Genomic DNA, 109,996 nt, shown 5'->3' on the forward strand with positions numbered 1-109,996 from the left:
TCTATGCAGATCGCATTGTCACCGATCTTGCGAAATGGCTCGATGCAAATGGGGCCGATCTTCGCCCCAACACGCGCGTCACCAAGGTTGATGCCATAGCGGGAACGGTCGAGGCCGACGGTCAGATCATTACCGGCGATATGGTCGTGGTCTGCGCCGGCGCCTGGATCAGCGATCTCTTGCCCGGTTATGCCAACATTGCCGAGGCCTCTCGCCAGATGGTGCTCTATCTCGAGCCGCCCGCTCAATATGCCGATGCTTGGAACAACGCGCCGGTTGTCATCGACCATCTGGACGACAAGCTCGCCTATATCCTGCCGCCCAAAGACGGTACGCGCCTCAAGATTGGTGACCACTTTTTCTCGCGCATTGGCCACGGTTCGGACAATCGCATCGCGACTGCAGAGGACTACAAGCCGGTGCAGGATGCCTTGAGTCGAGTTTTTAAGGATGCGTCCCAGTACACTGAATTAGAACGCAAAATTTGCTATTACACCGTGACCGAAGAAGAGCGGTTCCGCGTCGAACCACTCGACGCCAAAGGCTGGGTTGTCAGCGCCTGTTCCGGCCACGGTTTTAAGCTCGGGGTCATGGTGGGCGAAACCGTCTGTCGCGCCATTCTCGGGGATATTGCCGCCGAAACCGCTACGCAGATGTTGGCCGGACGCACCGTGCTCTAGCCGTCAAATCCGCGTCGTCTTTGAACTTGTGACGCATTCGATCAAATTACGTCGTTGGCAAGTAATGTTCCGCCATGTACCGTGCGTGGCGGAATAGTTGACTGATATTTTTAGAATTGTCCGAGTTGCTCGGATGTTTGCGACATTGGAGATCGAATAAATGAGGACAAAGATATTATTGGCAGGAGCGATCGCGGTGGCGTTAGCCGGTCTCGCTTATGCAGGTCCCTCGAAGGGCAACGTCTTTACACGTTGGATATCTGAGGAGCCTGAAGCCATGGTCACGGACATGTTCGATCAGAACGACGTGGACAAAAGCGGCTCGATCTCTCGTGACGAAGCGCTTGCATATTTTGAACGGCTATCAGCAGAAATTAAGTAACTGAACCATCTCGCCCTAATGGCTGGTGCTTAGCGTCGCACTATCGGGGAGTTGGTTTTTGCGCTTGAGGTGCAGGCAGTGTCTGCGCCTCTCATCTATTGCGGTGCTAGCCGGCCTTTAGCGTCCCATAAAGCGGAATGCTTCGTCGAGGATGGACCGCAGCGAAGCCTCATCGTCTCGCGCCCATTGCGACCAGCAATAATCCAGTACGGCAATTGCCGCCGTGGCCATGGCGTGAGCTTGGATGTCGGTCAGGCCCTCTTCCTCCAGTACAGCTGCAAGTCGTTCAATCTGCGGCAGGCGTGCCCGACGCAACCTAGCCCCTAGCATGGGCTGCGATTGAATAAGGCGCGTGCGTGCGCGCAATTTTTCGCTGTTCGTTTCTGCGGCCAGCACAGTGGGTTCAAATGCCCGGCGCATCCGCGCCCACAGACCGTCCTCCGTGTCCGCCGCAAATTCCCGGAACCTGCGCTCAAAGAAGTCGTCAGCCTCCAGCATCGCAGCGATGATCACTTCGTCCTTAGATCCGAAATATCGGAAGAACGTCGCTCGCGAGATGCCAACGGCCTTGGCGAGTTCGTCCGCCGTCATGCCATCATAACCATGCGCGAGGAGCACATCGAGCGCCGCTCGTGCCGTTTCGGTCCGCATGATTTCAGCGGTGCGTTCGCGCAAATTCATTTCTCACGACTCCCTATCGTGTGATACGCAGTCTCATATAGTAGACCCAATCTTAAAATTCGAGGCCTTTCGTGCGAGCCGACTCCGCTCATGTTTTTTCTTCACCCTATAGCAGCGCAAGACAAAGCCTCACCGTAGGCGTTCTTGCCTTTGCGGGCATGGGCGCGTCTTTCATGCAGACGATCCTCATTCCAATTCAGAGCAAGTTGCCTGAATTGCTCAATGCGCCGGCAGAAGACACCGCTTGGGTGATCACAGCCACTCTCTTGGCCGCCTCGGTCTCAACCCCGATTGTGGGCAAGCTTGGCGACATGTTCGGCAAGCGTACTGTCGCGCTGATCCTGATGGCTATTCTGACCCTGGGCTCGCTAGTCTGCGCCATGTCTCAAGGCCTCATACCCATGATCCTTGGCCGCACGCTTCAGGGCATGGGCATGGGTGTTATCCCTCTCGGCATTTCCCTTCTGCGCGACATTGTCGATACGCGGCGCTTGGGCAGTTCCATTGCTTTGGTCAGTGCGACGCTCGGCGTTGGCGGTGCCATCGGCTTGCCGGTCAGCGCTCTGGTGACCGAAAATCTTGATTGGCACATGCTGTTCATTTTGGCGGCGGGTCTCGCCACACTCGCCTTTGCGCTGATCTGGGCAATCGTGCCAAAGACCGGCGTCAAGAGCGGTGGACGCGTTGACGTGGTTGGTGTCATCGGTCTCGCCATTGGTCTTACTGGGCTGCTGCTTGCGATCTCCCGCGGCAACACTTGGGGCTGGGGCGCTATGCCGACCTTGCTGTGCTTTGGCGTCGGCCTTGTCGCTTTGGCGCTATGGACCATCTACGAATTGCGCATTTCCAACCCATTGGTCGACCTGCGCGTGAGCGTTAAGCCTGCCGTTCTCACTACCAATCTTGCGTCAGTGGCCATGGGCTTTGCCCTGTTCTCTTCCAGCATCGCCTTCCCACAATTGCTGCAGTTTCCTGCCGCCTTGGGCGGAATGGGGATCGATCTTCTCTCCGCCAGCCTGATGCTCATGCCTGCCGGCTTGGCCATGCTGGCCATGTCGCCGATTTCCGGTCTTATTGCCCGCAGTGTGGGTGCGCGCCCGCTTCTCGTGGCTGGCGCTTCAGTGATCGCGGTGGCCTATCTCTTCTGCGTTCTTGTGCCTCTGCAAGCCATCTACATCCCGATCGTGAATGTGGTCATCGGCATCGGCATCGGCCTTGGCTACGCAGCAATGCCCGCGCTGATAATGGATGCGGTCCCGCGCAGTGAAACCGCTGCCGCCAACGGCCTGAATACGCTCATGCGCTCGTTCGGCACCACCGTAGCCGCAGCACTGGTAGGCTCGATCCTTGCGAGCACAGCCAGTGCTGATCATAGCGCCGGGTTCCACTCCGTCTTCGTCATGGGGCTGGTCGCTGCCGTGGTATGCGCAGTCCTCGCTATGCTGATCCCGCGCAGCACAACGGCATAAGCTCGGTACAGATTCTGTTCTACGCTAAACGGCATAGACCGCTCCCATTCGGGGGCGGTCTTTTTTTGTCCCGAGAGCCGAGACTAAAATTCTGCTCGTCAAATATGTCAGATGGATCTGACCGCTTAGGCCTGCTTGATCACTGGTAGTACTCAAATTTTTCCGCGAGCGACTATTTATCGACTTGCGCAGACTGTGCGCCTCGCAGGTCCTGAAACCGGCCTCCATGCACACCCGCAATTGGCATCTTGCGCGAAACTGGAATACCAGTTTGATTGTTTGAGTTTACGGCGGCTAGAATATTTCTTGGACGCCCGGTCGCTTACCCAGTCCACATTGCCTCGCAGCAGTTTTGATTATCAGGTTGTCGATGAAATTTTCTAAGTTAGCTTTTTGTGTCGCAGCCTCTGGGTTGTCACTGTCCGGCCCGGCTTTCGGCCAGCAGATACTGGGAGCGCTGGACGGTGTTGTGGATCAGCAATTGCAACGCGGCTGGTTTGCCGGCGAGCAAGACGGCTGGTTCGTTATGCGCAACGACACTCTCGAAAAATCCGAACAAACTCTGACCATCAAAGCGGGCCCGCCCAGTGCCGCGGGGCGTCGTGCTTCCGTCAATGTTTCCATCAGTTCCGACCAGCCCACTGCTGCCATCGGGATGGTGGTGCGCAACAGTGCCAACAAGGGGACCTGCGTCGCCGAGTTAACTGCGGAAGCGGCTGCCAATCTGTTTTGCGTCATCGATGGGAAATTTGAATCAGTCGCCACGGTCGCCAAAGCCGCGAAACTCGATGGCACTGACGTCATTGATTTGATCGAAACGCCCGGTCTTGCCACCTTCATCGTCAACGGCAAGCTTCTGGGTGACGTCCCAAATGCCGCCGCGTTGGGCGACGAGCTTGGGGTTATGGCCTTCGAGCGCGGCACCTTTGGCGTCGCTGAATTCATGGTGACCGATATGGAGGACAGTGCTCCTCCACTGGCTCAAGGCTCGGGTCTGCCACCACGGGGCGGCAGCGCAGGCGCGTCAGCACCCGCTGATGCCCCCGCCACAACACCGCCACCGGCGGGGAGCGACGCCAATGCCACCCGCATGGCTGAGATCATGGGGCCGCTGGCGACCTCGATCATTGGCTCCGGAAACCGTGAAGGGTGGGGCACGTTTTTCGAGAATGAGTGGTTGGTGCTGGTCAACGAAAACAAGGCAAGCTCGGAAAACTTCTTCACCATGCCTATGGGCGGCCCCGTCGCTTCCGGCGAGCGCGTCGTAAAGGTCAACGTCAACATTCGCCCCCCACAAGGCCGGACTGTCGAGGAGTTCAAACTCTCGGCGGCTGGCATTGTTGTCGAAAGCGCTACCACCAAGAACTCATGCCTTGGCGAGATCACCCTGGGTGGTGATGGCCTCGTCCTGTGCTTTGGTGAGGACGGCAAATCTACCGAGATTGGTCGGCTCCCGGGCGCTGCGAAGGTGGACGGCACTGATCTGCTGGAATGGGTTGAACAGCCCGGCGTGGGTGGCTTTTTCCTCAATGGAAAGCTCATCGCACAGGTCAATGAGCAGGCAATTCTTGGCGGTGCCGTTGGCATTTTGGCCTACGAGCGTGGCGATTTCTATTTTAGCGATTTTGCCGTGTCGACGACCAATGCTGCAGCGCCGCAAACGACGGGAACCAGCGCCGCTCCGCCCCCAACCTCATCAACAGGGGAGGGAGCTATCCCCTTCATCAACACACATGAGTCGCAATTGATCGGCGCTTATCTGGGCGTCACCAATGGCATTTTCATGCATGAATTCGGCCATGCCCTGATTGCCGAACTGCAATTGCCCTCCACCGGGCCGGAAGAAGACGCAGTCGACATTTTCTCCGCGCTGCGCGTCGTCGAGCCGACCATGTATCCCTCGGGTGATGAAAATATCGATCTGATCGGCCGCGAAGTGGCGATCTACTCGGTCCTGCCTTGGTACTATGGCGGTATGATCAATTCCCAGACCGGCGAGCAGTTGCCTTGGCAGGATTAGCACACCGGCGATTTGCGGCGCTTCCGCAATACGTTCTGCGTGATCTACGGTGGCAATCCGGGTCTTTACGAACACATCGCCGAGCAGGTCGGCATGGAAGAGCGGACGCTGTCGCGTTGCGCCGAAGAGTTCAATCGCCAAAACCGCGCTTGGCGCACAATCCTGGCGCCGCACACTCGCATTAGCACATGGCATCCAGACGGGCATTTGATGGCTGATGCCCCCGGCGCTGCTGTGAAGGTGACGTTCGAGCTGCCGACAACTCCGGTCAGCCGTTTCTTGGTCGAAACATTTGAAGATGGTTTGCGCGGTTTTGCCGAAGACCTTGCCAAGACTTACGTTCTGCCGCGTGACCTGAGTGTGACCTATCGCCAGTGCGGTGAACTCAACGCATGGTATAACCCCAGTGAGGGCAGTATCACCATGTGCTACGACCTCATTGAATATCTCATTGGCATGCTCGCTGAGGTGGAACTGGGTGGAACGCAGACTTCCTCTGCACCACCGGCTCAGGCCGACACTGTTGCCGTGACCTCAGAGATGATGGTTACCGCGGGCGCGCTCAACGAGCTGGCCGATTATGGTGTCCCTGCAACCTCCGTCCTCTTCCCCGCGCCCTATCGCGGTCCAACACCCGCTGCTCACATGCGCGCCGATGTGTTGACGACCCCCGCCATCGTCGACCTACTGACCGGCAACGACAATTGGTTGTTGGTGGATACCAGTGGCGGCACAGCAACCTTGCCCGGCGCTTTTGCAGTGGTCGATGCCGGGCGCGACGGCAGCCTTACAGATAGATTTCAGGGGCTTATCGAAGACTGGCTGACCGAGGAGACCGGCGGCGACAAATCCGTCCCGATCATTTTCTTCGGCGCAGGCATGCAGGACCGCTCCTCCTACAATGCCGCTCTGCGGGCTGGCATGGCCGGCTGGAAGGCCTATTGGTACCGTGGCGGTATCGAGGCCTGGCGCTCCAACGGTCTGCCCATGGCCGGACAAATCGACTAGCCGATGTCACTGACCCATCCTGCCTTGGCGTCGTCAAACAACGCTAGGCTTGATGGATCAGGTGACCCACCAGTGCAATCGTACCCGAATGCTCCGGGGCAGTGCGCAAACGCTGCCCCTTCTGCCGAAAGTTCGATAACAATTTCAGGAAACTGGCGACCCCTGCAGGATTCGAATAGCCATTTTTAGCGGTTGTTATTTCTGGGTTTTTCCCGATTTTCCCCGCACCGGATTGCTAGGTGCGGGGATAGACGTTCCCGGTTCATGCTCGTCTATCACCAGCAGTGCTGCTCCTTGCTCCGCCAGTTTTGCCCGGTTCGCAGACTTGGTGTAGAGCCCGGCCTGTGCCGCGGTGGTCCAGCCAAAGATGGCCATTAGCTGCAGATCAGTTGCGCCGTTTTCTGCCGCGATTGTGGCGCCTGCCTTGCGCAGTCCGTGAGCGCGCCCCGGAACCCCCGCGGCCTCACATTGCTCCCTGAACCAATTCCCAAAGCTCTCTTTCTTCCATGGTTGTCCGTGGCTCGTGCAAAGGAACACGAGGTCGCCTGTCTTCGTCGCGTCTATCGAGCGCCGAAGAGGTGACAGCAGCGGCACGATGACTTCCGTTCCGGTCTTCTCGTTGCGAAGGGTAATCACCTCATTGCGTACATGCTGCTTGCCGAACAGAACGGCGTCACCGCGGCGAAATCCCGTGTAGAGCAACACGTCGAGAGCAAGCCGTTGCTGCGTGCCAGTCGGCCACTTCGCTTGATACCGGTGCACTTCATCGATCGACCACGGGTGATGGCCGGTTGTGCGAACACGTGGTTTCTCGATGCCTTTGGCTGGATTGTCAGTCATATAGCCAGCATCAATCGCGAAAGCGAAAATCTGGTTCATGACCTTGAGGTAGTTTACCGCTGCGGCCGGCGTCTTGGCGCGACGGTCTCGACCATCTGCAATGATGCGCCGGGTAATCTGGCTGATGCGGATATGCCCGCCTGTCTCAGCAACACGCATCAGCACTTGGCGACGGAAGCGCTGCGTGCCAGTGGCAAGTGAGGCCCACTTCGCGCTTTCCATGTATCGCTCAACGAGCCACTTGAAGGTCCCGCTCGCCATTGGCTTGGGAGGCTCAACGCCGCCTAGAGCAGCTTCATAAGCAGCTCGCCATTCTGGGCTTTCATACTCCCCAGGTAGGCGCACACGCTTGCCCTTGCCGCGGCGAAAATACCAGACGTAACTCCCGTGCCGGTTCTTTTCTCTCAGGGTATAGGGCTTGCGCTTGCGAGGCATTTTAGAAGTGTCCAACTACGTCATCTTGGCGCTTCTCACTTTCTCGCACTACCGAGGAAGGAATGAGGCGCACGAGGCCCATCGGGGTTTGCACCTCGATGACGGCGTTCTGCTTTTCTGCAGCGCGGAGCAGGGTGGTTGCCTGCTTCTCAGTGATGGCAAGAGGCTTACCCATTTAACTCACCTCCCGTAGATGTTGTGAGGTTTTCGAAGCGGCCATCTCTGAATTCCTCCAGCGGACGAACCCATATTTCAGTCGGGTCGGTGGCGCTGCGGTAGATAGCCACTTCTTCATCGTCCACCGACAGAACTCCGCCTTCGAACATATCGACCCAAGTTTCCGCCTGCATCTTGCCTTCGCCGATCAGCACGTATTCAGTTCCGCGCTTCTTGTGTCGGTGCGTAGCCTCACTCACTGGTGCAGGTGTGGTTTTGAGGGCGGAGAGGCGGGCGTGAAGCTGCGCTATGGCATTGCCCGGCCTCGAATGGTCGATCTTGAGGACAACCTTTTCGGCGTCAATTTCGTGCGGGCATTGCAGCACTGCGTTGAAAGCTGCTTCCCCGCCCGGAAACCTATCCACTACTGCCTGCAATGGATTGGATGCGGTAGCAAAAGCCCGGATCGTCGTTGCGGCTTCCCGGAATAGGTCTGAACCTCCCTGATCAAAGCCCTCTGGCCATGCCGATGGGTTCTCGACGCGGTAAGAGAGCTTGTCCGCAAGCTGTGAGAGTGCGTTTGCCTTGTCGGTCATACCTGTTCACTCTTCCTGATAAGAGGGCGGGTTGCTGAGCGTTGGTTGTTGCCGCTGCCAAGAGGGCGGGAAGCCCATTTGGAGTGTGGGCGAATGCCAAGATGCTTGTCCGAGACGCGCTTGGCCTTGGCTTGCATTGGCACATCGAACGAACTCGTTTTGAAGCGGTGGCAGGTTTTGCAGGTAGCCACGCAGTTCTCCAGCGTGTCGCTACCCTTGTCAGTTGCGGGGGCAGGGTAGTGATCGTATTCAACACCCGCGCTTAGTGGCGCATTGCATCGCTGTCCTGGCGGAAGGCCATAGACCTCACCGACAGCCTCACACAGATCCCGAGAGCGGTGGCGTGCTTCGCGCTTGGTTCCTTTGCTGAACTCGTAGCGTTTGGATCTAGCCATTCACTGCCTCCCTCTCGCCATACGCTGTCAGCTTGAACATTGGCGGTGCGCCATCTTCAGCGGAAACAGAGAGGTATTTCTTGCGGACTAGGCCGTTGAGCGTGTCCATGATGAAGGGTTCAGCGCATGCGTCTTGGCTTGGGCAGTACGAACCGCCGCAGCGCTTAACCATAGCGAGCGCGTTGCGCTCGGTTTGATTTGGCTTCCTCATTGCTGCAGCCCCTTGGCAGCGCGGTACTCGCTGGGAGAAATCACTCGGCCGTCAGTTGCGTGCCAAGTCAAACTGCCGTTCTCAAAGGCGAAGGTGCCGTCGAAGAACAAGCCTGTACCTTCGGTAATGAAGCGCTCGATCTGATCAGGATTAGCGTAGAGGCATGAGATGATCTGGCCCGCAGTTTCAACTGCTCCCGTGTTCGACTGCCAGCCGACAGCGCTTGATACCTCAGCAACTTTGTTCAAAAGCTCTAGTGCGGTGGTCATGCTGCCTCCGCGATTTTGCGCGGCTGAGCGTGCAGCACCGTGAGGGCGGGGAAGCGCTGTGAGGCCTTGTATTCGTCGTATTGCTCAACGGCCCACCGGATTGCGTGACAGCACCAGACGAAGTGGTGTGTGTAGTCTTCGAGCCGATGTTCGTAGAAGTCGCTGAACGGCTGCTCGCCTGCTGCATCCCTCCAAGTCATGGCTGCAGTAATCGCGCTCTCTGTCGAGTATGGAGTTTCCCACTCCAGCATTTCGCGCAGCTCTGCCCAGTGCTCTAGACGGCGCTCTTTGCCTTGAGGATATGCGGCGCGAAAGTCCGAAACGATATGATGCCGGAACAGCTCTTCCGAAAACTCGCGATGACCGCCGCCTCTGTCGTGAGCTTGTAGCTTCTCGGCCCAGTAGCTGAGGTTAATGCCCTCCCCACGGAAGAACTCAAACATGTCCGCTAGGCGCGAGAACACGTAACAGCCCATGTCGCCGCTGATGCAAAGATAGCCGGGCCAAGTCGTAATATTGAAATAGCGGTTGCTGGTGCTAGGCTGCTTGAAGGTGAGGTGTCGGTTCTGCCCATCGTCAGCGAGCACGATGAGTTCGTGATCCTTTGTCTCCCGAAGAAACTGGCTTTCGCTTGGTGTGCGAGTTCTCATGCTGCTTCCTTCTCATCCTGGAACTTGACGCCATTTGGGTGAAGACAGACGCCTTCAAAGGCGTCTCGGACAGCTGCCTGCAGGTTGAGTTTGATGCCGCGTTCGAGCGATGCGTAGACCTCACCAGATAGGAGTGCTTGTGCTTGAAGCAGTGCGTTGCGGCTTCCGGTGTCTTTCGCTTCTCTGCAGAGGCGCTGGGTGGCCGTGAGAAGCTCCACCTTCTTTCCGATCTGGGAGAAATTCATGTGTCTTCCCCTTCCGCATCCACGTTTCTGCGGTGGACGGTGAAGGTGTAGGCGGCAACGAAGGGGTTAGCGTCCCAAGCGCCATTGCCGTTGATCTGGTCCCATACGGAGGCGTAGAGGATGCGCGAGCGAGCGTCGGGGCAGAGAATGTGCGTGGACGCGTAGAGGGCGCGCTCTTCTGGGCTTAAAACTGTGTCTGCTGTGGCTTGCGTCATGCCCTCGGCGATTGCGTCGGCTTCGCTGCAGGCTTGCAAGCGCTCGACCTTCACACCAGAAACGGTCAGCGTTAGGCGAGAAGCCCAGCGTGGCATGAAGATGGATGGGCGCCAGGGATAGCCGCGAACGCCAGGCGTGAGATCTCGCAGCGCATCATCAGCTGCGTAGCGCACGTCTGCGGGCCGGTTTTTGGTTGGGAGGTAGTCGCCAAATGACAGCGCCTGCCAAGTCTCACGCACCCAGAGCTGATCGCCCTTAGCGATCGGCAGCTTGAACCAGTCAGGACCTTGCTGATTGTACTCATCCCACCAACACCAGTGCACCTGGTCGTCGTGCAGGGCGATGTATGGCTCATCACGGGTTTTGTTTACCCATGACAGGCCGCGCGGTGGATTGGGGCTGCCTTGATAGCCACTTGGCTGCGGCTTGATCACTCGGCGCGTCTGCGTCTTCGTGCCATCGAGCAGCGCTCGGACCATCGGTGCTGAGAATAGGATCGGTTTAATGCCCATGACTATCTCCAGCGTTCATAGGGAGAGTCCGAGCGGACGTAGCCGGACCATTCAAGCGCTTCCGATTTGCTCGGGTCGGGCCCTGGGCGAGAAAACACTAGAGGCGGTGGCACAGTGCCGGCCGCTTGGTGTGAAGATAGCTCGGCGATGCGCATAGCTTGTTCGCTGTCCGCGTGACGTGTCGCGGCCAAATTGTAGATGTCGAAGCTGGAAACGTGGTCGGCGCTCTTAGTCTTTTCCTGAGCCTCAGCGAGCTTTTGCTGCCAGTTCATCAGATCAACTCCCAAGGAAATGCCCCGAAACGAAGCCAAAAGGCGGCGCTAAAGGTGACGGCGATGTGGGTGAGTAAGAAGCAAGTCCTGTAGTAGAGCGTCATGATCCGCCCTCAAGATTGTCGTGGTTCAGATCGGTGTTGCCTTCAGCAGCCTGCCGGGCCTCAGTGTCCTTGAGCTTCTCCATGGCGCGCTCTTGGGCTGACTGCGGTACCGGACCAGCAAAGCCTAGTTCGCCTGGCTGGCGTGGGCGGTTGAACATCTCCTCAGCCAAAGCCAGCGTTGCATCAGAACGTGCTTGTCTTTCTGCAGGATCGATCTCAGGTCGGCGCCCAGCTGACGGCGTCTTGAAAAGAACGTTCGTTAGGTGGCTGCTGCCGCGATGCGTGCGTAGTCCTCGTGTGCCGGCCATTCGATAATTCGGCGGGTGCCTATTAAGCTGCTCAGTCTTCCGACCTCGCCCCGCCGTCCCTTCGTTGGAAATAACCATTCAGGACTAGCGACCTCGGCGGATCGCTAGGGTGGGAAGGGTTCAAACGAAGTCGGCGAATTGACCGCTAAGCACAACGTTCAGGTGCTTCCGGGCCATTTCTGCGGTTAGGCGCGACGTGTCCGAATAGACCGCAATCAGAGACCGGTCGCCCCCGAGTGCAATCAGTCGGCGGCGCGTATCGAACATATTTGCGGTTGCTGCCTGACTGCGCTTTGCGCTAGCCCTGTGACTGCGACGGCGGTCTGCGGCAAACTGGGCTGGTGTGCGTGCCATTTCTCTTCATCCTCCTATTGAGCCGATCTGCGTTTGCGTCTTCGGGCTCGGTTGATGAATGGAGTTTCGCGAAAAGCGCGAATGTTGTCAATCGGAATTGCGCGATAATCGCGAATTATGTATCTTAGCCTTGCGACTGGAGCTATAAGCAGGCGTCAATTGGAGGTGCAGATGCTCCCAAATCCGGTCGATGTTGCCATTCGCGTGGCGCGCGTTAAGGTTTCCCACCTCGAGGGTAGGGAGGATGATATGAAGCGCGACATGGAAGTAGTGCGGAAGGTTCTGAAAGCCATTCAGGACCGGGCAGACGCAAAGCCTGTCTATCTAGAGATCGACGGCATAGAGGATGACGTTGTTGCTCTGCACGTCGCTCTGCTGCATGAGGCCGGGTATATCAGAGGCATCGCTTTCACAACTCTCTCTGACCAGTTCGCGCGCATCGCAGTCCAAGATTTGACATGGCAAGGACATGAATTCGCCGGTGCGTTGCTGACCGATGACGGCACCTGGCAGAAGGTTAAAACCGCCTTTGGGCCAGAGAAGCTAGCAACCGCACCACTCAAGATGATTGAGAATGTTACCACTCAGGCTCTTACTGCATGGGCTATCAAGCAGATTGGGCTTTAAAGCGCTGCTACCAGAGTGCGGGGCAAAGAAAAACCCCGTGCAATGGCGGGGCATGATCATACGACAAATGCTCGAGAGCCCGCCTGTGGGGGTATAGGCGGGCTCTCTGTGTCGAAATCCTTTGGAGGTCAACACCTTGAGCTTAGGCGGTGGGCTTTGAGCCCTATATAATACTTTGGACTAATGCGAGATACAGCCCTGCTTTAGTGCTTGTCATCGGCAAGCGGAAGGCCATCTATCTCAGCCTCAAGGAGCCAAACAGCAGCTTGTCGTGGCGGAATTGTCGTTATGGTCTTGCTGACCATTTTGCCGTTGATGTTAGCGTGGATCATCGCGTTTTCCACGAAGTAGGTGGCCTTATATGTGGTTCCGTTTCTAGACACCTCTACCTCGTGGATCTGGTTTTCCTCGTCCATGGGAGTTCCTCCGTGCTATTGCGGGCATAGAACTCTGACTCCAGTGAAATGTAGAGGCAAGCAAAAAGCCCTACCGGTGAGGGTAGGGCTTGGTGAGGGCGAATAAGAAAGCGAATTCTCGCTAAATCGGCTTAGCGCTATTTTTCACTCGGCGGAGGTGCGAATAGATCGCCGGGACCTGGAGGAAACTTTTTTGTAAACAGGCGGGTGAATTCAGACCAATCATCAGAGACACTAAGGAGCGTATTCACCGAAATTATCTGTCTTTCGAGATGTGGATTGCCGATGTCAGTCGTTAGCAGCTCGTGATGATTATGTTTGCGACGTTTGGTGATTGGATCTCGCGGATTCTTCTCTCTTAGATCGTCAAGAACGCCGGTGGGGAGTTGTTCGTAGATCAGAGTATTAGTTAGTTTTCCTATATAAGCCGTACGAGCGTTTGACCCGGGCTTATACTCCCAGCCGCGCACCCTATGTAGGTTCTCATAAAAGGAATCCGGGAACCGCTTTGCCCAAGGAAGCAATTCTGGTGATACGTATGCGGCCAGAATTTTTTGGAGCTCGTCTCTTGCTCTCACTTTCTGGTAGCCGGTAGCTTCGTCGACTAAAGCCACGATACCTACATTTAACAGCCCACGCAGCAGCATCCGTGCCTTCTCAGCTATATGCTTTTGCGGCTTAGCCAACTTCCCGGCTCTATCTGCATCGTCAAAGACAGCGCAAACTAACGGCAGTAGCTCTGCCGGATACCCAAAAGCCTTACCGCCTGTGGTGCGGCGGAACTCTATCTGACTTGACGTCACATATAACTCGCTAGGAATAAAGGGCTTTAGGTTCTTGGCAGTAAGAAACGCAGGCAGGTTGACGTCGCCATCGTAGTGTCCGCGCCCCTTGGCCTGTCTAGCTCTTCCTAGTGCGCGCATAACACCGCTTTGGGTTAATACTCGCCGCCCATCTTCGAGGACGTTACAGGGTATTTCAGCGTCTCCGATTACAAGGACACCATCATGGATGGCCTGAGGTATACTCGTGGTGGTCAAAGCATTAGTCATTCGCAACCAGCCTTTCTTATCAAAAGGTTACGTTAGTGCTCTCGGCAGAACACTGATTGCCAAATGGGGATTGACCACACCGTCAAAATCGTTAGAAGGTGCTCTTGCTACAGACGTCGCCCCCAAAGGCGGTTAAAAGAAAACGCCCGTACTCCGTAAAGAGTCGGGCGTTTCTTATTTCAGGCGATTCTCACGCACACGTCAACGTGATGCGTTCTTATTTTGTTTCGCTTGCGAAGGTCGGCCCTATTTCCTCCACTGGAACCAGCCGAAGAAACGCCGTCCAAAAGTTACATCGCCACTCTGTCTGGACGGCCCTTGCTAAGATGCGTTTAGATTACGCTACCTGCTTAATGTCTCATCGATCACTTGCAACGTCTTGCTGAAGCCGGCAAGGGAGCTGGATTTGTCTCGCGGGTAGTCATAAGGCCAGTCGTAATATCTGACGACCACTGTGGAGCCAACTTTCAGCTGCCCTATCAAACGCGAAGCGGGCACGCATCCCTCTCTGTCGGTTGAGACGGGACTGTTATTGTCAACACGAATTTGAGCTGTGCGACCGGGGAAGTCGTGGCCAAAGGCGCAGACCTCTCGCGGCGTTTTGCTCTGACCAAAGTGCACAAACAGCCCGCCGATCTGATTGTGGAAACTGCAATCTCGCTTGTCTGTCATAGCATCGACTCCACATGAGATGGACCATCGATCCTGAAGTATGTCGTCGGTAGCTGATACTGACCCGCTGCCATCCGGATAGCGGGTCACTACAAGACCATCTTCTATGGTGCGGACGCCGCCGTACTTAGTCGCTATCTCTGCGGGTGTCACCTTAGGTGGATGAGTGCTGGCACACCCAGCCAATTGAGCTGCTGTAATGGCGGCAATTAGTAGTCGCATGTCCCCTCCCAAGCGCCCCTCAGCGCTGCTTTAACTAGTTCTTAGGAAATGACGGTCTCCCCCAGAAACGATAAGCAAAATATGCAAGTATGATACAGGACGAGCCAATAAACATGCCTTCCGTTTGGACTTGATAGACGGAACCGCTCATAAGTGTGGAACATGAATGAAAGACGCCCAGTAGCCCAAATCCCCCGAGGATGGCTGTAGCCGGTACGCCTACTATCGGCTTCCAAAGTGCAGGCTTTTGAATGTTGTGTGAGTTCATCCTGATCTCGTGAATATTCGTGAGTGTGCAATAAGGTGTCGTTATTCTACTAAGAGGTGCCTACTTATTTTATTTTCAACATTGAAATCAGCCAACGACTTTTCCGGCCGTTATCCGACGATGCCAAACTTCCTAAGGACACGCCCAACAATCCGCAAATCGTTGATCGTCACCTTGCGCGTTTCATGCTTTGCATTGTCAGAAACAACCATCACAACTCGATCCTCGTCTGTGCCCGCGTCAGTAACGTGCAATCGCTTTACGATGATGCCGCCAAATGGATCAGTAAGAGCATAGAGACCGTCAGGTGATGGCCAGCGGTGGCGTGTGTCGACAACCACAACGTCCCCCTCGAGCAGAGTAGGGGACATGCTGTCGCCCTGGCACGGTACAAAGGTGATGTCGGTGGGCTTCACGTTCCCCATGCTTGCGAGGATCACTGGAGGCACCCGCCAGTAGTCGGAGATATCCTCGGCTGCGAACGTCATTCCTGACTTACCGCGCACTCCCTCGCTCACGACAGTAATGCCGCCAGCTCCCATACCTGCGGTCACATCAAGCTGAGGCGAAGCGCCATCAGGCACGCCACGTAGGCCCGTTTCGCTACCATGGGTCATCCCTTCGTCCTCGATGACGTCGGGCTGATCGGGGTCGAAGGTGCTAAAAGTCTTCCCGGAGCTTAAGGGCTCGCCATTTTGTCGAGACGCAGCTCTGCCATCTGGAAGCCAGTTAGTCATGCCCTCGAACCCTGGTGGGAGCTCGTTGAAATGCCGGGCTAGGGCCTCAATTTCATGTGGCTGCAGTCGGCGGCGTTTTTTCGGGTCGTCCGCCTCGGTTTCTTTGGAGCGGCCGAGCTGATCTTTCGACATGCCTGTAGCTTCTGCAGCTGCAGTTATCGCGCCATGCACTTCTAGCTTTTGTGACAGCCATAATTTGAGAGCGTGTTGTGGGTCAGCCATGCCGCTCACCATTCGCGAATTGCGCGAAAAAGGCTAACGCGATTATCGCGAATTCATCATTGACAATGTTCGCGATAATCGCGAATGTGTAGGCATGTCCGATGATCAACTTGACCCTGCTAAATCCGTTATCGCCAAAGCTGGCGGCGTCGATGCTGTTGTGTCGATGACTGGCAACCATATCAGCCGCGTCTATCGTTGGATGCGGCCGAAAGACAAAGGCGGCACGGGCGGGGTAATACCTCACCGATCCGCCTCCTCAATTTTGCGCCACGCAAAAGCGAGCGGACTTCCGATCACCGAAGCTGACTTCTTTCCCTCCAATTCTGAGAGAGAAAGCGCATGACCCTCCCACTTGAAACGGGCAGGGACGATCATGCCCTGGCAGAATGGTTTCTGTTCAATCACAACGGCGCAGTTTGCAACGTTAACAACGCTCAGCTGATTGATGATCTCGCGGTGGTATTCGCTGAGGTTCGCGAGCTCGCCCTCTCCGACGTCAAACAACTGCAGGCCGCTCCAGCGGCAGCAGGTCTGACAGAGCGTCAAGCAGAAGCACTCAATTACATCACTGGCCATTTCAACGCTAACGGCTTCGCTCCGACGTATCGGGACATCGCCCGACGCTTGAAGACGAGCACCGGTCGCGTTTTCGAACTCGTCTCGGCCTTGGTGGAGCGCGGGCATCTGACGCGGTTGCCGGGCCGCGCCCGTTCGATTGGTTTGGTCAACACCGCGCCAGTAAACACTGCTCACCAAATTTCTGAGGAAGCTTAGATGGCATATCCATCCAACAGCGGCGCAGTTGAAGACAGCGTAGCGCAAGACCAGATCCGCGCGTTCATCGAACGAATAGAGCGGATGGAGGAAGAAAAGGCGGCGATTGCTGCTGACATCAAGGAGATCTACGCCGAGGCCAAAGGCAACGGCTTCGATACCAAGATCCTGCGCAAAGTCGTGACTATCCGCAAGCAGGATCACAACGAGCGAATGGAGCAGGAAGCAGTTCTTGAGCTCTATATGAGCGCGCTGGGCATGGTGGACGGCTAAGATGCGATCCCGTTCCACTGACATTCCTGCACCGTCTTTAAGAGTGCTCAGCTTCGCATATGCCGCCCTTGCTGGGTTCGCGATCCTGTTTGTCGCTGCCGTGATCATGGGACCGCTGTCATGAGCCTTCCAAGCTGGGCAGTGCCAGGAGCTCCGGTAATTTGCGTCTATGACGAGGACAGCTTGATGCCAACAGCATCGGGCGAGCGACGTCGTATCTCTGAGATGGGCATTTTTCTCCCTTTGAAGGGCGTTACCTATACCCTCCGCGGCGTGACGCCGTGCGGGTGCGGCGTTTACCTTGTCGGTATTGAGAACCCCGTGTCCGCGAACGGGGTAGAGGTCGGCTATATGCCGGGCCGTTTCGCTCCCGTCGCGGCTCAGAAGACCCAAGCCGATGATGTGGCGATGATCAAAGCCCTCATCGGCATCGAAACTGAGGAGCGCGTCTAATGCGCTTCTCATTCCTCAACACCCACAACGACCGCCAACAAGGGCACGGTTCGGTACACCCGAAAGCGCGCGCCTTTATTCGTCGTCGTAACGACAGCTTTTCCAATTCGGCTCGCGTTTCCTCCTCCCCGCGAAGCCGTAGGGCCGGTGCGTTTTCCTCCTCCCTCGCACTGGCCCACCCCTTTTCGCTGAGCGCGCTTTTCGCTGCTCGCGTCCGACTTTCCCAAGCCATTGGAACCATCCTCCTGCTTGGGAAACAAGAGTATCAGCTTGCTTCTCAATTCATCGCTGATCTCAACCACGCCGCGTCTCCTGCTCACTTTGATGAGGCCCTGAACACCCTCATCAAAGCAGGAGTGGCGGGTAATGAAGTACCCAATTTTCGGTAATGAGGTGCCCAATATGAGCGCCCATCAGGCGTCAAATCTAATCAGGGAAATGGTGGCTCTACAGGAAGTCACTAGCGGCACAAAAGAAGCCGCAATCGGAGCGTTGGCGCAGCAATACGACCTAACGCCTTCCCAGATTACGCACTTTTATAAGCGCCGCGCGAAGTCGTGCGACGTGTCCTTATTCGCCCGCATCCAGCTCGCGTACCTCGACAAGTGCGCACACCTGGCTCTGCGCCTTCAGCACACAATCGAAACCCACGGGGCACTCGGGTCAGATGCTTTTGATGAAGATTTATTGGCTCGCGCTTCTGCACTGGTTGCGGAAGCACACGCGAAGAAAGCGTCCGCACAAAAGCGGCCGCTGAAATAACCAATCGAGGGGGCGTGTCCCACGTCCCCTCGATCATCAAAGCTACCCGAATTTGCCAAACTAAGCCCGAGGAAGGAAGTGAATGAACCTGTCTGCTCCCGCCCAATCCACCAAAGCTTACCAGCGTAAGCAGCAGTGCATGCACGCCGAGCTAGAGGCCTTCGTGAAAGCTAAAGCTGGCCGTAGCCAGGCGAAAGTCAAAGCTGCGATCAAGCGCGCGGCCATCAAAGGGCAGGGGCATGTTTAACCTCAGCACTCATGCCCAACTGCCGACGCCTGAACAACGGCGCCAGCATAGCGCCGCGCTGGCCGCCAAAGTGCGCCTCGGCGTGATCACGGCAAAGCCAGTTGCACGCCAGAAGGCCATTCCCAAACCACGAGACATCTTACTGGTTACACCGGTGCAGACGACAGTCGAGCCGTGCCTGCCTGAGCCACCTCTGTTTAAGGCCGGGCAATGGAAGGTGATCATTCGAGATATCTGCAAGAAGTACGAAATTCATCTGGCTGATCTGATGAGTATCAGGCGCGATCGCGCAACGGTCCGGGCACGGCATGAAGCCATGTATCGCATGCGCGTTGAGACTACGATGTCGATGCCCGAGATCGGCCGGCGACTTGGCGGCCGCGACCACACAACCGTTCTTCACGGCATAAAGCAGCACGCGAAGCGCATGGAGGCTCAGCAGCCATGAGCCATGACGCAACGAACTGGGCTGTTAAGCAGAAGGGGCTGCGTCCGATCGCGAAGATCGTTCTCTGGCACCTCGCTGACTGTCACAACCCTGTTCACGGCTGCTATCCAACACAAGATTATCTCGCCAGCGAAGCGGAGGTCAGTCGCGCGTCGGTCAATCGCATCCTCGCTGAGCTCGAGCAGAAGGGCGTCATTCGCCGTGAACAGCAGGTCGACAAGGATACTCGTCGCCAGCTTCCGACCCGCTATCGGCTAGCGTTCGAAGTTGGCTTTGAACCACTAGATGTTGTGGCCCGTGTCTCAGATTGCGACACGGAAAAAAGCGACGAGCCGTGTCTCAAAAACGACGAAAGCCGTGTCTCAAAATCGGCAGTTTCCGTGTCTCACAGCTCTGAGACACTAACCAGTAAAAGAACCAGTAAGGGAACCGGTAACGCGCTGCGCGCTGCAAGCGAGCAAGTTTCGTTTGATGATGTTTGGGAAGCGTTCCCTCGTCGACCAATGACGAGCCGGTCAGAAGCGGAAGCAGCCTTCAATACCATCGATGTCGAAAGCCATGGCCGCGTTCTCGTTGCTGCCAAGCGCTATCACCAGTGGCACATCGAAGACGCTCAGGCCCGCAAAGTCGACCCAGCATCACAGCTCGAATATCGCGTGGGCCTCGGTAAGTGGCTGCGCTCTGGGCAGTGGGTTGAGGCGCTGACCTTGCCGCTCAAGTCCGATCCCGTTCCGGCGACTGCCGAAGGCCTCGTCGTTCTTTCGCCCGATCATCCCGACTTCATCGCCGTTGAGCGCATGCGTGGCCGCAAGGTCATCATTGGGCAATCCGGCAAAGCAACCTTCCGCATCGAAGAAATCGAACAGGCGAGGGCAGCATGAGCGCGTTTGCAAAAGAGACAGACCTGTGCGCGGCGTTCATTGCCAGTCTGCCAGAGGGCTGGGTCGCTTATCCCGAAACAGGCGGCTTCGACATTCTGCTGGTTCGCACCGCTGATGGAATGCAGATCGGCGTCGAGGCAAAGCTAAAGCTCAACGCTAAGGTGATCTCACAAGTGGCAGAGGGCCTGCACAGCTTCACTGCTTCGTTCCCGCAGCCAGACTGTCGGGCAGTGCTGGTGCCAGACGGCGTTGGCATGGATTTAAAGAACGTTTGTGATCTGCTCGGAATAACGGTGATCACGGTTTACGCGCATCGCCTTTCGGACAAGTTTCGCCCAGCGCTGCCTCGCCTCTCCGATAGACTGTGGGGGCACGATGACTGGTTCGAGCGCTGCCCTGCCGCTAGGCTTACGCTGCCAGATTGGGTGCCAGACGTTCGGGCGGGAGATAGCGCGCCAGTAGCGCTCACACCGTGGAAAATAGGCGCTATCAAACTCGCGATCACGCTTGAGATGCGAGGGTATCTGACCCGCAGGGACTTTACGCACTTCAAGCTCAGCATGGCTCGATGGAGCCAAGAGAAGTGGCTGATCAAAGACGGCAAGGGCGGCTGGATTGCGGGGCCAAACCTTCCTGATTTCAAGGCACAGCACCCGGTGAACTTTGACCAGATTGGTGCCGACTACGAGAAGTGGAAGTCGCCGGAAGAAGCTGCGCAGCCGGGTCTGTTCGTGGGCGGTGCGGCATGAGCGCGATACAGCTCGATTTCTTCCGTCCAATGCGGGTGCTGGTCGGATGCGAATTCTCGGGCACCGTGCGGAACGCCTTTCTCGATCGCGGTCACGACGCTTGGTCATGCGACCTGCTACCTTCCGAGGATCGCAGCAACCGCCATATCACCGGTGATGCCCGCGACTTGCTCAACGATGGCTGGGATCTGCTCATGGTGGCGCATCCACCATGCACCCGGCTTTGCAATTCCGGCGTGCGCTGGCTGTCCTCGCCACCACCGGGCAAAACCAAAGAACAAATGTGGGCGGAGCTGGACGAGGGCGCCGATCTATTCTCGGACTTCTGGAATGCACCGATCGATCGCATTTGCATCGAGAACCCTGTGATGCATCGGCACGCCAAAGAGCGCATCCGCAACTACCAGGATTTCGCTCAGAGCGTTCAGCCTTGGCAGTTCGGTCATGGCGAAGTGAAGCGCACCTGCTTCTGGCTCAAGGGCCTGCCGCCACTCGTCCCGACTGATGTGGTTGAGGGCAGGGAAGCCCGCGTACATCGCATGCCACCCGGCCCGCAGCGATGGGCAGAGCGCAGCCGCTTCTTCAAGGGGATTGCCGACGCGATGGCGGAACAATGGGGCTCGATGGCTTTCGAAGAAGCGAGGGCCGCTGCATGAGCGCCATCCGCGTGAAAATCACCCAATCAGAAGAGATCGAATACATGGCCCAGCATGTGGCTAGGGGCGAGGCAATGCTTGCTTCCAAGCCAGAGCTTCAAAGGGCTGTCGATATATCCAGAAGCATTGAATTCAGGCTGAGAGCCTACGCAGAACAGGCCGAAGAGGGAACGAAATGACCGTCACTGCGTCGAATTTCGCGCGCAAAGCAAACGACCTCTATCAGACAGAGCCTTGGGCAACGGAAGTGTTGCTGCGTCACTTTCCGGTGGCAGGACTGCACGTGTGGGAACCTGCTGCGGGTAATCACATGATGGCTGATGTGTTGAGAGTGAACGGCGCAAAGGTCCTCACTTCCGACATCGCAACATATGATCGCGCGCATGATACCGGCTTCGACTTCCTCGCTGGCTTGCCCGCAGGCCCCTCAGCCTTCTTCGACGCCATCATCACCAACCCGCCATATGGCAAGGGAAACCGTGACGCCGTGAAGTTTGCAGAGCTGGCGCTTGAGCGTTGCGACGGCATGGTCGCCTTGCTGCTGACCGCCAAGTTCGACTTCGGGAAAACGCGCCGGCACCTCTTTCAAAACAATCCTCGCTTCATGGCGAAGATCGCATTGCTCGACCGAGTTTCATGGGCGGGCAATGGCGAAACCGGAACCGAGGATCACGCTTGGTACGTGTGGGGACCAGGATCCTACGGCACAGCGAGAATGCTTTACGGCGGCAAACAGAGAGAAGGGGAAAAGAGATGAGCCAGCAGAACGCCAAGAGGATTATCGCTGCTCGTTTGATCCAAGACCCTTCGATGAGTGACGCGGAATACTACCATCAGCGCCAGATCAAATCCGGGCCGAACGTTGGCAAGGTGATGGTCCAGTTCAACCTTGTCGAATACATCGGCGGGCTGGCACGGCTTGAGGGCGTTTCAGAGCTTCAGATCATGGCGGCAGCGAAGTATCGCAACGCTTACGAGCGAGCTCAGATCGGCGGGGCTAGGGCGGTGGACTATGAAGCGGTTAAGGTGGACACCAGCGGACCGCGAGAGGATGTTCTGACGCTCTCGGTTGCAGATGCGCTAGAAACCTACCGCCGCGCGGCACAGTTTCTTGGACTAACGCGATCATCCCATATTGAGCGAGTGGTTTGCCACGATCAACCGCTGACAAGTCGCGGTATGGGGGCGAGAGAGCGGTCGCGAGCAAAAGAAGAGCTGTTAGCAACTCTTGAAGATTTAGCAGCTCACTTCAAACTCAAAATGGTGGCTAAAATCGCTCAGCAAAATTAGCGATCATAGGTGCGGAGGGCTCAAGGTCCTCCGCCCGTCGTGATATAGCGTTTAGCTGTGTTTCTGGCCCATTTTGCCGTCTTGGGAATGTTTGTCATTCTTTGCGGCGCCAGCCGAACTCTTCTCATCGCGGCTCTTAGCGCCAGTGCCAGCTTGTTTTGTCATATCACCAGACTTGCCTTGATCGTTGCCAGAGGCATTGCGTTTGTCTGAACCTGAATTGGCCATGATATTTTCCTCCTATGAGCGCCTATTCTTAAGCAAGGTAAGGAATGGACCATGGGGGCTAGCGTTCCGCCAAATAGACGAAAGCCAAACACTATCGGGTGATGTACCATTTCTTGGAAGTTGGCTGGATCTGCCGTTGGCGATGTTTTCCTTAGTTTGAAACAAAGCGCGGACTGGTCCCACTTAGGGCATCAATCTCTATTTTCGCACGCTTTCTGGATCTTATTTTGTAACGCGACGCTTGGTTTGAAAACCACTACTCGACGCGGTTCAATTATCGCAGATTCAAGTGTTAGGGGGTTCCGCCCCAAACGCGCCAGCCTGGAGCGCACCTCGAATGTTCCGAAAGAAGTTAGCTTAACAAGCTGATCGTCGATGATTGCATTGCCAATCATCTCAATCGCTCGGCTCACGATGGTTTTCGCTTCGTCTCTGCTGAGGTAGGAGGCTCCATACGCCACTTCAGTTAGCCGCGCGCGAGTTATCGTTTTTGAGGGCATGAGCTTGGACTCAGATAGGGGGGTCAGGTTTGGGCGACGAGGTTATGAAATCTATGGCCCATTTCAGGCAAGGAGCATTTTGTTACTTTTAAAACGCAGAAATAACAAAAGGCTAGAGTAACGGGAGTTGGAGTGTCGCCTTCGCACGGATTTCAATTCGAGGGCGTTAAGCTAGGTGCAAAGAAAGCTTCAATTGCCTGATAAAAAGCTTCGATGTCCGCGTCTGAAACCTCAGCGCTCACCGTCTCTCCATCGGCAGACAGAGCTAGAACGACGAGACTTTCGTTCGGTTCGTCGGCAACAAGGTCTGTATTGAAGTCGAAGGATGGAAATTCTGCACTTAAATAGGCATCGAGGTCACCCAGTTTGCCACCTCGGCCAAAATAAGCTTTCTCCCAGCGGCGCGGCAAAACTACGCCGATTTTCGGTCTCTTCGACAATTCACAAAACCCATTCAAACTTATCGAACGGGTAAACTCTCAACAGAATGAAATGATCCACAGGCAAAAGCTCTGAACGCTGAGAAGCCCACGCTCATCTCGCATAGTGGCTCTAGGATCACCATATTTAGCTGGCGTAGATTAGCGTCACCGCCGCGTGGAGACAGCATGTGGCAGCGCTTCACGTGATCGTTGTCATGCGCCCGTCAACAGCCTCGCCAGTGGTGCCTTTCACCTGTGTCAAGGCATCTAAGTGGCCAAGTTTTTTCGAGCAATTCGAACACTGCACTTGCTGGTTCAAACTTACCCCTTCGATGTGCAATGTGTTTTGTTTTTTGCAGTGCGGGCAATTAACGGTAACGACAAGCATTGCGCGTTCCTTTATCGCTGTGGCCGCTCAGTTTCCGGCAGCAAAAGAACCTTACGCTTAGGAACTTTCAGTGGCGAGTCGAATAAGTAGAGGTAAATTTCGGTTTACGTGCGTGGTTTTGTAGTCATGACCCGACAGAGTCTTTCCACATTGTATGCGGTAACTGTGATCTGAAGAGCCTCGTGCTTTAAAGGCGGACAGTTTTCTGTCTCACTTGTTGGACGCGCCCATACGCGTTTAAAGGCAGAAATTCGTCACGCTGCTTGACAGCGGGGCACGGACAAGTATGATTCAGGTATTAGCGGTAAATGCGCCAAGCGATTTTGCTTTAGTGATTTGAATTGCTGAAGTTTTGATGTTTGGCACTTTTGAGGGGCACGCCAAAGGTGTAGGCCGCTAACTTAAAGGCAGTTGCTTCGGCGACTGCCTTCTTCTTTGGGTAATCACACAACATAGAGGCAACCATGCACATTCGCTCCTTCATTGGTGCGGCGCTGCTTGCTGTCTGCGCACTGGCGTTCGCGCCCGCTGCAATGGCAGATCCTGCGCCAGACATCTGCGTTCTCGAACTGCCCTCTCACTCCATCGACATCACCGCTCCTGAATTCCAGGCTCCATCTTTCGCTATCTGCGAGCACAAGGCGCTGCCAACCAAGTTGGCTTTCCTCAGTCCGGACGGCGATGATGAAGATGCTGCTCATCTGAGTTTCGTGAAGCTTCCAACCGCTTTCGACTTTGCCAGTGCGCGCCTGCATTACGATCCGGGCCGAACGTGGGCTTAGCCATCATTGATTGAATTCGGACGGCCCGCACAATTGCGGGTCGCCCTGTTTTTCCGGCTTCTGTCACAGAGGCTCGATAAGCAGGAATTGCAAATCAAAGATAAGACGCTCAGTCTAACGGCACAGGTCAAAACCAATCCGCAGCAGAAGCGACAAATCGCACGGTTGTGCCACTGAGATTAGGGATAGTCACTTTTCTAATTCGCCCGCCGATCTGAAGATATTTTTGTTCCGCTAGGTGGAATTCAATTCGATCTAGACCTGCGCCAGAGATGGTGCCCTGGACGTGCGGAGATTTGCTTTCAGTTTCTATTGTGACTGCGACGGCCCCAAAAGACGTTGTGTCACCATATAGTTCGGCACGATTTATCATGTATTTCTCCGGAAGTGGATGAGGACTATATCATCATCGAAAAATGCAGTCAAAACATGACCTTAGCGTCAAGTAGACTGCCCCCCCCCTCATCCGCAGCGTGCGCAGTCTCGCGTCATACCGGTGGGATGCCGGTAATCAATTTCAGGAGAGCATCGTGGAAGCAGGGTTCTTCTTTATCCTCGGTGGTATTGCTCTAGGGGTTGCCCTAGGAGTGCTCTGGGCCGGTGTTGATATGCTTCTGGGCATGCAGACGCTCTCAGAACATCGCTTTGTAGGCCTAGTGTTTGTCAGTTCGATCATCACGCCAATTGCTTTGGCCGCTGTGGCGCTCTGGTCGGAGTTTCGTGGGTGATCAAGGTACTAAAGCCTCGGCTGTCCTCGCTCCCTCCCAAGCTTAAAACCACAAGAGAGATCAGAGACAAGCGCTACAGCGCCGATGCTACAGTACGCAGCTGGTATCACTCCGCTCGCTGGCAGAAGCTCCGAGAGGCTGTGCTTATCCGTGATCTCTACACCTGCCAGCACACAGGCGTGATCCTAACTACTGGTAGGACAGAGCCGAGCGCTGCGGTCGTGCACCACAAGACCCCGCACAAGGGTGATGAGCATCTGTTCTGGGACATCAGCAACCTCGAAGCAGTGTCGAAGGAGTGGCACGACAGCGAGGCGCAGAAGGAAGAGCGGAGGCAGCCATAGCCGCCAGCGCCGCCCCCGTTACCGAATGCCACAATAGGCGACATACCCAAGCGATGCGCAAAGGGCGCGTGCATAGCCTGTCGCTGCGCCCCAGGTGGGAAGCCAAGCAACGATGCGCCCGTCCAGCACGACGTAGTAGTGGGCTGTTCGCCCTTCTGCCCGAATGCTTCCGATCGATACTAAGTCCATTGCTGTGCCTTTCAAGTTGGAGCAATGGCCCATTGATGGGCTGCGAATGGTTGGGACGCTAAATGGGGGGGCGGTCAAAAGTCCGGAAGCCCCTCGTCTCCCGCACCCACGTCGGCCTCACGCAGAGATTTTTTTGCTGGTTGAAAAACGAGGGTGCGAACCAAGGCGCGTACAGACCCATGACAGACAAAAAAAGCGCCATCGATTGGGCCTCTATTCGAAAGGAATTCGAGGCTGGAAAGCAGAGTATCCGGGCGATTGCCAAGTGGTACAAGATTTCCGATGCCGCGATCCGCAAGCAGGCCAAAAAGCACGGCTGGAAGGTTGCGAACCAAAGCCAAAGTTCGCACCAAACGCCAAGTGCGAACCAGCCCTCTGTGGACCTCACGCCAGCGGAGCAGACGAAGGTTGAGGACGTGATCGGTCGCGGCCGAAATATCGCCGAGCGCCTGCTTGATGAGCTCAGCGCCGAGACGCTTCATAAGGGTGAGATGGAAGTCATCATCCAGCTCAACGAAACTGACCCAGATCGCATCAGTGCCCTCAAACAGGCGGTGAGCCTTCCGACCAGGGCGAAGACTTTGCAGACAATCGCGCTGGCGCTGAAGACTATGGGCGAAACAGCGGCAGAGACTGCGAAGGGCAAGAAACAGCAACGACAGGCTGCAGCCGACGCAGCAACAGCCCCGGGCAATCGGTTTGCACCTCGACAGGCACCTCGTCTGGTTGCGGACAACACTTAAATGCCAAATTGGAGCACTGCCTGCCTTGACTGGGAGACACGAATTGTCTCCCAGCGATCGCTGATACCGTTCGCCCCGCTGTTCCAAAGCGAGGCTGAACACGCGCTGGAGGTCTTCAAATCTCTGCGTGTCGTCGATCTGCCCGGGCAGCCGACGTTCGGCGAGGTCAGCGACCAGTGGGTATTCGACTTCGTTGCAGCCATCTTCGGCGCCAACGATCCGGAAACAGGCAAGCAGCTCATCACCGAGTTCTTCCTGCTGATCAGTAAGAAGAACACAAAATCCACGATCGCTGCGGCGATCATGTTGACGGCCCTAATCGTAAATTGGCGAGCTAATGAGGAAATCCTCATCTTGGCGCCGACGATCGAGGTTGCGCAGAACGCTTACAAGCCAGCGGCCGCAATGGTGCGCGCGGATCCTGAGTTAGATGCTAACGCTGGCGTGAATGGTTTCCTGCACGTTCAAGACCATCTTCGGACCATCACGCACTTGAGCAACAAGGCCGCGCTGAAAGTCGTCGCAGCTGATACAGATACGGTTTCCGGAAAAAAGGCCGGCCGCATCTTCATCGACGAGCTTTGGGTCTTCGGAAAGCGGCCCAATGCCGATGCAATGCTGCGAGAGGCGACGGGTGGGTTGGTTTCGCGGCCTGAAGGCTTTGTAATTTACGCTTCAACGCAGAGCGACGAGCCGCCAGCGGGCGTTTTCAAGTCGAAGCTCGACTATGCTCGCCAAGTGCGAGACGGGCAGGTTGTCGATCCTCAGTTTTTGCCGGTGCTCTACGAATTCCCAGAGCAGATGCTCAAGGACAAGGCCTACGAGGAAGCGTCCAATTTTTATGTGACCAACCCCAATCTGGGGAGGTCAGTTAGCCAGCAGTGGCTTGAGCGCGAGTTCATCAAGGAGAAAACAGGCGAGGGCAGTGGCCTCCAAACCTTTCTCGCCAAGCATCTCAACGTCGAAATCGGTCTCAACCTGCGGGCAAACCGCTGGCCCGGTGCGGATCACTGGGCGGCAGCGAAGGACACGGAGCTTGGCTCGCTTGGTCATTACGAAGCGCTTGAGCGGTTGCTTGAGAGAAGCGAAGTGGCCGTGGTGGGTATCGACGGCGGTGGGCTTGATGACCTTTTCGGGCTTTCAGTCCTTGGCCGAGAGCCTGCCGAGATCGAAGTCGAGTTTGAAATCGACGGGGTGAAGTCTACTCGGCGAATGAAGCGTTGGCTAAGCTGGTCGCATGCCTGGTGCCACAAGGGTCTATTCAAGCTCCGGCCGAAACTGGTCACGCGGCTCGAAACGCTGCAGGCAGCGCGCGAACTGACGGTGCTGGATGATCCACTCGGCGACGTCGCTACGATCATCGAGCATATTACTCGTATCAAAGACATGGGATTGCTTGGTGGTGTGGCAGTTGACGCTTCCGGCTTAGGCGAAATGGAAGATGCCCTCGACGAGATCGAGGTCACTCAGGAAGCTGGCCTTTTAGTTGCTGCGCCCCAAGGTGGCTGGATGATGAGCAGTATCAAGGGCGCTGAACGTCGCCTTGCATCTGGGCTGCTCAAACATTCCGGCGGCCCGCTGATGAACTGGTGTGTGCCAAACCTGAAGATCGAGCCAACTGCGACCGGCATCCGGGCGACAAAGCAATCTGCCGGTGACGCGAAAATTGATCCGGCCATGGCGATGTTTAATGCGGTGACGCTGATGTCCCGCAACCCGGCCGCAAAAGGCGGGCCGTCCATCTATGAAACACGCGGATTGAGGATGATTTAGCACATGGGCTTGCTCGACCTCTTCCGTCCATCGTCAGTTGCAACTTCGAGAGTTCATGTCGAACCTGTGCTGGTGCCAGAAGTGGAACCGACTGGGGGGGCTACCTCGGGCCAGGTGTCAGCCGCCTTCTATGATTTCGATGATCCCCGTTTGATCGACTTCATGCGGGCAGGGAATATGACAGAGGCCGGTGTCTCTGTGACCGTGCCGGCGGCGATGAAAAACACAACTGTCCTCCGTTGTGTGTCGCTCATCTCGTTCGCCATTGCTTACTTGCCGCTCCACCTTCGCGTGAAGGCGACGAAAGAAAAGGCGACTGATCACCCATTGTTCAGGCTGCTGCACCGCAAGCCTAATCCCTGGCAGACCTCGTTCGAGTTCCGAGCGCTAATGCAGCAGCGGGCTCTTACGCATGGCAGCGCATATGCTCGCATCGTCTGGAGTCGCGACGTTGTCCGCCGGCAACGGATGCCAAAAGTCCTGATCCCGCTCGATCCTGACCGTTGCGAGCCGAGGCAGCGCGACGACTGGCAGATCGAGTACGTCTATACGCGACCGGATGGCAGCCAGACCATTTTGCCGCCTGATGAAGTGCTGCATCTCCGCTACGGCCTTTCAGAGGATGGCATTCGCGGCATGTCGCTGGTCAAGCAGGCGGCAGAGGCCATTGCCTTGGCAATCCAGACAGACAAAGCGGCTGCCCGGCTATTCCGCAACGGAATGGTGTTGGGCGGAGTGATGGCGGTCGAGGGGAAGCTCTCCGATCCTGCCTTTGAGCGCCTGAAAGCTCAGATGGAAGAGCGCGAGGGCGCTCAGCACGCCCATAAGTGGATCATTGCGGAGGAAGGACTCGAAGCAAAGCCCTTCGCCGCCAGCGGCAAGGATTCCCAGCGGCTGGAGACGGCGCAGCATCAGATCGAGGAGATTGCCCGTCCGTTCGGCGTGCCCCGTCCACTCTTGGGCGTCGACGACACGTCCTGGGGTTCGGGCATCGATGTGCTCGGTCAGTTCTTCGTTCGGTACGCCCTCAATCCTTGGTTCGAGGCCTGGCAGCAGGCCATTGAACGCGATCTGCTGACCGACGAGGAAGCTGATCTTTACGAGGCGAAGTTCAACGAAGGTGCGCTTCTTCGCGGCTCCATGAAAGATCAGGCCGACTTCTTCAGCAAGGCGCTCGGCGCCGGCGGCCATCAGCCATGGATGGATTACGAAGAGGTCCGCGAGACGATGGACCTGCCAGAGCGCGAAGTCGCGCCAAACCCGATGACGAGCAAGCGCGCAGCCACAGGAGATCAGAATGACCCAGCGTAATCCGCGCGTCTTTGCCAAGGCTCGTCCTGGAGCGATGCCAATGCCGGCGAGCCGCGACGTCTCCGCGCTCACCAAGCCGCAGGTTTTCGAAAAGTGGTCGGCTGATGCCGCCGGTCTTCGGCCAAGAGCGCTGGAGCAAGGCGACAACGTCATCACTATGTTCGACGTGGTGGGTGAGGACTTCTGGACCGGTGGCGGCATAACAGCGAAGAAGGTGGCGGCCCAGCTGCGCGCCATCGGCGACCGGCCGATCACCTGCCAGATCAATTCGCCCGGCGGCGACATGTTCGAAGGCATCGCCATCTACAATGTGCTCCGCGAGCATCCGCAGCTTGTGACCATTCAGGTTATGGGCATGGCTGCTTCGGCAGCTTCCATCATCGCAATGGCGGGCGATACGATTGAGATCGGCGCCGCGTCATTCATCATGATTCACAACTGCTGGGTGCTCGCGATGGGCAACAGACACGACATGCGCGAGACGGCCGATTTCCTTGAACCATTCGATCAGGCCATGGTCGATGTCTATGCGCAGCGCACCGGCGGCGATGCGAAGAAAATCGCTAAATGGATGGATGATGAGACGTTTATGTCTGGCTCCATGGCCATTGATCGCGGCTTTGCGGACGCACTGCTCGATGCTGACGCTGTGAAAGTTGATGAAAAGGCTCAGGCGCGCGATCGCGAGGTCAATGATCTCCGCGCCTTGGAGCTTGAACTGGTTTCTGCGGGACACACGCGCACAGAAGCGCGAGCCCGCATCAACAAAATCAAGGGCACGCCAGGCGCTGCCCTCGATGATGCCACGCCGGGCGCTGGCGAAGACTGGTCGGGCCTTTCGGCCCTGCTTAACACCCTCCAAAATTAGAGGAGCTTCAAGATGAAGCACTATTCTCCGCCCGCGTTGCTTGCGCGGTCGACGGCGCTCGTTACCCCGCGCGCTGTCACTGGTTTCGGTCCGCGTGCCGATGCCTCCGATCCCAAGGCGCTGATCGAGGCCCTGAACAAGTCTTTTGAGGAGTTCAAGGCGGCGCACGACCAGAAGCTCAAGGCCAAAGTCGATGACGTCGTGCTGAACGAGAAGATCGACAAGATCAACTCGAGCGTCGGCGAATTCCAGACGGCGATTGATGAACTCAACGCCAAGCTTGCAGCGGCCGAAATGGGCGCGGGCAAAGGCAAGGTCATTGATCGTGAATACACGGACGCGTTCAACGCCCACTTCCGCAAGGGCGACGTCAACGCCGCTCTCAACAAGGGCGCCGACGACGAAGGCGGCTATCTGGCTCCTGTGGAGTGGGATCGCAGCATCATCGACCAGATGGTCGAGATCTCGCCCATGCGCCAGATCGCACAGGTCCAGACGATCTCCACGGCCGGCTTCAAAAAGCTCTATAATCTTCGCGGCACCGGCTCTGGTTGGGTCGGTGAAACAGCATCTCGCCCGCAGACCAACACGCCCGAGTTCGGCAGCATGACGTTCGCCACTGGCGAGCTCTATGCTAACCCTGCCGCCACGCAGCAGTTGCTGGACGATGCCGCGATCAATCTGGAGCAGTGGCTCGGCGGTGAGGTGCAGACTGAGTTTGCCTATCAGGAAGGCATCGCCTTCGTGTCCGGCAATGGCACCAACAAGCCGTATGGCTTCTTGACATTCGTCACGGGCGCTGCCAACGCCGCGGTGAACCCACTGGGTGCAATCGCAGCCACAACCGCCGCATCCCAGACGGCCATCACGTCGGACGAGCTGGTAACGCTGGTCTACTCGCTGCCGGGTGAACTGAGCGGCAACGCCCGGTTTGTGATGAACCGTCTGACGCTCTCCTCGATCCGCAAGCTCAAGGACGGCCAGGGCAATTACCTCTGGCAGCCTTCCGCGCAGGCGGGGCAGCCTTCGCAGCTTCTCGGTGCACCTGTCACCGAGATCGCCGCAATGCCGAATGCGGCAGCCAGTGCAATCCCCATCGCGTACGGCGATTTCCGCCGCGGTTACCTGATCGTGGATCGCCAGGGCGTCCGTGTTCTGCGCGATCCCTACACCAACAAGCCCTACGTGATGTTCTACACCACGAAGCGGGTTGGCGGCGGCGTTCAGGATCCGCAGGCCATCAAGGCCCTGAAGATGGCGGCGGGTGGCTAACAGCTGACATAGGGCGGCCTACGGGCCGCCTCAACCTCTCATCCGGAGAACTATCATGGCCGTGAAGAAGCCTTCGACTACCGCTGCACAGCCAGCGGATGCCAATGAACATGTCGCCGAGCAGGATGCTGCAAAGCGTGCAGAAGCTGCCGAAGCTGCGACCGTCCAGGCCAAGGAAGAGGGCCGGCTGCCCGAAACCATGGCTGTCACCAACCCGGCGCCGGCAACCGAGATGGAGAGCCCCAGCGGCGCCTTCATCGAGCCCGAGATCAAGGAAGCAGTTCCGAACGAGCATCCCGCCGTAGACAATAACCCGCGCGCCGACACTTCTGCTGTGCAGAACGGCGGTGATTTCAATGATCCCCGCCGGCGCCATCCGAGCGATCCCAACTTCGAAGGTCAGGGCCTCGACCTGAGCGTCTACGGCATTCAGACCAAGTCCGAGGACTAAAACCATGGGCAACGTCGTCATCGCCACTCTCGGCCCGCTCTACACGCTCGACGAAGTGAAGCAGCATCTTCGCGTCGAGGGCGAAGATGACGACACGCTCATCGAGGCCATGATGGATGCTGCCGAGCAGCAGGTGCTCCAGTTCTGCAACATCTCCTTGGTCCCGTATGGAAAAGAAGCGACGTTCAAGGTTGCTGCGCTTATGGGCATCACCGCCATGTATGACAACCGGGCAGGCGAGGGCGAAGTGACCCTTCCTGCATCCTCCCGCAATCTCATCAATCCCTATCGCTGGCTGCGAGTTTAGGAGCCCATCATGGCTGATCGCTTCAAGTTCACCGACGACTTCGACTACAAGCCGACATCTCAGGTCACCATAGCCTTCCGCAAGGGCCATGAAGGTGAGATCGTCACTGGCGCTGCTGTTTCTGGCCAGATTACTAACGCCGTGGTCACTGCCGCCATGAAGGCAGGCAAGGGCCAGAAGGTCGGCGTTCCGAACAAGCCCTCCAAAGACTGATGGCTGAGAACTTTCGGCGGGCAGGGGCGCTGCGTGAACGTCTGCACTGTCAGTTTGCGGCTCCGCTCGATGACGGCTGGGGTAATCCACTGCCTGGCGCTGGCGAATTCGAAAACGCTTTCCCCAAGCCGATCGCCGCTGGGCTGAAACCGCGCACAGGTGGCGAGGAAGTAACTGCCGCTCGCTTGGGTGGTCGCCAGCCTTATGTGGTGACAGTCCGGAATACATCTCAAACTCGCCAGATCACAACGGCATGGCGCTTAGTGGATGCCAACAATCCAAGCCGCGTGTTCGCAATCACATCACCCCCGGCAGACCCTGACGGCACCAACCAATGGCTTGAGTTTATCGCGGTTGATGGCGCGGTGTCGTAATGGCTACCCGCATCCAGGGGCTCGAAAGCCTGAAGCGGAAACTGCGTGCCTTTCCGAAGGCAGTGGAATCCGAGATCCGCAAGGCAATGGAGCAAAGCGCCAACGAGATCGTCGCCTTGGCTAAGTCTCTGGCTCCTGTAGATAGCGGCGATCTTCAAATGTCCATCAGTTGGACTTGGGGCGAAGCGCCAAAGGGGGCGATCGTTCTTGGACGCGTGAAGTCTGGGGCTACCGCGACGGGCAACATGAAGATTACGGTCTTTGCAGGCGGTGGCGATGCTTACTATGCCCGCATGATCGAGTTCGGGACTGCGCCTCACCTCAATGGTGGGCGGTTTGCTGGCAGTAAGCATCCTGGCTCAGCAGCGCAGCCCTTCTTCTACCCGGCATATCGCGCGGTTCGAAAGCGCGCCAAGGGCCGTGTAACGCGCGCCGTCAACAAGGCAGCCAAACGCATCGCAGCCGGGGGCTGAAATGGAACCAAGCTATGATCTGCAGCTCGCGGCGCTGAACAAGCTCCGAGAGGTGGCAGCGCTTACCGCAATCGTCGGCAACAAGATTTATGACCGTGTGCCTGAGAAGCTTTCTGGCGGTGCGCTCGTTCCTGATGTCGCCAGCCCCTACATCAGTTTTGGGCCTGTAACTTCGGCCCCTGTCGATGCCGATTGTATCGACGGCGAAGAAATCACTTTCCAGATTGACGTTTGGTCGTGGGGCTCTGGTCTTGCCTATGGCTCCGTCCAAGCCCGTCAAATCGCAGGACTCGTCAAGAAGGCGCTGCACAAAGCGGACCTCGACCTCTCAACCAATGCGCTCGTGTCCATCCGGCACGAAATGACCCGCATCCTTCGCGAGAGCGACGGTGTGACCAACCATGCCGCGATCCAGTTCACGGCCACTGTCGAAACCCTTTAATCCAACATCTTAGGAGGCCACTTTGGCTAAACCCGTCACTACGAAGGGCGGCTTGCTGCGCATCATGCTCGGCAGCGGCTCCGAAACTATCGTCTATGCGGCTCCATGCGGGCTCACATCTAAGTCTCTGACGATGACAAAGGGCCTTGAAGAATTTCAGGTGCCGGACTGCGATAATCCGCTGTTGGCGGACTGGGTTGGCCGCGATGCGACGAGCCTCAGCATGTCGGTATCGGGCGAGGGCGTTCTTGCTCAGGCTGCCGTCGACACTTGGCTGTCAGCTTGGGAGAGCCCAGATCCTGTGCCGGTTAAAATCGAAATGGAATTCCCGACCACAACTTGGACTTGGACCGGTGCCATGCACGTTGAAACCGTCGAAGTGGGTGCGCCGAACAACACCGGGCGAGTCACTGGCAATTTCTCGCTTCAGTCCGATGGTGAGATGGTTCGCACTTCTGCCGCGACGAGCTAATGAGCCGTTCGGGAAAAACGCCGCCACTCGACTGGGCGGACGGCACATATGAGTTCGCCCTCGGTTGGGGCGAACTCAGCGAGCTACAGGATGCGTGCAATGCCGGCCCATTCGTAGTGCTGGCGCGGCTTGCGTCCAGCCAGTGGCGAATTGAAGATGTTGCGACAACGATCCGGCTCGGGTTGATAGGCAGTGGCGTCGATCCCGCCAAGGCACTCAAGCTGATAAAGACTTATGTCGAAGCGCGGCCGCAAGACCTCGTCGTGAACGCATCATTTGCTCGCGGCATCTTGGAGACGTCGATTGTGGGGGCGCCAGAAGAACCGCCGGGGGAGCCCAAGCGGCGTCGGGCGAAGAAGGCGAGCGACTAGACGATCTGCCGAATGGCAAGTTGCGAATGTCGCGGATCTACGCCGCCGGCGCTGCAATGGGCTGGACAGCTCAAGAAGTTGACCGGACGTCTATGTGGAAGTTTTGGGCCGCTTGGCACGGCTACGTGCGCGCAAATTCTCCGCAGCAAAACAACAAGCTCTCAGAGACTGAAAAAGACCGCATCTGGGCAAGGATGCAGGAAATGGACACGCCAGAAGGCGTACCTGTCACCGTGACGTACCTTTGGGACGGCGCGACCTTCCTGCCTCAAATCGCATAAAACTTCAGTGAGGCAAGATGGCAACTGACATTGAGCGCCTAATCGTCTCGCTAGAGGCGAGCACCAACAAATATGAGCGTGCTCTCGCCAAGGCCAACAGCGAGACAGATAAACGTGTTGGCTCCATGCAGCGTCAGTTTGACGGCCTGAGCAGAAGCGCCCAAGGCATGCAGGGACGGATGGTCGGCGCTTTTGGCTCTGTTGGGCGAGCGTTTGGCGTCCTCGGGATTGCCTTGACCACTACGTCGATCATCTCCATGACGTCCGCTTGGACAGACTTGAACTCGCGAGTGAATAACGCTGCTGGTGGTATAGAGCGCGGGGCCGCCGTAATGGGCCGTCTGTCTGAGATGGCGCGGCGTACGTATTCCTCCCTAGAACAGACCTCTGAAGGTTACCTTCAAAACCAGCAAGCGCTGTCAGCCCTAGGCTACAGCACCGAGCAGCAGCTGGACTTAGTTGAGACGCTGAATAACGCGCTCGTCGTTGGCGCGGTGCGCGGTCAGCGAGCGCAGTCGGTGATGGATGCCTGGTCAAAGGCCATGGCCTCAGGCTCCCTGCGTGGCGAGAACCTTAATATAGTCATTCAATCGGGTGGACGCCTTTCGAAAGCCCTCGCTGACAGTATGGGGGTATCGGTAAACGAGCTTCGGAAGCTGGGCGAAGAAGGCAAAATCACGACCGACAAAATGTATGGCGTGACCAGCCAAATGGAGGCTCTGCGCGTTGAGGCGGGAAATATGCCTGCAACGGTCGCAGACGGCTTCATTCTACTCAAAGACGCCGTCATGATCTTCGTTGGAGAAGCTGACAAGGCAGTTGGTTCAAGCGCCGCGTTGGCTGAAGGGATTATCGCGATCTCTGATGCTATCAGCAATGCGCCAGAGCAACCATTGTTCGATAAGGTGTTCAATGGCTTGGGCAACGAGCTGGCACAGTTCCTTTCTGAGGGTGCCCGCGAAATTGCATACATAGCTCAGATACTCGATGCCTTGTCTAAGCTCGGGAAGTCCCCCGCGGATGGGGTTGTCGCACTCAACGAAGCACTCGGTGGCAATGTTCGCACCGCAGAGGAATATGAATTAGCGCTAACCGACGCAGAGCAGGCGATTGTAAATCTAGCGGTTAATACCAAGGGGCGATTTGGAGAAGTCGATGCAGCAGTGCAGGATCTCTTCAATCAGATACTCAAGGGCCGTGGCAGCGTCGAGAAAGCTCATCAGGCGGTTGAGGCACTGGCTTCAGTAAACCCGGATTTCGCAGCACTCAAAACGGGTGTGTTGGGTGTCATCGATACTTTCTTCGCGATGAGGGATGCAGCGAATGCGGCGCGGGCCGCTGCCGCAAGCACAACAAATGATTTGGGCGACATGCCCAGTTGGCGCCAGTTCGGGAAGCAGTTCGCGCCAGACCTATCTAACGACGGAAAGCCTGGCGGCCCCTCAATCCCTTCCAGCTTGGGCAGCAAAGGGGGCGGCAAGTCTGCAGGAGATAAATACGGAGACAGCATTGAGCAGTTCCAGCGGAAGATTGACATGCTCAAGCAGGAGACAGCGCTAACAGCTGCGCTTAATCCGCTGCTCAATGATTACGGCTACGCCAAAGAGCGACTAAAGGCCGTACAAGAACTTGAGAATGCCGCCATCAGAGCTGGCCTAGATTTGGGGCCTGATCAGCGAGCACAGATTGAAGCACTGGCAACTGGGTACGCAACTGCGACAGCAGAAGCGGCTCGCCTTGCAGAAGCTCAAAACAAGGCGCGTCAGACTGCAGACGAACTTGCTCAGGCTGGCCGCAATGCTCTTGATAGCATTATTGACGGGTTTCTTGAGGGGAAAGACGCTGGCGAACTGCTGAACAGCGTCATGCAGGACCTGCTCAAGAACCTGATCAAAATGCGCATCAACGCAATTGGCGGTGGTCTATTCGGCGGCGGTGGCGGCGGGATCTTCGGCGCTATCGGTAGCATGTTTGGTTTCGCTAAGGGCACTGCAAACACCGGTGGCCGTCGAGGTGAAGCCCGTGGCGTCGTGCACGGTCAAGAAGCAGTTATCCCACTTCCGGCAGGCGGCAAAGTGCCAGTGATTGTCCAAAGCCCGCAGCACTCCCCTCAGGCCGCGCAGCCGCAGGCTTTGACAGTTCACGTCGAGACAAATGACGAGAAGATGTCGGCTTACGTCACTGATCACGCCGGGCGCGTGGTCGGCGGTGCTGCCCCTGCTTTGATCAGAACCAGTGTTAACGCTTCGCCAGCCGCCACGGCTGAAAAGCAACTTCGGTATGGGATGGGTTAGGCCGAATGCCTGAAATCTACAATCTTTCCTTGCCGATCACCGACAGGACCGACCCGCGTTTGGTGCCTAACACGCGCTCGGGCGGTTCAGCAATCAATGGCCAAGAACAGATCATCTCTCCGCTTTCGTCGGTGTGGAAGTGGACGATCAATCTGCCGTTGAACAACGAAGCCCGCGTTCGCGGGTGGCGTATGGTTCGGCATCAGTTGCAGGGGCGCTGGAATTACGTCCGCATTCGCGTTTGCGATCGATATCGTTTGAACCGCAATGAGATCGGAGCTTCGGGCAGAGCGCCTGTACTCTATGCTGACGGCGTACCGCACAGTGACGGCGCAGGCTTTAAGCTTGCGCAGCCGAGCGCAGAGATTCTCGCTTTTGCGCCCAAGGGTGCCAAATCCATTGGGATTACCGCAATTGGGCTCAATGATGCCATGTCAGCAGGGCTGTTCTTCTCTATCGCCGATCGGCTGTATGTCATCACCAACTGGGAAAAGATTGGCGACACCTATCGTCTGGGCTTTGAGCCCGGATTGCGGGTCGCTGCTGTTCCGGAAACCGATGTAGTCGACTTTGACGCCAAAAGTGTTTGGCGACTGGAAAGCGACGATGAAGGGCGTGCGGACCTTCGCCTAGGCCGCTTCGCTACAGCACAGATCAATCTCATCGAGCCGCTTGGCTGGACCTAAGCAAGGGTATCTCACATGTTGCCACTTGTGGTTCGCGAGCTTGCCGAGGGCAGGCGCGTGGCAGTTGCTGTGCTGTTTGAATTCGAGTTCGCCAGCGGCACTCAGCGCTTCACGGATCGGGAAGGCTATCTGACGGTCGACGGCCACGAATGGTTGGGACTTGGCCAGTTGCTTTCTGTGTCTGGCCTTGAACAGAGCGTGAAGATGTCCGCGCCCCAGGCGACTTTTATGCTTTCAGGCGTCGACGCGTTTCTCGTCAGCGTGGCGGCTAATGGTTCGTATGAAGCGACTGGGAGACCTTGTGCTGTCTACCTCCAGTTTTTGACAGAAGCGGGGACGTCGCTAGATAGCAAGATCGCTATCTGGGCCGGGGTCATGGATACGCCCCGCATGTCTGCACGGCTTGGCCAACAGGCAATTTCCCTTACAGCAGAAACGCTTTTTGTTGATCGTGTGCGTGCGCCGTGGGGGCTCCAAACTGACACTGACCAGCAAGCGCGTTGGCCGGGGGATCGCGGTTTCGAGTTCGCGCCTTCCCTCCTGTTCAAGACCGTCAATTGGCTTAGAGCTTAGGACATTCCATGCAACGCAAATTGATTGAGTTCCTGCACGCCAGTGCGGGTCGCCGCTTTGTGCTGGGCCAAAATGATTGCTGCCTGCTTATGGCGGATTGGTGGAAGGCCGTGCACGGCGTTGATCCGGTTCCTGAGTGGCGAGGCGCGTATCGCACCGAGGCAGAGAAGCACGCTCTGATTGAACGCGAAGGTGGCCTACCTGCTTTCATCAATCGGCTTGCTGATGCTGTCGGCGCGAAGCCAACTGATAGCCCTGCGATGGGCGACATCGGCATCATCGATCATAACGGCGTTCCTTACGGCGCAATTTGTACTGGCACAGCTGGCCCCGCCAAGTGCTGGGCAGTGCGTTCCGAAACCGGTATCGCGTTTGTCACCGCTCCTACCGTCATTGCTGCGTGGTCTATCCATGAGTAGGTGGAGGGATGATAGCGGCCGTAAGAGCCGGGATCCGCGTCGACGCCGTGACCCATTGTCCATCGGCGTCGCCTTCCTTGTAAACATCGGCTGGGGCGGTGCGATCACAGGCTTAGGCGCGACCTTGGTGGGTTCTGCCATTATCGGCGCTGGGGTGCTTGGCGCCTCGGCCTTGCTGAACGCCTTCACTCCGAAGCCGCAATTCAACACGCCGACACCGCAGGACCGACAAGCCACTGTGCGTCAATCGACGGGTGCGCGCGTCCGCTTTTATGGCACAAACAAGGTTGGCGGAACGCTCTCATTCTTCGAGAGTAAAGGCGGCTTTCTTTATTCTCAGACGACGCTCAATGAAGGCGAAATATCGCAGATCAAAGAGGTATGGCTGAACGATCAGCTCGTTGCAATCGGTGGCGATGGATACGTTACAACCGATCCTTATGAAGTGAATTTCGGGTTCGGTGGATTGAAGAAGGTCGCTCGTATCTTGTTCCGCATGGGGCAGAGTGCGCAGACGGCTTATAGCGAACTCATCTCAGCATTCCCCGGCGTCTATACCTCCGCGCACCGAATGCGTGGCGTTGCAAATGCTCTAACGATCTTCGAAGAAGTCGAAGGAGAGCAGATCGGCAAGGTCTACCCGCAGGGCCCGCCAACTCTGCGCGTGGTTGCAGACTTTTCTCTGGTTAAATCGGTTCGCACGGGCGTTCGCATATTCTCGGACAATCCGGCAGACTGCGTTTATGACTACCTCACCGGACGTGATGGCGCAGGTTTCCCGTATGGGGCGGGTTTTCCAGAGAGCAAAATTGATCTTGCTAGCTTTCAGGCCTTCGCGAACCTCTGCGATCAGCCCGTGCCACTAAAATCTGGCGGTACTGAAAAGCGTTATCGCCTGGCACTTGGTTACAGCCTTACCGAAGAGATGCGCTCGGTTCTCGGCCGCATGTGCCAAGCGTGTGACGCCGACCTTTACATTAATTCTGCAGGCAAGATTGCCATCCGTGGCGGCAAGTTTACTGCACCCACCCTAATGTTAGACGATAGCAAGGGGCACATCATCTCTGCCGACTTCCAAAGGGGGCAGGGTGCACTGGTCGCGTTCAATGAACTGACGATCAAGTACACAGATGCGGCGCAAGGATTTGTCGAGACAGAAGCGCAGCGTTGGGTTGACGCTGTTAACGTCGCACTCCGTGGTCGTGTATTGCCTCACTCGTTGGACCTGCTTTGCGTTCCTTCGCATTCTCAGGCCCGGCGCGTTGCGAAGATCTACACCCACAAATCTAACCCAGTGTGGACAGGAACAATTGTCACGAACTTCTACGGCCTCAACGCGATCGGGGAAGAAACACTGACGATCAAGTTCGGGCCAATGGGGATTGACACAACCTTCGCTATCACCGGCCTGCAAATTCTTGACGATTTAACAGGGGTGCAGCTTCAACTCTCGTCGCTTAGCCCGACTGCTTATGCATGGGATGCGGCGCTGGAAGAAGGAACGCCTTCAGGGGTTGCACCGGGAACGGGCGGCGGAACGAGTTTACCTTTACCCACGAGTATCACTGCCGCAACGGAGCAGGTCGCTATCGATGGGTCTCTCGTCGGCGTGCGTCTAATCGTAGGTTGGACAAGGCCACCACGTGAAGCCTTGGGCGTTCATGCACAATACAAGAAGAGCACTGAGAGCGTCTGGCAAGACATGCAGACGGCCGACGATCGCAGCTTCGCAACTTCGGCTCTGGTGGATGATGGTGGCACATACAACTATAGGGTTCGCACTCTATCGCCCGCCGGTTCTCCGGGCTCGTGGTCTTCGGTGGGCAGCATAACTGTCACGGCCGATCCGGTTGCGCCGGGGGTAGTCACGGCTGTCTCAGCAACGGGAGGAACAGCGCAAATCACCTTCGGTTGGTCCGCTCCGAACAGCGCCAACTACGCAGGCTCTCGGCTTTACATCAACACGTCCAATTCGATGACCGGCGCCACTTTGGTAGCTACCGAGTTTGGGCCTCCAAACATCGCGGATACGCGTGTTGTGACAGGCGTTTCAGCCGGAACGCGTTATGGTTTTGTAGTGGCGATAAACCGCTCTGGAATTCCAACTACAGCAGTCGCAACTGGCGCGATCACAGTCTCCTAATTTCTCGCAGAACCAACACCCTACAAGGCTGCCATCTCGGCGGCCTTTTTCTTTATGGAAAGGCTCCTATCGTGTCCCAAACGATCGATCAGGTATTTCGTGACTTCAATACAGAGGGGGTTCCTGCCTCTGGTGAGCATTTGCCAGACAAGAAAGATATCCGCTCACTTCTGAAAATGATCCAGAATAGCGGCGGTCAATCGATCACCCGTAACACGCTTGCCGCTCTGAATGCCGTCATCCCTCCCAATGAGAACTATATGGGCATGGTGCTAACCGGCGCTGGTGCGGGTTATTACAGCAGGTCTGGCGGCGCTTGGCTATTTGGTCGTCCTTTCCCTGATACCATTGCTGGCGTCACGCTATCTGGCAGCGGAACGGCTCAGACTGGAATGCCTAGCCCCGGCGTCAATCCGGCATCGGTGCTGGTCTACTTCGCAGAGGTCACCACGCCGAACACTGACACGCTCAAGCTCACCATCGGCGGTGTTCAGCGCGATGTTGTGAACGCTGCGGGCAACCCGCTGTCTGCAGGCGAATGGACAGGAGGCGTCCTGTTCCGAATTAATCCTGCGGGTAAATTCCAGCTTATCAATGATGCCGGTGCTGCTGTAGCTGCCGCTGCAAGTGCGAGTGACGCCAGTGGCGACGCGGAGCGCGCTGAGGAGGCTGCTGAGCGAGCTGAAACGGCGTCAGCTGGCGTCGAGTATCCAGTTAGTTACGGTGGAATCCAGTTGCTGGGTCCTGGTCAACGAGCACAGGCTCGCGAGAACGTGCGAGCGGTAGGCTATGACCCTCAGTCGATTGCGGAGCCAGAGCAAGAGCAGGCGCGCCTCAATATCGGTGCAGACTATTCGAAGTTGGCCACACTATTGGCCTCCTCGCGTAGAATTACCTACCATGACCCAGGTCGTAACAAGATGGGTCATGCGTTAGGAATTCTGCCTAATGGCCGGATCGTTGTCTGTTATCGGAGCGCAACTACGCACAACATCGCAGTGTCGAGGATGGAGGCGATTTTTAGTGACGATGGCGGGCTGACGTGGTCCGCGCCGGTAGTAGTCGCATCTCTCGCTGACCACGACTATCGGAACTATTCTGCTGGCGTCACCCAGAATGGCGTTTTTGTTGTCGCCACCGAGGACATTACCGTTTCGACAGGGGGGGCGTCGGGAAATAGAACGCGCTTCTACTTTTCGCTGGACGGAGTCGCGTTTGCTGAGCGAACAAGTGCAGCAAGTAACCCCGCAATGACTCGGATTGTTCCCCACGGAAGCCTAGTACTCCGCAATGACGGAACGTGCTATTTCCGCTGCTACCATGGGCATGCCAATCCAGCGGCAAATGCCGATGGCGACCAGTCATTATTCTCGTCGTCCGATGATTTTCAAACCGCCACATATTCTACTATTTGGGACGGTCCCGGCCTGAGCGGCCCAAACCCTGCAGAGCCGTATACTGTAGCACTCGACGCAACGCACCACGTATCGTTCATGCGACGTGAGAAGACTGGAGACGACACCCCGCTGTTGATGAAATCTGCCGATGGCGGCATCACGTGGGGCGCACCACAGGCAATTACCAATATCGCTATGGGCAAAAACCCGCCGTGCCTTTGGTATAACAGCGCCAGAGAAACGCTTTATGCAATTTGGCCATCACGGGGGCAGACTCATCTCGCGGATGGGGCGACACGGTGGATGTTTCCGTTTTATTACGCGAGTATTTCCAAGGCACAGCTGATCGCTGGAGGCGCTGTTTGGAGGGCGCAAACCCCATTTGCGGTATTTTCTCCCGCTCAAGCCGGAAGTTTCCCCGATAAGCCGGGTGGGGACGGAGACAGTGGTCATCCGCATGTCTTCGAAGCACACGGAATGACATTCATGCTTTACTACAGCGGTAGTCATGGATCGCTGGGATCGGACCTTTATATAGCTAATCTGTCGGTGCTAATCGGGATCTGAAAGCTGGAAGGTATTTGAGGTCCCGCATTGGTTTCTCGAAGTATCGATAGGTCAACGTAGCTAAAACCAGACTGACTACTATCGCTAGCAATGCTTGGATCCCCAAGTCCGCGTTTACGTGCATTTGCACGCGATACCAGACCGGGTAGTGGAGCAGGTAAAGCGAATAGCTGATTTCGCCTAGAAAAAGCGCCAATGCTTCCATCCGAGACCGCAATTCTAATAAAGAAGCTATGGCGATCACAAGCAAACTCGCCATGATCATTATTTTGGCTGGCAGCCCTAAAATTATTTCCTGGCGAGAAATGGACATTGCGGACGGAATAAAGAACATGGCGACAATAATGATCGCTAAGATTGGAGGCAATAATGAGGAAAGTTTCTTATGCTGGAGCATAAACTCTACAATCCTCGGTCTCAGTCTAGCAAGCAGGGCCCCGCCGATGAAATATACAAGAAACGTGGGAGCCTGAGTGTAGGCCATCCATTGATTGTCTATAACTGGAGTTGTGTAGCTCCACGCGGTCATAACATGATTGATAAAGGCGGCAAACAAGAGCATCCCCGCCAGGGCGCGAAGGTTGCTGATGCAGAGTATCAGCGGGAACATTAGATAAAATACTGCTTCGATGCCGATACTCCACCCGCCAGGAACCATAGAGGTTGCTCCTGGTGTGGCTAGCCCGAAGAACATAGTGACGTTTAACAGGTATTTTTCCCAAATCCCGGGCGTGGCTCGGAGCATATAGAGTTGATATGTAGCCACAACAAAATACAGTGGCAGAATTCGAAACACTCGCGAAACGAAGAAATTCCCGAGGCTTCGCCCATTAAGGCGCTTTTCGCCATAGACGTATGTCAAAGCATAGCCCGAAAGCGCGAAGAATATATACACTCCGTAGGTGCCGACTGCGTGAAAAGTTCCGACGCCAGCCTCGTGAAGGTAGTGGTAGAACATTACTGCAATAGCGCAGAGCCCTCGTAGGAGGTGCAGACCCAAAAGTGTTGGCTGTTTCTCTTGGGTGCTTGGTGCAGTCATTACTATCTCTCAGCTAATGCAAATCGACTAGCGCAGATGGGCGCGATACGCAATTGCGTTGGTGCGCTCGCGGCCGTGTCCTCCAAGTTAGAACTGAATTGCGGTAAGGGTAGCCGTAACGGTTTGGAACAGCTTGCGGCGCTTTCCTCAAAACTGAACCATACACTAGTGCTTAAATCGATAGGAGACTAACGATGGGGGCACAGTTCCCAGCGGACTTCCTTGCTTTCTCAAAGCAATGGGAGGGCTTCCGCGCGAAGTACTGCCCAGGTGCAACGCGCCACTCGGCTTAAACCACACCCACATCTTTAGGAGGCCAGCATGGCCAAGGTATATCGCTCCTGGCGGGATTTCCCGCTGGGCAATTGGCGCTGGCCGAATTTCAAGCCAGAGGAAATCGCCAGCAATCGCTTCATCAACGGCAAGAACGGGCCGAAGGAAAAGGCACAGCTTCTTGTCGATGAGCGCAGCATGGACATGTTGCAGGCCCTTCGCACAATGCTGCGCAAGCCGCTGATCATCAACAGCGCCTACCGTACCGAGACTTATAACGCGCAGATCGGGGGTGCGCGGAATGGCTATCACCCCAAGGGCATGGCGTTCGATGTCTCGATGGCCAACCATGATCCGGAAGCGTTTGAGGCTGCTGCTATTGAAGTTGGGTTCCGGGGCATCGGTCATTACCCCAACAGCAACTTCATGCACATCGATAGCCGCCAGAGCGCTACGGTTGTTCGGTTCAAAGGTACGGGCAAGAACAATGCTTGGTTCCCAAAGAGCGCAGGCACGTTCTCAGGGGCAGAGCCGCCCAAAGAAACCCTCAAGGACATCATCACCAAGCCGGAAGTGCTGACCGGTGCTGGCGGCGTTCTTACCGGGGCAGGGGCTATCACTCAGGGCAATGGGCCGTTCCAACTGGCGCTGGGTATCGCGCTTGTGGTGGTCGTCTGTGCTTTCGTGGCGTGGTTGATAGCAAAGCAATTCACAGGGCAGCGCGAGGTGTAACGATGCTCCGCAAACTGAAGATGATCGGGCTCGCTTTGGCGGGCTTTTTTGTTGCCCTCGGCTTGGCGTTCTTGAAAGGGCGCAAGGCCGGGGTTGAGCATATCGAGCGCGAGCAATCGGCGCGCCGTATCCAGTCCATGAAAGACCGCAAGGAGGTCGATGATGAAGTCTCTAACCTTGGCAGCAACGATCTCGATAGCGACCTTAATCGCTGGCTGCGCGACCACGACCGGTGATTTCTGCGACGTGTCGAGCGCTATCCGACCGTCAGTTTCGGACGCCATGACAGACGGCACCAAGACGCAAATCTTGGCTCACAATCTTTATGGCGAGCGCGCCTGCGGCTGGAAAGGGCGATAGTGGATGAGCGGTAGCATAGAACGCGACATCGGCCGCCTCTCAGCAGAGGTCGAGGCTTTACAAAAGCAGGTAGAGGCGCAGGGCGTCATGATCCGCGAAATGCGGGACGTTATCGTTCAAACTCGGGGGAGCTGGAAAGTCCTTGTCGCAGTTGCGGGGTTCGCAGCTACGCTATCAGGTCTAGTCGTTTCGGCGGCTCAGTGGTGGCCATGGCGGACGTAGCTATCTGCCCACATCATGGGGTGCCGGCCAATTGGGATTGGATGCCGTATCGCTGCGCTGGCAAGCTCCTGATCGCCTACCGCTTCCCATGTTGCGACTATCAGCTCCACGTTGGCGGCTTGCCAGTTCCGGGTATCCACAGCCCACTCCCTGAAACTGCGCGCTTGAAGCCGTGAATTGACGCGTTCTCTTTTTGTTCTCATAAATCGAGCGAAGCGGAGAATCGAAAATGAGCATAGCGATCAAGGTTGGCCCCTCTGTTCAAATCAGGCGGCTTTTTGAAACTGGCCTCGATGCAGACGACATCGTGAAGCTGACAGGATATGCGCCGGTTGTCGTGCGTGATGCGTTGGCAGTTAAGCGGCCACTGAAAAAATGAGCATGACGCCTAGCAGGCGGCAGCTTGAAGCCTATCGCCTACATCACGCTGCCGAGGAGGGTAGGGTCATCATCTACAGGTGCGGCTGCTGCAAGCGGGAAACCGCATTGCTGGCATCTGACATGTTGGAAATCTATGACCCAGAGATGATGGTATATTATCCGCCGTCGCGGTGCGGGTTCTGCAAAGCGTCGGGCCGCATGACCGTCAGGTTTCATATCCCGTCACGCTTTGATTACGGCACGCTGCGGCTCAGAAGGCCAGCCGGACGGCGCCAGCTTTGGAAATGGGAGATGTACGGTCCCGAAATGGTCCGATCTTCGTAGGTCACTGATCAGACTTCTTGCCCACGGCGACGATCTCAAGAGCGCCGTTGGGTAGGGGCCTTTGCAATCCGATAGCGATTTCTTTCGGAGCCGTAAGCCACATTTCGATTTCGTCTGGTTCAGTCAGAATAACCGGCATCGCTTTGGGATGGATCGCGCCCACGACATCATTTGGTGAGCTGGTGAGGAAGGCAAAGAGGTCCAAGCTTTTTTCAATGCCAGTCTTCGCCTTCCGAACGCCGGTCCATCCTTCAAGCCAAATCCCCGCAAAGAATGCCAGAGGCCTAGATTGGTCGAGGGCGAACCAAGTGTCGCCAAGCTTCTTGCCGTCCGCGTCCGTATGGCTGTCAAACTCGGAAAAGCTGGTGAACGGGACAACGCACCGGTTCTCGACGCCCATCCATCGGGACCAGTGACGGTTCCATTTGTCCTTTTCAGGATCGTAGATGTTGCGCACGTTTGTCGTGCCGGAGTCTGGCTCAAGGCGGAGCAATTCTGCGAAATCGACCACTTGACCTTTCGCTTCCAACTTCTCAGAGCGCTTCTTCGCGCTTTGCATTAACGCGAACTGGCTGGACGGCATGCCCCAGCGAGCCATGGCGAGTTCTCGGCCTTCGGCGGTATTGCGCACTATCGGCGCCGGATAGTCAGGGAAGATACCTGGTTGTGGCTCAAGGTTGCCCACGCTGGAATGCACGCGGGTTAAATCTCGCACCATTGCTGTGATCGCAGAACGATTGCTGGTGTGGCTATAGAGGTTGCACATCTGGGCGTTGCTTCCGTCGCTCGATTTCCTGCACTTGCCGATCAAACTCTTTCAGCATGGCACGGGCTGCATCATCATCGACAAGTTGCACCAGTGGCACCTGATCGATTGCCACTCCCAGTATTGCGGCGATGCTCGTTAACTTCGGATCGCTAGCCATGGAGGGAGCCTAGCGGAAAACTGCGCGCTTAGGCAAACGCTCTAAAGTGCCTGCAAAAAGGTGCGGGGCATGCGCGGAATCTGTAAGCGGAATCAATGGCCCGCAAATGTACCCGGTGCGGGGCTGGGTCTTTGAAATCGCTAATATAATTGAAAAACTGGCGACCCCTGCAGGATTCGAACCTGCGACCTACGGATTAGAAGTCCGTTGCTCTATCCAGCTGAGCTAAGGGGCCTAGCGGGCTTTGCTTTACAGCATTTTGCTGAAATTACCACACCCCACTTGCGCTCTCACGCGTCTGCCTGTGGGTGACTGGTGCTTTCCCGAACAATGAGCTCCGAGTTCAACACAATACGCAGCTGTCCGCGCTTGGTGTAGCCGTCTTCCAGCATGTCGATCAGCGTTTCTGCGGCCATCCGGCCCAGCGTTTGCCGTGGCTGTCTTATCGTCGTCAGGGCAGGGGTATAGTGCGCCGCCACGTCGAGATCGTCATAGCCGATAATGGAAATATCGCGCGGGCAGAGGATGCCGTGTCGACGCAAGCCGGACATGAACCCGATCGCCGATTCGTCATTGGCTGCGAACACGGCCGTCGGGCGCTCAGACAGCGAAGCAAAGCGTGATGCCGCGCCGAACCCGCTGTCCATTTCAAAATTGCCGCGCAGCAGCCACTCTGGCGACACTGGCAGATCTGCACGCTTCATCGCTGCCAGAAATCCCTTGAGCCGCTCCTTGGCGACAACATTGCTCTCAGGTCCGAGCAGGTGCCCAATCCGTTTGTGGCCAAGATCGATTAAATGCTGGGTGGCGCGGTCAGCAGACTGCGCATTGTCGGTGAGCACCGTGTGGAACCCTGCGTTCATGATCTCCTCGCAGGCGACCACAAGGGGAATTGCATGCGGTTCTGAGGTCAGAATTTGCAGAGTCCGCGCGTCGAGCGACCCATCCAACAGCAAAAGGCCGTCGGCGCGATTGGAAAGCAAATAGCTTTGCAATTGCATAGCACTCTCGGCGCCGATGTAGAGATTGGCAATTAAAACGCCGTATCCGCGGGCCGTGGCCTCGCGCTCAATTGCATCCAGAATAGACGAGAAGAAGCCGTTTCTGATATCCGGAAGTGCAACTAATATAGTCTTGGTAGTCCTTTGCCGCAGCGAGCGGGCCGCTAAATTGAGGGTGTAACCGGTTACATGGATCGCATCAGCAACTTTTGCACGCGTGGTCTCACTCACCCGATCTGGGTGAGATAAAGCGCGGCTCACAGTGGCAGTCGATACTTGCGCTGCTAGGGCAACATCTTGAATTGTAGGTGTTTTTCTATGCTCAGACACGTCTGGCAGCTCCCCTCTGTGCTGACAGCTTATGCAATCGATGTAAAACACTCTTGACAGCAGCGCAAGGCGTGTATGAAACTCCTGAAATCGATTGCAATGCCATTTTAGGGGGCACATGCAATCGATTACACACCGATGCGGCTCCTGTTCTGGGAAGAGGAGGGTTGCATCAGGTGCATCACTGGGGCGGTGGCGCCCCGTGTCTCGGGAGGACAATCTCATGAAGAAGTTCGCAGTGGTTGCCGCTATGGCAACCGCTTTCCTCGGCTCGACTGCTGCTTACGCTGTTGATCTTGAAGTCACCCACTGGTGGACTTCCGCTGGTGAAGCGGCAGCGGTCTCCGAATTCGCCAAGATTTTTGAAGCTGAAACCGGCAACAAGTGGGTCGATAGCGCCCTTGCTGGTTCGGGCACTGGCGCAAACCCAGTCATCATTTCCCGCATCATCGGTGGCAACCCAATGGGCGCGACCATGATGAACACCGGCCGTGACGCTGAAGAGCTGATCCAGGCTGGCCTGATGCGCGACCTGACCGACATCGTCGCCGACATGGACATCGAAAGCTTCTATGTCGATCCGACCCAGCTTGAGCCATGCAAGTACGAAGGCGGTCTCTACTGCCTGCCAGTCAACATCCACTCGTGGGATTGGCTCTGGCTCTCCACCAAGGCTTACGAAAAGATTGGTCAGCCAGTTCCAACCAACTGGGACGAATACGTAGCGTCCTGGCCTGCTCTGCAGGAAGCCGGCATTCTGCCATTCGGTCTCGCAACCGGCTGGCCGATCAACGGCGTACCAGGCGTTCTGATGGCTGGTATCGGTGGTGCTGATCTGGTTCTCAAGATCAACCGCGACAAGGACCCAGAAGCTGTGCGTTCGCCAGAGTTCCGCAAGGTTGCGGAAGCTATGGACTCGCTCCGTAAGGTCACTGCACCAGAAACCATGGTTCCGTCCTTCGGCGACGTTGGCAATCAGCTCCTCGCTGGTGAAGCTGCTGGTAACATCCACGGTGACTGGCTCGCTGGCGACCTGCAGATCGCAGGCGGCGTACCAGGCGTAGACTATGAATGCCTTCCAGGCCTCGGCCTTGGCACTCAGCTCACCGGCGGTGGCGACAGCTTCTACTTCCCTAAGCTCCCAGAAGGCACTTCTCAGGAAGTTCTTGATGCACAGGCAGATCTTGCTCGCCTGCTCATCTCTCCAGAAGCTCAGCTGAAGTTCAACATGGTCAAGGGCTCCATGCCGATCCGTACCGACATCGACCTGTCGGGCGCGAACGCTTGCATGAAGAAGGCCATCGACCTGCTCGGCAATGGCCTGCTGCCATCGGGTGACTTCTCGCTCTCGAGCGACACCCAGCAGCAGCTGCAGGATCTCGATCTCGAGTTCTTCGCCGATGAAAACATCACTGTTGATGACTACATCGAGCGCCGTGCCGAAATCGTCGCTCAGGCTGACTAATCCTGCCTGAGTTGAATGAGGACTAGTTCTCATTCCTGAAAGCGGTGGTCGATCTCCGGATTGGAGGTCGACCATCTTCTCAATGGAGAGAAAAATGGCGGACATAGCCGTTCAAACGGCGGAGGAGGGTCGCGACGTCGCTCGACCTGGTCTCCTGCGAAAAACCTTCCGGAAAAACCTGCCCGCCAAAATAGCGGCGCTGCCCATGATCGCGACAGTTCTCGTCGTCTTCGTCGGGTGCACGATCTGGACCATCTATTATTCTTTTACCAACTCGAAGCTCCTGCCGACTGGCAAGTTCGTTGGCTTCGACCAGTATGATCGCCTGTTTGCGACCAGCCGTTGGAACATCTCGGTCACCAATCTGATGACCTATGGCGCCATGAGCCTGGTGCTGACGCTGGTACTGGGTTTCCTCTTGGCAGTTTTGATGGACCAGAAGATCCGCTTTGAAAGCGCCTTCCGCACCATCATGCTCTATCCTTTCGCTTTGTCGTTCATCGTTACTGGCCTTGTTTGGCAGTGGATCATGAACCCCACTCTCGGCCTTCAGGGCGCGATGCGCGATCTGGGCTGGGCTAACTTTACCTTCGATTGGATTTCCAATCCGCGCATGGTGCTGTTTGCGTTGCTGATCGCCGGCCTATGGCAGGGCGTTGGCTTCTGCATGGTTCTCATGCTTGCCGGTCTGCGCGGCGTTGATGAAGAAATCTGGAAGGCCGCGCGCGTCGATGGCATTCCGACCTGGCGCACTTATATCTCGATCGTTTTGCCAATGATGCGTGGCGTTCTCGTCACCGCTGTGGTGCTGATCGGCTCCGGCATCGTGCGCCTTTACGATTTGGTCGTTGCGCTCACCAATGGCGGCCCCGGTATTTCGTCCGAAGTGCCAGCCAAATACGTCGTTAACTACATGTTCTCTGGCGGCAATATCGGCCAGGCGATGGCCGCAGCCACCATGATGCTGATTTCCGTCATGATCATCATGATCCCTTGGGCCTATCTGGAATTCGGCGGGAAGGGCAAACGCACATGAGTACCACTGCAACCATGACTGGCGCTGCGCCTGTTTCGTCGACCGAACCGCGCGGCCCCAAGCCAAAGCCCTTCTTCACCCCGAAGAAGATCATGCTCTACACGACGCTGGTTTTCTTCGCGCTTTACTTCCTGTTCCCGCTCTATGTGATGGTCTCGACCTCGTTCAAGACCATGCCGGAAATCCGCTTCGGGTCGATCTTCGCACTGCCCAATCAGATCAATTTTGATGCTTGGGTCAGTGCTTGGACCAGTGCTTGTACGGGTCTGACCTGTAATGGCCTGTCCCCGGGGTTCTGGAACTCGGTCAAGATCACCGTTCCCTCCACGATCGTCTCGATCTTCATCGCCGCGATTAACGGCTATGCTCTGGTCAACTGGCGCTTCAAGGGCTCGGAAATCTTCTTTTCGATCCTCATCTTCGGCTCGTTCATCCCCTATCAGGTGATGCTCTATCCGCTCGTGATGATCACCCGTGAACTGGGCATTTTCGGCAAGCTCGAAGCCGTCATTCTGATCCACACCATCTTCGGCATGCCGATACTGACGCTGCTGTTCCGCAACTACTTCGCGTCCTTGCCACAAGAGCTGTTCAAGGCTGCGCGTGTCGATGGGGCAGGGTTCTGGCGCATCTTCTTTGAAATCATGCTGCCAATGTCGCTGCCAATCTTCGTGGTTGCGCTCATCCTGCAGATCACCGGCATCTGGAACGACTTCCTCTTCGGCGCTGTCTTCGCAGGCACGCATAACCAGCCGATGACCGTTCAGCTGAACAATATCGTCAACTCCGCCCAGGGTACGCCTGAGTACAACGTCAACATGGCGGCTACCGTACTCACCGGCCTCGTGCCTTTGATCGTCTACTTTGTCTCCGGCAAGCTGTTTGTCCGCGGTGTCGCCGCTGGCGCCGTGAAGGGATAACGACCATGCAATCAAGCGTTTCCATTAAAGACCTGTCCCTCAACTTCGGCTCCGTCAAGGTTCTCGAAAACCTCAACCTCGACATCGCGCAGGGCGAGTTCATCGTTCTCCTGGGCCCATCGGGTTGTGGCAAGTCGACCTTGCTCAACTGCATCGCGGGCTTGCTCGAAGTTTCTGACGGCCAGATCTTCATCAACGGCAAGAACGTCACTTGGGAAGAGCCCAAGGATCGTGGCATCGGCATGGTGTTCCAGTCGTATGCGCTCTATCCGCAGATGTCCGTCGAGAAGAACCTCTCGTTTGGTCTTCGCGTTGCCGGCATGGCAAAGGAAGAGATCGACAAGCGCGTCAAGCGTGCTGCCGAAATCCTACAGATCGAGCCACTTCTCCACCGTAAGCCAGCGAACCTCTCCGGTGGTCAGCGCCAGCGCGTCGCCATTGGCCGTGCACTGGTACGTGACGTGGACGTCTTCCTCTTTGACGAACCACTCTCCAACCTTGACGCCAAGCTGCGCTCGGACCTGCGTGTTGAGATCAAGCGCCTTCACCAGCGCCTGAAGAACACCATGATTTACGTGACCCACGATCAGATCGAGGCGCTCACGCTCGCTGACCGCATTGCCATCATGAAGAATGGTGTCATTCAGCAGCTTGCTGATCCGCACACCATCTACAACAAGCCGGTCAATCTCTACGTCGCGGGTTTCGTCGGCTCGCCGTCGATGAACTTCCTCAACGGAACGCTGGATGGCGCCACTTTCACCGCTGAAGATGGCACCAAAATTCCGGTCGGCACGTATGATTTCGTCAAGCCCGTAACAGGCGCAACCAAGGCTGTTCTCGGCGTTCGCCCAGAACACATCTTCCTTGGCGACGCGGCGCAGGGTTCGCCCTTCACCACACAGGCGGAAATCGAAATCGTTGAGCCTATGGGTTCGGAAACTCTGGCCTGGACCAAGGTCGCTGGTATTTCGGTGACCTTCCGGTGCTCGAGCGACATCGATCTGAACGTCGGCGACAAGGTTACTCTTGGCTTTGATATCGCCCGCGGCTCGCTGTTCAACGCACAGACTGAGAACCGCCTCTAAGATTTAGCAACGGCGTCCTACGGGGCGCCGTTCTTTACCTCCAGTATTACTTTCGCGGTGGTCATTCTGCCCAATGAGACAGACGCAGCGGAACAGGCGACTTAGCCTCACCGTCACCGCATGAACCGTATGAATAGAGACCCTAATGACTCAATTGTCATTCCAGCTGTATAGCGCGCGCAACTATCCATCCTTGCCAGAATTTCTTTCCAAGCTTTCGTCACTTGGCTACACGCAGGTCGAAGGCTACGGCGGTCTCTATGAAGATCCTGCAAGCTTTGCTGCGCACCTCAAAAACAATGGCTTGTCCATGCCGACCGGCCACTTCGGCCTCGATCAGCTCAAGGATACGGCTACCGCGCTCAAGACCGCCGAAATCATCGGCGTAAAGCGCATCTACTGCCCGTTCATCATGCCGGACCAGCGCTCGGAAGATGAGAGCAAGTGGCTAGAATTGGCCGAAACGCTTGCCGAGCTCGGCGAAGTTTACACCAAGGCTGGCTACGGCTTTGGCTGGCACAACCACGATTTTGAATTCCATCCAACGACCTCCGGCCGTACCCCGATGGAGATCATCCTCGAAACCGCTCCGAACATCGAATGGGAATGCGACGTCGCCTGGGTGATCCGCGGCAAGACCGATCCTGTCGCTTGGTTCGATAAGTATGGCGACCGCATCACCGCCGTCCACGTCAAGGACATCGCTCCAGCGGGCGAAAAGACCGACGAAGATGGTTGGGCTGATGTTGGCACTGGCGTTGTCGGCTGGGAAGAGCTGATCAAGAAGGTCGAGGCTAAGACCAAGGCCCAGTATTTCGTTGCCGAACACGACAAGCCATCCGACCCGGTGCGCTTTGCCACCCAGTCGATCGCAAACGCTAAGAACTGGAAGTAATCGCCATGGCGAAGACATACGGCGTCGGCATCATGGGTGCCGGCAATATCTCGGCGGCCTATCTGCGCCTCGCGCCGCTATTCAAGGGCCTCGAAGTGCGCGCTGTCGCTGACATTCTCCCCGAAGCGGCCAAGCGCCGTGCGGATGAATTCGGCGTTGCGGCTCAGACACCTGACGAGCTGCTCAAGAATTCTGAGCTGGACGTAATCGTCAATCTGACCATTCCGTCGACCCATTTCTCAGTGTCCAAGGACATCATCTCCGCTGGCAAGCACGCCTATTCCGAAAAGCCATTTGTGTTGTCGGTTGAAGAAGGCCTTGCGCTCAAAAAGGCCGCCGACGAGCGTGGCCTCAAGGTTGGTTCGGCTCCCGACACTTTCCTCGGTGGCGCGCATCAGCAGGCCCGCGAAATCATCGACAGCGGCAAGCTTGGCAAGATCATGAGCGGCACCATGCACGTCATGAGCCGTGGCATGGAACACTGGCATCCAAATCCGGACTTCTTCTTCCAGCCCGGTGGCGGCCCGATCCTTGATCTTGGTCCATACTACATCACCGATCTCGTGCATCTGCTCGGCCCAGTGAAGCGCCTCTCGGCCTTCACCAACATGGCACGCACAGAACGTATCGTCTCGGCTGAAGGCCCATACAAGGGTTTCTCGATCAAGGTTGGCACCCCAACCACGATCCACGGCATCCTTGAGTTCCACAACGGCGCGATCGTCACCATTGGCGCGAGCTGGGATGTGGCCTCGCACGGCCACCACAACATCGAGCTTTACGGCACCGATGGCTCGATCTTTGTTCCCGATCCGAACTTCTTCGGCGGCGATCTGGTCACCACCGGCATCGAAGGCATTCGCACTGCGGTCGATCCATGGGCCCATCCGTTTGGCGTAGCCAATCAGGACCTCGACAAAGCCGAGCCTCGCGCCAACTACCGCTGCGCCGGTCTCGCGGACATGATGCAGTCAATCGAGACTTCTCAGACGCCACGCTGTGGTTTGGATTCAGCACTGCATGTTGTTGAAGTGATGACTGGGCTGCTCGAAGCCGGCGAGAGCGGAAAAGTTCTTACGCTCAGAACGACATGCGAACGTCCTCGTGCGCTCGGCATAGAAGAGGCGCGGGCGCTGCTAAGAGCTTGATTGACGTGCGTCATTGACAGTCTGTCTAGTGCAGACAAAACTGTGATCACAGCACTTGGGCGGCGAGCAATTGCCGCCCGAAAACTAAGCGGTATCCATTCCGCGGAGGAAAGGGTCTCCTGTCTATTAAGGCACGGAGCCAGAGGAGGACACTATGGCCACCACTATCAAAGGCCCCGCTATTTTCCTGGCGCAGTTCGCCGGCGACAAAGCCCCGTTCGATACACTCGACAATATCTGCAAATGGGCTGCAGACCTCGGCTACAAGGGTGTTCAGATCCCCACTTGGGTTTCGAGCCTGATCGACCTTGAAAAGGCCGCGACGTCCAAGACCTATGCTGATGAACTTAAAGGCAAGATCAACAGCTACGGCCTCGAAATAACCGAGCTATCGACCCATTTGCAGGGGCAGCTCGTTGCCGTTCACCCAGCCTATGACGCAGCCTTTGATGGTTTCGCGCCGGCCTCGGTGCATGGCAATCCAAAGGCCCGCCAAGAATGGGCTGTTCAAACCATGCTGAACGCCGCCAAGGCCTCACAGAACCTCGGTTTAAAGGCCCATGCGACCTTCTCCGGCGCGCTCGCTTGGCCCTATATCTATCCATGGCCCCAGCGCCCCGCGGGTCTCGTGGAAGAAGCCTTTGACGAATTGGCGCGCCGCTGGACGCCGATCCTCAATGCCTTCGACGATGCTGGCGTTGACGTCTGCTACGAAATTCACCCCGGCGAAGACCTGCACGATGGCGTCTCGTTCGAGATGTTCCTCGATCGCGTGAAGAACCACCCGCGCGCCAACATTCTCTACGATCCAAGCCACTTCGTTCTGCAGCAACTCGATTATCTCGACTACATCGACATCTACAAAGACCGCATCAAGGCCTTCCACGTGAAGGACGCTGAATTCAACCCAACCGGCCGTCAGGGCGTGTATGGCGGGTTCCAGTCTTGGGTTGATCGGGCAGGGCGCTTCCGGTCCATCGGTGATGGTCAGGTCGATTTCCCGGCGATCTTTGCCAAAATGGCCGCCAATGATTTCCAGGGCTGGGCCGTTCTCGAATGGGAATGCGCACTCAAGCATCCAGAGGATGGTGCACGGGAAGGCGCGGAACTGATCGAGAGCTACATCATTCGCGTCACTGAAAAGGCGTTCGATGACTTCGCCAGCGGCGGCTCCGATCAGGCGGCTAACCGCAAGATGCTCGGCCTCTAATCGTCCTATTTCAATCGTAAAAGCGCGCCCCAAACTCAGCGGACGCGCTAAAATGCTAGACATCTGAGCAGTTGCACTCTGGAGGAATTCAATGGCTGAAAATGGCGCAAAGCGCATTCGCCTCGGCATGGTTGGCGGCGGCACGGGGGCTTTCATTGGCTATGTGCACCGGATCGCCGCGCGCATTGATGGCGATTATGACCTTGTCGCGGGCGCACTCTCGTCGCGGCCCGAAGTTGCAAAAGAATCCGGCCGCAACATCGGCCTCGCCGAAGACCGCATCTACACCTCTTACGAGGAAATGGCTCGCGCCGAAGCCGCGCGTCCAGACGGCATCGAGGCTGTTGCCATCGTCACCCCGAACCATATGCACTTTGGCCCGACCAAGGCATTCCTTGAGGCTGGCATCCACGTCATCTGCGATAAGCCGATCACGTCCACTCTCGAAGACGCGCGCAAACTCTTGGACATCAAACCCAAGAACGGCGCGAAATTCCTCCTCACCCACAACTACACCGGCTACCCGCTGATCCGTCAGGCGCACCAGCTGGTGAAGTCCGGCGCTCTGGGCAAGATCCGTGTCGTGCAGGTTGAATATCCGCAGGATTGGCTCGCCGTCGAAGCCGATGAAGGCAATAAGCAAGCCTCTTGGCGCACCGACCCCAGCAAGTCCGGGGCAGGCGGCGCCATTGGCGACATTGGCACCCACGCCTATAACCTCGCGCGCTTCGTCACGGGGCTCAAGACCGAAGCCGTTGCGGCCGATCTCGATGCCTTCGTGCCCGGCCGTCAGCTCGATGACAACGTCCACATCATGCTGCGCTTCGAAGGCGGCGCGAAGGGCATGCTCTGGGCCAGTCAGGTTGCAGTTGGTCACGAAAACGGCCTGCAGCTGCGCGTCTACGGCGAGAAAGCCTCGATCGAGTGGCGTCAGGATAACCCGAACTACATGTGGTATTCTGAATTCGGCAAGCCAAAGCAGCTGCTGACCCGTGGCGGGGCAATCTCCTCGCCTGCTGCGTCTGGCATGAACGTCCGTATTCCGGGCGGTCACCCAGAAGGCTATCTCGAAGCCTTTGCGACCCTTTACAGCCAGTTCGCTGCGGTCATCCGTGGTGACGGTGCGGACTATGTCGACGTATTGCCCTCCCTCGCCGATGGCATCGAGGGTATGCAGTTCATCACCGCCTCGGTGAAATCGAGCCAGAACGACAGCCGCTGGACCAAGCTCAGCGACGTCTAATCACTCGCTCTCTCTTATAATGAAGGCCGGGATCGCTCCCGGCCTTTTTTATTGAATGCGCTCGCTGGTAAAGCCTTTGTCTTCTAGGAGCTTCACCACGCTCATCTCGCCTGCCAGATGCGCTGCGCCTACGACGAGAAGCGCCCCCTCATTGCGCTCCAGCATGTCCGCGATTTGATCGGTCCAATTCTTATTGCGATTGTCGATGAGCCGCTCGACCATGATGCTATCAAACGAGCCCATCTGGTCCATGAATAGAGCACCGAGTTCTTCCGGATTGCCATTCGCCCAGCTTCTCGTCAGATCTTCGACGTCGGCCGTAACAGTTTCGAGTGTGTCGAGGCTGGCTTGCAGCATCTCAATGCCTTCAGCCTCGGTTCCGCCAGCGAGGAACCCCATTTGCTCTTCCACTGTTTCGAGCATGCCGATGCGCTCTTCAGCCAATTCAGCAGAGAGCACGGTCTCAACGCCAAAATTGGCGGCGTATCCGGCATTGATCATGGGCATTGACGAAATTGTGGTCGCTGCCATCCACGGCTTCATCGCCAGAAGCGATGCCATTGGCACGTAATGGGCTTCGGCCGCTTCACGCAGCTGCGCCATTAGTTCGGGTGATATGATGTCGTTGAGCAGTCGCCCATCCGTATTAAACCCGTGCAGGATACTGAGCGACGCGGCCTCTGCCTGCCCAACTGGGGAAATATCGGTCTCGAAATAAACCCGCTCGGCCTTGCTGACCACTTTATTGAGCAGAGGGGTGCGCCACTCTTGGTCGGCCCTCAGCATATGCACCGAGCCGAACAGGTAGATCGCACTATCGTCGTCGCTCACCTTCCACAGGGCAGGGGCCGCTTGCGCGCCTGCACTCAGCCCGAGAGCGAGCGCTATTCCGGTGAGTGTACGGAAGATCATGTGCGTCGTGCTCCTGAGTTGGCGGATCATTCTAATGCAATGGCTGAAAACGCAAAACGCCGCAATGTCTTGCGGCGTTCACACAACTCAGCGTCAATTGCCTTGGATTAGTGTGTCCAAGGCGTCTTGCGATCATGACGGAAGTTATCCGGATAGCTGACGCGCTTTGGAATTTGGTCGTAAGCAGGCTGCACAGTGTAGGCGATACCATTGCGCTGCGCATAGGCCTCAGCTTCTTCGAGACTATCGAAGGAGAGGCGGATCTGCTGCGCCATATCGCTGGAACTTGTATAGCCCATAAGAGGTTCGATAGTGCGGGCAACACTTGGCTCGTGAACCAGAACCCAGTCATTCGACTTACCCTTGCCAGATTGCATGGCGTTACGAGCAGGTCGATAAATACGAGCCGTCATTTTGAACCTCATCCCTAAGGTGCAAGTGGTCGGAGTACAAAGATTCGAACTTTGGACCCCCGGTTCCCAAAACCGGTGCTCTACCAGACTGAGCTACACTCCGACGTTTGCAAGGCAGTGACTAAGCCATGCCGCAGGGAAGTGCAAGAGGCTCGTGTCAGGAGTTTTCGTTTATTGCGTGAAAAACTTTGGACAAGTTTTGGTCGGTTCGGATCAGCGCAATCCTTTGCCTCGTGATCGACGGCACGACAGCGCCACAAGACCAGAGCCTGCATGAATCAAAATGAGAACCGATTCCCCTAAGGCGCTGTTTTCATTTCAAGATTGAACCCGGCAGCAGGCTAGGAGGGGCGTGCACCACACAGCGACTTTGCGCGAGGAGATCCATACGACGCGAGGTCGTACGTTCTAAACTAGGAAGGATGTGGGGAAGAAAATGGTCGGAGTACAAAGATTCGAACTTTGGACCCCCGGTTCCCAAAACCGGTGCTCTACCAGACTGAGCTACACTCCGACGATGTATCGACAGGGAGGCTTTTTAAGGCTCTCTATGTCGCTGCTGCAATCTGCCTAAATAAGCATTCTTGCAGTCTGATCAGGCGCTTGCCTGAGGTGCAAATGGTCGGAGTACAAAGATTCGAACTTTGGACCCCCGGTTCCCAAAACCGGTGCTCTACCAGACTGAGCTACACTCCGACGTTGCAATGGTGTGACTAAGGTATGCCGCAGTTATGTGCAAGCCCCTCCAATCACTTAACTGCGACCTTGACGGGTTTTCCACTGTGTACGACAAATCCGACATGTATGACATTCAAAAGCCATGGCCTCTGGGCCTTCCCCGCACCTGGCCAGCTTTTGTAGCGGCCTTCCTCGTTGTTCTGGCGGTCTTGGCCAGTTTGGACGTCTACCTTTCCCGCACCAGCATCGGCTGGCCAGAGGAATGGCGTCGGCCATTTTTCCTCATCACCGACTACGGTTTGGCTGATTGGACGCTTTATCCGGGCCTGATCGGGATGATTCTGTTCGGACTGCTGCGATTCCCGTTGCAGGGGCTTTGGAAGAAAGCCTCCGGCGAAATGGCACTGTTCTTCGCCTTCATCTTTATCGGCACCGGTTTCCCCGGGCTGATGACGATGATCCTTAAACGCATTATCGGTCGTGTGCGCCCAGTAGAGTTTGAGCAGGTCGGGGCGTTTGCGTTCCAGCCGTTGCAAAACTGGGTGTATCAGAGCTTCCCGAGCGGGCACTCGACGACGGCCATTGCCATGGCCTTCACCTTCGGCTTTTTCTGGCCGCGCTCTTACATTCCGTTCCTGATCCTCGGAATTATCGTCTGCATTTCTCGCGTCCCAGTGGGCATGCATTACCCAACCGACATTTTCGCTGGCTTCGTTGTCGGCATGTTGGGGTGCTATGCCGTCCGCAACTTCTTTGGTGATCGCGGTTGGCTCTTTGAAAAGACTGCTGACGGCCGCTACGTGCGTAAGCCAATGACGGCCGTCAAATCCTTGTTTCAGCGCGCCTGAGTGTAACGCTCGAGCGCTGCTGCCAAATCAGCCTTGAGGTCTTCAACGCCCTCAAGGCCAATATGCACGCGGAAGAGATTGCCTTCTTCGGTCCACGGCTTAGCCGTGCGATTAGCGCCGAGCTTCACCGGTAGGCACAGGCTTTCATAGCCGCCCCACGAATATCCCATTGAGAACAGTTCGAGCCCGTCGACAAAGGCGGCAATGCTGGCGCGGGCAGCCGGCTTCAGTATGAAGCCGAACAAGCTCCCAGAGCCGTCAAAGTCACGCTTCCAGATTTCATGGTCCGGGTGGCTTGGCAGTGCAGGGTGAATTACCCGCAGAACCTCATCCTGACCTTCCAGCCAGCTGGCAATCTCAATTGCCCGCGCCTGGTGCTCTTTCATCCGGATCGCCAGCGTGCGCAAACCGCGTGCCACGAGATAGGCATCATCACCCGAGGTGAAATAGCCGTGCAGCCGGCGGATATCATCGACATCGCCCCAGGCCTCTTCAGTGGCTGAAATTGTCCCGGCCATAACATCCGAATGGCCGACGAACATTTTGGTCGCCGCATGCACCACTATGTCTGCGCCATGCTCAAGCGGACGGAAGAAGAGGGGGCTAGCCCAGCTGTTATCGACGATGAGCCGCGCGCCACCCGCATGCGCCGCTTTTGCCAGCGCTGGAATGTCCTGCACTTCAAACGTCAGCGAGCCGGGCGCTTCGGCCAGAACCGCGCGCGTGTTCGGCTGCATCAATTCAGAAAGTCCCGCACCGATTCGCGGGTCGTAATAGCGAACGCTCACCCCCATGCGGGTCAAATACCCGTCTGCGAAGGTTCGGCCGGGTTCATAACCACTGTCCGAGATCAAAACGTCGTCACCATTTTTTAGGCACGACATAAGCGCGATGGAGATCGCGGCGAGCCCCGATGGCACGAGGCGCGTGCGGTATGCGCCTTCGAGTTCGTTGATGGTGGTTTCCACCGATTGGGTGGTGGGATTGCCGTGCCGGCCGTAGGTGAACCTTTGCCCCTGAGTCTCAAGCTCTGCGAGGGTTTTGAACAAAACTGTCGAGCCCCGATATACGGGGGTATTCACAAAACCGAACTGATCATCCGGTTCCCGTCCACTATGAGTAAGGATGGTCTCGAATGACTGCTTGGGGCGCCCTGTACGGCTGGACTGAGACATTTTCGTACTCTGCTTAAAAACGGATCACTCTGCACACGTGTCTAATAAAGCGACAGAGAGGTTGACCCAAAGTGTCGTCGACCCTTGACGTTACGGTCAATAGCGGTTTGCATGCTTATCAGCATCAAAACCGATAAATAAAGCGGTGATGCACCTGTGACGTCGTCAGCAAGGCGATGTTGAAAAACAGGGTCAGGAAACAAAAGGCAAATAACGACATGCAAAAGACGCTTCTTTCGATCGCCGTTGCCGCTTCCTTGGGGCTGAGCGCAACTGCTGTAAACGCTGCAACTCTTGATGACGTCAAAGCAAAAGGCTTCGTCCAATGTGGTGTAACCGGTGGTGTGCCCGGTTTCTCCGCACCGGACGCGAACAACAACTGGGCTGGCCTGGAAGTTGACTTCTGTCGCGCTGTAGCTGCTGCCATCTTCGATGATGCAGACGCTGTGCGTTACACCCCACTGACTTCGCAGGAACGCTTCGCTGCGCTGTCCGCTGGTGAAATCGACATTCTGTCGCGTACCACCACTTGGACCATGAGCCGCGATACCGATTTGGGCATCAGCTTCATCGGTACCATGTACTATGACGGGCAGGGCTTCATGGTCCGCAAGGCAGACGGCATTGCCTCTGCAGCGGATCTGTCCGGTGCTGCCATCTGCATCGAATCCGGCACCACCACCGAACTCAATGCCGCTGACTATTTTGAAACCAACGGTCTCGACTATTCGCCAGTCGTGTTCACCGATCAGGACGAAGTTGTGAAGGCCTTCGAAGATGGCCGTTGCGACGTCTACACCACCGACGCTTCCGCGCTCGCTGCTGAACGTTCCAAGTTCTCCAATCCGGATGATTACGCCATCCTGCCAGAAATCATCTCCAAGGAGCCACTTGGCCCAGTTATTCGTCAGGGCGACGAACAGTGGCGTTCGATCACACGTTGGACCTATTTCGCGCTGCTCGAAGCTGAAGAGCAAGGCGTAACCCAGGCCAATGTTGACGAAATGCTCGGCTCCGATAATCCGGTGATCAAGCGTCTCCTGGGCGTTGAAGGCGACTTCGGCACTCCAATCGGTCTCACCGCTGATTGGGCATACCGCATCGTCAAGCACATCGGTAACTACGGCGAGTCCTATGATCGCCACGTCGGCCCAGCCACCCCAATTGGTCTGGAACGCGGCCTGAACGCCCTCTGGAAAGACGGCGGCCTGCAGTACGCAATGCCAATCCGCTAAAGAGTGAAACTGGTTCTGGCGCCCCACGCGGGCGCCAGTTCGTCTCAGCGCATATCTATTCCGTAGTGATCGTGCCTGAAGTTTTTCTTTGCTCTGAGCCCTTGGCTCAGGGGCCTCTCAGTGTACCTTGATCCTGCTGGATGTGGCTGCGTTTTCTCTATTCGGGGGACTCTGCCTCATGGCTGTCCATGACAATACTGCTGCGGCGCCGCCACGCACCGCATTCTATAATGACCCCGTCATCCGCGGCATCATATATCAGGTGCTCGTCGCGGCGGCGGTGGTCGCATTTCTAGGGTGGATCGTCACCAACACCGCGCAGAACCTCGCTGCGCAAAACAAATCAACGGGCTTTGGCTTTCTTTGGGAAACCGCTGGCTTCGGCATTAGCTTCACCCTCTTTCCCTTCGATCGTTCATCTTTTTACTGGCAGGCATTCTTCGTCGGCCTACTCAACACCTTGCTGGTCGCCGTCATTGGCATTGTGGTCGCCACAGTCCTCGGCTTCATCCTGGGCGTAGCGCGTCTGTCGTCCAACTGGCTGGTCGCGCGTGTTGCCACTGTCTACATTGAGATCGTACGTAACGTCCCGCTGCTGCTGCAGCTGTTCTTTTGGTACTTCGCGGTTCTCAAGGCGATGCCAGCGGTGCGCGAATCTTATCAGCTTCCGCTCAACATCTTCATCAATCAGCGCGGCATCATTGTCCCGCGGCCACTGCCTGACGCCGAAATCATCTGGGTTGTCATTTCAGCGATCGCTGCAATCATCGGCGCTATTGTTCTGGTCCGCACTGCGCAGCGCCAGCGCGCACTCACCGGCTACTATTCGCCGGCCATTGTGTGGGCAGGTCGCATTGCTAGCGCCATTCTGGCCTTTGGCCTTGCCTATCTGGGCACTGTCTTGGTCAGCACCTTCATCCCAGTTCTCGCCCGCTTTGGCACGTTGCCCCTGATTGTCGGGGTTGCAACAGCTGCGCTCACCTTCAGCGCATTTGCGTTTTACGGGCGCGTCTTCGTCACATTCCTCCTCAGCTGGGCCGTGGCTGTCTTCCTTCTGGGCGGCATGTTAGCACTGCCCGAAGTCGCCGTCATCGGCCTGGCACTGGTCCTCGCCCTAGGCGTCGTCTGGTCTGTGCTGGTTTCAGATCGTCGTCCGCAGGGCGCTGAGGCCAAGCTTCCTTGGGCACTGCCTATTCTGGTGATGGTTGGCGTTCCAGCCTTCGTCTATTGGGTGACCGGCGCAAACCTTGGTTTTGAAGTTCCGGTTCTGGAACGCTTCAACTTCAAGGGTGGTTTGCAGCTCGTGCCCGAAATGGTGGCACTGGCCGTAGGTCTGGCCCTGTATACGGCGGCCTTCATCGGCGAAAACGTCCGTGGCGGTATTCGTGCCGTCAATAAGGGGCAAACAGAAGCCGCTGCCTCGCTTGGCTTAAAGGAAGGGGACCGCTTGCGTCTCGTGGTGATCCCACAGGCAATGCGCGTCATTATTCCCCCGCTGACGAGCCAATATCTCAACCTCACCAAAAACTCATCTCTGGGCGCAGCCATTGGCTATCCGGAATTGGTGAACGTCTTCATGGGCACGACGCTCAATCAGACAGGCAAGGCCATTGAGGTGATCGCCATCACCATGCTGGTCTATCTCACCCTGTCGCTCACCACGTCGGCCTTCATGAACTGGTACAATGCGCGCGTCGCATTGGTCGAACGGTAGGAGCGCGCTTATGTCAGTCTCATTCGTTCGTCAGGAAATGATCGCACCAACCACACCGCCTTCGCGCAGTGATGGCGTGATTGCCTGGGTTCGTCGCAATCTTCTCTCGACCCCGAGCGATGCTCTCCTCACCCTCATCGGCATCATCTTCCTTCTCTGGGCCATTCCCCCGATCTACAACTTCGTCATGCCCACCTTCTTGGGTGGCCATGCGGTAGCGCCGGGCGGAACAGTCGAAGATTGCCGCGTTCTAGGGGCGGGGGCCTGCTGGGCCTTTATCTCCGCGCGCATCACCTTCTTCATCTATGGCTTCTACCCCATGGAAGAATATTGGCGCCCTAACATCGTCTTTGGTCTGGGCGCGCTGCTGATCATCCCACTGTTGATCCCACGCGTTCCGTTCAAGATCATCAATGCGGTGCTGTTCTTCGTCGTCTACCCAGTCATCTGCTTCTACCTGCTCAATGGTGGCGTCTTCGGCATGCGTCCGGTGCCAACCGAGCAGTGGGGTGGTTTGCTGGTCACGCTGATCATCTCGATGGTGGGCATCATTTGCTCCATCCCATTGGGCATTCTGCTTGCCCTCGGCCGCCAGTCCAAAATGCCGATCATCAAGACGCTCTGCGTCATGTTTATCGAGCTGTGGCGGGCGGTTCCGTTGATCACCGTGCTCTTCATGGCGTCGATCATGCTGCCGCTGTTCATGCCTCAGGGCACGTCGGTCGATAAGCTGTTGCGGGCTCTAGTAGGCGTTACGCTCTTTGCTTCAGCCTATCTGGCCGAAGTGATCCGTGGCGGTCTACAAGCGCTCCCGCGTGGGCAATATGAGGCCGCGTCTTCCCTTGGGCTGAGCTATTGGAAGTCGATGGGCTTTATCATCCTGCCTCAGGCGCTCAAGCACGTGATCCCGGGCATTGTGAACACCTTCATTGCCCTCTTTAAGGACACGTCCCTCGTCTCGATTGTTGGCATTTTCGACCTGCTCAATGCCTCGCAGGCCGCCAGTGCCGACATCAACTGGTCTTCGCCCACACAAGCCATCACCGGTTATTTGTTCGCCGGTTTCATTTTCTGGGCTTTCTGTTTCGCCATGTCGCGCTATTCCATCTACATGGAACGGCGTCTGGACACTGGGCACAAGAGGTAACGCGAATGAGCGATCTATCCGCAAACGGCGTCAACGAGCGCGCCATCAAAGCCAGCCAAATGACGGTGTCTGAAACCGACGTCGCCGTCGATGTTATCGGCATGCACAAATGGTATGGCGATTTCCACGTTCTGCGCGACATTGACCTCAAGGTCATGCGTGGCGAACGCATCGTTATTGCTGGACCATCTGGGTCGGGCAAATCGACCCTGATCCGCTGTATCAACCGTCTGGAAGAGCATCAGCAGGGTCAGATCATCGTCAACGGCACAGAGCTAACCGCCGATCTCAAGCGAATCGACGAAGTGCGCCGCGAGGTGGGCATGGTGTTCCAGCACTTTAATCTGTTTCCCCACCTGACGATTTTGCAAAATCTCACCCTCGCGCCCATCTGGGTGCGTGGTATTCCCAAGGCGGAAGCAGAAGCTTCGGCCATGCATTACCTTGAGCGCGTGAAAATCCCGGAACAGGCGCACAAATTCCCCGGCCAGCTCTCGGGCGGCCAGCAGCAGCGTGTGGCCATCGCCCGCTCGCTCTGCATGCAGCCCAAGATCATGCTTTTTGATGAGCCCACCTCGGCGCTTGACCCTGAAATGGTCAAAGAAGTGCTCGAAGTGATGATCAGCCTCGCCGAGGAAGGCATGACCATGTTGTGCGTGACCCACGAAATGGGCTTTGCCCGCCAAGTGGCAAACCGCGTCATTTTCATGGACCAAGGTCAGATCATTGAACAAAATGATCCAGAGAACTTCTTCTCCAATCCGCAGCATGAACGGACCAAGCTCTTCTTGAGCCAAATCCTGCATTAAGCGGACACGAAGAATTACATGCAGAATAGTGGGGGCAGGCCATCACTTGGCTTGACCCCTTTTTCGTCCCTGACAATATGGGGGCGGAAAACGAGAGCATCGTCCTTTGAGAAAATTCTGCAAGCCATTGGTGGCGCTCGCCGCAACCTTGGTATCCATGATCGCCTCGCCAGCCAGTGCGCAGACGCCGGCCGAAACGCGCTCGACGCTTGAAATCGTGCGTGAACGTGGCTTTCTCATTTGTGGCGTCGCTAACCCCCTTGCTGGCTTTGCCTTCCAGACCACCGATGGTGTCTGGCATGGGTTTGACGTTGACCTCTGCCGCGCCTTGTCAGCGGCGATCTTTGGCAATCCCGATCTAATCGATTTCCGTCGCTACAATGGCGAAGCACGCTTTGCGCCGCTCCAGACGGGGGCGGTGGACGTGCTCATGCGCAATGGCGCTTTTGATGCGGGTCGCGATATTCGCCACGGCGCGCGCTACGTGGCGCCGAGCTTTTATGATGGTCAGGGTTTCCTCGCCCCGTCTTCGCTCGGCGTTGTTTCGGCCTATGAGCTCGACGATGTTTCCATCTGCGTGGTCGACGACGAAGGGGTAAAAGCGCTCGACGAGTTCTTTTTCTCCAACCAGACCAATTTCACTGAAATTCTTTATGAGGACGTGGCCGACCTCAGCATTGCCTATCGCGCTGGCTATTGTCAGGTCGTGTCCGCGTCCGGTCGCGTGCTGCAAGCCATTCGCCGCGATCTTGCCGAACCCGCGCAACACCGCATCCTGCCGGAGCGTATCTCCAAGGAAGCGCTCGGCCCGGTCATTCGTCAGGGCGATGATCAGTGGTTCAATATTGTGCGCTGGACCATCTACGTCCTGCTCTCGGCCGAAGAGATTGGCGTCACCAGCCTCAACATCGACTCGCTTTCTGCTGCCCGCACCCCCGCTGTCCGCCGCCTTCTGGGGCTTGAGCAGGACTATGGCGCGGCCTTGGGCCTGCGCAAATCGTTCATGACCGATGCCATCCGCGCTGTTGGCAATTACGCAGAGCTCTATGACCGTCACTTCGGTCCGCAGACGGGTGCGGCGATGCTGCGCGGTCAGAACGCACTATGGACCAACGGGGGCCTCCATTATCCCCCGCCAATCCGCTAGCTTCATTTAAGCAAAAAGCAGGCTTACACGCCTGTTTTGTTTGCCTTTTTTCTCGATTTTCCCAAGCGTGAGCTTGCCGATTTCGCCGGTGCGCGCCACGTGCGTACCGCCACACGGCTGCAAATCCACGTCGCCGATGCGGACCAGTCGCACGCGGCCCTGACCCATGGGCGGCTTGACCTTCATGGTCTTGATGAGGTCGGCCTGAGCCAACATCTCTTCGTCGGTAATCCATTCGGTTGAAACAGGGTGATCCGCCTCAACCAAACCGTTGAGCGCCGCTTCAACCGCCGCCAGATCCTCTGGTGGCGTTTCCATATCGAAGTCCAGCCGCCCCTTGTCCGTGCCGATCGATCCGCCGGTAACAGGGTAGGGCAGCACCACGGACAGAAGGTGCAGCGCCGTATGCATCCGCATCAGCGCATAGCGCTTGTCCCAATCAAGGTTCAGCGTCACGGTGTCACCAACCGAAGGCACGTCAGCCCCTTCTGCGAGGCGATGCACTATCGCTGTCTTGTCTCCCGCAGGATGCTCTGCCGTCACGACCTCGGCAACGCGCCCGTCCGCATAAGTGATGGTACGACTGTCGCCCGGTTGCCCGCCCGAGGTGGCGTAGAAGATGGTTTGGTCCAACACCACGCCGCCGTCTTCTGTGATCTCAGTCACCTGCGCTGGCGTGGTCTTGAGATAGGCATCGTCGCGGAACAAAAATCTCGTCATCAAGAACTCACAATACGGGCGAGAAAAGCTTGGCAGCCTGAGTGGCTACGTAAAATAGCCAGTTGCGGCTGCGCACTTCCGACAGCTCGACCTTCCGGCACAGTTCAAAATCTTCAAGCAGCATGGCTTCAATATTGTTGATCGTCGCTGGGTCCGTGAACCACAGCGTGATCTCGAAATTGATCGCGAAAGAACGGTTGTCGAAATTCACACTACCGACTGTCGCGATCTCATCGTCCATCAGCACCACTTTTTGATGCAGGAACCCATCGGTGTAGCGATAGACATTGACGTTGTGCGTCACCATCAAATCGGCATGGGCAATGGACGCCAGCCAGACGATTTTGTGGTCAGGTTTGTTCGGGAGCATGATGCGCACATCAACGCCCCTCAACTGCGCGGCATAAAGTGCGGTGCGAATGTCGGTGTCCGGCACAAAATAGGGGCTGACGATCCAAAGCCGCTTGCGTGCCCGCCCGATAATGTCGGTGAACGCTATAGCGCATTCTTCCAACTTATCGGCCGGACCAGACCCCATAACCAGCACCGACTCTTCGCCATAGCTGGTGAGTTCTGCTGGCGGCCGGGCAGGTAGTAACTCGCCCGTCGCCCAGTGCCAATCTTCGCGGAACAACAGCGCACATCCAAGTGCCGCGGGGCCGGAAACCCGCACATGCGTATCGCGCCAATTGCCGAATTTCGGGTCCTCGCCGAGATATTCGACGCCCACATTATGCCCGCCGACCCAAGCGTGCTTACCATCGGCCACAACAATCTTGCGGTGGTTGCGATAGTTGATCCGCATCGGACCGTAAAACCGCATGAACTTATGGCGCTGGTTAAACCCGGCGACTTTGACGCCTGCTTCCCGCATCTCGCGCCGATATCGCTTCGGCATGCCCGTCGAGCCGATATCGTCGTAGAGGAGATAGACATGGACACCTTGCTTGGCCTTGGCAATCAAGCGCTCTGCCAGCTGCTGGCCCAGCTTGTCGTCACGCACAATGTAGAATTGCACGAGCAGATACTCTTGGGCCGCTTCGATCCCAGCAAAAATGGAGTCAAAAGTCGCCTTGCCATTAATCAGCAGCTCGACCTCATTGCCTTTGAGGAAGGGCAGTTCCGACACCGCCACCTGCACCGGCCATTTGGCATCGGTCTCGCGATCGATAAGCGCCAGATCTTTGGCGCGCAGCGGGCGGTCGGCACGACCGTTTTTAACGCGGTCGGTCGCATAGTCGTCAAACAACTTCCACCCGAAGATCAGGTAGAGAAAGGCCGTTGGAAAGGGCAGCAGCGCTAGCGACAAAAGCCAGGCAATCGAACCCTGCGATGTTCGTGAGTTGAGGATTTCGCGAACCGCACAAATCCCTGCGAGGAGGTAGAGCGCTCCGGTGATGAGCGCGATAATATGGAACTCAGCTATTATCGTGCGCAGAATATCGTCTATGCCGATCACGTCCGCCTCGAATGTTTGGGCGGCCAGACTACCAAGCAGCGGGGTCTTTGCAAGGCTGAAAGCTAAGGGCCGCGCTTGGCGCAGCCCTTGAAAGTGCCAATGCGACGCCCACCGAGGCGCCCATAAAGGCCAGCGTTATGCCACTATAACGCCACTGACGTCGGTGGCCTCACGATCTTCAAGCCAAGGTGGTACTGGTAGGCCCTTAGCCCGCAAGAAACTGGGGTTATACAGCTTGGTAGCATAGCGATTTCCATAGTCGCAGAGCACCGTAACAATGGTCTTGCCCGGACCCAAATCGCGCGCCATACGCACCGCACCAGCAATGTTGATAGCGCTCGAACCGCCGAGGCAAAGCCCCTCATGCTGAAGCAAATCAAAGACATAGGGCAGGGCTTCAGAGTCAGGGATCTGATAGGCTAGGTCCACTTTGAGCTCTTCCAGGTTCGCCGTAATACGTCCCTGACCGATGCCCTCGGTCACCGAGTCGCCCGCGGACTTCAGCTCGCCATGGGTGTAATAATTATAGAGCGCTGCCCCTTCCGGGTCAGCAAGACCGATCTTAACGTCGGAATTGCGTGCCTTTAGCGCTTCCGACACGCCAGCCAGCGTACCACCCGAGCCAACAGCACAGATGAAGCCATCAATGCGCCCATTGGTCTGGTTCCAGATTTCTGGACCTGTGGTTTCGATGTGCGCGCGCTTGTTTGCGGTGTTGTCGAACTGGTTCGCCCAGATCGCCCCATTGGGCAGCTCTGCATTGAGCTTTTCCGCTAAGCGCCCGGAAATCTTGATGTAATTGTTCGGGTCTCGATACGGCTTGGCCGGAACCTCGATCACTTCCGCACCAAATAGGCGCAGCGCGTCTTTCTTTTCCTGGCTTTGAGTTTCCGGGATCACGATCACCGTTTTAAAGCCGAGAGAATTGGCCACAAGCGTCAGCCCTATGCCCGTGTTGCCAGCCGTGCCCTCAACAATCGTGCCGCCCGCCTTGAGCTTCCCCGATTTCACCGCATCGTGGATGATGAACAGCGCTGCACGGTCTTTAACCGATTGGCCCGGATTGAGAAATTCAGCTTTGCCCCAAATGTCACAGCCTGTGAGCGTCGAGACGCGGTTGAGACGAATAAGCGGCGTGTTGCCAATCGCGGCGATGAGATCTAGGTGCTTTGACATGGTCTGCGTGCTGGTGGCTCTTGCCTAAATGTGTAGGGGCGCGCTAACGCGCTCGCAAGCACTAAGGCTTGGAAGCGATAAGGGTTTCCATTCAACGCGGCCACGAAGAATGCAAATCTGCGCCAGCGCAAAGCACTAGAATAGATTTTTGCATTTATAGAGATTTGGATATCTCAAGAGCCCGCTGTCGGCTGGTTTTTAAGTCAACAATCGGATTTGGATAAGTTTTACCAAGGCTTACGCCAGCTTTCTGCAGCGCATAACTTGGCGCAGTCCACGGCGCGTGGATGAACTCATCGGGCAGTTGCGCAATTTCCGGCACCCACTGGCGCACATAGTTCCCGAGGGGGTCGAAGCGCTCACCCTGGGTTACCGGATTGAAAACTCGGAAGTAAGGCGAGGCATCTAGCCCACAACCTGCCACCCACTGCCAGTTTCCGGGGTTGCTCGCCCCATCAGCATCAAATAGGCAATCCCAGAACCAGTCTTCGCCTGTCCGCCAATCGATGAGCAGATTTTTGGTCAGCAGCGAGGCTGTCAGCATGCGCACGCGGTTTTCCATAAACCCTGTCTGCCACAGCTGGCGCATACCAGCGTCGACGATAGGAATGCCGGTTTGCCCTGTCTGCCAAGCCTTTAGAGCTCCCTTATCCCCGCGCCACGGAATGCCATCATATTTGGCACGCATTGCAGCTTTGGAAATGTCGGGACGATGATAGAGCTGATGGTAATTGAAATCGCGCCAGGCGAGTTCGGAAAGGAATTTATCGACTTCGACGGCTTTGTCAGGATCCGCATCGCCCACCATCTTGGCGGCATACCAAACTTGGCGCGGGCTGATTTCGCCAAATCGCAAATAGGGCGATAGCCGCGACGTGCTTTGCTTGGCTGGAATATCGCGCTCTTCAGAATAATGGCTCAGCTGCGCGTCTAAGAACGCGCCGGCGAGGTCTCGCGCTGCCTCTTCGCCAACCTGCCAATTTGCGATGACGCTGGGTGCCCAATGCGGCATGTCGAAAGTCAGTGGTTCATAAGATATCGCATTCCCGCCTTCTGGTGCAGGCAAAGGCTGTGGAATGTGCATATTTTTCAATGACTTCCAGAACGGCGTATACACCGCATAGGGATTGCCTTGCCCGGTTTTAACGTCCCAAGGCTCAATCAGAACATTGCCCATCTTGGAGTGCACAGCGACGCCATCAGCGCTCAGTACCCGTTTGATCTCAGCGTCCAATTCGCGCTCCGCTGGCGCATAGCGGCGGTTCCAATAGACCGCGTCGGCTTGATAATCGTCGACCGCGTGGCGCAAGACGCTCTGGGCGTCGCCGCGGCGCACGATGAGCTCGACCCCAACCGCCGCCAATCGTGCTTGCAGGACGGATAGGCTTTGCTCGCGCCAAACTCTCGCCGCGCCTCCAATGGGGCGCAGACCTGCATCGGTCTCGTCAATGAAAAGGGCGATAACGTCTTGATTGTGCTGACAGGCGGCGTGGAGTGCCGGATTGTCAGAAAGGCGGAGGTCGTTCCTCAGCCATACGATGCTCTTGGGCAATCTCGTCTCCATAGCTCATGGAGACATACGCACCAGAGGCAGCATTGGTTTGCCCCTGATGCGTAAAACTGTCGGAAAATTCTATTCCATCAACTCGGCGAGCTGTTCCAGCGCCGAGTTCCAGGCTTCCATCGAGAAGATGCGCGTTTGCGCGTCCTCATGCGGCAGCCCGCGTTCCACCAAAGTCAGGCGGGTGCTGTCTTCGTTGATGGCGTCAAAGCTGATGTCGAGAACGAAAATCATCTCGCTTTCTTCCTCTGGGTCTTTGAATACCCAGGACATCACAAGCTTCTTATCCTCTTCAAACTTAAGGATTTCCCCGGTCACTTCGTGATCGGCATCCTCATCGTCTTCCGCATAGGTAACGAAGCGGTACTGACCACCTTCGAAGGCGTCGAACTCGGCTTCGTCGACCTGCCACTGCTCAATCAGTGCCACATCTGTCCAAGCCGAAAACACATCGCTCACATTGGCGGCGATGGTCCGGGTGATGGTGATCTGGCTTTCGCCGTCCAGTTCAGCGCTCATGCTGTTTTCCTTTCAGGATGAAGCTCAGCCGTACGCGGAAGGAAGATGGTGAGGAAGCCCAAGACTGGCAGGAATGCACAGATCTGGAACACTGCAATCATCCCGATCACGTCAGCGAAAGCTCCCATAACGGCTGCGCCCAGCGCTCCGATCCCGAAAGCAAATCCAAAGACGAAGCCAGCGACCATGCCGACTTTGCCCGGAACCAGTTCCTGAGCGTAGACCACCATAGCGGAGAATGCGGACGAAAGAATGAGCCCGATCATCACGCTAACGACACCGGTCCAGAACAGGTCGAGGTAAGGCAGAATGAGCGTAAAGGGCAGGGCGCCAAGAATCGACACCCAGATCACCGCCAAACGCCCATAACGGTCGCCAATGGGGCCGCCGAAGAACGTGCCAACGGCAACTGCACCAAGGAAGGCGAAAAGATAGAGCTGCGCATCTTCTGCCGAGAGCGCGTACTTCTCGATCAGGAAGAAGGTGTAATAGCTCTTGAGGCCTTCGATGTAGATGAATTTGCTCAGCAAAAGGGCGCCAATGACGGCAAAGGCAATGATCAGACGCTGCTTTGGCAGTGCTGGTTTCGCAACTGCCGCTTTCGGCTGACCGGCCATCTGACGCTGATGTTCGGCAAACCACTTGCCGACATAGGTCATCAGGAAAAGACCAGCGAATCCAACGAGTAGGAACCAGAAGACGCTGCCCTGACCCATAGGGAATAGAATGAGCGCCGCAGCGAGCGGGCCGAGCGCTGTTCCTGCATTACCACCCACTTGGAAAAGCGACTGCGCAAAGCCCAGCTTGCCGCCCGAAGCCATACGCGCCACGCGCGATGCTTCAGGGTGGAAGAGTGCTGAGCCGGTCCCCATCACCACGGCGGCAAAGAACAGCAACCAGAACCCGTTAGCGAGCGCTAGGAACGCCACGCCAGCCGTCACAATCGCCAGCGATAGCGCCAGCCAATAGGGTTTTGGCTTTAGGTCGCCTGAAAGACCGAACAGCGGCTGGAGAATGCATGCTGTGATTTGCTGACCGAGAGTCAAAAGCCCGATCTGGAAATAGCTTAGACCGTAGTTCTCACGGAACATCGGATAGAGTGCCGGAAGAAGGAATTGCAGCAAGTCATTCAACAAATGCGCGCCACTGACGGCAAGGATGATGGACAAGGCTGTACGCTGCGCATCCGGGGCAGCACGCGAATTATGCTCTGACATTGAAATTGCTTCGAACGGAGGGAACAAACGTCCTAACCCGGTCGGGTGCGAAGAGCAACAGAGCAAAAGTAATACTGTTCGGGGGAGGGTAGAAAGATGGCTCCGCGAGCTGGACTCGAACCAGCGACCATTCGATTAACAGTCGAACGCTCTACCAACTGAGCTATCGCGGAACACTTATCTTTCGGCTGCTTACAGCAAGCTGTAAGACTTTTAAAGAGAGATGGCTCCGCGAGCTGGACTCGAACCAGCGACCATTCGATTAACAGTCGAACGCTCTACCAACTGAGCTATCGCGGAACATTTTCTTCTCTTTCGTTCTCAGCGATTGGTGTCGCCGGGAACGAGGTGGGGTGTACCCAAACTGATCTGGTTTGCCAAGACCCTAATCGCAAAGGCTGTGAATTACTTGTCTTTTCCCCAGCCCAAGGATCGCCGTTGCGCAGCCAAAAGATCCGAGAAATCGTTGATATTAGCGAATGGGTTAGCCTTTTCGGCCGACCAATCGAGCTCTGACGCGTTGAGGCTCTCCAAAGCGCGCTTCGGCGAACTCTGGCCTGCCACCTGCTTGAGCGCCGACACGCGCCATGCCGCATGTGTGGGATAGCGCTGCCCTTGCCACACGCTAACGACGGCGAGGCCTTGGGCGGCGAGGGGGGCACGCATAGCGTCGACATAGTGTGCGGGCAGAAAAGGCGAATCTACCGATGTCGTCACCACAATCGAGTCTTCGCTAGGTTCAATATGGTGCAGGAAAGCCCTTAGGCCGCCCATTGGCCCTTCATTCGGCCCGAGGTCCGGCACGCTCGCGGCAAGTCTAAGGTGGGGCTGTTCAGCAATACCTGTCGCGACATAGAGGGCGTCAGTTGACGCTGCCATCACGCCGCTAATGCGGTCTACGAGGCGCTCTCCGCCAATCCTTAGCTCGGCCTTGCGCACATGTCCCAAGCGGCTCCCCGTGCCCCCGGCGAGGATGAGGCCATAGACTGTCATGCCGACGGACGCGAACGCAGCAGCACAAGCAGCACTATGCCGCCAACCAGGCCCCAGAACGGAGCGCCAACGCCGATAATTGTGATTCCAGAAGCGGTTGTGACAAAAGTCAGGACTGCGGGCAGGCGCGTGTCCTCACTGTTGAGCGCTGCAGATAAGGAAGATGCAAGGCTTGCAAAGAGCGCCAGCCCGGCCACGGCCTGAATGAGAATGGGTGGAGACGCTGCGATGAATGCGGCGGCCACAGAGGCGATAAGTCCCAAAAGAATATAGGTACCGCCGGCGGCGATGGGGGCCGGCCAGCGCTTGCCCGGATCAGGATGCGCTTCTGGACCTGCGCAGATGGCGGCTGTGATCGCTGCCAGATTCGACGTGATCCCCCCAAAAACGGCCGTAAGCGCGCTGACCGTTCCTGTCGCCAGAAACATAGTGGCAGGGGATACCGCATAGCCATTTGCCCGCATCACAGCGAGGCCGGGCAGGTTCTGCGATGCCATCGTCACGATATAGAGGGGCAGTGCGATACGGATAATCGCATCCACGGTAAACACGGGCATGACCGGCATTAGACTGGGCCACGCGCCATCAAACACGCCCGTCGGCAGCTGAGTGGTCGTTGCGAGAATAACTCCTGTCACCACCACAGCAATTGGCACGGCATAGCGTCGAGCAAATTTCAGCCCTAACGCCCAAGCGAGAAGAATCGGTAGTGCAAGGAGAGGGAGGTCTCCAACCGCGCGAATGGGGGCTAGGCACAGTGTGAGCAGCATCCCCGCTAGCATCGCATTGGCAATTGCCGACGGGATAGACGCCACGAGTCGTCCCAGTGGTTTAATGAAGCCGGTGAGGATGATCATCCCTGCACAGACGATAAAGGCACCCGTTACAGCAGGATAACCACCGATCGGCTCGCCGACAGTGAGCAGAAACGCGGCCCCTGGCGTGCTCCAAGCGATGGATATCGGAAGCCGAGAGCGCCAGGCGACAACAATGTTGAGAAGTCCAATGCCGAGACAGACGGCAAATAGGCCAGACCCCGCCTGCTGTGGCGAGGCGCCAGACGCCGTAAGTGCCGCCAAGAGCAAAGTAAAAGTGCTGGCATAGCCGACTACAGCAGCCAAAACTCCGGCGATAATCGGCTGGGCAGTGGCGCTGCGCCCCGTCAACACAGTGTCAGGCATCGTGATTCTCAGCCATTTGTTGGTAGGACGCTAACTTCCTCCCGCCACGTGGCCAACAGATTATTGGTTTAACCGGAGGTTGATTGCAGAAATTGTGATTTTATGACTTAAATAGCCATCTGGGAGGGAGGTCCGCGATGAATTTCAAAGTTGTTGCGGCAAACTACGACGCAGAGCATCATTTCCTCAGCTACACCGCCACCGGCGCAGTGCAGGGCAATCGGTTCACCGTGTCCTCCAAAGTGCGCTGTTTGAAGGATCCCCAAACAGCCGAGCGAACTCATATGGTGGTGCTTCTGGCCCTGTCGGAACATTTCAAGCGACCCAATGCTAGTGGCTATCCTTGGTACGGCAAAGCCAGCCTAAGCTAGCCCCCGCTCATAAGGGCTTTGCGGGGAATAAACGAAGTTTTGCACACGGACCCTCTCTCACTCATGCAAGAGTTCTTGACAGTTTAGCCTAAACCCCTGAAAAGGCGCGCAGAGGCCGCGTGGCGGAGTGGTTACGCAGCGGATTGCAAATCCGCGTACTCCGGTTCAATTCCGGACGCGGCCTCCAACTTCCCCCATTTATCGTACATCTGACCCAGTGCTGGTGGTTCGCCACTTGATGGTGGTGTTCGGCTGCTCAACGTGCAGTTGCGCGGCCACTCTCGCGCGGTGCTGGGCGCTTTGCCGCAAATCTGCTGTGATTGCATCGTCCTGGACGACTGCACCCTTGCGTTGAATAGCTTGTGGCGCAGTGTTGGAGGGGCGTTATGCGTATTATTCTTGCTGTCGGCATCTTGGCGTTGGTAATTGGCGGACAAGCGCGGGGTGAAACTCCGGTTCCTGACGCTGTTTTCGAGCGAAGCGAGCCAGCGAATGCTGTACTCACCCTCACGCGGAGCGCCAGTGAGTGGCTGGTCTATATCCGTGCAGGCGGTCTTCCCAATGGCGGCGCGACGGCTGCTGATTGTGAGCTTGGGGCGATGGGGCCGCAGGATGGTGAGGGTGTTATTTCCGCGCGATTGGTCCCGTTTGAGGGCGAACTTGCGAGCATCAATGAGGCCGATTTGGCTGGCACTGATATTGTGATCGAGATCGCGGTGGGGCCTGAGGGAGCGTTCGTGGTTGATGGCGGTGCCAGCATGCGTTTCTGTGGTATGGGCTCCGATATTGACGGCTTCTATGCCCGGAACGAGACGCCAGAGTGAGCTGTGTTTAGGGCATCGCTGTTGGCAGATCGTCATACTGCGACTTATGGCTGTGATAATTAGCCGGTCGAGCGCCGTTCTAAGAAATTGGAGTTTCGAGAGTTATGGCTGATTACTCTGCCGCGCGCCGGGTTATGGTCGAAACGCAAATTCGTCCCGCGGCCGTGCATGATGAGCGCTTGCTCCAAGCACTAGGACAAGTGCCGCGCGAAGCTTTTGTGCCCGAGGCGCGCCGCGGTCTGGCCTATACCGATGGGCATCAACCTTTAAATGTGTCGGGCCGCTATTTGGCTGCCCCTGCAGTTTTTGCGCAAATGGTGCAACTGGCGGACTGTCGGCATGAAGATCGCGTCCTTGATGTCGGTTGTGGCTCCAGCTACTCCGTTGCGATCTTTGCGCATCTAGCGTCAGCTGTCGATGGTGTCGAAACTGATGATCACTTGCGAGGCGACGCTGCCGCGGCGCTCACCTCCATTGGTGCGGTGGGGTATTCTTTGCTGTCGCAGCTGCCGACGCAAGCTTCCGGCAAGCAATACGAGGTCATCTTCGTCGGCGGTATGCTGGCGGAGTCGCCGGACGAGCTTTTGCCACTATTGGCAGATGGCGGACGGCTCGTTGTTGTCTTAAAAGATGGTCCAACAGGTGTCGCTTGGGTCTATGAGCGCGACGGGGAGCGGGTAACGAAGCGGTCGTATTTCAATGCGATACTGCCCTCGGCTCTTAATAGGCCCGTGCCTACCGATTTTGTGTTCTAAGTTGTCGAATGTTGCCAAATGGCGATTGGTCCGGCGTTTGGAATGCGTTAAGTATAGTAAGATTTGCGCATGAACCGGTTATTGCCCCCGGACATGGTGCTCGAGTTTTTGGGGCAGGAGACGGCATGATGAAGTTCACAGGCTTTCTGAAAGTTAGCGCGCTGGCTTTGGCTGTAGCTGTTTCTTCGGTTGGAACGACGCAGGCTCAATCTATCGCAGAGGCGCTGGCACGGGCTTATGAACATGCGCCTGAGTTGCAGTCAGCACTTCTGAATGCGCAGTCGCAGGCGGAAAACATCGTGACGGCGAAGTCTGCTAAGTTGCCAACGATTTCGGGCAGTTTCGGCGCTTCCGAAAGCATTAGTAACGCCACGGGTCAGACTTTGGCGTCAGGGTCTCATCCTGTCATCGGTAGCCAGTTTAATGCTGGCCTGCGTTACGATCAGACCTTGTTCGATAATTTTAAGTCCGACGCACAGATCGAACAGGCGCGTGCTGGTGCAGAAGCGGCTGAGTATCAGCTGCGGAACACCGAGCAAAACGTGCTGCTCAACGTCGTTCAGGCTTATATGGACGTGCTACGGTTCCGCGAACTCGTTTCGCTCCGCCAAGAGAATATAGCTTTCTTCCAGGCGCAGCTACGCTCAGCGCAGGATCGTCTTGAAGTCGGCGAAGGCACGCGTATCGATGTTGCGCAGGCGCAGGCGAGAGCCGCTCAGGGGCAGGCCGCGTTCCGCGCCGCTCAGGGCTCGCTTGAAACCGCCGAGGCCACGTTCCAGCGTTATGTTGGGGTTCGTCCGCAGGGTCTAAGCGCTGGCCACAACTTTGCGCGCTTGGTGCCAAACTCTATCGATGGCGCAATTGCTGAAGCTGAAATTGGTCACCCAGCTATTCTCTTGGCGAAGGCCAGCATTCGCGCGGCGCAGGCTGGTGCCGATATTGCTGCCGCCTCTGGTGGGCCGACGGCTTCGCTGACCGGTCAGGTTGGTGGCGCGCTCAGCGTTGGTAACCGCAATAACACCGGCACGGGTACACTGTCGGGTTCCGTTGGTATCAACGTAGCCGTTCCGATTTATTCCGGCGGGCGTATTGGAGCGGCTGTGCGCCAGGCGAACCTTGGTCAGATCAAGTCGGAAGTCGATGCTATGTCGACCTATGATCAGATCCGTCAGGCTGTTATTTCTGCATGGTCCGGCATTCAGAGTGCTGACGCCCAGATTCAGGCCGCTCAGGCTGCTGTGGCTGCGAGCAACACCGTGCTCGAAGGCGTTATTCAGGAGCGCGACCTTGGAACGCGCACCACGCTGGATGTCCTGAACTCTCAGGCGGATTTGACCAGCGCTCGTGAGAGCCTGATCACCGCGTCGAGCCAGAAAACAATTGCGACGTTCTCGCTGCTTTCCGCGACGGGTCGTCTGACTGCCGCGAATCTCGGTTTGGGTGTCGCCACCAAGACCGCGGTTCCTTACACGCAGGCGGTCGAGGATGTTTGGCAGGAATTGCGCACGATTCCTCAATAAATTCCTAATGAGAGTTTAATCTTTTGTGGCCAGGCTCGTCCTGGCCACAAGTTTTAGTGGATGACGCTTTCTCGCTGACATTCAAAGATTCTCTTCGAGTGTCTTTGGCGCTAATCTCTTGTTTACGAATCATGGTGGTGGACCGCTGTGATCGGGCGCACGAGTAAGAGGCACAGATGAACAAGCCGGCTACGAAAGAACCGTCCATGGATGAAATCCTGTCGTCCATTCGACAGATCATCGCCGACGATGACGCAGCGAGCGTTCCGCGCCGGCCATCCATTTTGTCTGCGCCCCCACCGATGCAAGCAACGCCTGTTCACGCCCTCGGCGCTGGCTCCGATCGTGATTTGAGCGATATGCTCGAAGACGTCGAGCCACTCGCATTGGATGCGTCGCAAATCGTTGAACAGGGTCAAGTCGAGGCGTTTAGCTTTGAGTCGATCCTTGCAGATACTGAAGCGTCGACTGACGTGGCCGCTGCAGCCCTCACTGAACCCGAAGATGTCACTTTCGATTTAGATACCGATTTGCCCAGTTTTGAACCTGCTCCAGCCCGTCCCGCAATCGTGCACGACGAGCCTGTATTCGCCCCGTTCTCTCAGCCAAAGCTTACTGCTGTAGACGAGTTTTTCGTTCCTGAAGCGCCGAAAGAAGCAGTAGCGGACACATCGCCGCTGCCTGATCCGGAGCTGTCGGCCGAAATCGCTCGTGAACTGCTTGAACCTGCAACCCGCGCCGCAGTGCGTGGTTCCATCGGCAAGCTCAACGCTCTTGGTATTGGCAACCCAACCATCACCATTGAGCAGATGACCCGCGAATTGCTTCGCCCAATGCTGAAAGACTGGCTCGACGAGCACCTTCCAGCTGTTGTCGAGCGCATGGTCGAGCGCGAAATTTCCAAGATATCACGCGGAGAGTGATCGGATTGGGAGATGCTGATTAAACATCGGCTGTTGACCCCGAACCCGGCATTTGCTTGAAGTCTGCCAATCTCTTTCCGACCCGCCATGGTCACCCTGGCGGGTCGATGCTGTTGCGAGTGACGTTATGCTTGAAAAGACCTACGAACCCGCCGCCGTTGAAAGCCGCATCTATTCTGAGTGGATCGAGGCAAAGGCTTTCGAGGCTGGTGCGGGCGCAAAACCCGGCGCGGAAACATTTACCATTGTCATTCCGCCGCCAAACGTCACGGGTTCGCTGCACGTTGGTCACGCGCTGAACAACACCATTCAGGACATTCTGGTTCGCTTCAACCGTATGTTGAAGAAGGATGTTCTCTGGCAGCCCGGTACCGACCACGCAGGTATCGCAACGCAGATGATCGTAGAGCGCCAATTGGCTGCTCAGCAGGTTAGCCGCCGCGATCTCGGCCGCGAAAAATTTATCGAACGCGTCTGGGAATGGAAGGCCGAAAGCGGCGGTACCATTATGAACCAGCTCAAGCGCCTTGGCGCCTCTGCTGACTTCAGCCGTGAGCGCTTTACCATGGGTGAAGCAGGGCAGTCCGACGATCAGATGGTTCGCGCCGTCATCAAGGTCTTCGTAGAGCTGCACAAGCGCGGCCTGATCTATCGCGCCAAGCGTTTGGTGAACTGGCATCCGGGCCTCGAAACGGCGATCTCGGACCTTGAAGTGGAAAACATCGAGGTGAAGGGCCACATGTGGCACCTGCGCTATCCGCTTGCGGATGGTGTCACCTATGAGTTTCCGATCAAGGACGAAGAAGGCAACGTCACGGGTACGGAAACTCGCGACTACATCATCGTTGCGACTACTCGTCCGGAAACCATGCTCGGCGACGTTGCTGTGGCGGTTCATCCAGAAGACGAGCGCTACCAGCACCTCATCGGCAAGTTCGTTGAACTGCCGCTGGTTGGCCGCCGCATCCCAGTGGTTGGCGACGAATACGCTGATCCGAGCCTCGGTACCGGCGCAGTGAAGATCACCCCTGCGCACGACTTCAACGACTTTGAAGTAGGTGCCCGCGCTGGTCTTGAGCCAATCAACGTCTTCACCACCCGTGGGGCGATCATCGACGCGGACTTTATCCCGACCCAATATCGTGGTCTGGACCGTTTTGAAGCGCGCAAGACAATCGTTGCGGCCATGACCGCGCTCGCCGAGGAAAACCCGATCCGTGGTCTCGATCATATCGAAGACAAGAAGATCATGGTTCCCCATGACGAGAAGTCAAAGCTCGTTGTTATCGAACCCTTCTTGACCGATCAGTGGTGGGTTAAGGCTGATGTTATGGCGCAACCAGCGCTGGCTTCCGTTCGCGAAGGCCGCACCAAGTTTGTGCCGCAGCAGTACGAAAACACCTATTTCGCTTGGCTTGAAAACATCAAGCCTTGGTGTATCTCGCGCCAGCTGTGGTGGGGTCATCAGATTCCAGCTTGGTATGGCCCCGATGGCGAAGCTTTCGTTGCAGCTGACGTAGCTGAAGCTCAGGCTGCCGCTGATGCCCATTATGGCAAGTCGGTGGAGCTCGTTCGTGATCCGGACGTGCTCGACACTTGGTTCTCGTCTGCGCTGTGGCCGTTCTCGACCCTTGGCTGGCCCGACAAGACGCCAGAAATGGCGCGTTACTATCCAACGCAGGTGCTCGTCACCGGCTTTGACATCATCTTCTTCTGGGTTGCCCGCATGATGATGATGGGTCTGGAATTCCTCGATGAGGAGCCATTCCACACCGTCTACATGCATGCTCTGGTCCGCGACGAAAAGGGCCAGAAGATGAGCAAGACCAAGGGCAATGTCATTGACCCGCTTAAGCTCGTCGATGAGTACGGCGCTGACGCGACCCGCTTTACGCTGGCCGCTATGGCCGCACAGGGTCGTGACCTAAAGCTCTCGATCCAGCGCGTAGAAGGCTACCGCAACTTCGTCACCAAGCTCTGGAACGCAGCGCGTTTCCTCGAGATGAACGAAGCACGCCGCGTCGCAGGCTTCGACCCGAAGACCAATAAGCTGGCGCTCAACCGCTGGATCGTTGGCTCGACCGTTCGCGCGCTTGCTGACGTTCGTAAGGGTATCGAGGACTATCGCTTCAACGAAGCTGCAAACTCCGCTTACGACTTCGTCTGGGGCACGTTCTGCGATTGGTACGTGGAATTCGCCAAGCCAGTCTTCAGCGGCGAAGACGAAGCGGCAAAGGCTGAAACTCGTGCGACCGCTGCCTGGGCACTCGATCAGATTCTGATCATGCTCCACCCGATGATGCCATTCGTCACCGAAGAGCTCTGGGCCAAGACCGGCGAATTCGGCGACAAGCGCGAGAGCATGCTTATTCTCACCGAATGGCCAGTTCTGTCGGGTCTCGAAGACGCTGAAGCAGATGCTGAGCTGGCTTGGCTGGTCGATGTCATCTCCAACACGCGTTCGGTCCGCGCCGAAATGAACGTTCCAGCCAGCGCCAAGCTGCAGCTGGTCGTTATCGGCGCCAACGAAACGACGCTGGGCCGCTTGGTGGCGGGCACTTCGCTTATCACCCGTCTGGCGCGTCTAGAGCAGATTACCCCAAGCAATATTGTTCCCGGCGAATCCGCACAGTTCGTCGTTGGTGAAGCCACTTTCGCTCTGCCACTCACCGGATTCATCGACATTGCTGCTGAAAAGGCGCGCCTGTCGAAGGATATTGGGAAGCTCGAGAAGGAAATCGACGGCATCGAAAAGAAGCTCGGCAATGAGCAGTTCGTTGCTAAGGCTCCTGCTGAGGTGATCGAAGAGCAGAAGGCCCGCCTCGAAACGGCAGGGGCCTTGCTCAAAAAGATCCGCGAAGCGGTGAGCCGCCTCTAATCAGATTTTGAAGGCCCGGAGCGATCCGGGCCTTTTTTGTTACGAGGGGTAGGGGGCGGTCCCATTCGAGCGTCCGGGTGCAGCGTCCGACAGCCTAGCGCTGCCACAATTGGCTTGGGGGGGCGTGGATTTCGGATTTCTAACCGAGGACAGCGCCTCTAGAGGGAAATCCGGAATCAAATAATCCGCCACGGAAATATGCCCCCCAGATCACTGGTGGCGGTAAGACCCCCGAATTTCTTGACGTTTTTGCATCTCACAACACCACGTAGTTAAAATAGTTTCAATGCTTGTGACGATTCAGCAACAACGATCTCCAATTCGTTGAGATCCGCGGCGTGACAACAGTTTGGACATGTTTCCCGCCACAATCTGAGTCTAAAAATTTCCCCATGTGCATGAGCGGACACAGCTCAGCCCAACTAGGGGAAATCCTTTTTGGCGCTAAGCGTTCCGTTCAGCAGAGAAATTATCTACCGGGGGTAGAAGTGATCGTGGCAAAGCAGAGGCTGGATAGGGTGGCAGAGTGTGGGCGGTTTGGCGTCGCCATATCGCCTTATTTCCGCGCCGGTCGCTCCTGAATGCGGTCATAATGCATGTTTACTATTTATTCATACATTGCTTTGCCAGCCCCGGTGAAACCCATTAACTGGCACCCATCAAATTGCGCACTGAGAAGTGACGCTGTGGAGCTGGTTCACCAGTCGCCGCGCAAAAGTCTGGTCCGTGTTGTCACGGGCAAAAGGAGTAAAATGCGTACCCCTCGGGATAAGTCCCTTCCCATATCAGCAGGGGGCATGGCTCTGGCTCTGTTGGCCACCATGCCTGCATCGGCACAGACTGCCGCTGATGCTGCGGGCCAGTTCGCGCGTGCTCTCGACGGGGGCGGTGTGATCGTCTCCGACGATACCTATCTGTCAGCACTCGAAAGCGATGCCGCTGCTGGCCGCCCTTTGGCCATGTGGCAGCTGGGCACTATGTATGAAAATGGTCAGGGCGTAGACAAAGATCCGGTTAAGGCCTTCGGTTACTACTCCCAGATCGCTATCCAGCACGCGGACACGGCGCCAAAGGGCCTTGAAGCTGACATTGTCGCTCGGTCCTTCGTGAAGCTGGGTGATTACTTCCGCGTTGGCGCGCCGGAAGTGGGCATTCATCAGAACCCGAACGAATATCACCGCATGTTGATGCATGCCGCTACCTATTTCGGTGACGCTGAGGCGCAGTACCGGGTCGGCATTCTTTATCAGGTCGAAGACGGTTTGGGCCTCAGTCCGACCCTGAGCGCTCGCTGGCTGCAGTATGCCGCGAATAAAGGCCACTGCTTGGCACAGGCGCGCCTTGGCGAGTTGCTTTACAACGGCCTCAATGATTATCCGCCTCGTCCGGCAGAAGGGCTCATGTGGCTCAATGTGGCGCAGGCGACGTGTATTGGTACACCGGATCAGGCCTCCGCAGACGAACTTTTGGCCAACGCCATGCGCTCGGCTAGTCCGGATGTTCGCGAAGCCGCCATTACCATGGCAAGCTCTGGTGCCTTCGATACGGCCAGCAAGTTCTAATTAGAAAAATGGCGCCACCCGGCGCCATTTTCTTATTCCGGTCTAGAAGCTGAACCTTCCTTCAATTGGCACGTGATCGCTCGGTTTTTCCCAGTCGCGCGTATCCTTATGGATATGCACGTCATCCAAGCGGTCGGCCGCTTGCGGCGAAAGCATCAGATGGTCAATGCGGATACCCGCATTGCGGCGCCAAGCGCCCGCCTGATAGTCCCAGAAGGTGAATTGCTGTTCGCTGCTGACGGCACGCAGGGCGTCCGTCATGCCCATGTTCTGTAGTTTGCGGAAGCGCTCTAGACTCTCTGGGCGGAAGAGGGCGTCGCCCCACCATTTGTCCGGCGCATGGCAGTCAATTGGTTGAGGGATGAGATTGAAGTCCCCCATAAGAATGAACGGTTCTTCGAGCGCTAGCCGCTGCTCGGCGAACACGTTCAGGCGATCCATCCACTTAAGCTTATAGGGGAATTTTTCCGTGTCGACCGGATTGCCGTTCGGCAAATAGATGTTGCAGACGCGCACTGCGCCGCCTTCCACAGAGAACACGCCTTCGATCAGACGCGCTTGCTCGTCCGTGTCGTCGCCGGGGAGGCCGCGATGGACTTCATCGAAGGGGAGCTTGGAAAGCAGCGCTACGCCGTTCCAACTCTTCTGGCCGTGCGTTTCGACATTGTACCCCAGTGCCTCCATCTCTGCGCGCGGGAAAGATTCGTCGACGGATTTGATCTCTTGAAGCCCCACGATGTCGGGCTTTTCTTCCTCAAGCCAGCGCACCAGCACTTCAAGGCGGGCCTTGATGCCGGCAATGTTCCAAGTGGCGATGCGCAGGGCCATGCGGTTTTCCTTAGGTCAGGTCGTCGTAGACGGCGCGAATGAGGTCCTTGGGGTAAACCCCGGTGCACCCCTCGAGAGCCGTATTGGTCATGGACACTATCGTAAGCTCCTTTGCGTGGTCCACAAGCCAAGAATGTCCGTATACCCCGCCCCAATTCGCCGCGCCCCGGCCGCCTGGTTGCTCCGTTCTAGAGGTGTCTTCTATGATGGAGCCGAAGTAACCAAAGCTCCGTCCGGCGTCGGGGCCCAGTAAGCCTCCCGTCTGATTTGTGAAAGCTCTCCTGACCAATGCCTCGCTGACGACATCGCCGCCGCCCTTGCGCATGGTCTCAAAGAATGTTGCCATATCAGAGCTAGTGCCAGCCATACCGCCGCCGCCCGATTGGAAGGCCTTCGCTGAGAATATCCTCTTTGGCGAAAAGACAGTGGTGTTTCCTTCGGCGTTCATTACCGGTTCGGGGTCACGCATTTGGTGTGGTGGAGCGCCATCGGCATAGGGCTTGGCTAAGCGCGTAAGGTCAGAAACGAAAAAGCCGGTGTCAGCCATTCCCAGCGGGCCGGTGACATAGGTTTTCGCTGTCTCATCGAGAGTCCCACCATGAATTTTTGCGAGCACTGCGCCAAGAACGTCAATCGCGACTGAATAGAGCCACGCCGTGCCTGGGGCAAAGTTCAGCGGCAGTTTGGCGACGCGCGTAAAATTCTCTTCGAAATTATTGTCAGTTGGCCCAACACCGCCGGAAATGAGCGGATCTGCCGAGTAATCGTACCCCAGACCAGACGTGTGGGTGAGAAGATGGTGGATCGTGATCACCGCCTCAGAACCATCGGGCAACCGTGGTGTGAAATAGGGCAGGTAGTCGCGAACCGCGTCATCAAGCTTCAGCAGGCCCTTGTCGACCATAGCCAAGGCGGTCGCGGCAATGATGGGTTTGGTGACGGAGGCGAGGCGATAGATCGCGTTTTCGATCATCGGCACATTGGCTTCGCGGTCGAAATGGCCCGCGGTGCGCCGAATGATTTGCTTGCCGTGCTGAAAAACGAGCAGTTCCGCACCGACGATTTTCTGCTGCTCAATTGCGCTGTCCATGACAGCGTTTACGCGATGTCCCATTCCTACCTCCCCAAGCAGAACCCCGGAATCGACGATCCCGGGTTGCATAGAAGATAGGGAACTAAAGTAGAACGTAAAGTGTCTTAGACGGCGAAACTTGTGCCGCAGCCGCAGGATGCGACGGCATTCGGATTCTTAATCTGAAAAGCTTGGCCGATCAGATCGTCTACGAAGTCGATTTCCGAGCCGCCCATAAATTCGAGCGAGAGAGAATCGATCAGAACGGTCGCTTCGCCTTTTTGCAGAACGAGATCGTCGCCGTTCGCCGTTTCCTGAACAAGATTGTATTCATATTGAAAGCCGGAACATCCGCCGCCCGCCACAGAAATACGCAGAACAGTCCCCGGCACCTCCTTGGAGAGGATGCGAGCAACGCGCTTTGCGGCGCGGTCAGAGAGGCTTACTGTCGGTACTACTTGTGCTGCAACGGTCATGGGTTTTCCCAAAGCGATCGTAATGTCATAACGCTTTTCCTAAGATAGGCGCGTCGCGCCCAATTGCAAAGACCTGGAATTCACACATGAGCGATACCGCCCCCTATGCCAGCAAGCCTGAAGACACTTTGGGTCGGCTTTATGGTGCAGGGCCGAGCCCCACGCGCTCCGAATTCCAGCGCGACCGCGACAGAATTATCCACTCAACCGCATTTCGTCGTCTTCAGCACAAGACGCAGGTTTTTCTCGCGCATGAGGGGCGGCATTTTCGCAATCGACTGACGCACACCCTTGAAGTTAGTCAGATCGCCCGATCAATCGCTCGTGCATTGCGTTTGAACGAAGATTTGGCTGAGGCGCTCGCGTTGAGCCATGACCTTGGGCACACGCCGTTCGGACATGCTGGAGAGCGCGCCCTGCATCGGGCAATGGTGGGCTTTGGTGGATTCGACCACAATGTGCAGGCACTCCGCGTCGTCACGCAGCTCGAAAATCGCTACGCCGAGCATGATGGCCTGAACCTCACGTGGGAAACGCTCGAAGGCATTCTGAAGCACAACGGCCCGCTCATTGATGCTTCTGGCGTCCCTGTCGGGCGTTACGCGCATGAAGGCCTGCCAAGCGGGGTGAATGACATTCCCGCCGTGGCCGATCTTCGGCTCGACACCTACGCCAGCCTAGAGGCACAAGCGGCGGCGATAGCCGATGATATCGCCTATAATGCGCACGATATTGACGATGCGTTGCGTGCTGGCGTCCTGAACCTTGAGGACTTTCTCGATGTGCCAATGGCCGGGCCAATCGTACGCGAAGTCCTTGAACGGTATCCGGGTATTCCTGCCAATCGTCAGACTCACGAAGTCCAGCGGCGCATGATTACGCGGGCCATCGAAGACGTGATTTCGTTTAGTTCTGCCAATATCGAGCGCATTGCACCGCAGTCGGTCGACGATGTTAGATTGGCCGGCACCACAATCATCACTTTTTCCCCAGAGACGGCAATCGCCGAAAAAGGCCTCAAAAACTTCCTTTTGACGCGAGTTTACCGGCACAAGTCAGTTATGCAGCCAGTCTTGGAGAGCGAAGCAGTAGTGGAACGCCTTTTTGCACGCTATATGTCGGACGCTGACATGCCCGGCCGCTGGGGTGAGAAAGCAAAAGCCTGCTCAGGCCCTAATCGTGCCCGAGTTGTAGCTGACTTCATTGCGGGTATGACGGACCCTTATGCATTAGATGAGCACTACCGCTTGTTTGACGCTCGGCCCGAATTCCGTTAACCCGGCCCGACCAAATTCCGTAGGTTCGACATGGATATCTTTGCGCTCTTCACTACCCGGGTCCACGCGGCCCTGCGTGCCGACTACCCCGATCTCGATGAGGGCCTGCTCGCGCGCGTGGTTGTAGAGCCTCCGCGCGATGCAACCCATGGTGACCTTTCGACCAACGCCGCTATGGTGGTTGCGAAGCCTTTGGGTAAGAACCCACGAGAGCTAGCGACCGCTCTTGCGGGCCGCTTCGCCTCTGACGCAGATGTTGCCTCGGTGGAAGTTGCAGGGCCGGGCTTTATCAATTTCCGTCTCAATAACTCTGTTTGGCACCAGGTCCTGAAGTCTGTTTCAGAGCAGGGTGTCGATTACGGCCGCTCGAACCTTGGTCAGGGCGAACGCGTCAATGTTGAGTTTGTGTCGGCAAATCCGACCGGCCCAATGCACGTTGGCCATACACGTGGCGCTGTTTTCGGCGACGCATTGGCCTCGCTGATGCAGTGGACAGGGTATGACGTTACCCGCGAATATTACATCAACGACACTGGTGGCCAGACGATCATTCTGGGCCGTTCGGCCTTGCTCCGTTACCGCGAAGCATTGGGCGAAACCATTGAAATTCCATCGGGCTTTTATCCTGGCGACTATCTAATCCCAGTCGGACAGCAACTTGCCGCCGAATACGGCACCAAGCTTCTTGAAATGGAAGAGCAGGAAGCTGCGCTTATCGCGCGTGAAGTCGCTCTCAAGGGCATGATGGAATTGATCAGGGCAGATCTCGCCAAGCTCAATATCCATCATGACGTGTTCTTCTCCGAGCGTACGCTGCACGGGGCAGGGGGCGACATTGAGTCGACGCTTGCTTGGCTGCGCGAAGAAGGCATGGTCTACGAAGGCCGCCTCGAAGCGCCTAAGGGTAAGACCCCAGAAGATTGGGAAGACCGCGAGCAGACACTGTTCCGCGCGACAGATTATGGCGACGATACGGATCGTGCCCTGATCAAGTCAGACGGTTCCTACACGTATTTCGCCGCTGACATTGCCTATCACCGCAATAAATACCTGCGCGGCTTCAACCACATGATCAACGTGCTGGGCGCTGACCACTCCGGTTACGTTAAGCGCCTGCAGGCGGCTGTGAAGGCTGTTTCGAACCAAGAAGCTGATATGGACGTCCGTATCTGCCAGCTGGTGCGTTTGCTCAAGAACGGTGAGCCGTTCAAGATGTCCAAGCGTTCAGGCGACCTCGTTACCCTTGCTGACGTTGTTGACGAAGTTGGTCCTGACGCGACGCGTTTCATGTTGCTCTTCCGTCGCAACGACGCGTCGATGGATTTTGACTTTGCCTTGGTCAAAGAACAGACCCGCGATAACCCGGTGTTCTATGTTCAGTACGCCCATGCTCGCGCTTGTTCGATTTTCCGCACTGCGCAGCGTGATCTGCCGGATCTCGATATTTCCCCAGCAGCTCTCGCCAAGGCCGAAGTTGAGCGCCTAGATAGTGCCGCGGATATTGAACTGATCCGACTGCTCGGCGCTTGGCCACGGACGGTGGCAGCAGCAGCTGTTGCCCACGAGCCGCATCGTATTGCATTCTACGTGCACGAATTGGCTGGAGCCCTGCATGGGTTCTGGGCTAAAGGTAAGGATGATCCGTCTTTACGTTTCGTTAACCAGTCTGACCCGAAGTTGAGCTTGGCTCGACTCGCCCTTGTCGATGCCGTTCGCCAGGTTATCCGCAACGGTCTCGGCATGCTTGGTGTGTCAGCCCCCGATGAACTCTCATAATTCGGGCGCATTGGTGTGATCAATCGCGGGGCGGTGTCCATTGGGCCCCCCCGCTATCTAGAGGCGCTGTCGGAGTACGTCAGCGAAGCCGCAGCATATGGCCGGACAAAGTGATGCCCCGGACGATCTGATCGCCGAATTGGCCCGCCTGATGGCGGGAGAGGCGCGCCCTGAAAACGCTCCGAGTGAGCCGCAGCAACCGCGCGTCCGTATTCCCGGCGACGACTCGCCGCAAATGCCGCCGGTTCCGCGGTTTGATTTTACCGCGCAAGCGCCCAGCGAACGCGTTGTTCCCCCAGTTCCACCGGTCGCGCCGCGTCCTGTTTCTCAGCCGGTAGGCGCTCCACCAGCGTCTCAGTCGCAAGTTCGCGTGCCATCTCTAGCGCCCGTGCCGCCGCAAACGCCGACACCGAGCCTTGATTTCGCTCTTCGCCCGGGTGTGACCGCCGCACCAACACAGCCGCTCACGCAGCCCCCGCGGCCACCGGTTGAACCCTTTGCGTTCGACTTTGATCTGCGTTCTGCTCAGCGGCCATCGGCTCCAACCTCGCCTGTGCCATCGGTCCCGCCGGTCGCTTCGCCACAGCCGTCGCTCGATCAAGGCGTAGCGAGTCGCGAGCAGGGTCCTCAATTCGTTCCCCAACAGCCAGTTGCGCCACAGCGCCCTGTTGAACCAACACCTGTTCGGCGTGAACCCATACAGGCTCAGGTCGTCTCCCCAGCGCCAGTTGTGGTTGAGGAAGAGCCCGAGCCAATCAATCTTGATCAAGATAGCTTGGCCGATCTGATTGCATCTGAATTGGCCAAGGATCAGCTGCAGAGCGAAGATAATACGGGTGGCAATTTCGAGTTCGAGGTTGAACCCGATAGTGTCGCATCACAGTCTGACGACTATTTCTCTCAAGTCGCGACGCACACGCGTGGCGTCGAGCAGCCGTCAGTGTACACCGCAGCTGATTTCTCCGATTCAGTAAGAGCTGCGAGCTCTCAGTTTGACGAGCCAAGCTTTGGCATTTCTCCCGAACCTGCAGTGGCGACACCGCAGCAGAGACGTCAAGAACCCGGCTTTGGCACTGATCCGCTCGCTGAGATTGAGCGGCTTGTGGGGCCAGCGGTGCGCATGAGTGTCCAGCAGGACCCAGCGCCTGAACCCATGGAAGTCGTCGAGCCGAAGTCTGCTCCGGCACCCTTACGAAGCCTGGCAACACCAACTTTACCGCCGGAAACTGAACAGGCTCCACGCGGACCACGCCGCCGCGCGTCGTCAGCGGACACCAGTTCGGTGGACGATGCTATTCTGGCAGCAGCGGCCGCCTCTGGCGCGCGCGTTGAATGGGTCGATCATACGGCTGGAAGCGATGCCGATGATGGTGGCGATTACAGCGAACCGCGTCGCCGTCGTTCGTTCGGCGTGAACAAAGCCGTTCTCGGGCCTTTGCTCGCCATTCTCCTCCTCGGTGCAGGTGGCGGTGCGCTTTATTACATGCTCGGATCGGGCGGCCCATCGGGCCCAGCACCGACGATCGTCGCGGACACAGCTCCGATCAAGGAAGAGCCTGAGCCCAGCACTGAGGCTCCTGCACAGTCGGTCATTTTTAACGAAATGGCTGGTGGCAATAATGGCGCGAACGAGCAGATCGTCCCGCGAGATCAGGCTGATCCTGAAACTATATCTGAGGCTACTCAGAACTCCGGTATTGGCAATGTTATCAATTCGATAGATCAGGGCACGACCAACCCTGATGGCCTCGTAAACCGCCGCGTGCGAACGGTTACGGTGCGTCCGGACGGTACTATCGTGAGTGGCGATAGCGGTTTGGCTGGTACGTCCATGCTACCCGTCGACCGACCAAACGTCCCGGAACTTCCAGGGAATACCGCGGCTGCGAATACAACTGCGCCGTCAGAAACAGCTCCAGCTCCAGCGGCTCCGCCAGTTGCTGAAACTCCGGCGGCTCCAGCGGTCCCTCCTGTACAGCCGGGTTCGGTCGTGCCTGTGGTGAACGCAAGCGGCGCAGCTGTCGCTGGCCGAACAGTCGCGATCCCGTCACAGAAGCCTTCTGACTTCGCGTCAACCGCAGCGGCCGCAATTTCAGCGGCGGCGGCGGCGCCTGCGTCACAGGATCTCGCGGCACCGGCTGCAGCAGCTCCGGTTGCGGCGGCTCCTGCAGCAGCTCCAGCCTCTGGCGGTGCCTATGTCCAACTCTCGTCCCAGCGCACAGAAGCGGCTGCCCGTGAGAGTGCACAGGCCATTGCGACCCGGTATGGTGTGTTGTTCGGCGGCGCGAACCTCGAGATTCAGCAGGTGAACTTGGGCGAACGCGGTATCTACTATCGCGTGCTCGTGCCTGCTGCCTCGCGTGAAGCGGCCGTCAATGTCTGTACAAATGTGCGGGCTGCGGGCGGCGACTGCTTGCTGCTCTAAAAAATATTGCCTGACTTGACGATGGCTGTCATCGGTGTCCAATGTGCGCCGATGACAGCCTTTTTTGTTTTTCGTCCATGAGTATAGCGCAGACGGATTGGATCTCAGCGGCTCCTGACGATGCGGCGGAGCAGGCGCTACGTGTCGACGTAAAGGGCTACGAAGGACCGCTCGATCTTCTCCTTGATCTCGCCCGCCGACAAAAAGTGGACCTCTCAGCGATCTCTGTTCTGGCGCTGACCGAGCAATATCTCGCGTTCATCGAAGACCTGCGCCAGTTACGGATCGAGGTTGCCGCCGACTATTTGGTGATGGCCGCGTGGCTGGCCTATCTCAAAAGCCGCTTGCTGGTGCCCCAAGCGGTCAATGATGATGAGCCAAGTGGTGAGATGCTGGCAGCATTGCTGCATTTTCGACTCAAGCGACTAGAAGCAATGCGCAATGTCTCTACGCAGCTCATCAACCGAGCGCGCGTCGGTGCGAAAGTGTTTGCGCGCGGGGCGCCCGAGCCCATTGAGATCGAACGAAAATCGATTTGGGAAGCGACGCTCTATGATCTTCTCAAAGCCTATTCCGATCAGCGCGAGCGTACCGCAATCGTCGAGTATTCGCCCTATGTGCGCACTGTCTGGTCGCTTCAGGACGCGCGAGACTTGCTGGAAAAGCTGATTGGGGAAACGGCGGATTGGTTTTCACTCGACGGGTTTTTGTATGATTATCTGGCCACACCTGAGGAACGGCGAACGGCTCGAGCGTCATCATTTGCTTCTAGCTTGGAACTGGTTCGACAAGGTGTGATGGAAATCAAACAGCGCGATACCTTTGCTCCAATCATGCTGCGTAAGCGAATGACCTCTCATGATTGACGGCGAAGACAGCGAAATTCGAACCCGGCAACTGCGGATTATTGAGGCGCTTTTGTTTGCCTCCGCAGAGCCGCTCAAACCCCACGAGATGGCGAGCTTTCTGGGGGAGGGTGTTTCTGTGCTCCCCTTGTTGAAGGCGCTGCAAGCGCAATACGCTCCGCGGGGCGTAAACTTGGTAAGGCGCGGGGACGGGTGGGCATTTCGGACAGCCGAAGACCTCGGATTTTTGCTGCGCCGTGAGCAACAAGAAACGCGCCCCCTGTCTCGCGCCGCGCTCGAGACCCTATCCATCATCGCTTATCATCAACCCGCCACGAGGGCGGAGATAGAAGAAGTGCGCGGCGTTGCGACGGGGAAGGGGACTTTGGATCTGTTGATGGAAGCGGGTTGGATTCGCATGCGCGGCCGCCGTCGCACACCTGGGCGCCCAGTCACTTACGGAACAACGGATGCATTTTTAGACCATTTTGGTCTTGAGGCGCTTGCCGATTTACCGGGTCTGGATGAATTGAAAGGTGCTGGCCTATTGTCGTCTCGTCTGCCGCCTGATTTGCAAATTCCTCTGCCTTTTGATGGAGATGCTTTGCGCGAAGATGAAGATCCGCTGAGCCCAGATGATCTGGGTGAGGTAGAGACGGAAGATGAGGTTGAAGAGCGTGACTAAAACGCTTTCACATGTTGATTTTGAACACATCCTTGTGTTCGGTGCAGTTTAAACTTATTTCTCGAATTATGTGTCGCGTGTATCGCGTACCGTTAGCCTAAGGGAGACCATCCATGCACGCGCCATCCATCTGGGGCATTCTCGTCGTCGCCGTTGTCGTTATCCTGCTTTTTGGCCGTGGTAAGATTTCCGGCATGATGGGCGAAGTCGCTCAGGGCATTAAAGCCTTCCAAAAAGGCATGAAGGACGAAGACAAGCCTGCTGAACGTATCGACACTGCAACTGCTGCAAAGCCGCAGACTGTTGACGCTGCAGAAGTTGATCGGAGCAAGGACGCTTAATCAGCGCCTTCATCTGAATATTCGCGGCGCTTTCGCCGTACTTCGGAGATCGCTTTATGCTCGGTCTAAGCTGGACAGAGATGCTTGTGATCGGCGTGGTTGCGCTGATCTTTATCGGTCCCAAAGACCTGCCCGTCATGATGGGCAAGGTTGGCAAGATCATTGGCCAAATTCAGCGCATGGGACGTGATTTCCAGCGCGAAATCAACAAGACTTCGGGTTTGGATGAGGTGCGGAGCCTCCGCAACTCCATCACGTCGCCATTGAAGCAGACCGCCGAAGAAATCCGGCGCGAGTTCAACACGATGTCGGCGGACGGTCCTAAGCCAAGCGGAATAATCAAACCCGCTGATCCGTCCTCAGAAAGTGTCGTCAACGAAATTCGCGAGAAGGCGGGCATGCCGCCTATTGCGAAATCAAACGACGATCTCGCATCCGAGTATGGCTTCAAGTCGAGCGCTAAGCCTGAGGCTTCATCTGCGCAAAGTGCTGATACCGCCACAGCGCCCGTAGCACCAAAGGCTGCCGCGCCTGCAGCAGAAAAGCCAACGCCTGTTAAGGCCGCCCGCGCAAGGCCGTCCACGAAGACGGCCGCCGCAATCGACACTGCAGAAAAGCCAGTGAAGAAGCCACGCGCCAAGGCCGTTGTGGCCGACGCGGGTGAAAAGGCTCCGGCCAAGCCTCGTGCGCCTCGCAAAAAAGCCACTAGCACGGGTGAAAAGAGCGAATAATGGCCGATACTCAGGCAAAAATCGAAGATAAGTCGCAAGCTGAGCCGGTTGATGAACTCGCCGGTAGCGAAGCGCCGCTTTTGGAGCATTTGATCGAACTGCGTAAGCGGTTGATCCACTGCGCGATTGCGATCGTTGTCCTCTTGATTGTCTGCTTCCTCTTTGCAGGGCAGATTTTCGATATTCTGCTCAACCCATACCGTTCGATTTATCCAAATCCGGGCGATATGGAGTTGATCTATACAGCGCCGCAGGAATTCTTCTTCACCCAGCTTAATCTGGCATTCTTTGGCTCGATCTTCCTCGGGTTCCCTTATCTGGCAACGCAGATCTACGGCTTTGTCGCGCCCGGGCTGTATAAGCATGAGCGAAAGGCGCTTGTGCCCTATCTCGTGGCCACGCCGGTCTTCTTTGTGGCCGGGGCGGCAATGGTCTATTTCGTCGTTTTGCCAATGGCATTGGGTTTCTTTGCAGGAATGCAGACCGACGAGATCAAGCTTCTGGCGAAGGTGTCGGAATACCTCAGTCTCGCCATGACGCTGATTTTGGCATTTGGCATCTGCTTCCAGTTGCCTGTCGTGCTGACACTGTTGGCGCAGATCGACCTCGTGAGCGTTGATCAGCTCAAGAAGGGCCGTCGCTACGCTATCGTCGGTATTCTGATCGTGGCCGCGTTCATCACGCCGCCTGATCCGATTTCGCAGATTGGGTTGGCGATACCGATGTATCTCCTTTACGAGCTTTCGATTCTGTCGGTGCGTATGATTGAGCGCCGACGAAAAGCAGCGCTCGCCGCGCAAGAGAACGAAACAGCCTAGTTTCAACGCCCCATTCGCAAGATTGGGGCGTTGGTTTTTGGCTTTTCGAGAATGCCCACTTGCGGGCTACAGTCTTCAACTTTAGACAAGCCACACACCAATAAAGAGGCGGGCTTTCGCTCGTAACGTACAATGTTCGATATCAAATGGGTCCGAGACAATCCTGATGCCTTCAACCAGGCCATGGAAAGCCGCGGGTCCTCTCAGCGGGCTGATACCCTGATTGAGATCGACGATCGCCGCCGCGCGATCATTGTGCGTCTCAACGAAGCGCAAGAAAAGCGCAACGCGCTGTCCAAGCAGATCGGCCAGGCCAAGGCCCAGAAGGACGAAGCCAAGGCCCAAGAGCTGATGGCAGAGGTCGCCTCGCTCAAAGAATTCATCCCTTCGGGGGAAGCAGACGAACGCGCCGTCGAGAAAGAACTCCGTGACGCGCTCTCGACCATTCCAAACGCTCCGCTAGCGGATGTGCCGTTCGGCAAGGATGAGAGTGATAACGTCGAGTACTTTGGCCTCAACGGCAATGCTGAGACAGCTGCCACTGTGCGTCCCGTAAAGCCTAGCTTTACGTTTGCACCCAAAGAACACTTTGAAATTGGTGTTTCTGAAAAGAACATGGATTTTGAAGTTGCGGCCAAGCTCGCCGGTAGTCGCTTCGTTGTCCTGAAGGGCCAGATTGCGCGCCTTGAGCGAGCGCTTGGCCAGTTCATGCTTGACCTCCATTCGACCGAACACGGCTATCTCGAAGTGCAGACACCTGTCCTCGTTCGCGACGACGCGTTGTTCGGTACAGGACAGCTGCCGAAGTTCGAAGAAGATCTGTTCTTCACCCCGCATGGTGAGAGCCGTCTGGCGCTCATTCCGACGGCAGAAGTTCCGATGACCAATTTCGTGCGTGAATCTATTCTCGCCGAAGACGAATTACCGATGCGCTTCACGGCGTTGACGCCGTGCTTCCGTTCCGAAGCCGGTTCGGCAGGGCGCGATACCCGTGGCATGCTGCGTCAGCATCAGTTCAACAAGGTTGAACTGGTCGCGATCACGACCGCGGAAGAAGCCGAAAACGAACACGAGCGCATGCTCGCGGCCGCTGAAGCTGTTTTGACCAAGCTTGGTCTGCACTATCGCGTCATGAAACTGTGCACCGGCGATATGGGCTTTGGTGCGCGTCGCACCTATGACCTTGAAGTCTGGCTTCCCGGTCAGAACACCTACCGCGAAATCTCGTCGGTATCGGTCTGCGGTGATTTTCAGGCACGCCGTATGGAAGCGCGTTACCGCCCGTCCGGCGAGAAGCAGGCACTGCGTTACGTGCATACGCTCAATGGTTCCGGCACCGCCGTTGGCCGTTGCTTGATTGCTGTGTTGGAAAACTATCAGCAGGAAGACGGCTCGGTGGTTATCCCTGAAGTGCTGCGTCCCTATATGGGCGGCCTCACCAAAATCGGAGGCTAAGGCCCATGTCCCTGCGCATCTTGCTCACCAATGATGATGGTATTGATGCGCCGGGTCTTGCCGTACTCGCTGATATTGCACGCTCTATCTCCGATGACGTTTGGATTGTGGCTCCTGACGGAAATCAATCGGGGGTAGGGCACCGCTTCTCCTTCGGGCGCGAACTCAGCTTTGACCGCAAGGACGACAAAACCTTTGCTGTGGTGGGTGGCTCACCTGCCGATTGTGTCGTTGCCGCGATGACCCATCTGCTGGGTGACAAGCCGGCTGACCTGGTCTTGTCCGGCGTCAATGCCGGGCAGAACCTTGGCGATATCGTCAACTGTTCAGGCACGGCCGCTGGCGCCCGTGAAGGCGTTCTGCAAGGCGCTATCGGTATCGCGCTCAGCCAAGCGCTTGATTATGAGCTGACGCTGGAGCCAAACTGGGAAAATGCTCGGGCTTTTGGTGTGAGAACCGTTGAAGCCATTCTGCGAAGCCATGCGGGCCATGACGTCTTTTACAACGTCAATTTCCCATATTGCCCGCCGGAGGCTGTGACTGGGATACGCGCGGCAGCTCAGCAGCGTTTCTCCCGATCGCCAATTCGCTACTATCCCAGCGACAATGAGGGCAAATTCTTTATGGCGATTCCCTCAACGCCCACTCCACTTGATCCGAAAGCGGACTTTGAGGTGATGCGCCGCCAGAGCGCCATCACCGTTACTCCGGTTGCGCTGCAACAAACCCATCAGGATGCTCTAGCGAGCCTTGCCAGCTTGTCACTGTAAGTGTGGCAGGTGGTATTTTAGCACTCGACGGCTCGCTCGGTTTTAACCCTAACCAGTGCTGAATCATGTCGATGTGAATTCGCTCAAATCGCATCGGTCTTAAACTCGTCTTTACCTTACCGGCCTAATCTCGGGTCTAGTTGTTTAGTATCTGCGTACGAGTAAGCCGATGAGTATTCGCGTTCCCCGGCGGACCCATAAAGTCTCTGTCGCTATGGCTGGGCTTATGGTTGCAGCAGTCGCATTGTCCGGCTGCTCTAGTCTTGGTAGCCGTACGTTTGGCGACCAGACCGTCACGGGCTCAACAGCCCAACCAGCCCCGTTCTTTGCAAATCAACCCATGCCGCCGAGCCTCGGTGCAGTTCAGGGTGCGCAGAACACTGCCTTCCTGCCTCCTGCGAATGTAGGTGGTGGTGGCGGCGGGATGCTGCCCCCTGCGCCAGCGCAGGGCGGTTTCTGGCAAAACAATGCCCCGACATCACCAGTTATGATGGGGGCAACGTCGCCAGTTGTCCAAACTCAAGATTTGCCTGCACTGAACTCGTCTCCAATGGGAAATTCGCAAGCCATGCTCGCTCAGCAGAATCTTGCCCCAATGCCGGCTGCGCCTGCGGCCGTTGCCATGGGCAATCCGAACGCTTCGCTTCCGCTTAACTCAAATGTTCCTGTGCAGGTTTCGCCTGCTGCGAACACGAACGGTTACACGCACACCATCGCAAGCGGTGAATCGTTGCACACAATTGCACGCCGCTACGATGTCACGACCCAGTCTCTCGTTCATGCCAATGGCATGAGCTCGCCAGACAAGATCATCGTGGGTCAGAAAATTATCATTCCTGGCCGTTCGGATCTGAACCCAGCTCCAGGTTCTGAGCAAATCACGAAGGTTGCGACGATTTCCACCGTTCCAACCACTCCGGCTGCTGCGGCACCACAACCTGTTTTGGCTGCGGCACCTGTTGCTCAAACTGCCCCTGTCGCCGCGCCGATCCAGCAGGCTGCACTGCCACAGGCCGAACCAGTCGCTTCGGGCAATGACAAGTTCCGTTGGCCGGTGTCTGGTCGGATCATCACCGATTTTGCCGCATCGCGTGGCACAGGTATCAATATCGACGTTCCAGAAGGCTCAGCCGTTAAGGCTGCCGAGAACGGCACCGTCATTTATGTCGGTTCGGGCGTTGAGGGTTACGGTAATCTGATCCTCGTTCGTCATCCGAACGGCTTCGTTTCGGCCTACGCCCATCTCAAGGGCATGAATGTCGACAAGGGCGCAACTGTTACCCGTGGTGACACCATCGGCACGGTCGGCTCCACAGGTTCTGTTTCCAAGCCGCAGCTGCACTTTGAGCTGCGTAAGGGCGCGACGCCGGTTGATCCGGTTCCGCTGCTCGCGAGCTAAAGCTCCGCGCCGATTGAATTTCGAGGGCCACGGCTGTTGCTGTGGCCCTTTTCTTTGGTGAAGCGGGGAGGGGCTTAAACTGCCTTGCCTTCTTCACCTGCTAAAGTGCGAACGAGCTGGATCGCCACGCGGCCCGAGCGAGCGCCACGTGTTGCGGCCCATTCAATGGCGCGTGCACGCAAGGCTTCCGTCCCGATGCTGAGCCCATAGTAGTCGGCATAGCCGGAAACCATGGCGAGATAATTGTCCTGGTCAGAATTGTGGAACCCGAGCCACAAACCGAAACGATCCGACAGAGAGACTTTTTCTTCGACTGCTTCGTTTGGATTGATCGCGCTCGATCGTTCATTTTCGATCATGTCGCGCGGCATGAGATGGCGTCGATTTGAGGTCGCGTAGAAGAGGACGTTTTCTGGCCGCCCTTCAAGACCGCCATCAAGAATGGTCTTGAGCGATTTGTAGCTGGTCTCGCCCTTGTCGAAACTCAGGTCGTCGCAGAAGACGATGAAGCGAGCGGGTTCATTAGCGATAAGGCGCATGAGTTGGGGGAGGGTCTCTAGGTCTTCTCGCGCGATCTCGATCAGGATCAATCGATCGAAACCACTCCGAGATTCGATGTCTGCGTGAATCGACTTCACCAAAGAGCTCTTGCCCATGCCACGCGCGCCCCACAGCAGGGCATTGTTTGCACCGTGTCCACGCGCGAATTGCTCGGTATTGCGCAGCAGAATGTCACGGACTGTGTCGATGCCTCGTAGCATCTCGAGGGGCACTCGGCTGACCTTTGGAACAGCGAGTAGAGTGCCTATCTCGCCCTGCCAATGGTAAGCGTTTTCAGGGCCCAACGCCGGGTTCGGCGTGATGTTGTCGCTATTTGGTAGTTTCTGAGCAATGGCCTCAAGTGCCGCCGCAATTCTGCTCAGATAATCTTCTGTCATCACGAGTCCCGTCCTTGTGTCAGCCCCAATGTTGGGAGCCCTTGATTGGGCTTTGCAATCAGCCAACCCCAATTGTATAGTCCGGCCGATTTTGGCCTGGGCGCAAGTGCGGTTAAGCCCGATAGCGTCCACAGCGCATTCGATCAGCGCATTGCCACCCAATCCTGAGCGTCACAAGAAAAATTAAATGGAGTTTGCTTGATGTTTGTAACCCCTGCCTTTGCACAGGACGGCGGCGTGGCACCAGGAGGCATGGCTGACATTCTCATCCAGCTTATGCCGATTGCTCTGCTCGTTGTAATCTTCTGGTTGCTGATCTTCCGTCCGCAGCAGAAGCGCCTGAAGGCACAGCAGGCCATGCTTTCTGCGATCCGTCGTGGCGACACCGTTGTGACCACTGGTGGTCTGGTCGGTAAGGTTTCCAAGGCTGTCGACGGTGAAGACCTTGAAGTCGAAATCGCGCAGGGCGTGAAGGTCAAGGTTGTTCGTGGCATGATCGCAGACGTTCGTTCGAAGTCTGAACCGGTCAACGACAACAAGCCGGCTTAATCTAGCCGTATCAGCCGGGGCCATCAGGCTCCGGCTTTATCCTTCTCAGGACGTTATTTATGAATCACTCGCCGTTCCGCGTATTCATTATCCTGTTCGTGGCAATCGCTGGCATTCTCATGGCAGCTCCAAACTTCTTGCCCAAGAATGTGCAGGATGCTTTGCCCGACTGGCTCCCAAAACCCGGTCTTGTCCTTGGTTTGGACTTGCAAGGTGGTTCGCACCTTCTGCTTGAGGTCGACCGAAAAGGGATCGTGGATCAGCGCTTGAGTGATGTTCGCCGCGATGCGCGTAACGTCCTCGCGAACCAGAATGGTATCGGCAACCTCATCACAACGGATGCTGATCGCAATGCGATCTTCATCGAATTGACCGATCCGACCCAGAAGGCGCAGGCCGAAACCGCAATTCGCGGGCTTCAGAATACGCTAAGCAACGCTCTCATTGGTGGTGTTGGTGTTGATGAAATGGCCTTTGGCGAAACGCCAGACGGTCGCTTGTCGATTACTCTGACCCCAGATGGCATCACCCAGCGCATGAGCTCGCTGGTTGCTCAGTCCATGGAAGTTATCCGCAGCCGTATCGACGAAATCGGTACCACGGAACCCACCATTCAGCGCCAGGGTGATACCCGCGTTATGGTGCAGGTGCCTGGCTTCGGCGACTCGACCCGCCTCAAGAACCTCATTTCACAAACCGCGCGCTTGACCTTCCACATGGTCTATCCGGGCCTGTCTGCCGATCAGGCCGAAGTGCAGGGCTTGCCTGCTGGCACCATGATCCTGCCAAGCCAGGACGGTGGTCGTGAGCTGCTTTATGAAGACGTCGCTCTGGGCGGTGAATCGCTCGTTGATGCGCAGCCGTCTTATGACCAGCAGCGCGGCATTCCTGTTGTTTCGTTCAAGTTCGACACCCGCGGCGCGATTTCGTTCGGCGAAATCACCAGCAAGGCAGTCGGTCAGCGCTTCGCTATTGTTCTCGACAATCAGGTCATCACGGCTCCGGTTATCCAGCAGCCGATCACCGGTGGTCAGGGCCAGATCTCGGGCACCTTCACCACTGCAACTGCTAACGATCTCGCAGTTCTGCTGCGCGCGGGCGCTTTGCCTGCAAGCTTGAACGTCATCGAAGAACGTACTGTTGACGCGAGCCTTGGTGCTGACTCAATTCAGGCTGGCTTCACCGCTGGTTTGGTCGCGGCAGTGCTTGTTCTCGCCTTTATGGTCATCGCCTACGGCATCTGGGGCGTGTTTGCGAACGTCTCCCTGATCCTCAACATCATTCTGATCTTTGCCGCGCTCTCGACCCTCGGCGCTACGCTGACGCTGCCCGGTATTGCCGGTATCGTCCTGACCATCGGCATGGCCGTCGACGCGAACGTTCTGATCTATGAACGCATGCGTGAAGAACAGCGTGCCGGTAAGACACCAATTCAGGCGATCAACGCGGGTTTCTCGCGCGCTTGGGGTACGATTATCGACTCGCACCTGACCCAGCTCGTTGCGGCTGTGGTGCTTTACTTCATGGGTTCCGGTCCGATCCAAGGCTTTGCGGTCACGCTTGGTCTCGGCATTATTACTTCGCTCTTCACCTCCTACACCGTGACCTCCTATCAGGTTGGTCTGTGGTTCAAGCTGCGTCGCCCTAAGACGCTCAAGATCCAGCACTTCCGCTTCATTCCGGACGGCACGACCATTCCGTTCATGAAGATATCGAAGTATGTGATTGCCTTCTCGATCATCATGACCGGTGTTTCCATCGGCTCGGCTGTGTTCAAGGGCTTCAACCTCGGCATCGACTTTGTTGGTGGTACTGCGATTGAAATCCAGCACGTCGGAGGCCCAGCAGACGTGGGTCGCGTGCGTGAGTTGACCAGTGACTTGGGACTTGGCGAAATCCAGGTTCAGGGCTTTGGTACGCCGCAGGACGTTCTCGTTCGTGTGCAGGCGCAAGAAGGCGGCCAGTCCGCTGACCAGATCGCTGTTGCCAAGGTCACCGAAGTTCTGGCTGCTGAGAACTATGAGGTACGACGTACTGAGGCAGTGAGTGGTACGGTTTCAGGCGAATTGGCTTGGACCGGAACTATCGCGGTCATCATCGCGCTCGCCTGTATCTTGATCTACATCTGGTTCCGCTTCGAATGGCAATTCGCTATGGCGGCGGTGACCACCACCAGCCACGACTTGATCATGACGATCGGGCTCTTCTCGCTGACCGGATTGGAGTTCAATTTGAGCTCTATCGCGGCGGTGCTGACGCTAGTCGGTCTGTCGCTGAACGAAACTGTGGTGGTCTCGGATCGTATTCGTGAAAACCTCACGAAATACCGCAAGATGCCTCTGCCAGAGCTGATCGACCTGTCGATCAACCAGACCATCGTGCGTACCTCGCTCACCCAGTTCACACTTCTGCTGGCGCTGATTCCGCTGGTTCTCTTTGGCGGTGAATCGCTCCGCAGCTTTGTTATCGCGATGACATTCGGCTCTATCGTCGGCATGTACTCGTCGGTCATCGTTAACGGTCCAATTCTCATCAACTTCGGCTTGAAGCAGAAAACTGATGAGCAGCTGGCCGCAGAAGACGCTGAGAAGAAGCGCAATGCTGATGGTGCTGCCGTTTAATCGGTGCACTGCTTTAAACATCTGAAAAGCTGTGATAGCCCCGACCTATTGGCCGGGGCTATTTTTTGCTCCATTTGGATCGGCGAACTGAAAGCACTCTATGACCAGCTCATCGCCCACAGGTTTCTATCCCCAACGCGTTGGCATTGATGCCTATGGCAATGGTGGATTTCGCTTTGCCGATATGTCCCACAAAGGCTCGCTGCTGTGTTTGCCCAGTGGCATGTACGCATGGGAGATCGCTGAGGCGCAGGAGTTGACGTTAGAGTCTTTGCAGCCGGTCCTTGACCACGCCGACGAGATTGAGGTTCTTCTCATCGGACTGGGTGAAAAGGTTGCCGCCATTGACCTTGCCATTCGGACTGCATTACGGGCGCGTGGCATTATCGTAGAAGCGACGCAGACTGGTGGGGCAGTGCGGACCTATAATGTGTTGCTCGCCGAAGACCGTCAGGTTGCAGGCGCTTTCATTGCTGTCGAGAACGCCCGATGACTGCCACGTCCTTCGATCACGCGGCAGACCTGCTCCGCACAGCCGACCCCGATCGCTACCTCTCCACACTCGTCCTGCCCGCAAAGGCTCGTCCCTATATCGCTGCGCTTTATGCGTTCAATGCCGATGTCGCGGGCATACGGGATCGCGTCTCTGGCCCGGCGCCGGGCGAAGTGCGGCTCCAATGGTGGAGCGACGCTCTCGCGGGCGAAGGGCATGGTGAAGTTCGGCAAAATCCCGTCGCCGATGCGCTTCTGCAGACAATTGAAAAGTTCAACCTTCCAACGGGCACCTTCCTCCGTCTGATTGGCGCGCGTCGGTTCGATCTTTACGACGATCCTATGCCGGATGTCAGGACTTTTGAGGGCTATGCCGGGGAGACCGCATCAACGCTGCTCCAGCTCTCGGCAATGGTGCTCAATGAGGGCAACTCGGTCGAGACAGGGGACGCAGCTGGGCATTTGGGCGTCGCACAAGCTCTGATCGGTCACATGAGGGCTCTCGGATACGTTTCCGCACAAGGCCGGATCATGCTGCCTTGGAGCCTTTTGCAGGCCAATGGCGTACAAGAGACTGAGCTCTTCCGTGGGCAAAACTCTGAAGGCCTCCACGCTGCGCTCAGCCAGCTTGGCGAGATCGCGTCAGAACATTTGGTCAAGGCACGAGACGCTATTGCGCTTCTGCCCGCGTCGCTTCGCCCTGCGTTCGCAATCGTGACTCTCCTCGAGAAGCAATTGGCGCAAGTGATTGAAAATACAAATGCCTTTGCAGTGGCCAGTGATAGCGCAGCGTGGCAGAAGATCGCCAAACTGACCTATTGGTCGTTGCGCAACCGCTCGTAAGTCGTCGCGACGAATTCTCCAACAAAGCGGGCCGCGAGCGCGTCACCGCTGAACAGCTGCGCACTGACTGTTATCCGGCCGCGGCCACGCTTGGAGAGCATCGTAGCGGTGCGCACCCACGGGCCATCGTCGATGGCGCTATGCGCCGATATGGCTTCACGCGCAGGCGCGATGTACTCCATTTGCGATGTATGGATGACGAGCTCTGCCTCAAACTGATAGCGCTCTAAGCGCAAATGCACAGCGCTCCATGCGGCGAGGAGACAGAGGGTCGATCCGCTGCCGCCAAACAATGTGCCATGCATATTGATATTGGGCAGCAGCGGGGCCTTTAAAACGAGATTTGAAGCGCTGGCACGCACTGCACTCACCTCCATGGCCCGCGACAGCGGGATCGTGGTGTGCAGATATTGCGTCAGCGCCTCGGGCGTCATGCCCAGGACTTGAGGTCTTCAAGCGCGCGGCTGGTGATCGCGCGACGCTTGGCGATGGTTTTGTCTGGACCGCGCCAGCGGGTCACGCCCTCTGGCTTGGTGATGGTGACTTCAGGAAACAGACCAAAATTGACGTTCATCGGCTGGAAGCTCCGAGCGCCTGAATAGCTTTCTGCTTCAAGGTGGCCCCCGGTGATGTGGCCAATAAGAGCGCCGAGAGCTGTCGTGGCTGGCGGTAGGCCCATCGTGCCACCAAGAGCTTCGGCAGCGGTGAGACGTCCAGTGATCAGGCCGCAAGCGGCGCTTTCCACATAACCTTCAACGCCGGTGACCTGACCAGCGAAACGAATGCGCGGATCGTTCTTGAGCTTGAGATCGCCTTGCAGAACCTTCGGGGAGTTGATGAAGGTGTTGCGGTGCAGACCGCCCAGGCGTGCGAACTGTGCGTTCTCGAGGCCTGGGATCATGCGGAAGATTTCCGCCTGAATGCCATAACGCATCTTGGTCTGGAAGCCGACCATGTTCCACAGCGAGCCCAGCGCATTGTCCTGACGCAACTGGACGATGGCATATGGCTTAACGGTTGGGTTGCGCGGGTTGGTCAGGCCAACAGGCTTCATTGGACCATGGCGCAGGGTTTCAACGCCACGTTCTGCCATCACTTCAATCGGCAGGCAGCCGTCGAAATAGGGGACCTTTTCCCAATCCTTGAATTCGTGCAGCGGCGCTGTCTTCAGCGCTTCCACGAAGGCAAAATACTGATCCTTATCCATCGGCAGGTTCAGGTAATCAGCACCAGTTCCGCCTGGGCCGGCCTTGTCGTAACGCGACTGCTTCCACGCGATGTCGTGATTGATGCTGTCGTAGTGCACGATCGGGGCGATCGCGTCAAAAAACGCGAGGGCGTCTTCGCCCGTCTTCTCGAGGATGGCTTCTGCCATCGCGGGCGAGGTGAGGGGCCCCGTCGCAATAATGACGTGCTCCCAGCTCGGGTCCGGCCAGCCGGCGACTTCTTCGCGCGCGATGGTGATGTTCGGATGGTTTTCGATCGCCCGGGTGACTTCCGCGGAGAAGGCGTGGCGGTCAACGGCGAGAGCGCCGCCTGCCGGGAGCTTGTGCAGGTCCGCAGCGCGCATGATCAGCGAGTTGCAGCGGCGCATCTCTTCATGCAGCAGGCCAACAGCGTTCTGCTCATGATCGTCCGAGCGGAAGCTGTTCGAGCACACGAGCTCGGCGAAGCTATCTGTGCTGTGAGCGTCGGTTTCTTTGACGCCACGCATTTCGTGGAGAATGACGGTTACGCCAGCTTCAGCTGCCTGCCAGGCAGCTTCAGAACCAGCAAGGCCCCCGCCGATGATGTGGATGGTTTTGTTTGACATGATGAGCCAAATACCAAGCCCGTCATGCCGCTGCAACTCGCCTTATAGCGAGCGCCCCTCATGAGGGCCTTCTTTGCGTTCTTCGATGATCTTTTGCGAGAAGACTTGGAGGTCATCGCGGGGCGGACGGGCGTTTGCGTCCTAACCGGAGACCGCGGACGCGGATAGAAAATAAGATCCAAATAGAAAACGCCCGCATCTCAGAGAGAGGCGGGCGTTCGGTTTGGGTCTACGTATGCTGCAGGCTTAGAGCGTGTTTGCATGATCGCGAGCTACGCGAGTGATATCGGTACGCGAAATGCCAAGGTCGTTGAGCTGACGGTTGTCGAGCGAAGCGAGTTCACGAACGGTCTGCTGATAAGCGGCCCACTTCTTAAAGGTCTTACGGATGTCCATCGGATGTCTCCTGTTGTTTACGTGATCATATTTAGTGCGTGGCGTAAAAATGAGCAGTCTGGATTTACTCAGATTAGCTATGCACTTTTTGCAAGGCGGCGCGTGACGGAGGCGAGGCTCAAAATCCAGAATGACTGTGCGGCCGCAGCTTTAGCGATCGAACAGCGATTTCGTCATTTGCATGAAGTCGGGTGGGCAAATGCCGATTATGCCAGGTTCGCGACTGATGCGAACAATGCTAGGAAGTTGACTAGGCTTAGGTTCTAGTGCGCGAACCGAGCGCCAGATTGTGCGGACGAACATGGGGGTACTCCCAAGGTTTCGTGAACTCGTCGTTCCAATACATAAGCGATCCTGTGAACCTTGCTCAGGGGCGTGTGGTCAGATGACGCATGCGCTGCATGCATGGCATTTTCATCATCTTGTCACGAACACAAAATCCTCTCCGGAAATCTCCCTGTTGCGATGTAAAACCTTTTTATTAACCATAATTCCGCTTGCCCCTAGGGAGGCGAACACAGACACTCCGGCCGAGTTCAGCGAGGTGATATCCAGTGCGGCAAGGCGCCCATGTCATTGTTGTCGGTAATGAGAAGGGTGGTTCGGGCAAGTCGACCACAGCTTTTCATATCGCCATACTGCTTCTGCATCAGGGATTTAAGGTTGCGACGCTCGACGTCGACAGCCGACAGCAGACCTTTACGCACTATGTCCGTAACCGCCGTGAAGGGGCGCGCTTGAACGAGCAAGTCATTCCGCACCCCACTCACTATCACCTGCCTTTGTCCCGGGGCGATTCTCTGCGTGAAAATCATCGGATCGAATTCGATCTCTTCACTCAGGCGATTGGTGAGGTCGAAGACACGGCAGATTTCATTATTATTGATACGCCAGGCTTCGACACCAACCTGACGCGGCTCGCCCATTCATTGGCCGACACTTTGGTGTCTCCGGTCAATGATAGCCTTATCGACCTGGCTGTTATGGCACAGGTTGACCCTGTGACTGGGGAACCGCGTGAGCTCAGCCACTATGCAAGATTGGTTCAGCGCGCGCGCTCTGAACGTCTGGCGATTGACGGGCGCAACATTGATTGGGTGCTCGTTCGAAATCGCATCTCGATGCTCTCCTCGCGCAATATGCGTCAGGTGCAGACAATGCTGGACCGCATTGCCGAGCGTCTGGGCTGCCGCGTTGCCGATGGCATTGCCGAGCGTGTGATCTTCCGCTCGCTCTTTGCCAGAGGCATGACAGTTTTTGATCCGCTGAGCGAAGAGTTGTTGGGCGGCATGCCATCTGCTTCACATACGAGTGCTCGGCAGGAATACCGAACGCTCGTCAATGCTTTGAACCTGCCGCTGTCACAGCGCGCGGTACAACGGATGGAATTGTTGGCAGCCGAGGCTCCAGAGACGATCCGATTTGAAGAAACCGTGCGAGACGACGCTTAGCCTTGTGCGTAAGCGGCCTTGCGCGGTTCCTGAGTGGCGACCACGTTCTCGCGCGCGTCATAGGCGGCGCGGGCGTCAATAATGGCCTCATGGTTTTCA

General features: G+C 56.8%; 124 protein-coding genes, 7 tRNA genes and 1 pseudogene (2 of these 132 cut by a window edge). 85 read left to right on the forward strand and 47 right to left on the reverse strand.

Going from position 1 to position 109,996, the window contains the following annotated elements; genetic code table 11:
• Together H4N61_RS06255 and H4N61_RS06260 are read left to right on the forward strand one after the other, a co-directional pair.
• A protein-coding gene (locus H4N61_RS06255) for an FAD-dependent oxidoreductase (RefSeq protein ID WP_169194155.1) crosses the window boundary here: on the forward strand, positions 1–680 show its 3' portion. 427 nt of this gene lie to the left of the window's left edge; 680 of the gene's 1,107 nt are visible here — the last part of the coding sequence; its start codon lies off the left edge, out of view; its stop codon occupies positions 678–680.
• Positions 681–840: 160 nt separating this feature from the next.
• The gene (locus H4N61_RS06260; protein WP_169194154.1) at positions 841–1,062 is read left to right on the forward strand and encodes a hypothetical protein; all 222 of its coding nucleotides are present in this window, start codon (positions 841–843) and stop codon (positions 1,060–1,062) included.
• A gap of 117 nt (positions 1,063–1,179) precedes the next feature.
• On the opposite strand, the gene H4N61_RS06265 is transcribed toward H4N61_RS06260, so the two are convergent.
• A complete protein-coding gene (locus H4N61_RS06265; protein ID WP_169194153.1) occupies positions 1,180–1,743 on the reverse strand; it encodes a TetR family transcriptional regulator in 564 nt (187 codons plus the stop codon).
• Between the two features lie 71 nt (positions 1,744–1,814).
• Here H4N61_RS06265 and H4N61_RS06270 point away from each other — a divergent pair, with 71 nt between their 5' ends.
• The 3 genes and pseudogenes from H4N61_RS06270 (at position 1,815) to H4N61_RS18495 (ending at position 6,240) form a co-directional block, all read left to right on the forward strand.
• On the forward strand, positions 1,815–3,212 hold the full coding sequence (locus tag H4N61_RS06270) for an MFS transporter (protein WP_282567624.1): 1,398 nt from the start codon (positions 1,815–1,817) through the stop codon (positions 3,210–3,212).
• 955 nt (positions 3,213–4,167) lie between these two features.
• Positions 4,168–5,697, forward strand: a pseudogene (locus H4N61_RS06275) (DUF4344 domain-containing metallopeptidase); the annotation flags it as partial.
• On the forward strand, positions 5,689–6,240 hold the full coding sequence (locus tag H4N61_RS18495) for a rhodanese-like domain-containing protein (RefSeq protein ID WP_349236480.1): 552 nt from the start codon (positions 5,689–5,691) through the stop codon (positions 6,238–6,240). The pseudogene H4N61_RS06275 and the gene H4N61_RS18495, both read left to right, overlap by 9 nt.
• A 195-nt stretch (positions 6,241–6,435) precedes the next feature.
• Here the strand turns inward: H4N61_RS18495 and H4N61_RS06285 are convergent, their stop codons facing one another.
• The 12 genes from H4N61_RS06285 to H4N61_RS06340 form a co-directional block, all read right to left on the reverse strand.
• A complete protein-coding gene (locus tag H4N61_RS06285) occupies positions 6,436–7,515 on the reverse strand; it encodes a site-specific integrase (RefSeq protein WP_182395400.1) in 1,080 nt (359 codons plus the stop codon).
• 1 nt (position 7,516) lies between these two features.
• The gene (locus tag H4N61_RS06290; RefSeq protein ID WP_182395402.1) at positions 7,517–7,690 is read right to left on the reverse strand and encodes a hypothetical protein; all 174 of its coding nucleotides are present in this window, start codon (positions 7,688–7,690) and stop codon (positions 7,517–7,519) included.
• A complete protein-coding gene (locus tag H4N61_RS06295; protein ID WP_182395403.1) occupies positions 7,683–8,267 on the reverse strand; it encodes a hypothetical protein in 585 nt (194 codons plus the stop codon). Before H4N61_RS06295 ends, H4N61_RS06290 begins: the two co-directional genes overlap by 8 nt.
• The gene (locus H4N61_RS06300; protein WP_182395405.1) at positions 8,264–8,662 is read right to left on the reverse strand and encodes an HNH endonuclease; all 399 of its coding nucleotides are present in this window, start codon (positions 8,660–8,662) and stop codon (positions 8,264–8,266) included. The genes H4N61_RS06295 and H4N61_RS06300 overlap by 4 nt, the downstream gene beginning before the upstream one ends.
• Positions 8,655–8,873: a hypothetical protein gene (locus tag H4N61_RS06305; protein ID WP_182395407.1), complete on the reverse strand. Its 219-nt coding sequence runs from the start codon at positions 8,871–8,873 to the stop codon at positions 8,655–8,657. Before H4N61_RS06305 ends, H4N61_RS06300 begins: the two co-directional genes overlap by 8 nt.
• Positions 8,870–9,142 (reverse strand): hypothetical protein, encoded by a 273-nt coding sequence (locus H4N61_RS06310; protein WP_182395409.1) that lies wholly within the window; start codon positions 9,140–9,142, stop codon positions 8,870–8,872. Before H4N61_RS06310 ends, H4N61_RS06305 begins: the two co-directional genes overlap by 4 nt.
• Positions 9,139–9,792, reverse strand: coding sequence for a hypothetical protein (locus tag H4N61_RS06315; protein WP_182395411.1), 654 nt, complete (start codon positions 9,790–9,792; stop codon positions 9,139–9,141). The genes H4N61_RS06310 and H4N61_RS06315 overlap by 4 nt, the downstream gene beginning before the upstream one ends.
• Positions 9,789–10,037 carry a hypothetical protein gene (locus H4N61_RS06320; protein ID WP_182395413.1) on the reverse strand — a complete coding sequence of 83 codons (249 nt, stop codon included), beginning with the start codon at positions 10,035–10,037 and terminating at the stop codon, positions 9,789–9,791. Before H4N61_RS06320 ends, H4N61_RS06315 begins: the two co-directional genes overlap by 4 nt.
• Positions 10,034–10,765, reverse strand: coding sequence for a hypothetical protein (locus H4N61_RS06325; protein ID WP_182395415.1), 732 nt, complete (start codon positions 10,763–10,765; stop codon positions 10,034–10,036). The genes H4N61_RS06320 and H4N61_RS06325 overlap by 4 nt, the downstream gene beginning before the upstream one ends.
• A 2-nt stretch (positions 10,766–10,767) precedes the next feature.
• On the reverse strand, positions 10,768–11,037 hold the full coding sequence (locus tag H4N61_RS06330) for a hypothetical protein (RefSeq protein WP_182395416.1): 270 nt from the start codon (positions 11,035–11,037) through the stop codon (positions 10,768–10,770).
• A gap of 100 nt (positions 11,038–11,137) precedes the next feature.
• On the reverse strand, positions 11,138–11,299 hold the full coding sequence (locus H4N61_RS06335; RefSeq protein ID WP_182395418.1) for a hypothetical protein: 162 nt from the start codon (positions 11,297–11,299) through the stop codon (positions 11,138–11,140).
• Positions 11,300–11,569: 270 nt separating this feature from the next.
• Positions 11,570–11,803: a hypothetical protein gene (locus H4N61_RS06340; protein ID WP_182395420.1), complete on the reverse strand. Its 234-nt coding sequence runs from the start codon at positions 11,801–11,803 to the stop codon at positions 11,570–11,572.
• 171 nt (positions 11,804–11,974) lie between these two features.
• Between H4N61_RS06340 and H4N61_RS06345 the strand changes: the two genes are divergently transcribed.
• Positions 11,975–12,430 carry a DUF2513 domain-containing protein gene (locus tag H4N61_RS06345; protein WP_182395421.1) on the forward strand — a complete coding sequence of 152 codons (456 nt, stop codon included), beginning with the start codon at positions 11,975–11,977 and terminating at the stop codon, positions 12,428–12,430.
• A gap of 203 nt (positions 12,431–12,633) precedes the next feature.
• On the opposite strand, the gene H4N61_RS06350 is transcribed toward H4N61_RS06345, so the two are convergent.
• From H4N61_RS06350 to H4N61_RS06365, 4 genes are all read right to left on the reverse strand, one after another.
• Positions 12,634–12,846, reverse strand: a complete 213-nt coding sequence (locus tag H4N61_RS06350; protein ID WP_182395423.1) for a hypothetical protein — start codon at positions 12,844–12,846, stop codon at positions 12,634–12,636.
• Positions 12,847–12,983: 137 nt separating this feature from the next.
• The gene (locus tag H4N61_RS06355) at positions 12,984–13,886 is read right to left on the reverse strand and encodes a P63C domain-containing protein (protein ID WP_199368506.1); all 903 of its coding nucleotides are present in this window, start codon (positions 13,884–13,886) and stop codon (positions 12,984–12,986) included.
• A gap of 354 nt (positions 13,887–14,240) precedes the next feature.
• Positions 14,241–14,792 (reverse strand): hypothetical protein, encoded by a 552-nt coding sequence (locus H4N61_RS06360; protein ID WP_182395427.1) that lies wholly within the window; start codon positions 14,790–14,792, stop codon positions 14,241–14,243.
• Positions 14,793–15,170: 378 nt separating this feature from the next.
• Complete coding sequence (locus H4N61_RS06365) at positions 15,171–16,019, reverse strand: S24 family peptidase (RefSeq protein ID WP_182395429.1); 849 nt, start codon at positions 16,017–16,019, stop codon at positions 15,171–15,173.
• A 94-nt stretch (positions 16,020–16,113) separates the two neighbouring features.
• Between H4N61_RS06365 and H4N61_RS06370 the strand changes: the two genes are divergently transcribed.
• From H4N61_RS06370 to H4N61_RS06435, 14 genes are all read left to right on the forward strand, one after another.
• The gene (locus H4N61_RS06370) at positions 16,114–16,365 is read left to right on the forward strand and encodes a hypothetical protein (protein ID WP_210337013.1); all 252 of its coding nucleotides are present in this window, start codon (positions 16,114–16,116) and stop codon (positions 16,363–16,365) included.
• On the forward strand, positions 16,362–16,796 hold the full coding sequence (locus H4N61_RS06375; RefSeq protein ID WP_182395431.1) for a hypothetical protein: 435 nt from the start codon (positions 16,362–16,364) through the stop codon (positions 16,794–16,796). The genes H4N61_RS06370 and H4N61_RS06375 overlap by 4 nt, the downstream gene beginning before the upstream one ends.
• Positions 16,797–17,069: a DUF2312 domain-containing protein gene (locus tag H4N61_RS06380; RefSeq protein WP_182395433.1), complete on the forward strand. Its 273-nt coding sequence runs from the start codon at positions 16,797–16,799 to the stop codon at positions 17,067–17,069.
• Positions 17,070–17,189: 120 nt separating this feature from the next.
• Positions 17,190–17,522, forward strand: a complete 333-nt coding sequence (locus H4N61_RS06385; RefSeq protein WP_182395434.1) for a hypothetical protein — start codon at positions 17,190–17,192, stop codon at positions 17,520–17,522.
• The gene (locus H4N61_RS06390; protein WP_182395436.1) at positions 17,522–17,911 is read left to right on the forward strand and encodes a hypothetical protein; all 390 of its coding nucleotides are present in this window, start codon (positions 17,522–17,524) and stop codon (positions 17,909–17,911) included. The genes H4N61_RS06385 and H4N61_RS06390 overlap by 1 nt, the downstream gene beginning before the upstream one ends.
• A complete protein-coding gene (locus tag H4N61_RS06395) occupies positions 17,889–18,284 on the forward strand; it encodes a hypothetical protein (RefSeq protein WP_182395437.1) in 396 nt (131 codons plus the stop codon). The genes H4N61_RS06390 and H4N61_RS06395 overlap by 23 nt, the downstream gene beginning before the upstream one ends.
• Before the next feature lie 82 nt (positions 18,285–18,366).
• Positions 18,367–18,531, forward strand: a complete 165-nt coding sequence (locus H4N61_RS06400; RefSeq protein WP_182395439.1) for a hypothetical protein — start codon at positions 18,367–18,369, stop codon at positions 18,529–18,531.
• Complete coding sequence (locus H4N61_RS06405; RefSeq protein ID WP_182395441.1) at positions 18,524–18,979, forward strand: helix-turn-helix domain-containing protein; 456 nt, start codon at positions 18,524–18,526, stop codon at positions 18,977–18,979. Before H4N61_RS06400 ends, H4N61_RS06405 begins: the two co-directional genes overlap by 8 nt.
• On the forward strand, positions 18,976–19,860 hold the full coding sequence (locus H4N61_RS06410) for a helix-turn-helix domain-containing protein (protein WP_182395442.1): 885 nt from the start codon (positions 18,976–18,978) through the stop codon (positions 19,858–19,860). The genes H4N61_RS06405 and H4N61_RS06410 overlap by 4 nt, the downstream gene beginning before the upstream one ends.
• Positions 19,857–20,609 carry a hypothetical protein gene (locus H4N61_RS06415; RefSeq protein ID WP_182395444.1) on the forward strand — a complete coding sequence of 251 codons (753 nt, stop codon included), beginning with the start codon at positions 19,857–19,859 and terminating at the stop codon, positions 20,607–20,609. Before H4N61_RS06410 ends, H4N61_RS06415 begins: the two co-directional genes overlap by 4 nt.
• Positions 20,606–21,265 carry a hypothetical protein gene (locus H4N61_RS06420; protein ID WP_248306575.1) on the forward strand — a complete coding sequence of 220 codons (660 nt, stop codon included), beginning with the start codon at positions 20,606–20,608 and terminating at the stop codon, positions 21,263–21,265. The genes H4N61_RS06415 and H4N61_RS06420 overlap by 4 nt, the downstream gene beginning before the upstream one ends.
• Entirely contained in the window at positions 21,262–21,444 is a 183-nt protein-coding gene (locus H4N61_RS06425) for a hypothetical protein (RefSeq protein ID WP_182395445.1), read from the forward strand. The genes H4N61_RS06420 and H4N61_RS06425 overlap by 4 nt, the downstream gene beginning before the upstream one ends.
• On the forward strand, positions 21,441–22,022 hold the full coding sequence (locus tag H4N61_RS06430) for a hypothetical protein (RefSeq protein ID WP_182395447.1): 582 nt from the start codon (positions 21,441–21,443) through the stop codon (positions 22,020–22,022). Before H4N61_RS06425 ends, H4N61_RS06430 begins: the two co-directional genes overlap by 4 nt.
• Complete coding sequence (locus tag H4N61_RS06435) at positions 22,019–22,555, forward strand: hypothetical protein (RefSeq protein ID WP_182395449.1); 537 nt, start codon at positions 22,019–22,021, stop codon at positions 22,553–22,555. The genes H4N61_RS06430 and H4N61_RS06435 overlap by 4 nt, the downstream gene beginning before the upstream one ends.
• Before the next feature lie 51 nt (positions 22,556–22,606).
• Here H4N61_RS06435 and H4N61_RS06440 read toward each other — a convergent pair whose 3' ends face one another.
• Both H4N61_RS06440 and H4N61_RS06450 read right to left on the reverse strand, forming a co-directional pair.
• Positions 22,607–22,783 carry a hypothetical protein gene (locus H4N61_RS06440; protein WP_182395450.1) on the reverse strand — a complete coding sequence of 59 codons (177 nt, stop codon included), beginning with the start codon at positions 22,781–22,783 and terminating at the stop codon, positions 22,607–22,609.
• A 652-nt stretch (positions 22,784–23,435) separates the two neighbouring features.
• A complete protein-coding gene (locus tag H4N61_RS06450) occupies positions 23,436–23,723 on the reverse strand; it encodes a hypothetical protein (protein WP_182395454.1) in 288 nt (95 codons plus the stop codon).
• Between the two features lie 834 nt (positions 23,724–24,557).
• Here H4N61_RS06450 and H4N61_RS06455 point away from each other — a divergent pair.
• From H4N61_RS06455 to H4N61_RS06565, 23 genes are all read left to right on the forward strand, one after another.
• Positions 24,558–24,875, forward strand: coding sequence for a hypothetical protein (locus H4N61_RS06455; RefSeq protein ID WP_182395456.1), 318 nt, complete (start codon positions 24,558–24,560; stop codon positions 24,873–24,875).
• Between the two features lie 530 nt (positions 24,876–25,405).
• On the forward strand, positions 25,406–25,603 hold the full coding sequence (locus H4N61_RS06460; protein WP_182395457.1) for a hypothetical protein: 198 nt from the start codon (positions 25,406–25,408) through the stop codon (positions 25,601–25,603).
• Positions 25,600–25,947, forward strand: a complete 348-nt coding sequence (locus tag H4N61_RS06465; protein ID WP_182395459.1) for an HNH endonuclease — start codon at positions 25,600–25,602, stop codon at positions 25,945–25,947. The genes H4N61_RS06460 and H4N61_RS06465 overlap by 4 nt, the downstream gene beginning before the upstream one ends.
• 368 nt (positions 25,948–26,315) lie before the next feature.
• The gene (locus H4N61_RS06470) at positions 26,316–26,879 is read left to right on the forward strand and encodes a hypothetical protein (RefSeq protein ID WP_182395460.1); all 564 of its coding nucleotides are present in this window, start codon (positions 26,316–26,318) and stop codon (positions 26,877–26,879) included.
• Entirely contained in the window at positions 26,880–28,652 is a 1,773-nt protein-coding gene (locus H4N61_RS06475; RefSeq protein ID WP_182395462.1) for a terminase large subunit, read from the forward strand.
• Between the two features lie 3 nt (positions 28,653–28,655).
• A complete protein-coding gene (locus tag H4N61_RS06480; protein ID WP_182395464.1) occupies positions 28,656–29,963 on the forward strand; it encodes a phage portal protein in 1,308 nt (435 codons plus the stop codon).
• Complete coding sequence (locus tag H4N61_RS06485; RefSeq protein ID WP_182395466.1) at positions 29,950–30,831, forward strand: head maturation protease, ClpP-related; 882 nt, start codon at positions 29,950–29,952, stop codon at positions 30,829–30,831. The genes H4N61_RS06480 and H4N61_RS06485 overlap by 14 nt, the downstream gene beginning before the upstream one ends.
• 12 nt (positions 30,832–30,843) lie before the next feature.
• Positions 30,844–32,103, forward strand: a complete 1,260-nt coding sequence (locus tag H4N61_RS06490) for a phage major capsid protein (RefSeq protein WP_182395467.1) — start codon at positions 30,844–30,846, stop codon at positions 32,101–32,103.
• Between the two features lie 55 nt (positions 32,104–32,158).
• Positions 32,159–32,554 (forward strand): hypothetical protein, encoded by a 396-nt coding sequence (locus H4N61_RS06495; RefSeq protein WP_182395469.1) that lies wholly within the window; start codon positions 32,159–32,161, stop codon positions 32,552–32,554.
• 4 nt (positions 32,555–32,558) lie between these two features.
• A complete protein-coding gene (locus H4N61_RS06500) occupies positions 32,559–32,861 on the forward strand; it encodes a head-tail connector protein (RefSeq protein ID WP_182395471.1) in 303 nt (100 codons plus the stop codon).
• A 9-nt stretch (positions 32,862–32,870) separates the two neighbouring features.
• A complete protein-coding gene (locus H4N61_RS06505; protein WP_182395473.1) occupies positions 32,871–33,074 on the forward strand; it encodes a hypothetical protein in 204 nt (67 codons plus the stop codon).
• Complete coding sequence (locus H4N61_RS06510) at positions 33,074–33,448, forward strand: head-tail adaptor protein (protein WP_182395475.1); 375 nt, start codon at positions 33,074–33,076, stop codon at positions 33,446–33,448. Before H4N61_RS06505 ends, H4N61_RS06510 begins: the two co-directional genes overlap by 1 nt.
• On the forward strand, positions 33,448–33,921 hold the full coding sequence (locus tag H4N61_RS06515; RefSeq protein ID WP_182395476.1) for an HK97-gp10 family putative phage morphogenesis protein: 474 nt from the start codon (positions 33,448–33,450) through the stop codon (positions 33,919–33,921). Before H4N61_RS06510 ends, H4N61_RS06515 begins: the two co-directional genes overlap by 1 nt.
• Position 33,922: 1 nt before the next feature.
• Positions 33,923–34,363, forward strand: coding sequence for a DUF3168 domain-containing protein (locus H4N61_RS06520; protein WP_182395478.1), 441 nt, complete (start codon positions 33,923–33,925; stop codon positions 34,361–34,363).
• Between the two features lie 22 nt (positions 34,364–34,385).
• Positions 34,386–34,835, forward strand: a complete 450-nt coding sequence (locus H4N61_RS06525; RefSeq protein ID WP_182395479.1) for a phage tail tube protein — start codon at positions 34,386–34,388, stop codon at positions 34,833–34,835.
• The gene (locus H4N61_RS06530) at positions 34,835–35,206 is read left to right on the forward strand and encodes a gene transfer agent family protein (protein WP_182395481.1); all 372 of its coding nucleotides are present in this window, start codon (positions 34,835–34,837) and stop codon (positions 35,204–35,206) included. Before H4N61_RS06525 ends, H4N61_RS06530 begins: the two co-directional genes overlap by 1 nt.
• 26 nt (positions 35,207–35,232) lie before the next feature.
• The gene (locus H4N61_RS06535; RefSeq protein WP_182395483.1) at positions 35,233–35,487 is read left to right on the forward strand and encodes a hypothetical protein; all 255 of its coding nucleotides are present in this window, start codon (positions 35,233–35,235) and stop codon (positions 35,485–35,487) included.
• A gap of 17 nt (positions 35,488–35,504) precedes the next feature.
• The gene (locus H4N61_RS06540; RefSeq protein WP_182395485.1) at positions 35,505–37,781 is read left to right on the forward strand and encodes a tape measure protein; all 2,277 of its coding nucleotides are present in this window, start codon (positions 35,505–35,507) and stop codon (positions 37,779–37,781) included.
• Positions 37,782–37,786: 5 nt separating this feature from the next.
• A complete protein-coding gene (locus H4N61_RS06545) occupies positions 37,787–38,467 on the forward strand; it encodes a hypothetical protein (RefSeq protein WP_182395486.1) in 681 nt (226 codons plus the stop codon).
• A 15-nt stretch (positions 38,468–38,482) separates the two neighbouring features.
• On the forward strand, positions 38,483–39,040 hold the full coding sequence (locus H4N61_RS06550; protein WP_182395488.1) for a hypothetical protein: 558 nt from the start codon (positions 38,483–38,485) through the stop codon (positions 39,038–39,040).
• Positions 39,041–39,048: 8 nt separating this feature from the next.
• Positions 39,049–39,459, forward strand: a complete 411-nt coding sequence (locus H4N61_RS06555; protein ID WP_182395489.1) for a hypothetical protein — start codon at positions 39,049–39,051, stop codon at positions 39,457–39,459.
• Positions 39,452–41,602 (forward strand): hypothetical protein, encoded by a 2,151-nt coding sequence (locus H4N61_RS06560; protein WP_182395490.1) that lies wholly within the window; start codon positions 39,452–39,454, stop codon positions 41,600–41,602. The genes H4N61_RS06555 and H4N61_RS06560 overlap by 8 nt, the downstream gene beginning before the upstream one ends.
• Before the next feature lie 71 nt (positions 41,603–41,673).
• Positions 41,674–43,566, forward strand: a complete 1,893-nt coding sequence (locus H4N61_RS06565; RefSeq protein WP_182395491.1) for an exo-alpha-sialidase — start codon at positions 41,674–41,676, stop codon at positions 43,564–43,566.
• Here the strand turns inward: H4N61_RS06565 and H4N61_RS06570 are convergent.
• Positions 43,538–44,605: an acyltransferase gene (locus H4N61_RS06570; RefSeq protein ID WP_182395492.1), complete on the reverse strand. Its 1,068-nt coding sequence runs from the start codon at positions 44,603–44,605 to the stop codon at positions 43,538–43,540. The two genes, H4N61_RS06565 and H4N61_RS06570, sit on opposite strands and share 29 nt — an antisense overlap.
• Before the next feature lie 321 nt (positions 44,606–44,926).
• On the opposite strand from H4N61_RS06570, the gene H4N61_RS06575 reads away from it, so the two are divergent.
• The 4 genes from H4N61_RS06575 to H4N61_RS06590 all read left to right on the forward strand — a co-directional run bounded on the left by H4N61_RS06575 (position 44,927) and on the right by H4N61_RS06590 (position 46,571).
• Positions 44,927–45,610 (forward strand): D-Ala-D-Ala carboxypeptidase family metallohydrolase, encoded by a 684-nt coding sequence (locus tag H4N61_RS06575; protein ID WP_182395493.1) that lies wholly within the window; start codon positions 44,927–44,929, stop codon positions 45,608–45,610.
• Positions 45,611–45,612: 2 nt separating this feature from the next.
• Complete coding sequence (locus H4N61_RS06580) at positions 45,613–45,846, forward strand: hypothetical protein (protein ID WP_182395494.1); 234 nt, start codon at positions 45,613–45,615, stop codon at positions 45,844–45,846.
• Between the two features lie 127 nt (positions 45,847–45,973).
• Positions 45,974–46,192: a hypothetical protein gene (locus H4N61_RS06585; RefSeq protein WP_182395495.1), complete on the forward strand. Its 219-nt coding sequence runs from the start codon at positions 45,974–45,976 to the stop codon at positions 46,190–46,192.
• Positions 46,193–46,421: 229 nt separating this feature from the next.
• Positions 46,422–46,571: a hypothetical protein gene (locus tag H4N61_RS06590; protein WP_182395496.1), complete on the forward strand. Its 150-nt coding sequence runs from the start codon at positions 46,422–46,424 to the stop codon at positions 46,569–46,571.
• Between the two features lie 327 nt (positions 46,572–46,898).
• On the opposite strand, the gene H4N61_RS06595 is transcribed toward H4N61_RS06590, so the two are convergent.
• The 3 genes from H4N61_RS06595 to H4N61_RS06605 all read right to left on the reverse strand — a co-directional run bounded on the left by H4N61_RS06595 (position 46,899) and on the right by H4N61_RS06605 (position 49,154).
• Complete coding sequence (locus H4N61_RS06595) at positions 46,899–47,663, reverse strand: SOS response-associated peptidase family protein (RefSeq protein ID WP_182395497.1); 765 nt, start codon at positions 47,661–47,663, stop codon at positions 46,899–46,901.
• Between the two features lie 318 nt (positions 47,664–47,981).
• A tRNA-Arg gene (locus H4N61_RS06600) sits at positions 47,982–48,058 on the reverse strand.
• Positions 48,059–48,113: 55 nt separating this feature from the next.
• Positions 48,114–49,154, reverse strand: coding sequence for a LacI family DNA-binding transcriptional regulator (locus tag H4N61_RS06605; RefSeq protein WP_169194151.1), 1,041 nt, complete (start codon positions 49,152–49,154; stop codon positions 48,114–48,116).
• Between the two features lie 223 nt (positions 49,155–49,377).
• Between H4N61_RS06605 and H4N61_RS06610 the strand changes: the two genes are divergently transcribed.
• The 8 genes from H4N61_RS06610 to H4N61_RS06645 all read left to right on the forward strand — a co-directional run bounded on the left by H4N61_RS06610 (position 49,378) and on the right by H4N61_RS06645 (position 58,159).
• A complete protein-coding gene (locus H4N61_RS06610; RefSeq protein ID WP_169194150.1) occupies positions 49,378–50,619 on the forward strand; it encodes an ABC transporter substrate-binding protein in 1,242 nt (413 codons plus the stop codon).
• A 94-nt stretch (positions 50,620–50,713) separates the two neighbouring features.
• Positions 50,714–51,655 (forward strand): sugar ABC transporter permease, encoded by a 942-nt coding sequence (locus tag H4N61_RS06615; RefSeq protein WP_182395498.1) that lies wholly within the window; start codon positions 50,714–50,716, stop codon positions 51,653–51,655.
• Positions 51,652–52,575, forward strand: a complete 924-nt coding sequence (locus tag H4N61_RS06620; protein WP_169194148.1) for a carbohydrate ABC transporter permease — start codon at positions 51,652–51,654, stop codon at positions 52,573–52,575. The genes H4N61_RS06615 and H4N61_RS06620 overlap by 4 nt, the downstream gene beginning before the upstream one ends.
• Positions 52,576–52,580: 5 nt before the next feature.
• A complete protein-coding gene (locus H4N61_RS06625) occupies positions 52,581–53,663 on the forward strand; it encodes an ABC transporter ATP-binding protein (protein ID WP_169194147.1) in 1,083 nt (360 codons plus the stop codon).
• 145 nt (positions 53,664–53,808) lie between these two features.
• Complete coding sequence (locus H4N61_RS06630; protein ID WP_169194146.1) at positions 53,809–54,558, forward strand: sugar phosphate isomerase/epimerase; 750 nt, start codon at positions 53,809–53,811, stop codon at positions 54,556–54,558.
• Positions 54,559–54,563: 5 nt separating this feature from the next.
• Complete coding sequence (locus tag H4N61_RS06635; RefSeq protein WP_182395500.1) at positions 54,564–55,706, forward strand: Gfo/Idh/MocA family oxidoreductase; 1,143 nt, start codon at positions 54,564–54,566, stop codon at positions 55,704–55,706.
• Between the two features lie 154 nt (positions 55,707–55,860).
• Positions 55,861–56,916 (forward strand): sugar phosphate isomerase/epimerase, encoded by a 1,056-nt coding sequence (locus H4N61_RS06640; protein WP_169194144.1) that lies wholly within the window; start codon positions 55,861–55,863, stop codon positions 56,914–56,916.
• A 91-nt stretch (positions 56,917–57,007) separates the two neighbouring features.
• Positions 57,008–58,159, forward strand: a complete 1,152-nt coding sequence (locus H4N61_RS06645; protein ID WP_169194143.1) for a Gfo/Idh/MocA family oxidoreductase — start codon at positions 57,008–57,010, stop codon at positions 58,157–58,159.
• Between the two features lie 48 nt (positions 58,160–58,207).
• On the opposite strand, the gene H4N61_RS06650 is transcribed toward H4N61_RS06645, so the two are convergent.
• From H4N61_RS06650 to H4N61_RS06670, 5 genes are all read right to left on the reverse strand, one after another.
• Positions 58,208–59,071, reverse strand: coding sequence for a TraB/GumN family protein (locus H4N61_RS06650; protein ID WP_169194142.1), 864 nt, complete (start codon positions 59,069–59,071; stop codon positions 58,208–58,210).
• 107 nt (positions 59,072–59,178) lie between these two features.
• Positions 59,179–59,484 carry an ETC complex I subunit gene (locus tag H4N61_RS06655; RefSeq protein WP_169194141.1) on the reverse strand — a complete coding sequence of 102 codons (306 nt, stop codon included), beginning with the start codon at positions 59,482–59,484 and terminating at the stop codon, positions 59,179–59,181.
• A 26-nt stretch (positions 59,485–59,510) separates the two neighbouring features.
• Positions 59,511–59,587 (reverse strand) — tRNA-Pro (locus tag H4N61_RS06660).
• 334 nt (positions 59,588–59,921) lie between these two features.
• Positions 59,922–59,998 (reverse strand) — tRNA-Pro (locus H4N61_RS06665).
• A 105-nt stretch (positions 59,999–60,103) separates the two neighbouring features.
• A tRNA-Pro gene (locus H4N61_RS06670) sits at positions 60,104–60,180 on the reverse strand.
• Between the two features lie 104 nt (positions 60,181–60,284).
• Between H4N61_RS06670 and H4N61_RS06675 the strand changes: the two genes are divergently transcribed.
• Entirely contained in the window at positions 60,285–61,010 is a 726-nt protein-coding gene (locus H4N61_RS06675) for a phosphatase PAP2 family protein (RefSeq protein ID WP_182395502.1), read from the forward strand.
• On the opposite strand, the gene metC is transcribed toward H4N61_RS06675, so the two are convergent.
• On the reverse strand, positions 60,998–62,185 hold the full coding sequence (gene metC, locus H4N61_RS06680; protein ID WP_169194139.1) for a cystathionine beta-lyase: 1,188 nt from the start codon (positions 62,183–62,185) through the stop codon (positions 60,998–61,000). The two genes, H4N61_RS06675 and metC, sit on opposite strands and share 13 nt — an antisense overlap.
• Before the next feature lie 218 nt (positions 62,186–62,403).
• On the opposite strand from metC, the gene H4N61_RS06685 reads away from it, so the two are divergent.
• The 5 genes from H4N61_RS06685 to H4N61_RS06705 all read left to right on the forward strand — a co-directional run bounded on the left by H4N61_RS06685 (position 62,404) and on the right by H4N61_RS06705 (position 68,237).
• The gene (locus H4N61_RS06685) at positions 62,404–63,420 is read left to right on the forward strand and encodes an amino acid ABC transporter substrate-binding protein (protein WP_169194138.1); all 1,017 of its coding nucleotides are present in this window, start codon (positions 62,404–62,406) and stop codon (positions 63,418–63,420) included.
• 178 nt (positions 63,421–63,598) lie between these two features.
• Complete coding sequence (locus H4N61_RS06690) at positions 63,599–65,134, forward strand: ABC transporter permease subunit (RefSeq protein ID WP_169194137.1); 1,536 nt, start codon at positions 63,599–63,601, stop codon at positions 65,132–65,134.
• Between the two features lie 37 nt (positions 65,135–65,171).
• Positions 65,172–66,281 carry an amino acid ABC transporter permease gene (locus H4N61_RS06695; protein ID WP_248305886.1) on the forward strand — a complete coding sequence of 370 codons (1,110 nt, stop codon included), beginning with the start codon at positions 65,172–65,174 and terminating at the stop codon, positions 66,279–66,281.
• Positions 66,282–66,286: 5 nt separating this feature from the next.
• Positions 66,287–67,090, forward strand: a complete 804-nt coding sequence (locus H4N61_RS06700; RefSeq protein WP_169194135.1) for an amino acid ABC transporter ATP-binding protein — start codon at positions 66,287–66,289, stop codon at positions 67,088–67,090.
• Positions 67,091–67,196: 106 nt separating this feature from the next.
• Complete coding sequence (locus H4N61_RS06705; RefSeq protein ID WP_182395504.1) at positions 67,197–68,237, forward strand: transporter substrate-binding domain-containing protein; 1,041 nt, start codon at positions 67,197–67,199, stop codon at positions 68,235–68,237.
• A gap of 6 nt (positions 68,238–68,243) precedes the next feature.
• Here the strand turns inward: H4N61_RS06705 and H4N61_RS06710 are convergent, their stop codons facing one another.
• The 10 genes from H4N61_RS06710 to H4N61_RS06755 form a co-directional block, all read right to left on the reverse strand.
• Positions 68,244–68,957 carry an alanyl-tRNA editing protein gene (locus H4N61_RS06710; RefSeq protein ID WP_182395506.1) on the reverse strand — a complete coding sequence of 238 codons (714 nt, stop codon included), beginning with the start codon at positions 68,955–68,957 and terminating at the stop codon, positions 68,244–68,246.
• Between the two features lie 7 nt (positions 68,958–68,964).
• Entirely contained in the window at positions 68,965–70,416 is a 1,452-nt protein-coding gene (gene cls / locus H4N61_RS06715; RefSeq protein ID WP_248306576.1) for a cardiolipin synthase, read from the reverse strand.
• Between the two features lie 135 nt (positions 70,417–70,551).
• Positions 70,552–71,592 (reverse strand): cysteine synthase A, encoded by a 1,041-nt coding sequence (locus H4N61_RS06720; protein WP_169194132.1) that lies wholly within the window; start codon positions 71,590–71,592, stop codon positions 70,552–70,554.
• Positions 71,593–71,746: 154 nt separating this feature from the next.
• Positions 71,747–73,144, reverse strand: coding sequence for a deoxyribodipyrimidine photo-lyase (locus H4N61_RS06725; protein WP_248305858.1), 1,398 nt, complete (start codon positions 73,142–73,144; stop codon positions 71,747–71,749).
• 81 nt (positions 73,145–73,225) lie between these two features.
• On the reverse strand, positions 73,226–73,672 hold the full coding sequence (locus tag H4N61_RS06730; RefSeq protein WP_169194130.1) for an SRPBCC domain-containing protein: 447 nt from the start codon (positions 73,670–73,672) through the stop codon (positions 73,226–73,228).
• Entirely contained in the window at positions 73,669–74,889 is a 1,221-nt protein-coding gene (locus H4N61_RS06735) for an MFS transporter (RefSeq protein WP_169194129.1), read from the reverse strand. Before H4N61_RS06735 ends, H4N61_RS06730 begins: the two co-directional genes overlap by 4 nt.
• Positions 74,890–74,986: 97 nt before the next feature.
• Positions 74,987–75,062 (reverse strand) — tRNA-Asn (locus H4N61_RS06740).
• Between the two features lie 51 nt (positions 75,063–75,113).
• Positions 75,114–75,189, reverse strand: a tRNA-Asn gene (locus H4N61_RS06745).
• 105 nt (positions 75,190–75,294) lie between these two features.
• Positions 75,295–75,882, reverse strand: a complete 588-nt coding sequence (locus H4N61_RS06750) for a molybdenum cofactor guanylyltransferase (RefSeq protein WP_182395508.1) — start codon at positions 75,880–75,882, stop codon at positions 75,295–75,297.
• Positions 75,879–77,063: a benzoate/H(+) symporter BenE family transporter gene (locus tag H4N61_RS06755; protein ID WP_169194127.1), complete on the reverse strand. Its 1,185-nt coding sequence runs from the start codon at positions 77,061–77,063 to the stop codon at positions 75,879–75,881. Before H4N61_RS06755 ends, H4N61_RS06750 begins: the two co-directional genes overlap by 4 nt.
• 137 nt (positions 77,064–77,200) lie before the next feature.
• Between H4N61_RS06755 and H4N61_RS06760 the strand changes: the two genes are divergently transcribed.
• From H4N61_RS06760 to H4N61_RS06795, 8 genes are all read left to right on the forward strand, one after another.
• Positions 77,201–77,434 carry a hypothetical protein gene (locus H4N61_RS06760; protein WP_169194126.1) on the forward strand — a complete coding sequence of 78 codons (234 nt, stop codon included), beginning with the start codon at positions 77,201–77,203 and terminating at the stop codon, positions 77,432–77,434.
• A gap of 113 nt (positions 77,435–77,547) precedes the next feature.
• Positions 77,548–77,621, forward strand: a tRNA-Cys gene (locus H4N61_RS06765).
• Positions 77,622–77,820: 199 nt separating this feature from the next.
• Positions 77,821–78,258 (forward strand): hypothetical protein, encoded by a 438-nt coding sequence (locus H4N61_RS06770; RefSeq protein WP_169194125.1) that lies wholly within the window; start codon positions 77,821–77,823, stop codon positions 78,256–78,258.
• Positions 78,259–78,362: 104 nt separating this feature from the next.
• On the forward strand, positions 78,363–79,013 hold the full coding sequence (locus H4N61_RS06775; protein ID WP_169194124.1) for a protein-L-isoaspartate O-methyltransferase: 651 nt from the start codon (positions 78,363–78,365) through the stop codon (positions 79,011–79,013).
• A gap of 125 nt (positions 79,014–79,138) precedes the next feature.
• Positions 79,139–80,533: a TolC family outer membrane protein gene (locus H4N61_RS06780; protein ID WP_169194123.1), complete on the forward strand. Its 1,395-nt coding sequence runs from the start codon at positions 79,139–79,141 to the stop codon at positions 80,531–80,533.
• 176 nt (positions 80,534–80,709) lie between these two features.
• On the forward strand, positions 80,710–81,456 hold the full coding sequence (locus H4N61_RS06785; RefSeq protein ID WP_248305857.1) for a DUF2497 domain-containing protein: 747 nt from the start codon (positions 80,710–80,712) through the stop codon (positions 81,454–81,456).
• Between the two features lie 127 nt (positions 81,457–81,583).
• Positions 81,584–84,334 (forward strand): valine--tRNA ligase, encoded by a 2,751-nt coding sequence (locus tag H4N61_RS06790; RefSeq protein WP_169194122.1) that lies wholly within the window; start codon positions 81,584–81,586, stop codon positions 84,332–84,334.
• Between the two features lie 797 nt (positions 84,335–85,131).
• Positions 85,132–85,896 carry a tetratricopeptide repeat protein gene (locus H4N61_RS06795; RefSeq protein WP_182395509.1) on the forward strand — a complete coding sequence of 255 codons (765 nt, stop codon included), beginning with the start codon at positions 85,132–85,134 and terminating at the stop codon, positions 85,894–85,896.
• 42 nt (positions 85,897–85,938) lie between these two features.
• Here H4N61_RS06795 and xth read toward each other — a convergent pair whose 3' ends face one another.
• The 3 genes from xth to H4N61_RS06810 form a co-directional block, all read right to left on the reverse strand.
• Complete coding sequence (gene xth / locus H4N61_RS06800) at positions 85,939–86,718, reverse strand: exodeoxyribonuclease III (protein ID WP_182395965.1); 780 nt, start codon at positions 86,716–86,718, stop codon at positions 85,939–85,941.
• 16 nt (positions 86,719–86,734) lie between these two features.
• Positions 86,735–87,838 (reverse strand): serine hydrolase domain-containing protein, encoded by a 1,104-nt coding sequence (locus H4N61_RS06805; protein ID WP_182395511.1) that lies wholly within the window; start codon positions 87,836–87,838, stop codon positions 86,735–86,737.
• Positions 87,839–87,921: 83 nt separating this feature from the next.
• Entirely contained in the window at positions 87,922–88,272 is a 351-nt protein-coding gene (locus H4N61_RS06810; protein WP_182395512.1) for an iron-sulfur cluster assembly accessory protein, read from the reverse strand.
• Between the two features lie 86 nt (positions 88,273–88,358).
• Here H4N61_RS06810 and H4N61_RS06815 point away from each other — a divergent pair, with 86 nt between their 5' ends.
• The 11 genes from H4N61_RS06815 to H4N61_RS06865 all read left to right on the forward strand — a co-directional run bounded on the left by H4N61_RS06815 (position 88,359) and on the right by H4N61_RS06865 (position 100,794).
• Positions 88,359–89,549, forward strand: coding sequence for a deoxyguanosinetriphosphate triphosphohydrolase (locus H4N61_RS06815; RefSeq protein ID WP_182395514.1), 1,191 nt, complete (start codon positions 88,359–88,361; stop codon positions 89,547–89,549).
• 30 nt (positions 89,550–89,579) lie between these two features.
• Positions 89,580–91,325, forward strand: a complete 1,746-nt coding sequence (gene argS / locus H4N61_RS06820; RefSeq protein ID WP_182395516.1) for an arginine--tRNA ligase — start codon at positions 89,580–89,582, stop codon at positions 91,323–91,325.
• 97 nt (positions 91,326–91,422) lie between these two features.
• Positions 91,423–93,750 carry an SPOR domain-containing protein gene (locus H4N61_RS06825; RefSeq protein WP_182395518.1) on the forward strand — a complete coding sequence of 776 codons (2,328 nt, stop codon included), beginning with the start codon at positions 91,423–91,425 and terminating at the stop codon, positions 93,748–93,750.
• Between the two features lie 77 nt (positions 93,751–93,827).
• Positions 93,828–94,616 (forward strand): ScpA family protein, encoded by a 789-nt coding sequence (locus H4N61_RS06830; protein WP_182395520.1) that lies wholly within the window; start codon positions 93,828–93,830, stop codon positions 94,614–94,616.
• A complete protein-coding gene (gene scpB, locus H4N61_RS06835) occupies positions 94,609–95,280 on the forward strand; it encodes an SMC-Scp complex subunit ScpB (protein ID WP_182395522.1) in 672 nt (223 codons plus the stop codon). Before H4N61_RS06830 ends, scpB begins: the two co-directional genes overlap by 8 nt.
• A gap of 113 nt (positions 95,281–95,393) precedes the next feature.
• Complete coding sequence (locus H4N61_RS06840) at positions 95,394–95,621, forward strand: twin-arginine translocase TatA/TatE family subunit (RefSeq protein WP_169194114.1); 228 nt, start codon at positions 95,394–95,396, stop codon at positions 95,619–95,621.
• 56 nt (positions 95,622–95,677) lie between these two features.
• Positions 95,678–96,352 (forward strand): Sec-independent protein translocase protein TatB, encoded by a 675-nt coding sequence (gene tatB / locus H4N61_RS06845; RefSeq protein WP_182395524.1) that lies wholly within the window; start codon positions 95,678–95,680, stop codon positions 96,350–96,352.
• Positions 96,352–97,170 (forward strand): twin-arginine translocase subunit TatC, encoded by an 819-nt coding sequence (gene tatC, locus H4N61_RS06850; protein ID WP_182395526.1) that lies wholly within the window; start codon positions 96,352–96,354, stop codon positions 97,168–97,170. The genes tatB and tatC overlap by 1 nt, the downstream gene beginning before the upstream one ends.
• 132 nt (positions 97,171–97,302) lie before the next feature.
• Positions 97,303–98,625, forward strand: coding sequence for a serine--tRNA ligase (serS, locus tag H4N61_RS06855; RefSeq protein WP_182395527.1), 1,323 nt, complete (start codon positions 97,303–97,305; stop codon positions 98,623–98,625).
• 5 nt (positions 98,626–98,630) lie between these two features.
• Entirely contained in the window at positions 98,631–99,395 is a 765-nt protein-coding gene (gene surE, locus H4N61_RS06860) for a 5'/3'-nucleotidase SurE (RefSeq protein ID WP_169194110.1), read from the forward strand.
• Positions 99,396–99,564: 169 nt separating this feature from the next.
• Positions 99,565–100,794, forward strand: a complete 1,230-nt coding sequence (locus H4N61_RS06865; protein WP_169194109.1) for a M23 family metallopeptidase — start codon at positions 99,565–99,567, stop codon at positions 100,792–100,794.
• Between the two features lie 74 nt (positions 100,795–100,868).
• Here H4N61_RS06865 and H4N61_RS06870 read toward each other — a convergent pair whose 3' ends face one another.
• Positions 100,869–101,732, reverse strand: a complete 864-nt coding sequence (locus H4N61_RS06870; protein WP_169194108.1) for an ATP-binding protein — start codon at positions 101,730–101,732, stop codon at positions 100,869–100,871.
• A 201-nt stretch (positions 101,733–101,933) separates the two neighbouring features.
• On the opposite strand from H4N61_RS06870, the gene yajC reads away from it, so the two are divergent.
• The 4 genes from yajC (at position 101,934) to H4N61_RS06890 (ending at position 106,237) form a co-directional block, all read left to right on the forward strand.
• A complete protein-coding gene (yajC, locus tag H4N61_RS06875; RefSeq protein ID WP_169194107.1) occupies positions 101,934–102,281 on the forward strand; it encodes a preprotein translocase subunit YajC in 348 nt (115 codons plus the stop codon).
• A gap of 59 nt (positions 102,282–102,340) precedes the next feature.
• Positions 102,341–104,902 (forward strand): protein translocase subunit SecD, encoded by a 2,562-nt coding sequence (gene secD / locus H4N61_RS06880; RefSeq protein WP_182395529.1) that lies wholly within the window; start codon positions 102,341–102,343, stop codon positions 104,900–104,902.
• A 100-nt stretch (positions 104,903–105,002) separates the two neighbouring features.
• On the forward strand, positions 105,003–105,395 hold the full coding sequence (locus H4N61_RS06885) for an MTH938/NDUFAF3 family protein (RefSeq protein WP_169194105.1): 393 nt from the start codon (positions 105,003–105,005) through the stop codon (positions 105,393–105,395).
• Positions 105,392–106,237, forward strand: coding sequence for a phytoene/squalene synthase family protein (locus H4N61_RS06890; protein WP_182395531.1), 846 nt, complete (start codon positions 105,392–105,394; stop codon positions 106,235–106,237). Before H4N61_RS06885 ends, H4N61_RS06890 begins: the two co-directional genes overlap by 4 nt.
• On the opposite strand, the gene H4N61_RS06895 is transcribed toward H4N61_RS06890, so the two are convergent.
• From H4N61_RS06895 to H4N61_RS06905, 3 genes are all read right to left on the reverse strand, one after another.
• Complete coding sequence (locus H4N61_RS06895) at positions 106,210–106,671, reverse strand: YiiD C-terminal domain-containing protein (protein WP_182395533.1); 462 nt, start codon at positions 106,669–106,671, stop codon at positions 106,210–106,212. The two genes, H4N61_RS06890 and H4N61_RS06895, sit on opposite strands and share 28 nt — an antisense overlap.
• Positions 106,668–108,050 (reverse strand): methylenetetrahydrofolate--tRNA-(uracil(54)-C(5))-methyltransferase (FADH(2)-oxidizing) TrmFO, encoded by a 1,383-nt coding sequence (trmFO, locus tag H4N61_RS06900; protein WP_182395535.1) that lies wholly within the window; start codon positions 108,048–108,050, stop codon positions 106,668–106,670. The genes H4N61_RS06895 and trmFO overlap by 4 nt, the downstream gene beginning before the upstream one ends.
• 246 nt (positions 108,051–108,296) lie before the next feature.
• Positions 108,297–108,446 carry a DUF1127 domain-containing protein gene (locus H4N61_RS06905; RefSeq protein WP_169194101.1) on the reverse strand — a complete coding sequence of 50 codons (150 nt, stop codon included), beginning with the start codon at positions 108,444–108,446 and terminating at the stop codon, positions 108,297–108,299.
• Between the two features lie 554 nt (positions 108,447–109,000).
• On the opposite strand from H4N61_RS06905, the gene H4N61_RS06910 reads away from it, so the two are divergent.
• Positions 109,001–109,897: a division plane positioning ATPase MipZ gene (locus H4N61_RS06910; RefSeq protein ID WP_182395537.1), complete on the forward strand. Its 897-nt coding sequence runs from the start codon at positions 109,001–109,003 to the stop codon at positions 109,895–109,897.
• Here H4N61_RS06910 and H4N61_RS06915 read toward each other — a convergent pair.
• Positions 109,894–109,996, reverse strand: partial view of a helix-turn-helix domain-containing protein gene (locus H4N61_RS06915; protein WP_182395538.1) — the 3' end only. 314 nt of this gene lie beyond the right edge of the window; the window shows 103 of its 417 coding nt (coding positions 315–417); its start codon lies off the right edge, out of view; it ends in the stop codon at positions 109,894–109,896. The two genes, H4N61_RS06910 and H4N61_RS06915, sit on opposite strands and share 4 nt — an antisense overlap.

The sequence above is a fragment of the Devosia sp. MC521 genome, from assembly GCF_014127105.1.
Classification (GTDB): Bacteria; Pseudomonadota; Alphaproteobacteria; order Rhizobiales; family Devosiaceae; genus Devosia.

Excerpts from the sequence above, each read along its gene's own strand:
- H4N61_RS06260 (WP_169194154.1), top strand. The coding sequence starts at position 841 with ATGAGGACAAAGATATTATTGGCAGGAGCGATCGCGGTGGCGTTAGCC.
- H4N61_RS06265 (WP_169194153.1), bottom strand. The coding sequence starts at position 1,743 with ATGAATTTGCGCGAACGCACCGCTGAAATCATGCGGACCGAAACGGCA.
- H4N61_RS18495 (WP_349236480.1), top strand. The coding sequence starts at position 5,689 with ATGCTCGCTGAGGTGGAACTGGGTGGAACGCAGACTTCCTCTGCACCA.
- H4N61_RS06285 (WP_182395400.1), bottom strand. The coding sequence starts at position 7,515 with ATGCCTCGCAAGCGCAAGCCCTATACCCTGAGAGAAAAGAACCGGCAC.
- H4N61_RS06290 (WP_182395402.1), bottom strand. The coding sequence starts at position 7,690 with ATGGGTAAGCCTCTTGCCATCACTGAGAAGCAGGCAACCACCCTGCTC.
- H4N61_RS06295 (WP_182395403.1), bottom strand. The coding sequence starts at position 8,267 with ATGACCGACAAGGCAAACGCACTCTCACAGCTTGCGGACAAGCTCTCT.
- H4N61_RS06300 (WP_182395405.1), bottom strand. The coding sequence starts at position 8,662 with ATGGCTAGATCCAAACGCTACGAGTTCAGCAAAGGAACCAAGCGCGAA.
- H4N61_RS06305 (WP_182395407.1), bottom strand. The coding sequence starts at position 8,873 with ATGAGGAAGCCAAATCAAACCGAGCGCAACGCGCTCGCTATGGTTAAG.
- H4N61_RS06310 (WP_182395409.1), bottom strand. The coding sequence starts at position 9,142 with ATGACCACCGCACTAGAGCTTTTGAACAAAGTTGCTGAGGTATCAAGC.
- H4N61_RS06315 (WP_182395411.1), bottom strand. The coding sequence starts at position 9,792 with ATGAGAACTCGCACACCAAGCGAAAGCCAGTTTCTTCGGGAGACAAAG.
- H4N61_RS06320 (WP_182395413.1), bottom strand. The coding sequence starts at position 10,037 with ATGAATTTCTCCCAGATCGGAAAGAAGGTGGAGCTTCTCACGGCCACC.
- H4N61_RS06325 (WP_182395415.1), bottom strand. The coding sequence starts at position 10,765 with ATGGGCATTAAACCGATCCTATTCTCAGCACCGATGGTCCGAGCGCTG.
- H4N61_RS06330 (WP_182395416.1), bottom strand. The coding sequence starts at position 11,037 with ATGAACTGGCAGCAAAAGCTCGCTGAGGCTCAGGAAAAGACTAAGAGC.
- H4N61_RS06335 (WP_182395418.1), bottom strand. The coding sequence starts at position 11,299 with ATGTTCAACCGCCCACGCCAGCCAGGCGAACTAGGCTTTGCTGGTCCG.
- H4N61_RS06340 (WP_182395420.1), bottom strand. The coding sequence starts at position 11,803 with ATGGCACGCACACCAGCCCAGTTTGCCGCAGACCGCCGTCGCAGTCAC.
- H4N61_RS06345 (WP_182395421.1), top strand. The coding sequence starts at position 11,975 with ATGCTCCCAAATCCGGTCGATGTTGCCATTCGCGTGGCGCGCGTTAAG.
- H4N61_RS06350 (WP_182395423.1), bottom strand. The coding sequence starts at position 12,846 with ATGGACGAGGAAAACCAGATCCACGAGGTAGAGGTGTCTAGAAACGGA.
- H4N61_RS06360 (WP_182395427.1), bottom strand. The coding sequence starts at position 14,792 with ATGCGACTACTAATTGCCGCCATTACAGCAGCTCAATTGGCTGGGTGT.
- H4N61_RS06365 (WP_182395429.1), bottom strand. The coding sequence starts at position 16,019 with ATGGCTGACCCACAACACGCTCTCAAATTATGGCTGTCACAAAAGCTA.
- H4N61_RS06370 (WP_210337013.1), top strand. The coding sequence starts at position 16,114 with ATGTCCGATGATCAACTTGACCCTGCTAAATCCGTTATCGCCAAAGCT.
- H4N61_RS06375 (WP_182395431.1), top strand. The coding sequence starts at position 16,362 with ATGACCCTCCCACTTGAAACGGGCAGGGACGATCATGCCCTGGCAGAA.
- H4N61_RS06380 (WP_182395433.1), top strand. The coding sequence starts at position 16,797 with ATGGCATATCCATCCAACAGCGGCGCAGTTGAAGACAGCGTAGCGCAA.
- H4N61_RS06385 (WP_182395434.1), top strand. The coding sequence starts at position 17,190 with ATGAGCCTTCCAAGCTGGGCAGTGCCAGGAGCTCCGGTAATTTGCGTC.
- H4N61_RS06390 (WP_182395436.1), top strand. The coding sequence starts at position 17,522 with ATGCGCTTCTCATTCCTCAACACCCACAACGACCGCCAACAAGGGCAC.
- H4N61_RS06395 (WP_182395437.1), top strand. The coding sequence starts at position 17,889 with ATGAAGTACCCAATTTTCGGTAATGAGGTGCCCAATATGAGCGCCCAT.
- H4N61_RS06400 (WP_182395439.1), top strand. The coding sequence starts at position 18,367 with ATGAACCTGTCTGCTCCCGCCCAATCCACCAAAGCTTACCAGCGTAAG.
- H4N61_RS06405 (WP_182395441.1), top strand. The coding sequence starts at position 18,524 with ATGTTTAACCTCAGCACTCATGCCCAACTGCCGACGCCTGAACAACGG.
- H4N61_RS06410 (WP_182395442.1), top strand. The coding sequence starts at position 18,976 with ATGAGCCATGACGCAACGAACTGGGCTGTTAAGCAGAAGGGGCTGCGT.
- H4N61_RS06415 (WP_182395444.1), top strand. The coding sequence starts at position 19,857 with ATGAGCGCGTTTGCAAAAGAGACAGACCTGTGCGCGGCGTTCATTGCC.
- H4N61_RS06420 (WP_248306575.1), top strand. The coding sequence starts at position 20,606 with ATGAGCGCGATACAGCTCGATTTCTTCCGTCCAATGCGGGTGCTGGTC.
- H4N61_RS06425 (WP_182395445.1), top strand. The coding sequence starts at position 21,262 with ATGAGCGCCATCCGCGTGAAAATCACCCAATCAGAAGAGATCGAATAC.
- H4N61_RS06430 (WP_182395447.1), top strand. The coding sequence starts at position 21,441 with ATGACCGTCACTGCGTCGAATTTCGCGCGCAAAGCAAACGACCTCTAT.
- H4N61_RS06435 (WP_182395449.1), top strand. The coding sequence starts at position 22,019 with ATGAGCCAGCAGAACGCCAAGAGGATTATCGCTGCTCGTTTGATCCAA.
- H4N61_RS06440 (WP_182395450.1), bottom strand. The coding sequence starts at position 22,783 with ATGGCCAATTCAGGTTCAGACAAACGCAATGCCTCTGGCAACGATCAA.
- H4N61_RS06455 (WP_182395456.1), top strand. The coding sequence starts at position 24,558 with ATGCACATTCGCTCCTTCATTGGTGCGGCGCTGCTTGCTGTCTGCGCA.
- H4N61_RS06470 (WP_182395460.1), top strand. The coding sequence starts at position 26,316 with ATGACAGACAAAAAAAGCGCCATCGATTGGGCCTCTATTCGAAAGGAA.
- H4N61_RS06475 (WP_182395462.1), top strand. The coding sequence starts at position 26,880 with ATGCCAAATTGGAGCACTGCCTGCCTTGACTGGGAGACACGAATTGTC.
- H4N61_RS06480 (WP_182395464.1), top strand. The coding sequence starts at position 28,656 with ATGGGCTTGCTCGACCTCTTCCGTCCATCGTCAGTTGCAACTTCGAGA.
- H4N61_RS06485 (WP_182395466.1), top strand. The coding sequence starts at position 29,950 with ATGACCCAGCGTAATCCGCGCGTCTTTGCCAAGGCTCGTCCTGGAGCG.
- H4N61_RS06490 (WP_182395467.1), top strand. The coding sequence starts at position 30,844 with ATGAAGCACTATTCTCCGCCCGCGTTGCTTGCGCGGTCGACGGCGCTC.
- H4N61_RS06495 (WP_182395469.1), top strand. The coding sequence starts at position 32,159 with ATGGCCGTGAAGAAGCCTTCGACTACCGCTGCACAGCCAGCGGATGCC.
- H4N61_RS06500 (WP_182395471.1), top strand. The coding sequence starts at position 32,559 with ATGGGCAACGTCGTCATCGCCACTCTCGGCCCGCTCTACACGCTCGAC.
- H4N61_RS06505 (WP_182395473.1), top strand. The coding sequence starts at position 32,871 with ATGGCTGATCGCTTCAAGTTCACCGACGACTTCGACTACAAGCCGACA.
- H4N61_RS06510 (WP_182395475.1), top strand. The coding sequence starts at position 33,074 with ATGGCTGAGAACTTTCGGCGGGCAGGGGCGCTGCGTGAACGTCTGCAC.
- H4N61_RS06515 (WP_182395476.1), top strand. The coding sequence starts at position 33,448 with ATGGCTACCCGCATCCAGGGGCTCGAAAGCCTGAAGCGGAAACTGCGT.
- H4N61_RS06520 (WP_182395478.1), top strand. The coding sequence starts at position 33,923 with ATGGAACCAAGCTATGATCTGCAGCTCGCGGCGCTGAACAAGCTCCGA.
- H4N61_RS06530 (WP_182395481.1), top strand. The coding sequence starts at position 34,835 with ATGAGCCGTTCGGGAAAAACGCCGCCACTCGACTGGGCGGACGGCACA.
- H4N61_RS06535 (WP_182395483.1), top strand. The coding sequence starts at position 35,233 with ATGTCGCGGATCTACGCCGCCGGCGCTGCAATGGGCTGGACAGCTCAA.
- H4N61_RS06540 (WP_182395485.1), top strand. The coding sequence starts at position 35,505 with ATGGCAACTGACATTGAGCGCCTAATCGTCTCGCTAGAGGCGAGCACC.
- H4N61_RS06545 (WP_182395486.1), top strand. The coding sequence starts at position 37,787 with ATGCCTGAAATCTACAATCTTTCCTTGCCGATCACCGACAGGACCGAC.
- H4N61_RS06550 (WP_182395488.1), top strand. The coding sequence starts at position 38,483 with ATGTTGCCACTTGTGGTTCGCGAGCTTGCCGAGGGCAGGCGCGTGGCA.
- H4N61_RS06555 (WP_182395489.1), top strand. The coding sequence starts at position 39,049 with ATGCAACGCAAATTGATTGAGTTCCTGCACGCCAGTGCGGGTCGCCGC.
- H4N61_RS06560 (WP_182395490.1), top strand. The coding sequence starts at position 39,452 with ATGAGTAGGTGGAGGGATGATAGCGGCCGTAAGAGCCGGGATCCGCGT.
- H4N61_RS06570 (WP_182395492.1), bottom strand. The coding sequence starts at position 44,605 with ATGACTGCACCAAGCACCCAAGAGAAACAGCCAACACTTTTGGGTCTG.
- H4N61_RS06575 (WP_182395493.1), top strand. The coding sequence starts at position 44,927 with ATGGCCAAGGTATATCGCTCCTGGCGGGATTTCCCGCTGGGCAATTGG.
- H4N61_RS06580 (WP_182395494.1), top strand. The coding sequence starts at position 45,613 with ATGCTCCGCAAACTGAAGATGATCGGGCTCGCTTTGGCGGGCTTTTTT.
- H4N61_RS06585 (WP_182395495.1), top strand. The coding sequence starts at position 45,974 with ATGAGCGGTAGCATAGAACGCGACATCGGCCGCCTCTCAGCAGAGGTC.
- H4N61_RS06590 (WP_182395496.1), top strand. The coding sequence starts at position 46,422 with ATGAGCATAGCGATCAAGGTTGGCCCCTCTGTTCAAATCAGGCGGCTT.
- H4N61_RS06595 (WP_182395497.1), bottom strand. The coding sequence starts at position 47,663 with ATGTGCAACCTCTATAGCCACACCAGCAATCGTTCTGCGATCACAGCA.
- H4N61_RS06610 (WP_169194150.1), top strand. The coding sequence starts at position 49,378 with ATGAAGAAGTTCGCAGTGGTTGCCGCTATGGCAACCGCTTTCCTCGGC.
- H4N61_RS06615 (WP_182395498.1), top strand. The coding sequence starts at position 50,714 with ATGGCGGACATAGCCGTTCAAACGGCGGAGGAGGGTCGCGACGTCGCT.
- H4N61_RS06620 (WP_169194148.1), top strand. The coding sequence starts at position 51,652 with ATGAGTACCACTGCAACCATGACTGGCGCTGCGCCTGTTTCGTCGACC.
- H4N61_RS06625 (WP_169194147.1), top strand. The coding sequence starts at position 52,581 with ATGCAATCAAGCGTTTCCATTAAAGACCTGTCCCTCAACTTCGGCTCC.
- H4N61_RS06630 (WP_169194146.1), top strand. The coding sequence starts at position 53,809 with ATGACTCAATTGTCATTCCAGCTGTATAGCGCGCGCAACTATCCATCC.
- H4N61_RS06635 (WP_182395500.1), top strand. The coding sequence starts at position 54,564 with ATGGCGAAGACATACGGCGTCGGCATCATGGGTGCCGGCAATATCTCG.
- H4N61_RS06640 (WP_169194144.1), top strand. The coding sequence starts at position 55,861 with ATGGCCACCACTATCAAAGGCCCCGCTATTTTCCTGGCGCAGTTCGCC.
- H4N61_RS06645 (WP_169194143.1), top strand. The coding sequence starts at position 57,008 with ATGGCTGAAAATGGCGCAAAGCGCATTCGCCTCGGCATGGTTGGCGGC.
- H4N61_RS06650 (WP_169194142.1), bottom strand. The coding sequence starts at position 59,071 with ATGATCTTCCGTACACTCACCGGAATAGCGCTCGCTCTCGGGCTGAGT.
- H4N61_RS06655 (WP_169194141.1), bottom strand. The coding sequence starts at position 59,484 with ATGACGGCTCGTATTTATCGACCTGCTCGTAACGCCATGCAATCTGGC.
- H4N61_RS06675 (WP_182395502.1), top strand. The coding sequence starts at position 60,285 with ATGTATGACATTCAAAAGCCATGGCCTCTGGGCCTTCCCCGCACCTGG.
- metC (WP_169194139.1), bottom strand. The coding sequence starts at position 62,185 with ATGTCTCAGTCCAGCCGTACAGGGCGCCCCAAGCAGTCATTCGAGACC.
- H4N61_RS06685 (WP_169194138.1), top strand. The coding sequence starts at position 62,404 with ATGCAAAAGACGCTTCTTTCGATCGCCGTTGCCGCTTCCTTGGGGCTG.
- H4N61_RS06690 (WP_169194137.1), top strand. The coding sequence starts at position 63,599 with ATGGCTGTCCATGACAATACTGCTGCGGCGCCGCCACGCACCGCATTC.
- H4N61_RS06695 (WP_248305886.1), top strand. The coding sequence starts at position 65,172 with ATGATCGCACCAACCACACCGCCTTCGCGCAGTGATGGCGTGATTGCC.
- H4N61_RS06700 (WP_169194135.1), top strand. The coding sequence starts at position 66,287 with ATGAGCGATCTATCCGCAAACGGCGTCAACGAGCGCGCCATCAAAGCC.
- H4N61_RS06710 (WP_182395506.1), bottom strand. The coding sequence starts at position 68,957 with ATGACGAGATTTTTGTTCCGCGACGATGCCTATCTCAAGACCACGCCA.
- H4N61_RS06720 (WP_169194132.1), bottom strand. The coding sequence starts at position 71,592 with ATGTCAAAGCACCTAGATCTCATCGCCGCGATTGGCAACACGCCGCTT.
- H4N61_RS06730 (WP_169194130.1), bottom strand. The coding sequence starts at position 73,672 with ATGAGCGCTGAACTGGACGGCGAAAGCCAGATCACCATCACCCGGACC.
- H4N61_RS06735 (WP_169194129.1), bottom strand. The coding sequence starts at position 74,889 with ATGTCAGAGCATAATTCGCGTGCTGCCCCGGATGCGCAGCGTACAGCC.
- H4N61_RS06750 (WP_182395508.1), bottom strand. The coding sequence starts at position 75,882 with ATGACAGTCTATGGCCTCATCCTCGCCGGGGGCACGGGGAGCCGCTTG.
- H4N61_RS06755 (WP_169194127.1), bottom strand. The coding sequence starts at position 77,063 with ATGCCTGACACTGTGTTGACGGGGCGCAGCGCCACTGCCCAGCCGATT.
- H4N61_RS06760 (WP_169194126.1), top strand. The coding sequence starts at position 77,201 with ATGAATTTCAAAGTTGTTGCGGCAAACTACGACGCAGAGCATCATTTC.
- H4N61_RS06770 (WP_169194125.1), top strand. The coding sequence starts at position 77,821 with ATGCGTATTATTCTTGCTGTCGGCATCTTGGCGTTGGTAATTGGCGGA.
- H4N61_RS06775 (WP_169194124.1), top strand. The coding sequence starts at position 78,363 with ATGGCTGATTACTCTGCCGCGCGCCGGGTTATGGTCGAAACGCAAATT.
- H4N61_RS06780 (WP_169194123.1), top strand. The coding sequence starts at position 79,139 with ATGATGAAGTTCACAGGCTTTCTGAAAGTTAGCGCGCTGGCTTTGGCT.
- H4N61_RS06785 (WP_248305857.1), top strand. The coding sequence starts at position 80,710 with ATGAACAAGCCGGCTACGAAAGAACCGTCCATGGATGAAATCCTGTCG.
- H4N61_RS06790 (WP_169194122.1), top strand. The coding sequence starts at position 81,584 with ATGCTTGAAAAGACCTACGAACCCGCCGCCGTTGAAAGCCGCATCTAT.
- H4N61_RS06795 (WP_182395509.1), top strand. The coding sequence starts at position 85,132 with ATGGCTCTGGCTCTGTTGGCCACCATGCCTGCATCGGCACAGACTGCC.
- H4N61_RS06805 (WP_182395511.1), bottom strand. The coding sequence starts at position 87,838 with ATGGGACATCGCGTAAACGCTGTCATGGACAGCGCAATTGAGCAGCAG.
- H4N61_RS06810 (WP_182395512.1), bottom strand. The coding sequence starts at position 88,272 with ATGACCGTTGCAGCACAAGTAGTACCGACAGTAAGCCTCTCTGACCGC.
- H4N61_RS06815 (WP_182395514.1), top strand. The coding sequence starts at position 88,359 with ATGAGCGATACCGCCCCCTATGCCAGCAAGCCTGAAGACACTTTGGGT.
- argS (WP_182395516.1), top strand. The coding sequence starts at position 89,580 with ATGGATATCTTTGCGCTCTTCACTACCCGGGTCCACGCGGCCCTGCGT.
- H4N61_RS06825 (WP_182395518.1), top strand. The coding sequence starts at position 91,423 with ATGGCCGGACAAAGTGATGCCCCGGACGATCTGATCGCCGAATTGGCC.
- H4N61_RS06830 (WP_182395520.1), top strand. The coding sequence starts at position 93,828 with ATGAGTATAGCGCAGACGGATTGGATCTCAGCGGCTCCTGACGATGCG.
- scpB (WP_182395522.1), top strand. The coding sequence starts at position 94,609 with ATGATTGACGGCGAAGACAGCGAAATTCGAACCCGGCAACTGCGGATT.
- H4N61_RS06840 (WP_169194114.1), top strand. The coding sequence starts at position 95,394 with ATGCACGCGCCATCCATCTGGGGCATTCTCGTCGTCGCCGTTGTCGTT.
- tatB (WP_182395524.1), top strand. The coding sequence starts at position 95,678 with ATGCTCGGTCTAAGCTGGACAGAGATGCTTGTGATCGGCGTGGTTGCG.
- tatC (WP_182395526.1), top strand. The coding sequence starts at position 96,352 with ATGGCCGATACTCAGGCAAAAATCGAAGATAAGTCGCAAGCTGAGCCG.
- serS (WP_182395527.1), top strand. The coding sequence starts at position 97,303 with ATGTTCGATATCAAATGGGTCCGAGACAATCCTGATGCCTTCAACCAG.
- surE (WP_169194110.1), top strand. The coding sequence starts at position 98,631 with ATGTCCCTGCGCATCTTGCTCACCAATGATGATGGTATTGATGCGCCG.
- H4N61_RS06865 (WP_169194109.1), top strand. The coding sequence starts at position 99,565 with ATGAGTATTCGCGTTCCCCGGCGGACCCATAAAGTCTCTGTCGCTATG.
- H4N61_RS06870 (WP_169194108.1), bottom strand. The coding sequence starts at position 101,732 with ATGACAGAAGATTATCTGAGCAGAATTGCGGCGGCACTTGAGGCCATT.
- yajC (WP_169194107.1), top strand. The coding sequence starts at position 101,934 with ATGTTTGTAACCCCTGCCTTTGCACAGGACGGCGGCGTGGCACCAGGA.
- secD (WP_182395529.1), top strand. The coding sequence starts at position 102,341 with ATGAATCACTCGCCGTTCCGCGTATTCATTATCCTGTTCGTGGCAATC.
- H4N61_RS06885 (WP_169194105.1), top strand. The coding sequence starts at position 105,003 with ATGACCAGCTCATCGCCCACAGGTTTCTATCCCCAACGCGTTGGCATT.
- H4N61_RS06890 (WP_182395531.1), top strand. The coding sequence starts at position 105,392 with ATGACTGCCACGTCCTTCGATCACGCGGCAGACCTGCTCCGCACAGCC.
- H4N61_RS06895 (WP_182395533.1), bottom strand. The coding sequence starts at position 106,671 with ATGACGCCCGAGGCGCTGACGCAATATCTGCACACCACGATCCCGCTG.
- trmFO (WP_182395535.1), bottom strand. The coding sequence starts at position 108,050 with ATGTCAAACAAAACCATCCACATCATCGGCGGGGGCCTTGCTGGTTCT.
- H4N61_RS06905 (WP_169194101.1), bottom strand. The coding sequence starts at position 108,446 with ATGGACATCCGTAAGACCTTTAAGAAGTGGGCCGCTTATCAGCAGACC.